A 115,343-nucleotide genomic window follows, 5' to 3' on the forward strand; every position below is an offset into this window, starting at 1 on the left:
CTCAAACGCCACAATTAACTCATATTTTTCCTGTGCTGAGTAAGCTCTTTTTGCCATAGAAAAAGCCCCCTAATAAAGTAAACAGATTTTTATTATTTCATCTGTCTACCTTATAGGGAGCATATCAGAAGAGAGAAAGGCTCGATCGGGTTTAAGTTAATGAATTTTATTGAGCAGGTGACCTAATGCTAAACCTTACATATTTTCAATCGTTATTTAATGAGGACAATACCGAAATTCGCTGCCGGAAGGTACTGGATGAAATATCACCGGTTATGAAACCAATTTTTCACCAATTTGTTGAAAGAATTGGAATTCCACTTGGGAATGAGTACATAATCAGGAGTTATGATAAAACACTTACCACTACATATCATGACGCCCGAAACCCGACATATGCAGAGAAGAAAAAGGAATCTGACATCGGACGAAAACACTATATTAAACTGAATAGGAAAGTGGATGATAAGGAGTACAATTTCATCACTCTCGAACTTGATGGGATCAGCAGAATGATTATTCTTCATACTGAACTGAATTTCTTCCCGTTTTGGGCATGGGTACGGAACGATCAAATCAACTCTATTTTGGAGGCGATTCCTTCCGATTTTTCCATTTTTACGGGCTGGAAGGAAAAGGAGATAATTCCTAAAGAGGAGTTTGTTCCTTATATAAAAAGCTGTATTAAACCACGGAAACGGCCATGGTTTCAAGTTGGAATCAGTCTGCCATTGGAAGGAAACTTGGAAGAGGGAGCCTTTATCGCTGAACTGGTTGCGGTTTGGGGAAAATTGGGCCCATTTCGTAGTTATTACAATGAAGAAATTGACGTATCGCAAAAAGCATATTATGCCTTGATGCTCATAGCGGCCACACGGAACATTAAGGAGACGCAGTTGCTAGGCCGTACATATAGTGTCGATATCGGGCCATTGGAGGAGCAAAAACATGGAAAACGCCAGCCTTTTAATATCTATGATGGCGAGCAAATGCTGACAAAGGGGTATATCGGCTACCTTGACTATAGTGAGAAAGATTCGCCATTTCAGACGATTATCGTGCAGTTAGAAGGTCATAATCATATTTTCACGAGCGCCAGAGCCATCATTGGGGAAGGGGAGGTAGAATGGTGGATTACCAAGTCATTCGCGTCCCAAACCGCGGACAACACGATGGTAATGGCAAATGCGATGCGATTGTTAGGTGAGCATCATATACAGGTTGAAGGAAGTTCCTATTGTGTCGGAACCTTCGATAATGCGATGCAGTCCTTTGCAGAAGGGGCTGAAAAAGTTAAGAAAACATTTATCGATGCTGCCCTAATTTTCGCTCACGCTAAAGGAAAACTTGAATTACCGTCAGATGCTGCAACTACGGGTCCAGGAGAAGAGGACGCCCCCGAGACGGAAGCAGGTTTGGAACCCAACTTTACATTCAGTGAAATCATCAATACGATTTGTAATAGCCAATTTACGTTTTCCAATGACATAATTCGTGACTTGCACCTGAATCTGACGGCTTTGGATGATAAGCATTTTGTTCTGTTAAGCGGGATTTCCGGAACAGGAAAAACTCAGCTTTGCCGTTTATATGCCAATGCCGTATATGGGTTGGAATATGAGAGTGAGAATCCGTATTTTTCAATTATTCCGGTGCGGCCGGACTGGACGGATGCGACAGCCCTGTTCGGTTACTATAGCTCCTTTGAAAAGCGATATGTGAAGACAGAATTCCTTCAGGTTCTGCTGCATGCCTTAAAAGAACGGGATAAACCGCATTTTATCTTGTTGGATGAGATGAACTTGGCTCGGGTGGAATATTACTTGAGTGATTACCTAAGTGCGGTAGAATCCCGCAAGGAAATTCCGCTGCATCAGGATGATGGGATTACCGATATTCCGAAGAAACTCGTCATTCCACCGAATGTATATGTGCTGGGTACAATCAATATTGATGAAACGACCCATTCCATCTCCGATAAAGTCCTGGATCGGGCCTTTGTCATGACACTTTCCGATGTGGATTTTGATTCCTATTGGGAACGTGTTGACCAGGATTTGAAAGCCGCTCTTGTAAACGAGTTTACTATTTTACGGAAATTGCATCTAATGTTATCCCGTTATGAGCTTCATTTCGGCTATCGTTCCATGGGGGAAATGCTACAAAAGTTATATGCTAATCATCACCTTCCTGAGGAATATCAATTGGATTCACTAGAGGCGTTGGATCGGGTGATTTCTGAAAAAGTGTTGACAAAGGTCCGAGGGGATGAGCGGATTTCGGATATGCTGGCTAATCTGGAGCAATGGTTGGGTGTTAACCTGGGACCAGCCTCGATCTCACTGCAGCATGTAAAACGGATGAAACAGGAGTTGGAGTACTATGGTGCAACCCAATTCTGGCGCTGATCTTCTAGAACTTTTTGATGTTCAGCAAGGCTGGATTCCATTTTTGGATGGTTATTTAAGGGAAGCGACTAAGTATAGACTGCGTTTTCACGGACCCCGCATGGATATAAGATTTCAGGGAATTCCTATCCCGTTTTTTCAAGAAGAAGGGAAGGGCTATGCTACATTTTTGACACCATTTCAATCTGGTTCCGTGCAACTCTTTGTTAACGGACAGGAATTCAGTACCTTTGTTTATCCTGATGACCGGAAACTTACGGAAGAACAGTTCAGCCTGATGCTCGAAGAAATTCTGGCGGAGGCGAACAGCTGTTTTCAACTCAGCGGGTTGACAGTCCATGTAAATGCATCAGGACGAAACCGCGATATTACCTGGACCCAATGGAGTTATCTATATGGACACTTTCACAAGTTGAAACACATTTTTTCAAAAATTGAAAAGCAGCCGCTTCGCCGTTTGGATAAGTATACGATGCGGATGAAACGGGAAAAAGTGAAGCATTCGGAGCAAGTCACCTTGAGGTGGATGGATCAGCGGGGACATGGCGATGTGATTCCGACTATTGTCCAAAATGTAAAGACACTGGAAACACGAAACCTGTACGAAAATCAAGTCGTAAAGCAGCAGTTGCAGGATTTATATCGGCTCCTCCGCAAGTATGAATTGGTTGGACAGGAGGATGTTGCGAGAAAGGCTTTGAAATATAAAGGGATTTTCCAGCGTTGGTTAAATAGTGCACTTATGAATGAAGTTACGGCAAACAATGGCCCTTATACGATTACACAAAAATTCCGTAAGCATCCGGTTTACCGCCTTTGGTACCAATGGTTTGACCAGCTTTATAAGCACAACCGAGAGGACGTCGGCTTTGATTATTCGATTTCATTAAAAGATACGTTTCAATTGTATGAAATATGGTGCTTTATGAAGGTGGTCAAATGTGTAAGGGAAGCGGGTCTTGTATCCGATACCAGTGGGTTGTATAAGCTGACGAAGGATGGAATTTTTCTCAATTTAGCTGAGAATAAAGAAAGCAAAATTAGGTTGCGTGGTGGTATAGGCCTGTACTTCCAACGGGTTTATCAGTTCAACTTTCCAATTTATCATACGTATACGCAAAAAATGATTCCGAATATCGTCCTAGAAGGAGAAACCGGCATAATAGTGTTTGACCCTAAATATCGAGTACCTGACAATCTCGGGACCGCATTGGGAGAAATGCACAAATATCGGGATGGTATTCTCAAGCGGGAAACCGGAGAACGAGCCGTTCACGAGGTCTATATCCTGACACCGACAAATGATGCAGCGGCCGAAGGGATGAGATACTTTCATACTGATTTCCATGACCAGTATGGCATGGGGGCAATTCGGGTAATGCCAGGGGAAGAGGATGAGATTTTTCGAAGGAAGATTGTTGAAAGTGTTGTTAAGATGTCTAAGGAGACGATTTACTAGATCCTTTATTAAGCAAAGTAAATCTATTCTTCAGTTAAAGTTATTATGTGGATTGATTTTTTCCTTATAGAGGGGGGGGCTATTACTGTACCAGATATGCCTGCACATGTCTGGTCTTTTTGTACCCCTAAAGCATGAAATGTAACAAAAAAGACCACAAAAAAACGGTTGTCAAAATTTGGTTAATTTGTAAGTGTTGCAAACTTTAAAAACCGCTGAAAATACCTAACTAAAGACGTAGATATCTGTACACAAAGTGGACACCAACTGGACACGTACCTTGTATTTCCTTTGAAATCGAAGAAACACATATCAGCTACAATTACCAAAAAGCCTTTAAAATCAAGCTTTCTCTTTATTCTCAGATCTTTTCCTTAATCCCGCGATTAGCCGAAATCACAGTCTTCAAATCTGCTTGAGAACTCCTTGCCAGGTCTGGTGGGTTCGATTCCCACGTAGTCCCGCCAAATTAAGATTTCTTAATGAACACCGACTGACCCCATTATTCATAGGACAATGTTGAAAGGAAATGTGGATCTTATCTCTATTTGTTTAATTAATACGGGGCAGCCCGCAGTATTGATTTATTTCATAATATTGCTACATTCTTTTCTGAACATCTATTCCCGCACTTCTAACCTTCAAAATCCTTCCATTCATTCTCATGATATACTTACCAAAATCATTAACATAGAGTGTTGGGTTTGGCTGTATCTTTTAAAGATGCAGTTCCAATTTCGGGCTTTTTTCCTGCTTCCATTAGTTGTTGGGGATCAGCCCCTCTACAATTAGGTCCTTTATCCTAAATTGGTAATTCAAGTAGGGTTTTAGAGCGTAATTGTCGAAATATTTAAACTTTAAGACCGCTACTAAAAATGAAAGAAGAGTGAGATGTATGGATCGACGGAAAATTAAATGGGGGCCCTCCCGCCTCCTCCGGGTGCTGTTGACATTTATACTTATGATGTCTTTTATTTCAACGGCCCAAGCAGAGACCACTAAGGAGGAACAACTGAGTCAGCTGTTACAGGCCTATGCGCAGCAGTTGAAAACTAATGCAAATAGTGAAGGAATGTCAGTAGGATATGAAGTGTATTCGCTAGACGACAACAAGACAACAGCCTCCTATCAACCAGATCAGACGTTTGTCCCCGCTTCGGTCTTTAAACTTCTTGTCACAGCTACAACTGTAAGCAAATGGCCAAAAGATATGACCATCCCGACAAAAGTTTTCACCACTGGAAATCTGAGCAATTCCGGTGTACTAAATGGGGACATCATCCTTAAAGGCTATGGCGACCCGACACTGACCGCCGCAAAACTTGACACCTTGGCAATGGCCATCGCCGCTCAAGGCATACAAAAGGTGAACGGCAACGTTGTGGTGGACGAAAGTTATTTTGATGATCAGCTATTGGGTGAAGAATGGATGTGGGATGATGAGCCTTACTACTACACCGCGCAAATGAGCGCCCTTTCCGTCAAAGAAAATGCCATTAATGTAAATGTTAAATCGGGGAAGGAAATCGGCGAAAGCCCGGCCGTCACCATTGACCTTGCTCCCGATTACTTTACTGTGGTCAACACCGCAAAAACGGTTGCCGGCAATAAAGCATCGTTATCTGTTGACCGTACTCTTGGAAAAAATGAAATTGTAGTTAGCGGTACTATCGGGAAGGACTATACTGCGAGCGGCACAAACACCACCCTTACCGTTCACGACCCATCGCCATTTACCGGCAGCGTATTCCGGGATTTACTGCTGAAACAAGGGATTACTTTTAAAAACAAATCCGCTGTTGTAAAAGGGACAACCGCAGAAAATGCACGGGAAGTGGCTGCCGTCGAATCCGCACAATTAGATGATATGTTAACCAACATGATGAAAAACAGCAATAATTTTTATGCAGAAATGCTGACCAAGCAGATCGGTGCCAAAGAGGCCGGCACAGGTTCGACAGCTGCCGGGGCCAATGTGATTCATCAATTCCTTGTCAACGAATTGGGAGTGGAAGATAATTTTATCCAAAAGGACGGCTCCGGGCTGACCCGTTTGGACCACATCTCCCCGCATGCTTATATTGAATTGCTGAAAGGAATGTATAACAGTCCGGAACGGGATCGATTTATTTCATTTCTGCCGATTGCCGGGAAAGATGGCACATTGAAAAATCGTATGAAGAACACGGCCGCTGAAGGAAAGGTGAAAGCCAAGACAGGCAGCATGAGCGGCGTTAACTCGCTTGCCGGTTATGCAACGGCGAAAAACGGCCAAACGTTTGCGTTTTCGATTTTACTAAATGGCATTTATAAAAGTGCATACGCGACAAACTTGCAGAATGATATTGCGATTGCGTTAGCAAAATATCCGGAACTGCCTAATCCGCCGGCTGTCACACCCGTTCAGCAAAACTATCCGTTGGCAAATGACTTTGATCCAATCCTGGATGATCCGGCCTTTAAAGGAATGATTAAAGGAGCTGTCATCTATTCCACCAAGAACAAGGAAATGCTGTACGCGCGGAACCCGCTATCGCTGTTAGCGCCAGGTGCTAGCGTCAAATTATTAACAGCCGCCAGCGCCCTAGACAACCTTGGGCAAAACTACCGCTTCAAAACCGAACTTTACACTTCCGGTACTATTACAGATGGAGTATTAAATGGGAATGTTATTGTCAAAGGCTACGGGGACCCGACACTGGCAACCGACAGCAGACGGCAAATGCCAGTCGGGGCGACACTGGAAGACATCGCTAATGATATCAAAAATGCCGGAATTCATCTCGTGAAAGGAAACATCATCGTCGACAGCCAATTCTTTACAGATGATGTGTATCCTCCGGGTTGGACATGGGATTATGAAAGCGAGCCAGTCCAGCCGCAAATTAACGCCCTGTCAATAAATCATGGGACCGTCCGGCTTCAATATGAGCCTGGAAAAGTGGGCAAAAACATCAGCGTCACCATGGAGCCAAATGTGAAGGAAATCAAAATTGTCAATAAAGCCGTCACTAGTGCGGCAGGGAGCGAAAACACACTCACTTTCAACCGGGTGCGCGGCGAAAATACAATAGAAATTTCGGGAACACTGTCTGACGGAACCAAGAAAGGCTTTAAGGATGTATCCATCGAAACCCCTCATATATATACGGGCAACGTATTAAAAAATATATTGAAAGAAACAGGAGTAAATGTAAGTCCTCACAGCCAAGTGGTAAGCGGAGTCAAACCAGCCAATGCCACTTAGTGAACACCTATGAGTCTCCTGCTCTATCAGAAATCGTCAGCTATATGAATCATCATAATGACAATTTCACTGCGGAAATGCTGATTCGTACACTTGGCGCAATGGTCAATGGCAGTGGGACCTTTGATGACGGAATTGATACGGTTCATACGATGATGAAAAAAGTAAATTCCACTCTATTTGACATGATGGATGGATCGGGTTGGACAAAATATACGCAAATTTCTGCCTGGCAAGTGGCAAGTCTTCTGGCAGCCCAAACTGAAAAGCCAGCGTTCCAAGTATTCTATGATTCTCTTGCGAATGCAGGAGAGGACGGCAGCTTAAAAACTGAACTCGCGGGCATATCAAGTTCACAGTTGACCGGAATTTTGGAAAACCGCGCGGATATGCCGGGGCTTTCCGGATATGTAAGAACAAAGGACGGCGAAATACTAGCCTACTCACTGATGCTGAATGGCTATAGCCAAACAGAAAGCATCCAGCTCGTGAAAAACTTCGCCAATAAACTGGTGGAGTTAGCGCAATAAAATGAAAAAGGTTCCCTTGTTGCTTTTTAAAAAGCAGCAGGAGAACCTTTTTTTTAGCTTGCCGGACATAGTCATTTGCTCAAAAAGAACGGAACGGTTGATTTGATAATTGACCAATCAAGGTTGCCTTTCATGGTTTTTAGGGGTGCATGTGATGAATCTCTAGTGTCATCTCACTTGATCCTTCCGTTTCACCAGTCAAGGATATGAGCCAATTTATGCTGCACATCCTCATTACCTGCTTCCAATGCCCTTGCAATAAACGCTCCTCGGAATTTTTAGGTAGCTGAGAAATCACTCCTATTTTGGATGGCACACCATTCATTAATGATTATTAAAGATCATTTATCTTAGGTTCTGATGCCTGAACATGATTAATATTAATGACTTTCGGGTCTGATGGGTTGGTATTATCAATTTTTGTAATAATACACCACCGGCCAGTGGTTGTAGAAGTTAGGGGTACTTCAATGTCATCACCGTTGTTCGTTTTTATAAAAACTTTTCCATCATATTTTGCAAAGTTATCTTCTTTTTTAAGAAAACCCAATATTCTAAAAATGTTCGTAGCAAAAATAATTTTATCAATATCCTCTAGTGATTTTATGATCAAATTTTCCTCGTTGTTCCCAGCAGTATTACCAACACCGGAATCCTTATCGAGTGCGATATAAGGTGAGTTCGTTAATTTTCCTTTATTTCCAAAAAAGATGTGTCCAAATGCCCCTTGCTTGGTAATGTAAAAGGCATGAAGATCTAAATCAACTCCTTTGGTCCAGCTTAATTTAACATGAATATTATTAATTTTTCCTGCTTTATGTAACGAGATGGAATCACCTGGTTTTTTTAATGTGACTTTTTCTAATTTAATGGCTGCTTGCAGTGGTGGTTCAGGATGCTTATGTATAATCTTTTCCTCAACTGGAGGTAAAGGTTGGTTCGTATTCACGATTTGACCATTAGATGCCGAGTCATCTTTTATTTCAAGTCCGAAGTGATGACAGAGGGAAGCAAGCCCGCCAGCGAAACCACCAGTATTTGTAGAGAATTTCCAATCTCCATTTCGTCTGTAGATCTCGGCAAGGATTAAAGTGTTTTCAATACTATATTGATCTAAAGGATACAATAAAATCTCTTGTTTAGATTCCGCATCCATTACTTTTACATAGGCATTTTTCATATGGGAAAAAGTTTGTCCATTCTTATCAACATCATAAATGGTTAAAGTTAAGACAAGTTTATCTGTTACTGGTGAAACGTTTATTAAGTCAATTTGAAACTGTTCACTATTTTTTGAGGGATGAGTAAGAGTAGAATGTTGTATAGACCCATCTGCCGAACTGGAATTACCATAAAAAATGATCGAATCATCATTTAAGCATTTCCCATTTGAGCCAATCATAAAAATAGAAGAATCAATATCCAGTGGTGCAGTTGTTTCCCAAGTAATTTCAACGATTAATTTTGATACATGGGATCGGTTTTTGGTGATATCCACCCTCGCACCTTTCTGTACTTGTGTGAGCATGGTCCTCCTCCTTTTAAAAGTTTTATTCATTATACCATAATCAATCTTTAATCATTTTCTTGTTAATTTGAGATAAAATCCTATAACATGACGTTATACCGATGGTAAATGCGGTGGCAACAGGTGGGAAACCGAATCGATAGTAGTTTAAAAGATAAGTTACATCTCCGTGTTTTATCGAATGCTGGTGAACCTTTAAATCGTAATGTGATCAAATGGTCCGAAAGTTATTTGGAGTTGCCGATCTATGATCATTACGGGCAAACAGAGCAGGGTATGGTCATTAATAATCACCATCATCCCGACTTACAAAACACCTATAAACCGGGTACAATGGGACAACCAATGCCAGGGTTTAAAATTACCATACTAGATGAGCATGGTGTAGAAGCAGGACCAAATAGGGAAGGTCAAATTAGTATTGATACAGAGCAGTCTCCACTTTTTTGGTTCAGAGGCTATTATCATAACGAGGAGAAAACTGCAGAACGTTTTCTATATGGTTCACGCTATTATTTAACGGGCGACGATTCTAGTTATGATGAAAATGGTTATTTCTATTTTTCCGGACGGAATGACGATATTATCTCAAGTGCTGGCTATCGTATCGGTCCATTTGAAGTGGAAAGTGCCATTATGGAACATGAAGCAGTTGCGGAAACGGCCGTCATTGGCGTTCCGGATGAACGTCGTGGCGAGGTAGTCAAAGCCTATATTGTCCTAAAAGCAAGTTATGTTGCTAGTAAGGAACTAGAAAAGGACATTCAGCAGTATGTAAAAAGTAATCTATCTGCTCATGAATATCCTCGTATGATCGAATTCGTTGATGCCTTACCAAAAACACCGAGTGGTAAAATCCAACGTTTTCTACTACTAAGTTAAGTAGAAATTACCGAAATTCCTTGGTGCTTTGTGGGGAGCCGTGTTAAAAAAAAGGGCCATAGGGTCAGATATCCAGTTCGCAATTCCTTAACGGGATGGGTGTCTGACCCTTCTTTAGGTTTATTTTTTTAATGTTACATGTTAACTTCTTCAATAAGGAGTTTTTTATGTTCCATAAATACTTTTTATTAACTTATTTAGTTATTATTTTTCAACCGATGCAAAGCCAGTGGGTCAGGGCAGCAATATTCCTAGTACTCAAATCTATTTCCTATTGCACATAATCTTTAAATTGAACGGTCACACTTCTGAGTTTAGATGAAGCCCAGTTAGGAAGATTGATAACTTGCTTCTTCCCATTGCTGCCTCTGGACTGCAATTCAACTGTAACGGTACTGTTCGGTGGGGTGGCTCCTGGGATATACATATCTACTCCTTTTAAGAATGGCAATCCCGCGAACGCTTTGGTGGGAACATTCAAATGATTGACTTTGTCAGCACCTTCATCATAGACAAAATAGTTGATGGTTCGTAGGTTGGCTGCGGAATTCTCGGCGTTCACAATGTTCGTGCCATTGATTTTTAAAATGTCATTGTTGGCACCCTGGTCGCCGAAAAACTCTTTGCTTCTGTTAATGCTTAAGTTTGTATGATGGTCGCTGGTATCCATAGATGCAGTGACCCCACCTTCTGGCGGAGAGGTCAGTAAGCGAACGAAATGATCGCTTCGGATAAATTCTTCAAAAAACAAATGATGGTTTGCAACACCGTCACGGATGATCACAAATTCATAGTTGTCTCCACCCTTAGCTTTAAAAGGCCCCCAGGACCCATCTGCGGCAATCGTAAAGACGGCTTCCGGCTTCTTCTTTTCCCGCTCTCCAGTCTTTCCGTTCACCTTATAAATTTCCAATGTAGCCTTTTCCGGAGCGGTGTTTTGCGGGAAAATCAAGGCCTTCCCCGAAAGTCTTACCTGACCGCGCGGTTCCGCTACAATTTGTGTTGTTTTCGGTTCTTTTCCGGTAAAGAATTTAAATATATGGGCAAAAGCTTCAGGCGAGGTAGCCGCTTGAACATGAGATTGTCCTGCTAATGTCACGTTTTCCGCACCTACAAATGTTCGACCTGGTGTCCCCAATTCGGCCCAGATCGCCAAAGTCGGAACGCCTCCCGGAAGAGCTTTTCCTGCTACGCCATCAATATTCACATAATGTGCTACCTTTTTGGCTCTTTCTGGTGAGCTGTTTAGATAGTTGGTCATTTCCGTTGTCCCGAGAGAATGGCCCATTAAATCAATCTTATCAGCACCGGTTTCTTTCAGAAGTTGATTGATCAACGCATCCAGTCTTGTAAATCTGGATTCGGCTGGCGTTACACTAGCAGTAGATGAATCATACTCAAATGCAGCCAGATAGTTGTCAGGATAACCGTTACTCGAAAAACGCATTGCTTGAGATTCAAACTGATTAGCCGATCCAAAAAAGCCGTGGACAAAAACAATTGGCCTCATGTCATATGTAGAATCTCGTTTTGAAAAACCGGTCATCATAGAAAGAAGCAAGACTACAACAATACTAATTCCCAAAGCTTTAAAAATTTTCGATTTCAAATCATCTTCCTCCTCGTTCAACAATTTTTTCCACACAATTTCAACAGCTGATAAATTCTACTAAATTCTTCCCTCCCTTCTCCTCTATTCTAGTACAGCGGAATCTAGTACTTTGTTGAATTCTGGAAGTATTTTATTACTATTTTTGTTGTTTTTTAGCGGTTTACATTAAAAAAATGATAAAGGAAAAACAATATTCGCTTTTATCATGCCACCCTTTAACACATTCGGTTATAGCCTCTGTTATCGGCCTGTTAACGATAACGGGAATGGTAGCTTTAATCGAATGACGAAAAATTAATTTTTATCGTCATTTTTGCATTAAAGGCGTTTTCTTTTGCTTCAAAAATGATTTTTGAAGGCATTTTTTGCAATTTGGTCCAATTATAATGATATTTTGTGGAATGTTTCTGACTCTCGAAAAAAGATAACAAATCAATGCACACATGTATTGTTAAGAAGGATTCCGCATCTAAAATGAAGAATGTTCCTTATATAGTCTCTATCAATATTGTATTAAAAAGAGGTGTTATGAAGTGGTATTCTATTTTTTCAATCAAGAGATAGCTTATGAAGATTGGTGTTCGGAGAATAGAAACGGGTTTGTTTTCAACCGTGCTGGAGGAAAAACAGGGAATGTTCTTCATAAAGTTGGATGTCGCCATTTAACTGTTCCTTCAAGAATTGGAACTTATACGACACGTTACCCAAAGTATTGTTCAAATGAAATATCCGAATTAACGATAAAAGCGGATGAAATTAGTCAACCGAATAATTGGAGGCGATGTAAAGCCTGCTTTAATTAATCTGAAGGTGTATGAGTTTGACTCAAATACAAAACGTTGAGATGGAAGGGGGGCTTTTAATGGTCAAACTTACAAAAAGGAAAAAGTAGAAAGTCTTATCGATATGATTCAGATTTTTCTATACGACAGCAATGAAAAAATGAAAAGTAATCATTATGACTCTGCACACAAAAGATACCTATTAGGTCAGTGCGATGCATATAAAATGATTCTTAAAATTATTGAAAAAGATTTTGGATTGCCTGCGGAAGTTGAATAAAACTTAAATCGAAGTTCAATGAGAAGCACTATAAAAAGAGGATGAGGATCTTTAATGGGAATTAGAACGGTTTTTGTATATCAAATGAAAATTTAGTTAATATAGAGGAGATTAAATTTACGTAGTTCCCAGGATTTGCTCCTTCACAAAAAGTAAAGTCAATCCAATCCTTGCACGATTGTTTCCTCGAAAAAAATCCAGGCTTAAAAATATTAGAGAATTCATATAATTTTATTTAATAGGAAAGGTGGGAATGTGGTGCTAGACAAACTTGCCAACGCATTAAGGTTAAGAGGCTTTTTGCTCCAGAAGATGGATGATCATATTTACATTGAAAAAGGGAATCCCAATCAGGATTTAGTGAATCTGGTAGAGATGTTTCGAGAAGTAGGAATATCTATGAAATTGGACGATAGGAAAATTTATTTACTAGACGACGATATAGATGAGCGTGATTTACACAATATCATCTGGTATAAAGCTAGTAACCATGAAGCTGGCGGGGGGAGCGGATGGTCTTACTGGAAGTATTTTATTAAGAGAAACCATGGGCCAAAGATTAATACCTTTGTTCTTGAAACGGGAGTCGCGTTATTGGTAAAAGCCTTGAGCGCAGCTGGGATTGTAACCATCTCCAGCTGTGACGGCCATGGTAAAAGAAGTCCCTTCATAGTTTTTTGTGGTCGGCATAACGCCGTATGGTTTCAAATTTTATTGGATGAAGTGGAGGATAAGTTGAGGCTAAATTATGATTGGTATTTTCATAATGTTGATTCTCGAGATGTCTGCTTAGTTGCCAAAAGGAAACCCGAGGGATGGGAACTGGAAAAGGTGCTAGAGGATACCATGCAAATGGCCAATCACTTTCTTCAGGAAGCGGAGAGATTATCGAAACTGAAGAAGGATGTTTATGGCGGAAATTATAAAAGCAACCGGAAACTAGTACGTGAAATGGATTTTGAGCAGCTGTCCCAATGGATGAATAATAAATATCAAACTTATCTGTTAGAGCAAAATAAAGAGGTGAAGGTTCAATGAATCTATGGAAAGAGGCCGAATGGTCGGAGATGTTATTTTCTTATTTGACAGCAGGATGGTATGATTGGACCGTCTCCGAACATTTATACAAGAATAATACTCACTGCTGGTCGGTCACTACGGGCTATTACTCGCACTACATATTATCCGCAGCTTTATTGCAGCTGTATCGGTTTGAAGACGGCACAAGACCATATCCGTTAAAAAGAATTGCCTCTTCCCATTCAAAATTATGTTCCTTTTTAAAAGGGGATTTAGAACTAAAACTTAGAGATGAGTTTATTGATTACTTGCAGTCAAAATCCCAACAGAAGGACGAAAATATATCCAAGAAATTAGAAGAATTAGGGCATGCCCTCTATTATGCAAGAAAACGCGAGAGTCGCATACCTACCAAGTCCTTGTTGTCTCCCATCAAACTTTAGGTAATGTAACCAGCAAATTTGGTAAGAACAACATCAATGTTAGCGATACAGTTGAAAAAATAAATGACTACATTTTAGAACTTTCTTCCGTCATAAACGACTTCGTGGTTGATTTTGTATTTGATGTGATCATTGATTTGGATGAGTCTATTAAACATTACCACTTAAAGCATTATCTTGAAGAGATTGGTGATTTTTACTCACTTGTCGAAAAAGAGAATATGATGCCAATTCCAAAAGCATTGGAACAATCCATTCATTCCATAAAGTCGAGAGTTTATGAGGTTTTAATAGAAGAAAAATGCCCGAGATACAAGGATTTTAAACAAAACATATCCTCGTTTAATGATAAATGGAAATCCTATGACCAGCTAAAAGATAATTTAAATCAATTGAAACAATCAATCAGTATATTAAATTTAAAATAAGTGTTTTATATTTAAAAGTATAGACCACACATTTTCGGAAGGGAATTTACCGACGGTTGCGGGGGATTGCGCAAGTACCTTAAAATAATAATTATGTTTTATTGTTGACAAGGCCCATATTAGAGAGGATTGACCATTAAGTGAACGGTAATGAACTTAAGCATAAAATTGAAAACTTGAGTATCTGGAAAAAAGGTGATCAAAGAGCGTCGCATAAACCCTTATTGTTGTTATACGCATTGGGGCGTATGCAAGATGGCACGATGATATTTCTATTCTTAAGGTCATGGGGATTACCTGCAGTCATCTAACCACAATGATAAAAATAAACTTGGTATAGTCCTTTATAGATTAAAGAAAATAGTTCTAGTCCCAACCACTCACGGTTACCATTTTGGGGCTAGACTATATTTTCTCTTTATGCAAATCATCATAATCATGGCAAGATAGCAATGCCGTATCCGTTCCGAAATCCATCTCATTTTTAAATCTTACCTGAGAAATTTGTGTATTTTAAAGAAAAAATAGACCGTAATTGGTCTAAGATTGTTGTAAAAAATCTCTAATTTCATCGATGGAAATACCTAAATCTCGCGCTTCTAACATGAGTTCCAACCAATCCTGATCCAATTCTTCTTTTACCGTCGTTTTAACAGACATTATCCAGCCTCCTGAAATTTGGCAACCTAGCCATCAATACATGAAAATATTTAGGCCATTGGCTATAGAGTCCATGACTTTCGTAAAGGGTTGCCCTTTACCAATATGTAGTGTTAAATGACTAAGAATTAATGATAATGTAATAATACTACATTTCTTTTTGTTTCAGATTGAAAAAAATTCCAAAAAACTCGACAGAGATTCGGACTAATAATGTCGTAAAACGAAAATAATGTGTTACTGGAAAGGTTTTACTGGTCCAACTCATGGGGCATATTGTTAAACAAGTTAAGGCTACTGGGCAGCCTTTTCTTATTTCTGGTTTTTCCTATTCTCTTTTTCTTTTTCTAAAAAAACCTTAAAATCTTCTTTCGTAATACCAGATTTCATTGCTTCTTTTACTAACTCAATCCATTCTTTTGGGAGATTCGACTCGGGTTTTATCATGTTTAACTCCTCCATTTAAGATAGACTTATGTAAATAAGAGATTCCTTCGAGAATAAAAATATTCTCACTATAATTTTCGCATAATAATGTTCTTTTTTTGTGGTCTCATGCAAATGAAAAATACGTAAACAGAAATTAACATGGCCGATTAAAATGCGAATATATTTACCTATCTTTATGAATATCTACCTGTCTATTACATTTAAATCACAGTTGACTAATCGGAAATATAGGATTAAGATTTGGGTGTTAATTGATTGAATAATTAGTCGATTGGACCTTAATAGAGTTGAATTGTGTTCTTACTTTTTAATAGGGGGAAGAAAAATGACAAACTATAGCTACATATCTCATTTAGAATGCCCAAAGTGCGGCGAGATCTTTGAGGAGCATAAGGTTCAGCAATTATGTAAATGCGGTTCGCCCTTATTGGTACGCTATGATTTAGAAGAAGTGAAGGGAAATGTATCCCGTGAAGACATTGCTAAGCGGACGAATAGCTTATGGCGTTATCATGAATTACTGCCTGTACATAAAGAGGAAAATGTTGTAACGCTTGGAGAAGGAATGACACCGTTAGAGAAGCTTCCGTCTCTGGGAGCGGAGTATGGAATCCAGCATTTATACATTAAGGACGAAGGAATTATTCCGACAGGCTCTTTTAAAACACGAGGGGCCAGTGTGGGAATCTCCAAGGCGAAGGAACTGGGCGTACAGCAATTGGCTATGCCGACAAACGGGAATGCCGGGGCGGCTTGGGCGCTATTTGCGGCGAAGGCGAACATTAAGGCAACCATTGTGATGCCTTTGGATGCCCCGAAAATTACTCGTAAGGAAGTGTATATTGCCGGGGGAGACCTGCATTTAATTAATGGATTAATCAGTGATGCCGGGAAAGTTGTTGCCAGTCTCGTACAAAATCATGGTGTCTATGACGCGTCGACTCTGAAGGAACCTTATCGGATCGAAGGGAAAAAAACCATGGGCTACGAGATTGTCGAGCAATTTGGTTGGAAGGTTCCCGATGTGATCCTATACCCAACTGGTGGCGGTGTCGGCATTATTGGCATTTATAAGGCATTGCTTGAAATGCAACAGTTAGGCTGGATCGAAGAAGGCAAGCTTCCTCGTTTGGTAGCCGTACAGGCTGAAGGCTGTGCGCCAATTGTGGAAGCATGGAAAAAAGGGGAGAAGGAATCGAAGTTCTTTGAGAATTCTAAGACATCTGCATTCGGCATTAATGTCCCGAAAGCGTTAGGGGATTTTCTAGTATTAGAAAGCCTTTACGCAACAGAGGGTTGTGCGATTGCGATTTCAGAAGAGGATTTATTGAAGGCGCAAATGCAGGTAGCCTCTTTAGAAGGTAACTTCATTTGTCCAGAAGGAGCAGCCACCTTCGCAGCAGCTCGAATTCTGCGTGAACAAGGTTGGATTCAAGAGAATGAACATGTGGTCTGCCTCAATACAGGAGCTGGCATCAAGTACCCTGAAACAGTGGATATCGAAGATGTAGAGATTCTTCAGCCTGGGCAAGAAATCGTGAATGGGTAGTTGGTGTTGGATTATCATTGAATAAGAAAATTTATGATTAAAGCGAAACTAACACCCATTACTTCAGTGACGGGATACAGTTTCGCTTTCTTTTGTACAAGGCTCACGCTGAGGGCATTTCCATAATGATCACCGAAGAAAGCTACACATCAAAGGCCAGTTTTCTGGATGAAGACTTAATTCCAACCTATAAATCGGGGGATGAACAATATGTATTCAGTGGAGACAGAATCTACCGTGGGTTATATCGTTCTCAAAATCATATCTCGATTAATGTAGACGTAAATGCTGAATGGTATGAAAATATCTTGAACTTTGAAATTATCTCATTGCTAGAGGAATACTTCTTCGATCGTCCAGAAATTGTTCGGTCCTTGATTGAGGGAATCTATATGGAGACGTTGTTTAAAGTGCCGATTCGCAATATGTTTTGCCTGCTTAGCTACATCAACTAAATGCCTAATTTGGTGAAGAGCTTCAATGATTACCTATGACTTTATCACGTGTCAATTTTTGCGGGAGGTTGAAACACTGAATCGTCGCGGCTTGATAAAAAATTATGTTGTCGTACGGAGGCCACCAGTCATCGCGGCTACAGGGTGATGATGAATGATTCCATGGTTGCTAGGCAGCCGGTCGTGGTGTGCGAGAAGGATCAATATTCGCACGGGTAGAGGTAGATGAAACTTTTCGTTGGGATGAGCGGATTACGATGGAAGAAATGACGGTGAATTTGGATGTTTCTTGGAAGGAGATTTATCGGAGGCTAATCCCTGTTCTTAAAAGGTGATAATAAATCGGGCACCATTAGTCTTTTTAGATGGTCCCTGAATTAAATTTACTTAGAAAAAAGATATACTCAGAAATGCGTTTGTTCAATTTTAGTTTAAGGAGAAAAAAGTACCAAAAAAGTGTTTGACAATTTAGAATATTCATATTAGACTTAAACCCATAAGACTGGTACGTATAACCTGATGGGCTGATAACAGAAATTCAGTACATAAGCATATCAGTAAATTTATCGCTATCACTTTACGAAAGGAAAAACTCGATATAATTCTAGAAAAGAGTTGATTACATGTTAGACGAAAAAAATGTCATCCCTCTTTATTACCAACTTAAAGAGATATTAAAGGAAAAAATAAAAGACGGTTCATGGCAGGAAGGATTGAAGGTTCCATCTGAGCGAGAGCTGATGGAGTTTTATAGTGTAAGTCGTGCAACTGTTAGGAAAGCTTTAAGTGAAATGATGATGGAAGGATTGATTTATAGTAAACAAGGTGTTGGTACCTTTGTTTCCAAAACAAAAATTACGCAGAATTTAATAGGAGAACTAAGTTTTAACCTGCAAGCAATACTTCAAGGATTAACTCCAAGTTCAAAGGTTGTTTATGCAGCTTTGGAATCACCTCTACCTAACCGCATCATGGATATTTTCAATTTAAATCAAAATGAGAAAATTCATAAAATCATCCGAGTTCGTTCAATAAATGACACCCCATTAATTTTAGAAACTTTATACATTCCATACAAATTTGCACCAGAAATCTTAAATCAAGACTTAAAGAATATTGCAGTATTTAATTATTTGGAAAGTGAGTGTAAGTTAACTTTCACTCACTCAACCCTTGAAATTGAACCTATAGCAATTAATGAATTTGAATCAAATTTCTTAGAAATTGAGGTTGGTAAACCATCTTTATCGCTAGAGCGAGTGATCTATTTCCATGAGCAAGTAATCGCCATTCAAAGACGAATAATGCGTGGAGATCGAGGAAAGTTTTCCCTGACTTTAGGGGAAAAACCGAAAAAACATGAAGATTATCTTGTTGGTATTGAATTTAACGAGTAAGTCAAAATTTAATGCGTTTATCATCACACAAAAATATTAGTAAAAGTAGGGGAGAGTGAATGAATTCAAATATTAGGATTCTAATAAAATTATTTTTCACTTTTTTAAAGATAAGCCCAATTACCTTTGGTGGCGGATATGCCATGACTACATTAATTGAATTAGAAGTTGTAAATAAAAACAAATGGATAAAAAAGGAGGAAATCATCGATGTATTCACAATTGCACAAACCTTGCCTGGAGCGGTTGCGATAAATTCCGCCATATTCATTGGCTATCGCGTGGCCGGATTGCTTGGTGCAGTGATTTCATTAATTGGCATTTTGTTTCCTACCTTTTCAATTGTAATTTTGGTTTCCCTAATTTATTTCCTCTTTAAGGACAATCCACTTATTAAAGCTGCATTTAATGGAATTGGAGCGTCAATCATCGCTTTAATTCTTTATGCAGGAATCACCATTGGAAAGAGTGCAATAAAAGGGAAAACTAGCTTATTTCTCACAATCCTAAGTTTGTTGCTTCTTATCATTTTTCATATAAACCCCATATTACTAATCATCGGCGGAGCTTTTATAGGAATGTTCAAACTGAAACACAAATCTGTTGGGGAAGAGGGGAGGGAAATTGTTACTACAGAGGAGCAAAAAGCTTTTTATAAAGAAAGTTAAAGAGGAAAACCTATGATGTATTTACAACTATACTGGGGATTTTTTTTAGTAGGCTGTTTTTCATTTGGCGGCGGCTATGCCATGCTTCCTCTAATTGAGCGGCTAATATCTAGTCATGATTGGATGGCATCAGGACAATTTGCAGAGATTATTGCTCTATCAGGCATGTTACCGGGTTCCATTGGTACGAATGCTGCTGTTTTTGTAGGCTTTCAAACAGCTGGGATAGCAGGTTCCTTAGTTGCGACGGCAGGGATTATTACACCTTCATTAATATTGGTGGTAATTATCAGCAAATTTTTTAAGCGCTTTCAAGATAGCGAAATTATTGAAAAGGCTTTTTATGGTTTAAGGCCAGTTGTAGTAGGATTGCTAGTCTATTCAGCTATTAAATTTGCTTTCTCTTTAGAGGTAGTGACGACGATATCGATAGAAACAATCTATTTTATTATTATGTTCATAATTTCATTACTTCTCTTAATCTATAAAAAAATCCATCCACTGTTCCTAATCTTCTTATCCGTGATAGGTGGAATAGCATTTTTGTAATCAATGTCCAGAATTTTTAGAAGGGGTTATTGTTTCTATGTCTATACAAAAATTATTTGATCTCACAGGGCAAACAGCCATTGTGACAGGCGGTGGAAGAGGCTTGGGTCGCCAAATTGCATTAGGGTTAGCTGAGGCAGGGGCAAATATAGTGCTATGTTCAAGAAATCTTAATTCTTGTGAAAAAGTAAAACAAGAAATTATTGATATGGGCAGGGAGGCTATTGCTTTTTATGTAGATGTTACCAAACCGGATACAATAAATAAGCTTGTTGATGCCACCGTTACCCAATTTGGGAAGATTACAATATTGGTTAATAATAGTGGGATTGGTGGTAGATTTCCAGCTGTAGAAATGCCGTTGGAAAAATGGCAGAGTGTTATTGATACGAATCTTACAGGTGTTTTTCTCATGTGTCAGGCAGTTGGCAAAACGATGATTGAAAATGGCTATGGAAAAATTGTTAATATTGGCTCAGCTGCAGGATTTAAGGGAACAGAGCCCTTTTGGCTGGATAATGTGGCATATAACTCAAGTAAAGGGGCGCTGTCGATTCTTACAAAGGATCTGGCGGTAAAATGGGGTCCCTTGGGCGTGTATGTAAATACTGTGGCTCCTGGTACATTTCCAACCGATATAAATCGGGAGAAGATAGCAAAAATTGGTGAAACCATGCTGGATAATATTCCATTGCGAAGATTTGGTGGAGAAAACGATTTGATGGGGGCTGTATTGTTCTTTGCTTCAGGAGCTTCCAACTTTTGTACAGGACAGACTTTACCTATTGATGGAGGATTAACAGCAAAATAATATTTGTTTATGAAAAGACCAGTTTGGAAGCCATTACATTATTAGCCAAGAAATATCAATACACCGAAAACATTTACCAAGGAGGATACCTGATGAGTATTAAACCAAATGAAACAAAACAGGACCACAGTGAGTATGTAGCAACGGCAATAAACCCCAATTTATACATGGGTGGATCAGTGGAAAAAGTGACAATGTCTAACGGAGCGATTGTTAATAAAGTATTGGCAAAGCATTATACAGATCTGCCAGGCCCTTCCATAACAAAATTAACAGACAAAATTACAGTTCTGGAAAATTTCTCACTTGAAAACACAGTAATCATTGAAGGAAAAGAAGGAATCATTGTTTGGGATACCGGCTCTAATATGGGGATAGGTAAAACGAAATATAAGGCCCTAAGAAGTGTAACCGATAGACCGATTAAGGCCATAATTTATTCTCACAACCATTACACTAAAGGGGCAAAAGCATTCCTTCCTGAAAATGTGGAAGAGTGGTCAACCCAAATTATTGGTCACCCAGATATACATAAAAACATTGTCAATTCAACAGCTGAGCTTGGAAAGGCAATCTCTAAATCAACTGCACAGCACTTCGGATTATACCTTCCAACCGAAGGACCTGATGCACCTCCCATCACATATGATGGCGGTGGTGATGCTGACAAGTCCTCAGGGTATGTCAAGCCAAACTATGGGGTAAGCGATGGAGAAGAACTGATTGTCGACGGAGTGAAGATTCAATTCTTTTATACTCCAGCGGATACTTTTGATTCAATAACTGCCTGGATCCCAGAATATGATGCGGTCATTACAAACAGCATTTGGCATGTCCTTCCAAATATGTACACCTTACGAGGACAGCCTTACCGTGATCCCGTTTATTGGATAAAGGGAATTGATCAGATTCGAAGGATTAGGCCTCAATATCTAATCACGTCACATGGCAACCCTCTGAAAACCAGAGAAGCTAGCTATGAATTAGCGACAGCTTATCGTGATGCCATGTCATTCATTTATTGCCAAACCATTCGTTTGATCAATAAAGGGTTGAAACCGGATGAAATTGCGGAGGAAATTACATTGCCTGCCCATCTTTCGCAGCATCCTAGATTAATAGAGGTTTATGGTGAATTTAAGCATCAGGTAAAGGGAGTTTACAGTGGTTTAATCGGTTGGTTTAGTCTGGATGCAGCGGATATTAATCCAGTACCGATCTCTTTTAGATCACAGAAAATTATTGAAGGCTATGGCGGTATTCCTAAAGTTCTTAAAGCTTGCCGGGAATCCATTGAAAATCATGAATATGCATGGGCAGCGGAGCTGGTTACACATGTGTTGAATATACTGCCTGACCTGAAGGAAGCGCGCGAGTTGAAAGCTGAAGCGTTAAGGGAAATGGGTCAATTGACACCGGCCTTATCATCAAGGGGCTTCTATCTTTCCCAAGCTCTCGAGCTTGAGGGAAAGGTGGATCTATTAAACATCCCTAATTCGTTCTCGAAAAATTACGATAAAGAAGCAGCGCAAAAGTATCCAATCGAAACGTCCATCAAGCTGCTGGAGTATAAAGTAAACCCAGATAAATGTGAGCATCTTAATCGGATTTTATCCATTGAATTTACTGACCTAAATCAAACATTCGGTTTGCACATCAGAAATGGGGTTGCTGAATTTATTGATTCCCCTCCTAAACAGCCCAATGTTTCAATCACTTTGCCAAGCACAGTTTGGTTAGACATCATTTTGGGCAAGTATACCATCGATGAGGCTCTCAATCATGATTCCGTCCAGATTAGTGGAGAGGGCTCAGCTATCAGTGAACTGATGCAAAGCTTTGATTTATAAGCTAAACCTATCAAAGGAGGGAATGACGGTATGGATCAAATGACAGAACAACATTTGAAATCTCCTTACCTCGGGGCACCGGTGGACCAAATGACAATGCCACATGGAGCTTTTGTCAATCAACTCATGGGAGAAGTCTATGGGAAACGAAGAGAATCAAAAATTAGGAAAATTGGAAAACGAATTACCGTATTAGAGAGATTTTTCCTGGAAAACTCAGTCATTATCGAGGGTGAGAATAGCGTCATTTTCTGGGATACAGGTTCCAATATGGGAATTGGAAAAAAGAAATACCAATTGCTGCGGCAAATAACTGATAAACCAGTACGAGCCATTATTTACTCCCACAGTCATTATACCAATGGAGCAAGAGCGTTTGTCCCAGAAGGGGAAGAGGGAAAATCGATTGAAATCATTGGTCATCCGGATATCCATAAAAATTGTATGAATTCCGGTATTGAACTGGGGCCAGCTTTCTCCCGTAATATTGCTCAGCATTTTGGCATGATGCTCCCTAGAACGGGTCCTGATGCTGCGCCAATCAATTATGAAGGAGGGGATGGCGAGGATAAATCCTCAGGCTATATAAGGCCAACCTATGAGATCAAGCATGAAGAAGAATTAACGATTGATGGGGTGAGAATGCAATTTTTTTACTCTCCTTCAGATGCGAATGATTCGATTACCCTATGGCTTCCAGACGATGATACAGTGATCACGAACAGCATTCTTAGCTCGTTGCCCAATATGTATACATTAAGGGGTCAGCCCTATCGTGATCCAGTCATGTGGATGAACGGAATTGATAATATAAGACGAATTAACCCCACTTACCTTGTTCCTGAACATGGTGAAGTGATGATAACAAAGGAAGACAGCTATGAATTGGCTACTGCTTACCGGGACTCCATTGCTTTTATTTATAGCCAAACTATTCGTGGGATTAACAAAGGGTTGAAACCAGATGAAATCGCAGAATCTGTCAAACTCCCGGAACATCTTGCCAAGCATCCTCGTCTAACGGAAACTTACTTGGAACTAAAGCATCATGTAAAGGGAGTTTATAGTGGGTTAATTGGCTGGTTCAGTATAGACGCAGCAGATATTAATCCTGTCCCCCGAAAAATTCGTGCTCAAAAATTAATACAAGGCTTCGGGGGAATGGATAGAGTCGTAAACTCTGCCGAGGAATCTTTAGTGAATAAAGAATACGCTTGGGCAGCAGAACTCATTAACTATGTTTTGGCGGTTGCTCCTAACCATGAACAGGCCAAACAAATAAAGGCTGATGCATTAAGGCAAATGGCGTATGTCACGCCAGCTTCTTCATCAAGAAACTTTTATTTAACCCAGGCCTACGCTCTGGAAGGAAAGATCGATTTTAATCAAATTCCAGCTGGTTTTTCCCCAGTTGACGAGAAGAGAATTGGTGCCCTGCCAATCGAGGAGGCTGTAAGGGTCCTTCAATATCGGATTGACCCTATTAAATCAGGCGGCACCGATGCACAGATAGAGTTACATTTTATTGATAAAAACGAAACCTTGGGTCTATGTATTCGAAAAGGAGTGGCGGAGTGTGTTCATCATGCATTGCAAAATCCGACTTATTCACTGTCCATCCAAAGTTCTGACTGGTACGGCTTGATTTTTAAGCGAAATGATTTATCCGCCTTATTATCCAGCGGACGGGTCAAACTAACAGGGGATCCGCAGGCGTTGATTGAAATATTAGACATGTTTGAATAAGTTTAAGAGTCCCTGCTATCGAATAATGTGCGGAAAATATTTTATTCAAAAAGGAGAAAAAATGGCTAACAAAAAGTCGATTAAGATTGATGACCTAAATATCTCGTATGTAGATGAAGGAGAACAGGGAGCTCCACCTGTGCTGCTCATCCATGGTGTACCCGAGTCGAGTATGTTATGGAAGCATCTCATCCCAGGAATTGTTTCACAAGGTTTTCGGACCATTGCTCCGGACCTCCCTGGATTTGGCCAGAGTGATCGATTTCAGACGTTATCATCGTGGGCTAATTATGTCCAATTTATTAACCGTTTTACAGAAGAACTAAAGTTAGAAAAAGTACATCTCATTGTTCATGATTGGGGCGGATTAATAGGTTTACGATGGGCCTGTGATCATGTGGAAAAAATCGGTAGTTTAATTATTAGCGATAGTTCATTTATTCCGGGATACAGATGGCATCCAATTGCGAGGAAGTGGCGGACTCCTGAAGTTGGTGAACAAGTGATGGAAATGATGGCTGACAAAGAACAGTGGTTCACCAATATGAAGAAAGAAGTTCCTTCAATAGAAGAAGAAGTCCTCGAAGACTTCTACTCTATTTACCAATCGGAAGATTCACGAAGGGTCATTCTGGATTTATATCGCTCGGCTAATCCTGAGTTATTGGAACCCTATCAAAAGCTGTCAGCAATAAAAAACCCCGTTACTATTCTGTGGGGGGAAAATGATCCTTACATTCACTATGAATTTGCCTATAAAATGCGTGACCGGCAATATCCGCATGCTGCCGTCCATATAATACCTGACGCAGGTCATTTTATTCATATTGAAGCACCTCAAAAGGTGGTTCCATTGGTGAATGAACACTTTCAAACTGTTAAAAATAATGGGCAAAAAATGATTCAATAGATTTTACAAGAAACTGATTCAAGGGGATTGATTAAGACATGATGGATGTTCAATTAACCACCATTTCTTTACTAGAAAGAGCAGAGAAATATTTCGCTAAGAAAACGGTTGTTTCCAGGACTTCATCTGGTATTCAACGATTCACTTATCAACAAATAGGTGAGAGAACCAGAAGATTATCAAGTGTTCTGGAAAACATGGGTGTGAGCAGAGGGGATATGGTTGGAACCATAGGCTGGAACCATCACTGGCATTTAGAAGCGTATTTTGCAATTCCCAATATGGGAGCTGTCCTCCATACAATAAATTTTCGCCTCTCGGACGAACATTTAATATATATCATCAACAATGCAAAGGATAAGGTTTTGCTTGTTGACAAAGATTTCCTACCTATTATTGAAAGAGTGAAGGACAAGATTCCAACAGTTGAGTCGATTATTGTGATGACTAATGAGGAAGAGCTTCCGAATACGGCGCTGAGTTCATTGTATTTATACGAAAAACTGATTCGAAATGGGGAGCCGAACTATCAGTATCCAACAGATATTAAGGAAAGTGAACCCGCAGGAATTTGCTATACATCTGCAACTACTGGAAATCCAAAGGGTGTCTTGTATTCCCATCGGAGCATGGTCCTGCACAGCATGGCTCAAAGCATGACGGATGGAGTCGGCATTTCAGAAGAGGACACAGCTCTTGTCATCGTTCCGATGTTCCACGTCAATGCATGGGGACTGCCTTTTACGGCGGCAATGTTAGGCACGACCCAGGTATTACCTGGACCGAATTTCACACCTAAGATTCTTTTAGAGCTAATTCAATCTGAAAAAGTGACGTTAACAGCAGCTGTGCCAACTGTTTTGCTAGGTATATTAAATGAGCTGGAATCCAATCCATATGATACTTCAAGTCTACGGATGATTGTGAATGGGGGATCAGCAGCTCCAAAAAGTATGATTCGAGATTACGAGATGAAACATAAAATTCCATTCTATCAAGGTTATGGAATGACAGAAACAAGTCCGTTTGTTTCGATCACCCGGTTGAAAAGCTATCAGCAGGATCTGCCTTACGAATCGAAGCTTGACTTAAAAGCAAAGCAAGGAATAATGATTACGGGAGTAGAAGCAAAAATTATTGATGAGAATGGCGAAGTCCAATGGGATGGAACGAGTATGGGAGAATTGCTGCTCCGCGGGCCGTGGATTACGGATTCCTATTATAGGGAGACAGAGAAAACAAAAGAAGCAATCGTGGACGGTTGGCTCCATACAGGGGATGTCGCCACTATTGATGAAGAGGGCTTTGTAAAACTGGTCGACCGAACAAAAGACTTAGTAAAAAGCGGTGGAGAATGGATTTCTTCGGTAGATCTAGAAAATGCCATTATGTCTCATGAAGCGGTAGCAGAAGCGGCAGTTGTTGGCTTGCCTCATCCAAAATGGCAGGAACGCCCGATAGCAGTAGTTGTTTTAAAAGAGAAATTTAAAAATAAAGTGACAAAAGAGGACATCATCGAATTTATTAAACCGCAGTTTGCTAAATGGTGGATTCCGGATGATGTCATTTTGATGGATGAAATCCCTAAAACCTCTGTTGGAAAGTTTCTAAAGCGAGCGTTAAGGGAGAAGTTGGAATCCTTCTTTGTGGTGAAGTAACTGAAATTTCCGCATATTTGATTAATACTAAATTACGAGGGAGTGAGTATATCGATGAAAACATCGAAAAAGTGGTTAAATATGAGTTTTGCCCTAATTTTGACTATGGTTCTCGTTCTAGCTGGCTGTTCATCATCAAGCGAAACTTCTAAAGAAACCAATTCCAATAATAACTCCACTGGAAATAACACGAACAAAGTAAAGGTTCTAAAAGTAGCGATGCCTGGAAATGCGACCAGATTAGATCCGGCTTTTGCCGCTTCCGCACCAGACCTAACAGTGAACCAAACTCTCTATAATGGTCTTGTTCGATTTAAGCCTGGAACTGTTTCTATCGATGGAATCGAGGGAGATTTGGCGGAATCTTGGGAAACCAGTGATGATGGAACAGTTTGGACGTTTAAGCTTCGAAAAGGTGTCCAATGGCATTTCGGTTACGGGGAACTGAAAGCTGCAGACGTAAAGTGGACCTATGAACGTCTGTTAAATCCTGAAACCGGCTCACCATATCTTGAGGATTTAAAAGTTATTAAAGAAATTCAAACTCCTGATGACTATACGGTAGTTTTCCATTTACATCGTCCTGACCCTTCTTTCCTTCCGCGATTACTGGGTGACGATTCAGCAGGGGCCATCGTTAAGAAAGAAGCAATTGAGGAAGCGGGTAAAGATTCAATGGTAAAACCAGTAGGGACTGGGCCATTCATGCTAAAAGAGTATAAACTCAATGAAAAAGTGGTACTAGAAAAAAATAAAGATTTCTTCCGCGGCGAACCAAAGCTAGATGGTATTGAGTTTATTACAATGACAGAACAAAATGCAGTGGATATTGCCATGGAAAAAGGCGAGATTCATATGGCAACTGGAAATGCGGATAAGCTATGGGTTGAGAAGACAGAGAAAAAAGATTTCACTATTGAATATCCGGATCCACCGCTCAACTGGTTACTTCACCTTGATTCAACCATTAAACCGCTCGATGATATTCGTGTTCGAAAAGCGGTTGCCCATGCCATTGATATGGAAAGATTCGTAAAGGAAGTTTATACCCCAAAGGTTGCAACGCTTGCTTCTGGACCGTTGGCAAGTAACATGGAGGGGCATGCGGATTTGGGGAATTATAAGTATGACCCTGAATTATCAAAGAAATTACTAAAAGAGGCTGGCTACCCAAATGGATTGGAACTGCCACCAAACTTTGTTAATACTCGCTCTTCGTATCTAAATCAGATGACCTTTATCCAAGAACAATTGCGCCAAGTAGGAATTAAAATGGAATTAAAGCAGGCTGATATTCCTACGTATCAAGCAAATATTCGTAAAGGGTTGAACAATATTAGTCTATATACTAAAAATTTCAAGCCTCATGCTGCTTTTCCAGCCAATTACTTTTTCCATACTGGATCCATTGGAAAAACGAATTTTTCAAAGTATGACAAATCAGATAGCTTAATAGAGCAGGCGGCACAAGAAATGGATCCTAAGAAGTCAAAAGAATTGTATGAGGAACTTCAAAAACAAATCATGGATAATTATTCAATCATTCCACTGATTGAAACAAAAAGTATCCTCTTCAGGAGACCGGAAGTTAAGCTTGGATACGATTTCAAGGGTACGTTTGTTTATTCCTACCCAATCTATGAAACAACGGATATAGAGTAGCCTACTGTTGGGGGAAGGGGCGTAGTTTTCTTCCCTCTTCTTCCCAACTTTATGAAAACGGGGTGGTTGTTTTGTTGAAATTTTTAGTACGACGATTATTGGTTGCTATACCTACAGTTTTTATCACATTAACCATCATTTTTTTTGCTCTTAGAGTTCTTCCGGGTGACCCGGCTCTAGTGATTTTGGGTGAAAATGCCAGTGAGGACGCATTGAAAAATTTACGACAGCAAATGGGATTGGATTTGCCTGTATGGCAACAGTATTTACATTATTTAGGCAATATCCTTAGCGGAGATTTTGGTGAATCCATTGCATCAGGAACCCCGGTTATGACACTTATTGCAGATAATTTTCTGCCCACCATCACTTTGTCCATTAGTAGTATTGTCGTTGGGTGTATCCTAGGGATTCCAATTGGGATCTTATCAGCCTTAAAGCCAAATTCTTGGATCGATTCCTTCATGCGAGTTGTTTCATTTATTTGGTTATCATCACCGCCATTTTTACTAGGAATTCTCCTAATTTTAGCTTTTTCTCTTAAGTTAAATGTTTTCCCATCTATGGGATCAGGTGAAGGGTTTTGGGGAAGTTTATTCCACTTAATTCTGCCTACCTTTACATTAGGTTTAATCCTTTCTGGTGTTATGATGAGATTCGCCCGTGCCAGTATGCTGGAGGAAATCAATCAAGATTATATCAGAACAGCAAAGGCAAAAGGAATTCCAAACAAGGTAGTAATTTTTAAACATGCCTTAAGAAATAGTCTTATTCCCGTTATTACCGTCATTGGTATTGATATAACCGCTTTAATTAGTGGAGCTGTTATCACAGAAACGATCTTTAGCCGTCCGGGCCTAGGAAGTCTAGCGGTAGGTGCGATTGTAACGAGAGACTTTGCGATTCTTCAAGGATGCTTAATTCTTTTTGCGCTATTGGTTATCTTTGTGAACTTAATTGTAGATGTGAGTTATTCCTTTGTTAACCCAAAAATAAGGCCAAGATAAATAAATTTAATAGGAAAGGAGAGATGCTAAAATGGTACAGCCATTACGACAGGAAACCGACCCTAATCTTGTTTCGGAAATTTCAAATACAGAAATACCAGTTAAAAAACGTGTCAAATCTGCAGAATGGGCCGCTTTTAAGAAAAACCCTTTAGGAATGACAGGGCTGGTGATTTTAGTTTTTATGTTATTGGTTGCCATAGCGGCTCCGTTCATCATGCCCCATGATCCGCTGGCACAAGATGTTGCGAATCGTGCGAAGGGTGTCTCAGGAGAACATTGGCTTGGAACGGACCCTTTAGGGAGAGATATTTTAAGCCGTGTCATTTTGGGATCACAAACCTCCTTATTTGTTGGCTTTATTTCAGTAGCAGTCAGCACTATTGTAGGAGGATTGCTAGGGATGGTTGCTGCTTATAAGGGGGGCTGGCTTGACGATGTATTAATGAGAATCCTTGAATCCATCATGATGATACCGCTTTTATTATTTGGATTAATGGTTCTTGTCGCATTAGGGTCAAGTATGACTACTTTAATCATTGTGATTAGCATTGGGTTAATTCCTGGTGTAGCAAGAATGGCAAGGGGATCCGCCCTGGAAGTAAAAGAACGGGAGTATATAAAAGCTGCAATCTCTTTAGGGGCAGGAAACTTTCGGGTGATCATGCAGCATATTTTCCCGAATATTTTAGGACCGCTCTTGGTCATTTCCACCCTTCACATGTCTTCTGCCATTCGGATTGAAGCTAGTCTTAGTTTTCTGGGAGTTGGTGTTCAGCCTCCGACACCTACATGGGGAAATATGATTCAGGAAGGGTTTACATATATCACTTCTACTCCTGGACTAGTCCTTTACCCTGGGTTGGCATTACTCATTATATCGATTGCGTTTAATGTTGTGGGCGATGCGATCCGGGATGCCTTCGATCCCCATATTAAACGACAGAGAAAGTAGGAGGTAGGAAAATGGTTGCTGTTTTGGAAATTAAAGATTTACAAGTCGGCAGGAAAAACAAAGAAGGGTTTAATGCCATACTAGAGAACGTTAGCTTTTCCATAAATGAAGGGGAATTTGTGGCAGTTGTTGGAGAAAGCGGCTGTGGAAAAAGCATGACTGCTTTATCTATTATGGGTCTCCTTCCAAAGTCGATGCAAGTCGGTTCAGGCTGCATTTTATATAATGGCAAAGATATAACCAAGATGTCTGTGAAAGAAATGAATAAAATTCGGGGAAAAGAAATATCTATGATTTTTCAAGAGCCGATGACATCATTGAACCCGTCTTTCACGATTGGGAACCAACTGGCAGAAGTCTTTAAATACCATACGGACTTAAATGCCAAAGAAATTAAAAAAAGGTCGATTGAAGTCCTAAATCAAGTAAAAATACCTGATGCTGAAGAAAAATTAAAGGCTTATCCTCATGAACTTTCCGGGGGAATGAGGCAGCGTGTCATGATTGCGATGGCTCTGGCCTGTAATCCGAAGGTCTTGATAGCGGATGAACCGACAACGGCCTTGGACGTTACCATACAAGCGCAAATACTCGAATTATTGTATGAACTCCAACAGAATTTGAATATGACGGTAATCATGATTACCCATGATTTAGGGGTTGTGGCAGAAACCTGTCAAAAGGCAGTGGTGATGTATGCAGGTCAAGTGATTGAAGAAGCGTCCGTTGAGGATTTGTATGATAATCCTAAACATCCCTATACAAAAGCCTTAATGCTTTCTGTTCCGAAATTAGGAAGCGGAAAGAAGGAACTGTACTCCATTGAGGGGGCTGTACCTGACTTTGACAATATGCCTAAAGGATGTCGCTTTAATCCCCGCTGTCCAGCTGCCACACATGAATGCAGAGAGAAAGAACCGCAATTAATGGATGTTGGGCATGGAAGGAGGGTACGATGTTGGCACTTCATGTAAAAGAAGAAATTCTAATCGATGTAAAAAATCTAACTAAATACTATCCCATGAAGGGAACCTTCTTTGGTAAATCCAAGGATGTCATCAAAGCGGTTGATGGTGTTTCCTTTCAGGTAAGAAAGGGTGAAACATTTAGCATTGTTGGAGAATCAGGTTGTGGTAAAAGTACCACAGGCATGTCCCTATTAAGATTAATCGAACCTACTTCGGGTGAAGTTGTTTTTAAGAATAAAAATGTTTTAGAAATGAAGAGAAACGAGATGCTGGACTACCGGCAAAATATACAGGTTATCTTCCAAGATCCCTATAGTTCTTTAAATCCAAGACACACCATTAAGAAAATTTTAAGTGAACCATTTGCCATTAATACGAAACTATCTAACGCGCAAATTGAAGATGAAGTGATCAACCTTCTTAGACTAGTCGGTATGGATGTCCATCATTTATATCGGTATCCCCATGAATTTTCCGGCGGCCAACGGCAGCGAATTGGCATTGCAAGAGCACTTGCATTGAACCCACAGCTCATTATTTGTGATGAGCCGGTATCAGCATTAGATGTCTCAATTCAATCACAAATATTAAATTTACTAAAGTCACTTCAAAAAAAACTTAGGCTAACCTATATTTTTATCTCCCATGATTTAAGTGTAGTGGAACATATCAGTGATCGGGTTGCTGTTATGTACCTTGGGAAAATAGTTGAAATCGGCACCCGGGAACAAATATTCAATCATCCTCAGCACCCTTATACAAAGGCATTGTTATCATCGGTTCCAGTAGCTGACCCAAAATTAAAGAAATTGACACAACGAGTTCATTTAGAGGGAGATGTTCCAAGTCCGAAAAACCCGCCAAAGGGCTGCCCGTTTTATTCCAGATGTCCGATAAGACTGGATTCTTGTAATCAAACCGCCCCTGTATTAAAGGAGGTTTCGCATGAGCATCAAGCTTCGTGCCACCTAATATAAAAACAATTTGAGGAGGATGGAAATGGTAAGAAATGGCCTGAATATGCTTGATTCACAAATGAACCAGGTTTTTGAGAGTAGGACAAATGATGTCCAATTAATTGAATTTAAACAAGATTTTTTCTATGCGCCTGGTTTTGGGAATGTTGGGGTAGTCCTAACAACTGAAGGTGTAGTTGTTATTGATACTTGTATTAGCCCAGAACACGCACAAAAAATATATAAGGAAATTCGTAGTCGGACAGACTTGCCAATCCGTTATATTATCTACACACATGGACATATGGACCATGTAAATTCAGCAGAAGTATTTAAGGAAAATGAGACGACTGTGATTGCCCATGAAAATGTTGTCGATAGATTTAAAAAATATCAAATCTTGAAGGCCCATAGGCAACGGATTGGCTCCGTTCAATTTGACAACAAAACAACTGACGTGAAAAAATACGATTTTACCTACCCAGATATTACCTTTCATACCGATTACGAATTTAAACTCGGGGAAAAGACGTTTCAAATTGTCCACGGAAAAGGGGAAACCGACGACCATTGCTTTGTTAGCATACCGGGGGAAAAGGTTATTTATTCTGGTGACTTTTTCATCTCGTCCTTCCCTAATATTGGGAACCCATTAAAAGAGGTGCGCTTTGAAAGGGAATGGTTTGAATCCTTAGAAAAAATCAGAGCTAGGCAGCCGGAATTCCTCGTTCCGGGCCATGGGGATCTTTTTGATAATAAGGACACGATTCAAACCGCTTTACAAGATATCATAGAATGCCTGCGTTTTGTCCATGATGAGGTCATTTATCATATGAATAAGGGTACTTCGCTAGAAGATATGCTAGATCAGATAAAACTGCCCGAGCATTTGGAAAAAAGTGAATACATTCAACCTCACTATGGCTGTTTAATGTTTGCCATTAAAGGAACTCACCGTAGATATTCCGGTTGGTTTGATGGGAACCCGACAAACCTGCAGCCTGCTAAACAAAAGGTTGTAGCGAAGGAAATTCTGTCTTTTATCCCAAATCAAAACGCCATCCTGGAAAAATGTAAACAGCTTCGTGCTAATGGCGAGTATCAAATGGCGCTACATTTGATTGATTTACTCGTATTTGGAAGTGAAGAATCGGAGGCTTTGGTATTAAAAGCTGAATTAACCAAAAAACTTTCTGAGACAAATGAAAATTTTATCATGCGAAACATTTATAAACAAATTGCCCAAAGAATGGTAACAGAAAATACCCATAAGTGAGGTGGAAGGAAATGAGTATAGCTAGTATACAAAATGATATGAAAAACTATGCATCACAAAACAGCGAAGTGGATTTCAAAAAGGTGAGGGACGGGTATTACTTTGTAAAAGCGTTTGGGAATGTTGGTGTTGTTGAAACAGATGAGGGAATAGTGGTAATAGACAGTACCTTAAGTACCGCGCAGGCAGAAGGAATCCTATCAAACATCAGAAAGGTGACTAATCAGCCGATTAAATATTTGATTTACACTCATGGACATGGTGATCATGTTGGCGGGGCCAGAGTCTTTAAAAATGAAGGGGCACAAATCATTGCCCAGCGGAATGTTATTGCCCGCTTAGAAAGATATAAGGAATTAAATAACTACCATTATATTATTAACGAGCGTCAATTCGCTACAAGTTTTCAAATGAGTAATCTATGGGATGAGGTTTTGTTTCCAGATATTGTTTATGATCAAGAATATGTATTTACACTGGGCGGAAAGACGTTTCATCTAATACATGGTAAAGGGGAAACCGATGATGCTACAGTGATCCATATTCCAGAGGATGATGTCGTGTTCACCGGTGACTTTATCATTCGCTCTTTTCCGAATGTTGGGAATCCCGCAAAGGATATCCGATTTGCTAAAGAATGGGCTCTTATGATGGAGAAAATTCGCAACCTGCAACCCAAAATTACAATTCCTGGACATGGACCTTATATCAATGATTCGAAAATTTTCGATGCTCACACCAAAGCTATCAAGGAATCAATGGAATTTGTCCAAGAATGTGTCGTTTCGGGGTTAAATGGTGGGGAATCTTTAGAAGAAATTCTCGAAAGTGCGGAACTGCCTTCTCATTTGGAAGAAGGTCCATATTTAGCTCAATTTTATGGCTGCTTGGATTTTGCCATTAGAGGCACATACCGTCGATACACCGGTTGGTATGATGGAAATCCTACCAATCTATATCCCGAAAAGAGCAGGACAGTTGCGGCTGAAATTAATAGTCTGATTGCAAATGAGGAAAAAATCCTAAATAGAGTAAGTGAACTGATTCAAATAAATAAGCATCGACTTGCTCTCTATCTGTTGGATATTATTATTGATTCAGAAGGAAAGTTATGTAAGGAAGCTCAAAACGTTAAAGCAGAGATAGTTGCACACCTATCTGAAGTAGACCAAAATTATATGAGGAAAAACATTTATCATAATGCTTCAAAGGTAATGTTGAAGAAATCTCACTAATAATAGGAAGCTCTTTACAAAGGAATGATAAATTTCTTTGTAAAGAGCATTTATAATTTTAGGAGAGACCAATATTAAATTTTAAGTCTATATTTAAGTCGGGCTCATTATTATTATTTTGTTTAATCGTAAAGAAGTATTTGCATCTTTCACCAAGCATAATGTGTTTTGATATCACGACTGCCTTGCTGTCATCATAAAGTATACGTTCAACAGATAAAGCTGGCTTTCCAACGTCCGATTGTAACTGATTTGCTTCAAATTCATTTAGAGTGATCGGTTCGATATCAATAACGGAATGGGTAATCTGAATTTTGCACTCATTCTTTAAGTAATCAAATAAAACCAACTTTTCCAAATTTTTATCAGTTATATTTGGGACTAAACAAAAAGGGATGCAGGTTGTTGCTAAAATCAAAGGTTGACGATCAGCGAAAAGTACCCCACTATATTTAAATATTTGATCAGAGTTGTTTAACTGAAATGTATTTAATATTCGTTGGGGAATATATTGATCGGTTCCAGAAAAAATTACTTTCATACTGGGTACTAATCCTTGAGCCGTGACTTGATGGGCATAGGCTAATTCACCAGTTAAGTCCTGTAAGACTTTTCTATTGGCGACAAATGTACCTACCCCTTGTTTTTTTTCAATTAGGCCTTCAAATAAGAGATCGTTTAGTGCTTTTCTTGCAGTAGCTCGGCTAATATTATATTGCTCCATTAGTTCTCTTTCAGAGGGAACCTTTTCGCCTTCCTTCCAGGAGCCATCTTTTATTTTTTCTTTAATAATTTCCTTTAATTGATAATAGAGTGGTAAAACACTTTTTTCATCTAACATAACATCAACTCTTCCCCGTAATAAGCCTTAATATGTTATCCGTACCACTATTATAGCATAATAAAATTCAGAATTCTAAAAATTCATTAAAAATAGATTGATAGCCGCTAAACTATTTTGCATCCCATGTGTAAACCAACGGATGATTACTAAAGGGATCATCATATATAGTATTTGGATACCCAAATTCTTCGTAAATGGCGTCGTAATAACGGCGCTTAAATTGTTTCATCAGAATCCCGTAGAAGTAAGCAATCGGGTTTTTAACGGAAGGGGGCATTTTTATTTTCCGAACAAGCTGTTTAAACGAATCAATCGCCACTTTCAGCATCCGTTCTCGTTCAGTTTCGCTGTTATTGCGATAGGCAGCAACCTCCGTCATGTGCCAGTATTCTTCGATTGTCTTGGCATCAGAATAGAAATACTTAACCAACTGAACAAACTCCTGTGGAACACGGTTGCTAACATATGTATGGTCCAATACGAACGGTTCTTCTTTACGTTTATTATTCTTTTGATCTTTTTCAGTTTTTAAAAGATTATTAGTTTCTTTTGGGAGGTTCATTATTTCGGCTTTGGGTGGTTCATTTGCAGGAAAACGATTAAACACATACAGGTTGCTGGACTGTGAGCCGTTTTTTCCTTCAGTTTCATGAACGGTGAGAATACCGATTTCCTTTGCTTTCAGGACCATCCGTTTGAAAGTGGAACGGGAAATGCCATTGTCATGAAATTCCTCATGAATCGCCTTCAGGATCGTGCCAATTTTCGCATTGCAAACACCAGGGATTTTAGCCGCAAAGCGAACCAGCCGTTTTAATCCCATCAATTCTCCTTTTGAAAAATCGTCCTTGTGCTCCAGCATCCACATTTCCATATTGTGATTAAAATCTGCTAAATTGGCAAACTGCGAATACTCTTCGAATCCTTCAATGTTTCCAGATTTAATGCTCATGTTTATCCTGCCACCCTATACGTTAAAGTCCATTCGTTTCCACGAATCCGGCACCCCTACAATATCGTGAATGGCAGTTTTCATCGAATAGCAAAAAATCAATTTTGAACGTCATTTTTGCGTTGAAAACGCTTTCTTTTGCTTCAAAAATGATTTTTGAACGCCTTTTTTGCAATTTAAGTCGTTTTTCTGCTTATTTTGGAATGCTGTTTCTATTGTGTCCCTTTGTCAATAAAACAGTTTCAGATTATCATAAATGTTATACTTTTATTAAATATGAAGGGTGGGATTGTGGTGCTAGACAAACTTGCCAATGCGTTAAGGTTAAGAGGTTTTCTTATTCAGAAGAAAGATGATCATATTTACATTGAAAAAGGGAATCCTGACGGGGAATTGTTTTATCTAGAAGAGATGTTTCGAGTATTAGGAATATCTATAAAACTGGAAGACAGAAACATATATTTACTCGACGACCATATCGAAGAGAGGGCTATACACAACATAATCTGGTATAAAGCAAGCAACCATGAGGCTGGCGGGGGTAGTGGATGGTCCTCCTGGAAATATTTTATCAAGAGAAACCATGGGCCAAAAATCAATACCTTTGTACTTGAGACGGGAGTCGCGTTACTGGTAAAAGCATTGAGCGCTGCTGGGATTGTTACCATCTGCAGCTGCGATGGCCATGGCAAAAGAAGTCCTTTCATTGCATTCTGTGGCAGGCATAACGCAATATGGTTTTCTATTTTATTGAATGAAGTGAAAGATAAGTTAAAGCTAAATTATGAATGGTATTTTCATAATGTTGATATACGGGATGTTAGTTTAGTAGCCAAAAGAAAACCGGAAGGATGGGACCTGGACCTGGTACTTGAAGATACCGTGCAAATGGCCGATTACTTTCTTGCTGGAGCAGCGAGTTTATCGAAACTGAAAAGGGAAGTTTTTGGCGGAAATTACAAAACCACTCGCAAAACCATACGTGAAATGGATTATGAACAGTTGTCCCAATGGATGAATAATAAATATCAAACTCATTTGTTAAATGTAATTAGTGAGGTGAAGGTTCCATGAATCTATGGAAAGAGCCCGAATGGTCGGAAATGCTATTTTCCTATTTGACTGCCGGATGGTATGATTGGACCGTTTCCGAACATTTATACAAGAATAATACTCATTGCTGGTCGGTGACCTCGGGCTATTACTCGCACTACATATTAGCCACAGCTTTATTACAGCTGTATCGGTTGGAAGACGGTACAAGACCTCGTCAAATGAAAAGAATTGCCACATCACATGCTGCCTTGTGTTCTTTTTTAAAAGGTGAAATTGAACCTAAGCTTAGAACTGATTTTATTGATTATTTGCAGGCATCATCCCAACAGAAGCACGAAAAGTTATCTGATAAATTAGAAGAAATTGGCCATGCCCTCTTTTCTGCAAAGAAAGCGCGAGAGTCGCATACCTATCAAGTTCTAGTCGTATCTCATCAAACATTAGGCGATGTCACCAACAAATTTGGTGACAATACCATCAATGTTAGTGATACCGTTGAAAAAATAAGTGGGTATATTTTAGAACTTTCGTCCGTCATAAATGATTTCGTGATAAATTTTGTATTTGATGTGATTACCAATTTGGATGAGCCAATTAAACATTACCACTTAAAGCATTTCCTTGAGGAGATTGGTGACTTTTACGCACTTGTCGAAAAAGAGAACGTCATGCCAATCCCAACTGCATTGGCACATTCTATTCATTCCATAAATTCGAGAGTTTTTGAGGTATTAAGGGAAGAAAAATGTCCAAGATACAGGGATTTTAAACAAAACATATCCTCGTTTAGTGAAAAATGGTATTCCTATAACGAATTAAAGAAAAATCTGATTCAACTGGAACGGGCAATCAGTATATTAGATACGAAATAAGCCTTTTTTAAAAGGGTAATGATTCCGCAAAATGCCACTTTTCGGATTCCCAGAAGTATGATCAAGGAGGCTTAATCAATGTTTGATTGTAGAATTGTTCAAAGCTAATAAAGAAGTACAAACGAATAGAATACTTCTTTAGGTCACTTTGACGAAAAATAATATAAGTTTCACAAAAAACATTCATGCTTATTGGACTATGTAAAGGAGGTTGGACAAGATGGATTCAAATGATATTAATGTTCGTCTTCCTAACGAATCCACTGCTGAGGATATTTAATGAAAAACAATTATTCAAATGATAATTTCCAAAAAGTACCTAAACCATTTGTCCTTTTAACGTGTATTACTTAAAATAAAGGTAATACAAACAATATCGGAAAAAGGGGGTGCGGACTTGATGGATTTAATGACTGGCAAAATGACTAGCAGGGGGCAGGTTACGATTCCAAAAGAGCTTCGGGATCGGTTTAATCTTTCTGAGGGTGATCAATTTCGTATTTTTGTAAATGAAAAAGATGAAATTAAGCTTGAACTGGTTAAAAGAAGATTATTAAGTGATGTTGTCTGGCCAATTTCCGCAAAAGAACCAATTGATTTTGAAAAAATACGTGAGAGGGCACATGAGGCAGCAGCAAAAGAAATTTATTCAGAAATGAGTGATCATGATGAATAAATTCTTGGTTGGTGCCAATGTTTTGATTCGATTGGTAGTAAAAGACGATTATTCTAAGGTGGAAGTCCTCCGTCAATTAATTGAAAAAGTAGATAACAAAGAACTAATGTTAATAGTTCCGACTATTACTATTGCAGAATGTTGTTGGTTATTAAAGTCCTTTTATTAATTAAGCAGGCAGGAAATCAGTGAATATCTGTTAAATATTTTGCTAGCTGAAAATGTTGAAGCAGAAGAATCACATGCTTTACCAGCATTTAAAGTTTTTGCTGAGAAGAATGTTGATTTTGCCGATGCCCTTCTTAGTATAAAATCAAAAGAAAATATGCCTGTATTAACATGGGATAAGAAGGATTTCAAAAAACTTGATTGTGAATTTTCAGATGATTTGGTTTGAGGCGGCTTTGGAATTTTTATTTAAAGAAACTAAAGGGACCGTTTCCCATAATGAAGTTAAGAAGAAACATCATGGCTATTAGTAAAAGCTACGATGTTTTTTTGTCAGCTTCTTATGGAACATAAAGTCTTATGTGTCTTTTTAACCAATTTTCATTTTAATATCTATAAAATGAAAATGAAAGGAGAAGATTTATGCAAGCGAAGCTAGAAGATATAATTGAAGGAATGGAGCTGCAATCAGAGCAAACTAAACCTTTCCTTAATCTTAATACGGGGGAAATCGTTTATGTCTCGCAAGAAGCATTATTGTTTGCCGAAGATGATGAGGAATATGACCACTTACCCGAATGGCAACAGGAAGAAGTGAAGACCACTATTTCAATAATTGAAAGTTTCGGTAAGTATGCACCACTCCCTTCCAGCTTTGATATTAATGAGTATGATGCAAAGATTTTGCTATAGTCTCTCAGATTTGAAATTAAGGAATACCTTACTAGATTCTATAAGTGGAAAAGACGCTTTTCGACGATTTAAAGACATTGTGTATCATTTAGGTATTTCTGGTAAATGGTATGAATTCCGTGACCAACAATTTAAAGAAATAGCAATAGAATTTTGTAAAAGGAAAAATATTGATTATAAAGAGTAAGCGAGGCAATTAGAGGTTTGACTGACCCAGGTGAATTATTCCCATCTTCGCTATGAACTGCTTTAAGACGAGGCATTCATAACAGGAAAGACCCTTTAATCTTTATAGTATCCTAAAATATATTGTTTTTCATATGGGCAGGTGTACTTAGTGAGTGGGATGTTAACGAAGGACGAAATTCAAGACAGGAAAATTCAGTTGCACAAACAAGTACAAAACGTCAAGGGTATGCAAAACAGCAAATCTCGCCTACTCAAGAACAGCCTATCTTCCTCATTTCGTTAAAGTCAGGCAGCACAGGTCTTAATTTAACCGGAGCTGATACGGTGATTTTATATGATTTGTGGTGGAATCCGGCAGTGGAAGAACAGGCGGCAGGAAGGGCGCATCGAATTGCCCAAAAGAATGTGGTCCAGGTGATTCGTTTAATTGCTCAAGGTACAATTGAAGAAAAAATCTATGAACTCCAGCAAAACAAAAAAGAATTGATTGGAGCATTGGTCGACTCCCAGGATCAAGCGTTATCGAGCTTAACCGAACAAGAAATTAGAGAGATACTGAGTATATAAAGAAGTGGTAGGCGCCTTTCAGAATGTGGGAAGGTTCCTGGTGAGGGTGGTTGACTGGTGTATGGCAAACAAGAAAAATAATAAGAATAACACACCGAGAAGGAAGCGGTATACTAGGTCCGGCCGTCTTCAAAACGCTAAGAAGTGGGCCGAACAGTACAATGGAAAAAATCTTGCAAAAGGGTATAGTAAGTGGTTTGGTGTTGACCTATTATGTGCCATCACAGAATTAGAAATGCTGGGCTATCAATTTAAACAGTCTTATAAAGAACAGGTCAAACATTCTTGTAAAGCCAAACAGAAACAAACGGACAAAAGAAAGCTCGAAAATGCACAAATGGAAGAAGATTTTAGTGATGAGATGTTTTATTTCATTGCGGGATATACGGAAGGTGGAGCTCCTTTTGGTATAACTTGGGGAGAAATGGAAGAAGAGTCTGATGAAAATTTTAATTTGAAAAGTACAAATAGTAAATTTGTTTTTCATCGAAGTGACGATGATCTCCCATTTTAAGAATTTGGAGATTTTATTATAAATGGGAAAATAGATTAGCCAAGCCTTGGTCTACTCTATTTTTCTTATAGACTCCTCAGCGGTATAATTTAGGTGAAAAGAATGAAAGAATGGGAGTGCACAGGATGAATCGTGAGTTTTTTGAAAAATATTAATTAAAGGATATATACATAGCTATGGTGCCGTGTACCGCCCGACTTTTGTCGAAGAATGACAGCGTTGTTTTTGCTTAGCCCCAATGTAGAAATTTACTGTTATTTCCTGTCCATTTATTGCCGAATATTATGCCCTGATAAGTTGTATTACAGCGCAATTAGTTATACAATACGGATGTCAACGCTAAGCTAGAATTTACAGATTTCCGTGAAAAGGGAAGACTGTACTTAACAATTTAAACTAATTATAGAAGCGATGAATTATTGTTTTTCATTTAACGAAGACTCTTCATTTAAATGTCTCCCTAGGTTACTTAAAAATGTTTTCACCGTACTGGTCAACAATTCTGGCAGATTATGGACTCACCTAATCCTCTTTTTTGTGCATTTTGAACAGGGAATAAACCTCTATAATTACCCACTAACCAAAATAATCTCTAATCATATAAAGTAGTGTTCTATATATAGTTTTCCGTTACATAAAGAACAAACGGATTTTCGCTAAAGGGATCGTAATAATTCGTATTCGGATACCCGATTCTTTGGATAGTTCCTCATAATAAAGAGCATTAAATAATTGGTGATGACTGGCACCGCCCGATTAACTACCAGTTATGCGTGGGATACCCACAAATACATATTTTCTCTATAAAGTTAAAGTATAATAGAACCAAAGGTTTTGAGGAGAGGAGAATTTCAATAAAAAAGAAAGTATTCAAAAGATTAATGGAATTAGAAAGGCAGCCATTGAAATAGCAAATCTTGGTGTTCAAATTAATAAACTATTGGAGAAAGTGTTGAAAGCAGTTTCTCCTTTAGCAGAAATTAACTGGGATGAAGTTGAGAAAAATTGGATCTATGCTGGTGAATCTTTGGCCCGTAGAGGTTGGACGCTTCCAATGAATATGACTCCAGCGGAAACTGTCGGGATATCCAAAATTGGTAGTCTGGAAGAGTTGGATAAAGCGTTTGATGTATACTATTCCACTGGCAACGAGTATGAGCATATAAAAAAGGATATTCTTGAACATGATTTTGTTAAAAATTGGAGGGAATTACTTAAACAATGCTTTGATAATTACGAAAGCGGAAAGTATTTTGTTTCCATTCCGAGTTTATTCATCGTAATTGAAAATCTTGGTCATATGCTTATTTCACCAAGATTTCAAAAATATATAGCTTCGATTAAGGGGAAGAGAAGGCCCCCTTTGAGAGACCAGTTTACAACAGTAAAGCAAGAAATTGAGCAAGACAGAATGTATATCATCATCTATGTTTCGGTAGTGACATTTTTAAATGAAGTATTTAAGGCAGGAAACTTTGATAAAAACGAAACAAGATTTCCAATAATTAACCGTGACTGGGTACTACACGGAAGAGACATTCCGAGCAACTGGAATAGAGTAGACGCTTTGAGATTATTCCATGCAATACACACAATTTTGGAGTTGGATTTTCTACTGGAGGAATCAGGGGAAAGATAGCCAATGGTAAATCTTCTAAGAATATTATAATAAAAACATTAAAAATCTTCACTAGCTGTTGATCAACCTTATCCTAATGATATGGATGGCTATCGGCAAAATTAAATGATGAAAATTGCACCTTTTAAAGAGCTTATAAACAATTACGTTATAACAAAAAATAAAAGTCAGAGGAACGATGTTTATATGACCACCCAACCCTATTTCTATCAATTTCTAGAACCAATATCCAAAGAACTAGCCTTGGTAGCTCGCGAATTAGAGAATAGTATATTCACCAGTCCGCGGATGATGCTGACTCATGCCCGAGTATTTGTCGAAAACATCCTGCAGCAAGTAATTCGGACTGAAAATCTAAATGAAGAACCTAGAGCTAATTTGAAAGACAGGATTGATTTGCTCAATTTTAACGGCTACCTGACTCCGGAAATTCGTGATGCACTACATCATGTTCGACAAATTGGTAACCAAGCGGCCCATGATTCCCGAGTATTTCGATATTCAGAAGCTTTACTATCTTGGGAGGCTGTATATAAGATTGTTAGCTGGTATCTGGAGGTATACGGGCCAGTAACCTTAAAGGTTCCTGAATATCAGGATCCGTCACCTAGAGCGGAACAATCCTTTGAGATGAGCGAAATTGAAGTGAGACTTAAGGCCCTGGAGGAGTTATTAACACTTGCAGGGAAAAATGAACAACAAGAAACCGTATTGACTGAAACGGCTGCAACCATTGACTATCCAAAAGAGTCAGTTGGATTGCCGGGGTATACCACCATTCGTACCATTTCTTATAGAGGGCGGCAGCTTGAGATTCCTTATTTTCTCCGTGATGCCTTTTTATTACCGCAGCGGTTTGCCAAATCAGAAACTTTTCTAATCCGGCTTGGGGCAGAGCAACAGGCACGGATTATGAGTGAACTTCCAAGCAATCTTGAGGGGCTTCATAAACATGTAAAACGATTCAGCGAAAAAAATGACGAAACTTTCTTTGAGGAATTACAGACCTATATTGAGGAAGAAAAAACCCGCCGGCAGCTTACACTCGAACGTCCGGGAGAATTATTTTTCTTCTATAAAGCTGACCACATCATAGTGACAGAAGAGCTTTCGAAAATTTCGCTTACAGCGGCAGAATTCAGTGGGATTCCAGGATTACTAAGACAATTAAATGAAGATGATATTGTAACTGTAGGGCAGCTGCCAAAAGAGCTCGTCATCCTCGCCAAATATGCCAATGTTGGGATTGGCACTGTCGAAAAGCTATTTGAACAGTTGAAGGAGAAACAGCATAGAGAGGTGGTTTGTTAGTTTTTTTACAGTTTTTATGGGTTGTTGTGAAATTGTAAAAATTGAATTGAATTAAATGACTATCTTTGCTCCAATAGGAGTAAATATCGATACATGGCGGCTACTGCACCATTCCATTTGATGTAAAACACCTGTGCAAAAGGCCACTGCAGTTCCAGTTCCAGTACGTTGATTTTGCAACGAAAGTTCAGTTCCTCGAATCAAACTTAATTGAGAGGGACTGTTTTTTGTGACCACTAAAAATATGTGAACCATAAAAAAATTCCCCCTGAGTTTTGGCACCCCCGGGGTAATGATCCTGCCTTCATTCCGTCCTCTAATGTGGGACCCGTCTATATTGCATTGTCATGTTACTGCATGTAATACGGACTTTTTTAGTTCCAGATGTACTTTATCCTGCACATTGTTCTGGTTTTCTCCCCTATGTTGACAATCATTTTCGTTTTTGTACACTAACATTTTTTCAAAAATAGCAACTAGATATCGAAATTAAATATCCAAGTTCAGTTTTTTTGTATTACAAATAACGGTTTCTCGTTACCGAATCGGTGAAATTTAGTTAATTTAACGTAGATTTTGGCTTTTTTAATAATAATTATTGACTTACAGTATTCATATTCGTAAAATTTGTATTACAGGTTTGAAAATTCTGAAAAGGAGACCGTTATGGCTGAAAAAGAAAAAATATCGCAAACGATTTCTCGTGAATTGTTAAATATGATTGAAGTTGGAAAGTTTCCCTCAGGTTCAAAATTGCCAACAGAAATGGAACTAGCTGCACACTTTGGGGTAAGTAGAATCCCGATCAGAGAGGCACTCAGTGTCTTAAGGGCTGCGGGTGTGATCAGCTCGCGTCAAGGTGGAGGCAGTTACGTTGAAGAAAGAGCTGCCACTTTTTTATTGCATCATATTCGAATTGAAAACGATGATAAGGAAGTCATTAAACATCTTTTTGAGATGAGAAAAATTCTAGAGCCTGAGGCGGCCTATTTAGCTGCACTTAGGCGTACCCCAGAACAATTGGAACAAATGGAACAGGCTTTGAAATGGCTGGAGATGGAATTCACTGATGAGGAGAAAACGGGGAAAGAGGCAGACATCGAATTCCATCGATCCATTATTTTAGCAACACAGAATCCGATCATGATTCATATGATTGAAAGTTTATCTGCTCTTTATGAGAGAGCATTAAAGATTACACTCGAGCCTAATTTGGTGTTAAAACAAAGACGAAAAGCGGCTCTTAAAGAACACCAGGATATTCTATTAGCTATTAAAATGGAGGAACCTGAGCTGGCAAAAATCCAGTCTGTTATTCATTTGAAAAATGCAGAGAAAAAACTAAGTTTACTTTTTTAAACATATTATTTCTTAGAAAAAAAGGAAGGGAAAATCTCCATTGAAAGCGATAACATCAGCACATGTTAAAGAAATTATATCCATCGTAAAAACAGGGAGAGTATTGACAAATGAATCCGATCGCTATAGTTATTCCTTTGATGGTTCGTTTGGTACCTATCTACCCGATGTGGTCATTCAGACAAAAAGTGTGGAGGAATTGGCCACACTTGTGAAATTGGCCAACCGAGAGAAGATTCCGGTCTACCCACGAGGCCAAGCGACCAGTTTAAGTGGAGGTCCGCTTCCCGTTAAAGGTGGAATGGTTTTCGATCTGTCCGTTATGGATGATTTACTTGAAATTCATGAAGAAGACTTGGTTGCCGTCGTGTCCCCAGGTGTATTAACATCGAATATTCATCATGCAGCCGAACGGAAAGGTTTGATGTACCCTCCTGATCCCAGCAGTTCTCATGTATCCACTATAGGTGGAAATTTGGCGGAGAATTCGGGTGGCCCGCGAGGATTGAAGTATGGAGTAACGAAAGATTATGTCATTGGGTTGGAAATCATCACGCCACAGGGGGAAATTATCCGAACAGGCGGACGGACGGTGAAAAACGTAACCGGTTACGATTTGACCAAGCTCATTGTTGGCTCGGAAGGTACTCTTGGAATCATTACAAAAGCCGTCCTGCGATTGATTCCAAAGCCGCCAGCTTCAGAAACGGTGATGGCTATATTTAATAGCCTCGTAGATGCAGGAAGAGCCATATCAAAAATTCTTTCCTCCGGAATACTGCCGTCAAAAATGGAATTGATGGACCAAGCCTCTATTGTAGCTGTAGAAAATTATCAGCCTTCTGGGCTTCCCAAGGACGCCGAAGCGATGATTCTCATCGAGCTTGATGGGCACCCCTCTGCAGTCATTGATGAAGCCGAACAGGTCTCGAAGGTTTGTAAAGAAGTGGGAGCAAGAAAAGTAAGCATTCCGAAAACTAAGGCTGAAACAGAAGAGGTATGGAAGGCGAGAAAGCTGGTATCTCCCGCCATTGTCAGGATTAAGCCGACCAAAATTTCGGAAGATGCAACCGTTCCCCGGAGTAAAATACCAGAAATGTGTCGTCGTCTTCAAGAAATCAAGAAAAAGTATAATGTGCACCTTGTGGTTTTTGGCCATGCCGGGGATGGCAACCTTCATCCTAATATTATTGCCGACAAATCGGATAAGGAAGAAATGCGGCGGGTCGAGCTGGCAGTTACGGAGATTTTTGAAGCGGCCGTGCAATTAGGAGGAACTTTGTCTGGGGAACATGGCATAGGAACCATGAAAGCTCCATTTATGGAAATGGAATTGGGGGCCGTCGGATTAGATATGATGAAGAAAATTAAGCAGGCTTGGGATCCGAATAATATTATGAATCCAGGAAAGATTTTCCCTGAGCCGGGGCAAAAGTTGGTGCTAAGCGAATGAAACATGACCTTGAACAATTGAAAGTGGAACTTAAATATGAAAAAACAAATAGCTGTGTTCAATGCGGCTACTGTTTGCCAGTATGTCCTACCTACGTCACGATGGGGAAGGAAACTCATTCTCCGAGAGGGAGAATTAATTTGGTCAAGATGGTAGGGGAAGGAAGGATTACAGACTTATCCGTTCTTGAAGAACCGATGGATTTGTGCCTTGGCTGCCGCGCGTGTGAAACGGCTTGTCCTACCGGGGTTGAATACGGGGCGCTTTTGGAAGCAGCCAGAGCGGCAATCACACGTCGTAAAAAACTTTCCGTTCCGGTTCGAACTTTGCGAAACACCTTATTCAAAAAAGTCATCCCCAGCCGTAAAGCGATGAAATTCATCGGAAATTCCATGTGGTTATATGAAAAGAGTGGTATTCAAAAACTGGCTAGAAAAAGCGGGTTGATGAAAAAATTGCCCGCTCATTTAGGTGAATTCGAAGCGATCACCCCTTCTGCGGCATCCCCATGGGAACGTTCAAGTCTCCTTCATATTACACCGGCTATAGGGGACAAAAAGTTTACGGTCGCGTTCTTTGCGGGGTGTGTAATGGATGCTATGTTCAGAAAGATTAACCAACTTTCCGTCAAGCTTCTTTCCGAGGCAGGTTGTGACGTTATTCTTATAGAGAATCAGACTTGCTGTGGAGCTCTGCATGCCCACTCAGGAGAAATAGAAGAAAGCAAAAGGTTAGCCAAATCCAATATTGCCGCTTTCGAAAAGGAAGAAATAGATTTTATTGTTAATAATGCCGGCGGTTGTGGGGCCATGATGGCCGAATATGATCACCTTTTAGCGGATGAACCACTATGGGTCGAACGCGCGAAACGATTTTCGGAAAATACGAAAGATATTTCCCAAATCCTTGTTTTATGTGGAGGCATTATAGCGAAAGACTGCCCACCTCAAAGGATCACGTATCAGAGGTCTTGTCATATGACAAATGTTCTAAAAGTTACAAAAGAGCCGCTTCAATTAATCCAAAGCATACCAAATGTAGAAGTCATAGAAATGAACGATGCGAATATGTGCTGTGGCTCGGCAGGGATTTACAACATTGTGAATTATGATGCCTCAATGGAGATTTTGGATCAAAAAATGGAGAATGTAAAAGATACAGAAGCAACGACCATCATTACGACCAACCCCGGATGCCTGATTCAAATGAAGCTGGGAATTGAACGTGAAAATTTGAACGGGCGCATGCGAGCTGTTCACTTAGTAGAATACTTGGCAGAAGCGGCCGGGATAATGTAAAACACAAAGGTATATAAGAAATACCAGCTAAAATCTACTCTTTACTTCCCAACCTTTTTGTGTAATTCTGTAAGCTAAAAATAATCTCCATCTGTTTGACCAGTTGGGGATTATTTTACGTTTGCTTTAATTCTTATCCCCGTATCTCTCATACTCTAGAATTTCCAGCTGATAAATAAGTTTCTGTCTCTAAGACCACGATAAAGGAGCATAGTTTACGCGAGATCTTTTTCTATTCTTTTAACAAAATTTGTATTGACTAAGAGAATCGATAAATTGTAAGCTTGTATTACAACAATCAAATTAACCAAAGTAAAATGAAATGAATAGATTTCTATTAAAAGTGAATTGGTGGTAAAGTTTTTCCTATAAAAAAATACCTTTTTAAGGAGGATTTTATGGTTCATACAGTAAAGCGATTGAAAATAGCTGACCAAATACTTGAACAATTAAAACAGAAAATACGAGATGGGGAATTTCCAGAAGGTTCAAAACTCCCATCGGAAAATAAGCTTGCTGAAATGTTTGGTGTTAGTAGGGCGCCTATTCGTGAAGTAATTAGTGTGCTCGTTGCGAGTGGACTTGTAGAATCGATTCAAGGTGGGGGGAACTTTGTAAAAAAAATGCCCACAGAAGACCTACTAGATACAGTGGCATTTGAAATGATTACAGATGAAGAAATTTATAACTTGCTTGAATTGCGGACAGTAATTGAGACTGAGGCAGCAGCATTCGCGGCAGAACGGCATACTGAGGAAGATATTGAGAAGATATATGAAGCCTTTCAGCAAGTATCAGATACGATTAATGATGATTCCATTGTTGGAGATCAAGCAGATTATGATTTCCACATGTCCATTGTAAAAGCTGCTAAAAATTCTTTCCTCACTCAATCGGTAGAAAATGTAAGAGAACTTTATCAAAAAGCCCTTACCTATTCGTTAAGGAAAAACGTAGGAAGAAGAGAGAAGCGTGAACAAGTGCACCAAGAACACCAAAATATTTATAAAGCAATTAAAAGAAGAAATAAAGAAGCTGCAGCATTTTATATGAAAGAACATTTAACAAATGCACGATTGAAACTTGGAGATCCACGGGTGAATAAGTAGTCTACAACTTTACCTATTTTTTGGATTGTATTTAAAACAATAGCTATTAATAATCGAATCCCCATCTGTTTTTAACAGGTGGGGATCTATTTATATTGCAAACGTTTATACCTATAGCACATTTTTGGGGGAATGAAACCCTAAAGGTTAGAAGGTAGAAAATTTGGAAAATTTTAAAATGTATATTGAAATCAGAAAATCTATCTTGTATGATTGTATTACAAGTTTAATAAAGCGATTACAAAGGATGTGAAATATTTATAGTTTTATTGGTGAAGAGGAGTTAGAGAATACAGAATTATTAAAATGTATTTGTTAGTAATATAAACAATTATTGACTAAATTTTTGGGAACTTGAAATTAATGACAATTGGGGGAGACTATCACTGGTTTAGTACGGATATTCCATAAAATCAGTGTAAGGGGTTTCAAAAAACTATATTTAGTATGAAAGGAAGAAAATAATATGAATTTTGCTCAACAAGGATCTAAAACGAGTCAAGCTGCCGATTTCGATGTGGTTGCTATTGGTGGGGGTTTTTCGGGGTTGTACATGATTCATAGTTTACGAGAGGCTGGTTACTCCGTCAGAGTATTTGAGGCAGGCGGGGATGTCGGCGGAGTATGGTATTGGCATCGCTATCCTGGATTACGTTGCGATGTGGAGAGTTTTGCTTATTGCTATTATTTCTCTGAAGAACTATATAAGGAATGGACATGGACTAGCAGGTATCCTAGTCAGCCGGAGATTCTCCGTTATATCAATTTCGTAGCAGATAAATTTGATTTACGTAAAGATATTCAATTCAACACGCGCATTAATGCTGCTCATTATGACGAGGTAAACGAACGTTGGCAGATTTACTTAAATGACGGTACTAGTGTAACGGCTAAGTTTTTCATCCCTACGGTAGGCGGGCTCACCTCTGCTCCCAACGTTCCCAATTTTAAAGGTTTACATAGCTTCGAAGGGGAATGGTATCATACCGGAAATTGGCCAAAAGAAAAGGTTAATTTCAAAGGTAAACGTGTGGGTGTCATCGGCACTGGGTCAAGTGGTATGCAGGTAATACCGGAAATTGCAAAAGAAGCTGATCATTTAACTGTTTTCCAACGGACGCCTCAATATTCCATTCCGGCAGGGAATCATGAGCTTGATCCTGAATATGTACGACAAAGAAAAGCAAACTTTAAAGAATTAAAGCAACAGATTCGAAATAGCCGTACTGGTGATTTTAAGAAACTCATTGATAAATCAGCTTTAGCTGTAACAGAAGAAGAACGGTTACAAGAATTTGAAAGCGCTTGGGAAAAAGGCGGAGGTCTTCCAAGATATAATGATCTGTTTACCAACGAAGAAGCTAATCAAACATATGGTGATTTTGTCCGTTCCAAGATCTCTGAAATTGTACGCGATCCTGAGGTTGCCAAGAAATTAATGCCAAATTATCATTTTGGAACAAAACGCATAGCTTTAAGTACCAATTATTATCAAACATATAATCGTGATAATGTCACCTTGATCGATATTAAAAAGGCGCCTATTGAGGAGATCACTCCTATGGGTGTACGCACAACAGAAAAAGAATATAAGTTGGATGCTCTTGTATTTGCTACAGGTTACGACGCTATTACCGGTCCTCTGTTTAAAATAGATATTAGGGGAAGAAATGGAGTTGCATTAAAAGAAAAATGGAATCATGGGGGTGAGATAAGTACGTATCTTGGACTTGCAATAGATGGCTTCCCAAATTTATTCATGGTTGCAGGAGCAGAGGGTCCAGGCGCGGTGGTCAACAACCTCGTAGTGATTGAGTCAAACGTTGAGTGGATTATTGACTGTCTCAATTATCTCCGTGAGCAGGGGATAAATACTATTGAGGCAACAAGGGAAGCAGCCGCTGATTGGAGTAAATCGGTTGCGGAGGCGGCTAATGCTACACTTTTTGTTAAAACGGAGTCATGGTGGACAGGTGCGAATATTCCAGATAAACCAAGAGGATTCCCTATTTATTTAGGAGGGTTTGATAAATACAATCAGATTTGCAAAGAGGTTGCAGATAAGGGGTTTGCGGGCTTTACCTTATCTGTAAATAAAAAAGATGAAGTAAATTCATTAAATTAGTTTTTAGAAAGGGAGAAATAATTTGGCAGAATTATCCCCAGAGTCAAAAGTTTATATTAAAGGTTTTAACCGAGTATTGGAAAACCTGTCGTTAGGACCTAAGGCCGTAAGAGAGTTATTTAGAAAGCCCTCCGGTGAAAAAGCAGAAGTTGGGCCGCTTTCAAAAGTCGAAGATCGGGTTATTCCTGTCGATAAGGATGCAAACGTGAAGATTAGAATTTATACGCCCAAATCAGAAGGTCCTCTCCCTATTTTTATGTATTACCACGGTGGTGGATGGGTATTAGGTGATCTTGAATCTTCCGATGGGACTTGTAGAATGATTGCTGAACTTACTGAAAGAATTGTGGTTTCAGTAGACTATAGGCTGTCCCCAGAGTATAAGTTTCCCATTCCAGTGAATGACTGCTATGCGGCACTACAATGGGTAAGTGAAAATGCGGCGTTAATCAATGGGGATGCCTCAAATATCGCAGTTGGCGGTGATAGTGCTGGAGGAAACATGGCTACTGTTGTTTCTATGATGGCTAGGGATAAAAAGGAACCTCATATTTCTGCACAAATCCTAATTTATCCAGGTACTAGTTTTAATTTAAACACTAAGTCTTTTAAGGAATTTGAAAACGGATTCGGTCTGAATAAAGATTTAGTGATATGGTTCCATAATCATTACCTCAGAGATGAAACGGATAAATTTGATAAGTACGCGGCCCCGTTAGAAGCCGATGATTTAACTCATTTACCGCCAGCACTCGTTATCGTCGCGGAAAATGATGTGCTTCGAGATAATGGATTAGCTTACGCAAAACGCTTAAAAGAAGCGAAAGTAAAAGTTGAATCGATTTGTAAAAAAGGATTAGTTCATGGGTACTTTTCATACCCTGAGATTTTTCCTACTGAAATAAAAAATACAATTATTACTATCGCTGGATTTCTTCATGAAAATAATACAAGCAGGACTTTGAAAATTTAACTTAGTGGAGTGACAAAAGACTAATTTTTTACTAGTGACCTTTTTGGTTTAAGGCTTTCATTCTTAAATAATATTAAATATTGGGGGAATTGTTTTGGATATTTTTAATTTGGACGGAAAAACGGCTATTATAACTGGGGCTAATGGGGGTATGGGAAAAAGCATTGCTAGGGGATTTGCGAATTACGAATGTAATCTCGTTCTATGTGACCTCGTATTAACGGATATAGAAGGGTTTGCGGAAGAACTTAGAGAGAAGGGCGCGAAAGTATTAGTCATTCAATGTGATGTTGGAAACCCTGATGATATTAAAAACGTGGTAAACAAGACACTTGAAAAATTTACTACTATTGACATATTGGTTAATAATGCTGGAATAACATCCAAAAGAACAGCGGCGGAGGATTTTCCATTAGAGGTTTGGCATAAGATTTTGGAAGTAAACTTAACGGGTGTTTTCATGTTTACACAAGAGGTGGGAAAAGTCATGCTAGAACAACGCAGCGGTTCTATCATTAATATTTCTTCAGGTGCTTCCCGCCAGGCTGTGAGAGGTTCCCTTGGTTATAGTGTTAGTAAAAGTGGAGTAAATATGATAACTAAAGGATTCGCGTCTGAATGGGCCGAAAGAGGTGTAAGGGTCAATGGGGTTGCCCCTTACTATACAGAAACTCCTATTCTTAAATCTATAAAAGAAACTGATAAAGATTTTATGGAAAAAGTTTTGAGTAAGTCTCCAATGAGACGTATGGGAAAACCAGAAGAAATTGCGGCAGGGGTGATGTTTCTAGCATCCGATGCTTCCTCCTATATGACAGGTGAAACAATTTTAATAGACGGTGGAGCACACGCGATGGCTTTATAAACATTTACAGGGGTGTTCTAGAATGTTATTTGAAGGGAAAGTTGTTTTAATTACTGGTGCTGCAGGAGGAATTGGACGAGAGACTGCCCGTTTATTCGCTGACCAAGGAGCAAAATTAGTTTTGGTAGATGTTGATCAAAGAGTAATAGAGAAGGTTGCCTCTAAGTTGGAATTAGATGATTACCTTGCTCTTTCTGCAGACGTATCAAGTGAAGAACAAGTAAAAAATTTCGTACAACTGACCAAAGAAAAATATGGAAGGATTGATGTCTTTTATAATAATGCAGGTGTCGGAGTTGGATATGGAAGGATTACAGATATTACTGCAGAAGAGCTGGATCAAGTTTTAAATGTAAATGTCAAGGGAGTATTCTTTGGTTTAAAGCATGTATTGGCGGTTATGCTGGAGCAAAAATCCGGCAGTATAGTAAACACATCATCTGTTAATGGAGTAACTGGTTCACCAGGATTGTCGGCTTATTCTGCTTCTAAGCATGCGGTAATTGGTTTGACAAAGACAGTTGCAGTAGAGTGTGCAGGAACAGGAATTCGAATCAATGCCATTTGTCCAGGTCCTGTAGATACTCCAATGATACGAGCACTGGCTGAGATGAAAACACCGGGCAATCCGGAGCAGACAAGAGAAATGTATGAGCAAAGAATTCCTTTGAGACGATATGCTCAACCTAAAGAAATTGCAGAATTAGTTTTATTTTTGTCATCTGATAAAGCTTCATATATTACAGGCAGCGTGTATCGAATTGATGGTGGCATGACAGCTTCATAACTTGATTAGAGCATATTATCTGGGATCATGACGAAATATCCAAGATATTTTTCACAGGGCGGTTAGTTCGAAACTAATAGGTGGAAAATTAACCACTAAGCATATAAACGAGGAGGCATTTAGATGCTTTATATTAATGGTGAATGGACACCATCTGTTACGAATAAAAGTTTTACTGTTTATAATCCGGCAACGAAAGAAAAGGTTGGAGAGATGGCATATGGAAACAGAGAAGATACAGAAATGGCCATTTCTTCTGCTGAACAGGCTTTTAAGATATGGAAAAGAAAAACGGCTGGAGAAAGAAGTTCGTTTTTAAAAACTTTTGCTGATCAATTAAGGGTTAGAGCGGGGGATATTGCAAAAACAATAACTCTGGAAATGGGGAAATCATTACGTGAGTCTATTGGAGAAGTTAATCTAGCAATATCTTATGTTGACTGGTATTCAGAGGAAGCAAAACGTATTTATGGCGATACGATTCCCGCTTCAAGTATCGATAAAAGAATATTTGTTTTTCAGGAGCCTGTTGGAGTTACTGCGGCGATTACACCTTGGAATTTTCCAGCGGCAATGATTACTAGAAAGATTGCTCCAGCACTTGCGGCAGGTTGTACTGTGATCGTTAAACCAGCATCAGCAACCCCTCTAACAGCAAAGTTAATTTTTGAGGCACTGGATGCTGCAAGACTGCCAAAAGGAGTAGCGAATCTAGTAACAGGACCATCCCAGGAGATCGCGGCTACTTTTAATGATAGTTTTGCGGTCCGTAAATTAACTTTTACGGGGTCAACTGAAGTTGGAATTGAATTGATGCGCGGTGCAGCGGATACAGTAAAAAAAGTTGCGATGGAACTAGGCGGTCATGCACCCTATATTGTTTTTGAAGATGCAGACCTGGAAACAGCTGTAGATGGTGCAATCGCAAGTAAATTTAGAAATGCGGGCCAAACCTGTGTTTGTACAAATAGGATTTATGTTCACGAATCTATAGCAGATGAGTTTGGTACATTGTTTGCGAAAAAAGTAAGTGAACTGGTCATAGGAAATGGACTGAATGACAACACAGACATAGGTCCACTTATTAATCGAGAGTCTTTATCTAAAGTTACATCACAAATTGACGATGCAATAAAACACGGTGGCAAAGTTATCGCCGGAGGAAAAGAAGTAAAATTTGAACAAATGGAAGGATGCTTTTTTGAACCTACAGTGATCAATTATGCTACGGATGAAATGATTATTTCAAAAGAGGAAACGTTTGGACCAGTTGCACCGATCTTTACATTTCAATCAGAAGAGGAAGTAGTTGAAAGAGCCAATCATTTTCAATATGGTCTAGCAGCCTATTGTTATACCAATGATTTTAGTCGTGCCATACGAATGATGGAAAATCTTGAATATGGAATTGTTGGTATAAATGATGAAATGCCTACAACGGCACAGGCTCCTTTCGGCGGGGTAAAAGCAAGTGGTGTTGGCCGCGAAGGTGGAAAGTATGGTTTACAAGAATATTTAGTTGAAAAATATGTATCAATGAAAATTAAACAAAATTGAACTAGTAGCTGATTTAACAGTACTCAACAATACAGCAGATTTTGCACATTTTGAAAAATTCACTAAAAAAAATTACATCTAGGTAAGAACAAAAAAGGTTTACCAATTAATTTTCTTACGGGAGATGATTTTATTGAAAAGAATGAATTTCATATTTATTGCCAAATTAGTGCCACTGTTAATTCTTGCTGTTATGATCGTGGGTTGTTCTTCTGATTCGAGCTCAGGGAAGAACCCATCTAATTCCGGTCAAGCATCGAAGTCCGAAGAAGGCACACCTAAAAAAGGTGGGGAGGTCACAATAGCATATCAATCGGATTCCACGAATTATGATCCAATTTTAGGAAGTAGTGGTAGTGACCATCCTTTACTATGGCCCATCTATGATACACTTATCTCATTTACGAAAGAGCTCGAGCCAAAGCCCGGATTGGCTGAATCATGGGAATTTACAGACGATAAGAAGACATTGATTCTTCATCTCAGGGAAGGTGTAACTTTTCATGATGGCACCGCATTTGATGCAGAAGCGGCGAAATTTAATATCGAACGAATTAACTCCGATAAGTCAGTGGTCTCCGATCTTAAAAATATTGAAAGTGTAGAAGTTACTGATAATAAGACTGTTAAACTGAATTTAAAACAACCAGATTCGTCTCTTTTGTTAGCGCTATCAGACCGGGGGGGGATGATGGTTTCCCCTACTGCTGTTAAAGAGTATGGTGATGACTTTCCTCAACATCCGATTGGGGCAGGGCCATTTAAACGAGTAAAGCATATTCCTAATGGAGAGATTGTTTTTGAAGCCTATGAAGATTACTGGCAAGAGGGAAAGCCTTATGTCGATAAAATGACAGTTAAAGTCATGCCGGATGAAAATACAAGAATTAATGCACTTAAATCAGGTGAAATAGATTATGCTGACAATATTGCCCCTGGCAATGTTCAAAATCTCGAAACTGATTCCAATATTGTTTTAAAAGATGTTTTGCCACTTCGATTTAAAATGATGTTTTTAAATCAATCCATGCCGCCGTTTGATAATAAAAATGTACGGTTAGCCATCCAATATGGGATTAACCGTGAGGGGATCAATAAAGGGATTAATTTTGGACAAGGTGAACCGGCTAATAACATCTTTCCAAAGGAATATTGGGCGGGTGATCCTGATATGAAAATAGACTATGACCTTGAAAAAGCAAAACAATTATTAAAAGATTCCGGACTTAAGAATATCTCTTTCACAATGATTAACTTTCCGATTGCGGACTATGCGAAGGGGGCCGAAGCCGTAAAGAGCCAGCTAAAAGAAATAGGAATTAATGTGGACCTTCAGCCAATGGAAGTCACAAAGGGGACTACAAGTTATTTTGCCGAAAAGACAGCACCAGCATTTTTTACCTCATGGACAGGGCGTCCAGATCCGCAAATGACGACCCGACTTTTATTTTCAGCAGATAGCTATCTTAATCCTGGTAAATATTCTACTCCGGAAATTGAGTCACTTATTTCAGAAGCAGCTTCAAGTTATGATCAAAAGGAACGTGCTAAATTATACAAAGAAATTAGTAAAAAAGCACTTTTGGAAGAAGCAATTGCAATCCCGGTTGTATATGATCGGATGACATCTGCTATGAATAAAAAGGTAAAAGGATTTGAACCAAATATGATGGGCAAACCAGTTTTCTCATCGATCTGGATGGAGGAGTAATTTAAAAGTACCTAATTGTGTCGATTGGGAAAACAATCACAATAATAATAAAAGTACATGTTCAACAACATTTTAATAGTGGAGCAGCAACTTATCATGCCTGCTCCACTTATTTCAATGAAGTTTGTGGGTGCTTTCAAACTAAACGGAAGGAGGGCGTAAGATTGTTTTTAAAATTTCTAGTACGTCGCTTATTATATGTAATCCCAATGATATTCATTACAACCCTCATCGTGTTCTCTTTTATTTTACTGATCCCAGGGGACCCTGTTTTGGCGTTGCTTGGTGAAAATGCGACTCCGGAAAAAGTGGACCAATTGCGGCAGCAGTTGGGTCTTGATCAACCGATTATTATGCAGTATTTCGAATGGTTGAAAAATGCTCTCCAAGGTGATTTGGGCCGTTCCATTTTCACGGGACAATTCGTTCATGAGGCGGTGATCAGCCGTTTCGCTGTTACATTTCAATTGGTTGTCACTGCGATGATCATTTCCGTTTTGGGTGGCATGTTTTTCGCCATTATGTCTATCTATTATCCGAATAGCTGGATTGACTATGTATCGCGCTTTTTTGGAACGATTGGCATGTCGATGCCTAACTTTTGGCTTGCTATGCTGCTTGTTTTATTCTTTAGCTTGAAGCTTGAATGGGTACCGGCGACTGGATTTACGAGTATTAATGAAAACCCCGTAAACTTTATCAAAGGAATTTTGTTGCCGGCTCTTTCACTTGGGGCGGTTGGAACTGCACAGATTACAAGACACTTACGCTCATCATTAATAGAGGTAATGAGTGCGGATTATTTGCGGACTGCCTACTCCAAAGGTGTTGAGCGCTGGAGAGCGATTTTCAAACACGGGCTGCAAAATGCCATGCTGCCAGTTGTTACGACAATTGGTATTTTATTCGGAAACTTATTAGGTGCAACCGTTGTTATCGAAACGATATTCGCCATACCTGGCATGGGTCAGCTTGCAGTAAATTCCATTTTGCAACGAGACTTCACGATGCTTCAGGGGGTCGTTCTCGTCATGATTATCATGGTGATAATTATCAACTTTATTACTGATCTAGTGTACGCCATCTTGGATCCTCGGATTGAATATTAGGGAAGGAGCAGGGAAAATGAGTTTTGGAACAATTTTTAAACGTTTAATGGCAGAACGTCTTGCATTTTTTAGCTTCATTTTTTTAATGGTGCTTGTCATTATTTCAATCACTGCTCCTTTCATCGTGCCTCACGATCCGTTGAAACAGGACTTGATGAAAGTCATGCTTAGCCCTAGCAGCCAACACTGGTTAGGTACAGATGAACTCGGACGTGATATTTTCAGCCGATTGTTAATGGGGACAAAGGCGGCCATCCAAGCAGGGTTGGTTGCGATATTAATTCCGCTCTGTATAGGTGTTCCGATGGGAATTTTGTCAGGCTATTTAGGCGGGATCGTTGATGATATTTTGATGCGGATTGTTGACGGTATTATCGCCATTCCTGCTATTTTGCTCGCGCTTGGGATTACAGGTGCTCTGGGTATTAGTTTATGGAACGCCATGATTGCCATCGGCATCGTTTTCACACCGCAATTCGCAAGGCTTGCAAGGGGACAAACATTGCAAATCCGTTCAGAGCCTTATGTTGAAGCAGCAAAAATCTCAGGTGCTGGCGCAGGCTTGATCATGCTAAAACATATTATCCCGAACATCACTCCTCCAATCGTTGTACAAGCATCATTTAATTTAAGCTATGCGATTCTGGTTGAAGCTTCTCTTAGTTTCCTTGGAATGGGAGCAAAGTCTCCGCAGATTAGTTGGGGAAATATGATTCAACAAGCCTACAGTATGATTAACATGAATGCGTGGATGATTATTTATCCTGGTCTGGCTATTATGCTGACGGTATTGGCTGGCAATTTCCTCGGAGATGGACTTCGTGCAGCGCTTGATCCAAAGTATAAAAAAGCTTAATAAAGGGAGGTCGAAAGCATGAGTTCGAAAGAAGCGCCATTACTTGAGGTGAAAAATCTACAAACCTTCATTCCAACACCGAAAGGCGAAATCAAACCTGTTAACGGTGTTTCATTCTCTATCAATAAAGGGGAAATTGTCGCATTAGTGGGCGAGTCGGGAAGCGGAAAAAGCGTTTCCTCCCTCTCAATCATGGGACTCAACGCTAGTGCGATTCAATATAAACCAGAAAGCAGCATTTACTTCAAAGATAAAGATTTATTGAGATTAAAAGAAAAGGAAATGAGGAAAATTCGCGGCAACGAAATAGCTATGATTTTCCAGGATCCAATGTTTTCCCTTAATCCTGTCCATACCATTGGCAAACAAATTGCCGAATCAATCGTTTTGCATAAAAAAGTGAAATATAAAGAAGCCCTTGAAACAGCACTCGATTTATTAAATAAAGTCGGTATCCCCGATGCAAAGCGGCGCCTCAATGACTACCCACATCAAATGTCCGGTGGAATGAGGCAAAGAGTAATGATTGCAATGGCACTTGCTTGTGATCCACAGCTCCTTATTGCCGATGAACCGACTACGGCACTTGATGTGACGATTCAGGCACAAATTTTAAACCTATTGCGCAAGTTACAGAGGGAAACGGGCATTTCCATTCTCCTAATTACGCATGACCTCGGTGTTGTAGCCGAAATGGCTGATCGCGTCTTAGTCATGTATTGCGGAAAGATTGTCGAAGAAGGAACGGTAGATGACATCTTTGAAAATGCTCTTCACCCGTATACAAAAGGATTAATGGCCAGCGTACCTGAGTTATACGGCCCTTCTAAAGAGAAATTAGACACCATTCCCGGTGTTGTTCCGAACCCACTTGAGTTGCCAACAGGTTGCAATTTCGTGACACGATGCAGCTACGCAACAAAAAAATGCAGTCAAACTGCACCAACATTGCTTCAACATCCTTCAGGGAACAGGGTTTCTTGTTGGAATCCGTTTGGAAAGGAAGGGGAGACTGCACAATATGAAACAGCAGCCACTAGTATCACTTAAAGACATTAAAAAGTACTATCCTGTTGGAAGCGGACTTTTTGGGAAGAAGGATCATTTTGTGAAAGCCGTTGATGGTGTAAGCCTTGACATTTATCCTGGAGAAACCGTTGGTTTGGTTGGTGAATCAGGCTGTGGGAAATCGACGACAGGCAGAATGGTCGTAGGACTGACAGATCCGACAGGTGGCGAAATCTATTTTGAAGGAAAAAAATTAAGTGAGTATAGAGCTAAAAAATCTTTAGGCAAGAACTTACAGATGATTTTTCAAGATCCGTACTCGTCGCTCAATCCGAGGATGACGGTTGCAGATATTATTGCTGAACCGTTAGTCCTGCATAAAGAAGGTACCGCAAAAGAACGAAGGAAAAGGGTAGACGAACTACTAGAGAGAGTCGGGCTTCATTCCTACCATGGCAGCCGCTATCCAATTGAATTCTCAGGGGGACAAAGACAAAGGATTGGCATCGCAAGAGCACTAGCTTTACAGCCTAAGCTCATTGTGTGTGATGAACCAGTCTCAGCTCTTGACGTATCCATTCAAGCCCAAATCTTAAATCTATTAAAAGAAATTCAAAAAGATATGGGCTTATCCTATCTCTTTATTGCTCATGGTATTCAAGCCGTTAAACATATTAGCGACAAAATTGCGGTCATGTATCTTGGGAAAATTATTGAATTTTCAAATAAGGAAGAATTGTTTGAGAATCCGCGTCATCCGTATACAAAAGCATTGTTGTCAGCCGTTCCTCATCCAAATCCGAAAATGCGGGACCGCGAAAGAATTATTTTACAAGGTGACTTGCCAAGCCCTGCAAATCCTCCAGCAGGCTGCAGCTTCCATACACGCTGTCCAGTGGCAATGGAACAATGCAGGAGTATTGATCCGAAATTACTGCCTACTTCTGAACAAAGTCTGACAGCGTGTTTATTATTCGAGGCAAAAGTAGCGAATTAGAATAGGAAATGAATGGGGGAATGTACGATGATGAATACACAATTAACTATAGATTCACTATTGGAAAGAGCGGAGAAATACTTCCCGAAAAAACATGTTGTATCAAGAACATCCTCTGGAATTACGCGCTTGACCTATGCAGAAATCGGAAAGCGGACGAGAAGTTTATCAAGTGCACTCGAGAAGCTTGGAGTCGAACGCAGGGACAGGGTTGGAACTCTGGCATGGAATGACCATCGCCATTTAGAAGCCTATTTTGCTATTCCGAGTATGGGCGCCGTTTTGCATACGATCAACATCAGGCTTTCACTAGAACACTTAACTTACATTATACAAAATGCGGAAGACAAAGTGTTGCTAATTGATGAAGGACTTGTCCCGCTGATTGAAAAGATTAAAGACGATATACCGTCAGTAAGGGCGTTCGTTATTTTAACCGACAAAATTCAACTGCCTGAAACGACACTTGAACCTGCATACCACTATGAAACGCTTGTTTCTGAAGGGAATGAAAATTACGAATATCCGACAGACATAGATGAGAATGAATCTGCAGGAATGTGTTACACATCAGCAACGACAGGGAATCCGAAAGGCGTTCTTTACACGCATCGCAGCATTGTACTTCATAGTTTGACAGTCGGTTTAGCAGACACATTGGCATTGTCTGAATCTGACGTTGCGATGCCCGTTGTTCCAATGTTTCATGTCAATGCGTGGGGTATACCATTTTCCGCCGCTTGGTTCGGAACAACACAGGTGCTTCCCGGTCCCAATTTCACACCGAAAGTACTTGCTGAATTGATTGATAGTGAACGAGTAACGATAACGGCAGGAGTGCCGACCATCTGGCTCGGTCTACTAAATGAACTCGAGTCAGGAAATTATGACACACAAAGTTTGCGTGCAATCGTATGTGGCGGTTCAGCAGCTCCGAAAGGTCTGATTCGCAAGTATGAAGAAAAATACAACATTCCGTTCATTCATGCATATGGGATGACGGAAACCAGTCCAGTAGTGACGGTATCCCGATTAAAAAGCTATCAGCAAGATTTGTCCTATGAAGAAAAGCTCGAAATTCGTTCAAAACAAGGTATACTCGTTCCAGGATTAAAAGCAAAAATCATCAATGACCGGGGAGAAGTGAAGCGAGACGGCAAAGATATGGGAGAATTGCTTCTTCGCGGTCCATGGATTACTGACAGTTATTTCAAAGAACCTGAAAAAACAGCTGAGGCGGTTAAGGAAGGCTGGCTGCATACAGGTGATATTGCAACGATTGATGAAGAAGGATTTATTAAGCTTGTCGACCGGACGAAGGACCTTGTGAAAAGCGGGGGGGAGTGGATTTCTTCCGTTGACCTTGAAAACGCGCTTATGGCTCATGAAGCTGTTTTTGAAGCAGCCGTTATTGCTGTTCCACATCCCCGGTGGCAAGAACGTCCAGTTGCTGTTGTCGTTTTAAAAGAGGATGCAAAAGATAAAGTGACAAAAGATGATTTGCTTGCCTTTTTGGCACCGCAGTTTGCAAATTGGTGGCTTCCGGATGATGTGATTTTTATGAAAGAACTCCCGAAAACATCTGTCGGCAAATTTTTAAAACGTAAATTGCGCGACCAACTCCAAGACCGATTCGTTGAATTAAAATAATATAAAGAATATTCTTTCTTAGATGAGGGGGAAGAATTGTGATCCCCTCATTCATTTGTTTTACGTAAATGTAAGATTTCGAGTCATAATTATTAATAGAAGGAAAAAAGGTCGATTTATCAAATTACTAGTGAGAGCTAAAAAAATTTGCAACTATGAGAGGAATGAATGGAAGATGCCACAATCAGTTTCAGTAGCAGCACAAACCAAAAAAAGATACGGAATTGCTTTTACTCTATTTATCTTGTATTTAGTTGCCTATGTCGACAGGTCCAATATTACCATCCTTTTAGCAGACAAGCCTTTTACCGATGCCTTGGGCATTACGGGTGATTTCGCTGCCCAAGGGTTGTTAATGACGTTTTTTCTACTTCCATATGGTTTGGCTAACTTTGTTACTGGAGCAATTTCAGATAAGCTAGGGGCCAGGGTTATCCTTATTTTCTCCTGTATTTCCTGGGCTGTCATTATGATTTTTATGGGATTTACTTCTGCGTTTATCCTTATGCTTGTTTTTCGTGCAATTTTAGGATTTGCTGAATCCCCGCTTACTCCGACGACAGACCGACTGATCATGCGCTGGTTTCCGTCTTCAGAAAGAAACTTCGCTAACGCAATCTGGCTGGTTGGGCTTACGTTAGCTCCTGTCATTACCCTTCCATTATTAGGACAAATGACAGCTTCTCTAGGCTGGCAGGCTAATTTCTTTGTTTTTGGGATTCTCGGCTTGATTATTCCGATTGTCCTCATTTATCGCTATGTGTATGATAAACCTTCTGACCATCCATCCATAAGCAAATGGGAATTACAGCATATTGGGGAAGGATTAGAGGAAAAAAGCGATGCACAGGCTGAAAATAAACCTTCTGTTTGGAAACGCCATGATTACTGGTTTTTAGTTGTTGGCAACTGTCTTGGCAATGGGTTTATCTGGGGCCTCATTGCGTGGCTTCCAACTTATCTAACAAAAGAATTAGAAATTAGTTTTGTCAAAAGTAGCTTCTTGTCAGCATTACCCTGGATCTGCAGCGTTATTCTTATGCTGACGGTAAGTCCGCTGGCAGACCGTTTAAAAAATCGAAATTGGATATTAATTGCGGTTCTTACTATAGCCTCTATTTTAATGTATGTAGTCACATTATTTCAAAATAGTACCCTCATCATTACGCTGCTCTCTTTAGCCACAGGAATCGTGTACATTGGTGCATTTGTAGGACATTCTGCACTGCAGAGGGTGGCGAATAGTTGGAATATCGCTACAGCTGGTGGAGTATTTAACGGAGTAGGATATATTTGGGCTGCCATTGTCCCGTTAGTTATCGGCTTTATTGTAGATGCAACAGGTTCCTTTACAAGCGGGTTTCTCTTCCTTGTTGGCACTGGATTACTAGGAGCCATTGCCTATATTCCTGTTTATCTACAAGAATTAAAGGATAATAAACAAGTAATTTCTAAGGAACTTAATCATGTGAGTTAGAAACTTTATGGATTAACTCTTGATCAAAATTATTTTGGATTGTAAACAATATTCTATAGATTATACATATGGTTAATTCAAAGTAGAAACCGGAATTTTGTCCTTTGGCCTCTTCTGAAGCTGGGGATATTTTTTCGCTCAAAGCCAAGGATTCTGCACTTAAATAGCTCTCCTATTTTTTTACAGCATCGAAAAAGGTTTGGCCCGCGTCCTGTGGGCTATTATCATGGAAAGATACAGAAGAGGTTTCTGAACAAATAGATCTTTTTGTTAATTAAATTGTTAAAAGATAATGATGATGTCTTAGGCTATTTACATTTTAGATAAATAGGACTTAAATGAGGGGATTCCAGTATGTATGATTTTGCGATAATCGGCGGAGGAATTGTAGGGCTTTCAACTGGTATGGCTATTTATCAACGGTTTCCAAATGCAAAAGTGGTTGTTATTGAGAAGGAAGCAGCTGTTGCCCAGCATCAAACAGGTCATAATAGCGGGGTCATACATTCAGGGATCTATTATAAACCTGGGAGTTATAAAGCACGTTTTGCCAGACACGGAAGTCAGTCCATGAGAGAATTCTGCCAGGTGCATGGCATTGAATACGATATATGCGGGAAAGTGATCGTAGCCACAAAAGAGGAAGAAATTCCGTTGCTAGAAAATTTATATAGACGCGGTTTGGACAATGGTTTAAGTGTACAAAGAATTGGAAAAGAGGAATTAAAGGAGATTGAACCACATGTAAATGGTTTTGGAGCGGTCCGTGTTCCTATGGCTGGGATTGTCAATTACCGTCAAGTAAGTGAAAAATTTGCTGAAATTATTAAAGTAAATGGCGGAGAAATTCAATTAAATACTAAGGTAGAAAAAATACATGAAAAAGCAGACCATGTGACCATTGAAACCAACCGTGGGACCATCAAGGCAAATATGATTATCAACTGTGCCGGGTTACATAGTGACCGTATCGCAGCTGTGACTGGCTACCAAACAGACATGAAAATCATCCCATTTCGTGGAGAATATTATAAATTAAAACCGGAAAAACAGTATTTAGTAAAAAACCTAATCTACCCTGTGCCAAATCCTAATTTTCCTTTTTTGGGTGTTCATTTTACCCGGATGATTGATGGAGAAGTAGATGCGGGTCCAAATGCTGTATTAAGCTTTAAGCGGGAAGGCTACAAAAAAACAGATTTCAATGTGAAAGATCTTTCGGAGGTTTTAAGTTATAGCGGCTTCTGGAAGCTTGCAGGAAAGTATTTGAAAGAGGGAATGGAGGAATATGTCCGTTCGTTTAGCAAAAAACAATTTACAAAGAGTCTCCAGGAACTAATTCCGGAGATAAAGAAAGATGATTTAATCCCTGCGCCTGCAGGCGTCCGCGCCCAAGCATTGAAGTATGATGGAAATATGGTAGACGACTTTTATATTATTGAAGGAAAACGTTCCATCCATGTTTGTAATGCACCATCGCCTGCGGCAACAGCATCAATCGAAATTGGCAAAGAAGTAGTTAGGCGAATTCCTAAACAGACAAAATTAATAGAAACAGCACGTATTATATAACCCTTTAAAAGGCAATATCATTTGCCTCCCCTTTAAAGATCGTATATTGTTAGACTGGACATTTGGCTGCGTGTTCACTCTTTAATTTTGTAAATAATTCTACACGGTCGGGAGGTCCACAGGCCCACCCGACTTTAGTCGACCCTTCCTCACATTCGGTTATGGGCATCCATCAATCAAAAACGATACGATACCGTCCTCTTAAACATATTGGTATTTAGTAGGTAGTGCCAGTTCCTAATCCTCTAAAATCCAATATGTTTTTGCCAGCCTAAAGCGACCGAAAGTTGACGGTATTGCCAGTCCACAATTGTCAAGAATACTGTCCTGATAAGTTCCATTACAGTGCGGATTTGCTATATAGATGTCAACGCTAAGCTGAAATAACAGTTTCGATAAATAAGGGTAGGCAGTATTTAACAATTAAGACTTATGGTTTATAGAAGGGAATCAATTAAATATGTCTCATCCTTGATTTTGATGGAACGCCTATTTCCTTGGGTCGCTTTCATTACCGTAAGCGTCAATATGTCTATTTACTGCTTCTAGCTTATTTTCAGTTTTTGTTCCTTGAAAAGTATGTTTTCCTTCCACTTTTTTAAGCGGCTCGTTAAGCACTTTGAATTTTCCTTCTATGTACTGAAATATCGTATAAAGACCAATTACAAAGATACTTGATTGAATAAGAGCCCCAAGCACTCTACCTAACTAATTCTTTTCTTTTTATTCCGTGACAACCAAAGCTGTAAAACTTAGTAAACTATTACCTTGATCATGTCGGTCAATAACAGGGAAATTAATATTTTTCACACCATGAATAGTCATTGTGCATAATTAGTTTTCATGTTTTTAACTATCAGGTTACATTTAGTTGAATTTTGATTGGAAACCTGGGGACAGTTCTTTTGGGTCTGCAAGTAGCCATTATCTTGCGGCCTAGAAAAAAATGACGGAGGGCATGGAGGGTGAAAAATAATGTTCGCCATACAATTATAGTGTTATATGGTTTTTTTTGTATCAATTACCCCTTGGAGGATTTAGTTCAAAAGAAGATGTGCCGGAGATAGACTGGTAAACATTATATATAATGATTTTTACGTATGAAACAGTATGGCAAAAGGGGCAGTGGGTTTGCCTATCTAAGAGTTTACGACAAAAATGAAGCAATAGGGAATGAAGGTATTAAATTAGATACAGTACGTATTTAGTTGACGGGGAAGCTAAAGGGAGTAACGGGCTTCCCCTTTCTATCGGTCAATATTTCCGTCAGATCCAGGACAAATGATACCGTCAATTTCATGCCAAAATAGAACGTCAGCAAAAGCTTCCGTCCTATTTCATTTATAAATAATAATTATATTTTCACCTCGCATTCTGCTTCAGAACCCGACAGGACATTGATAATGTTCCTGGCTGTAATAAAACCAACCTCGACTAATGCTTCTTCCGAATATCCGGCGATGTGTGGAGTGGCAATGAAATTGTCTAACTCTAACAGTCTATTTTTTCCTAAAGGTTCCGATTGAAATACGTCCAGGGCAGCTCCTTTGATTTTATGAGAATAAAGCGCATCAAACAGGGCATTTTCATCTACAATGCCGCCCCGTGCTGTATTGATTAAAAATGCCCCTTTTTTCATTTGTGCAAATTCATTTTTTCCAATCAGAGATGCGGTTTTATTACTTAAATCTGTATGGATTGTAATAATGTCAGAGGATTCTAAGATTTCTTTAAAAGAGACATACTTGGCTATATTTAATTCCTCTAAGGTGTGGTCTGGATAGAGATCAAAGGCAAGGATTTTCATGTTAAACCCTGCTGCTCTCCGAATCACTTCTTTTCCAATTTTCCCGGTTCCAATTACTCCGAGGGTTTTACCGTAAATATCGTTTCCGATTATACTTTGCCAGTTTCCGCTCTTTACTAATTTACTAGATTGATCAATCTTGCGAGAAATTGAAATCATGAGTCCGAAAACAAAATCAGCTACTGCGTGACGGTTTGCTCCTGGGGCATTTGCAACTACTATTCCTTTTTTTTGTGCAGCAATAATGTCAATATTATCAACACCTGCACCATGCTTTGCAATGACCTTCAAATTTGGAGCATGGGAAAGGACCTCATCAGTTATATGTTCAAAACCGACAATTAATCCATGCGCATTTCTTAGTTCTTCTTTGAATTCAGTTGCAAAACCGGGATTTTGGTTTGACAAAAAAATGATTTCACAATGGTTATTCCTTAGTAAATCAAGTGGTTCCTTTGAATATTTCCCAAAAGTGGGGGAGGTAGAAATGATTTTATACATTACGGTTCACTCCAATTTATAATATGGAAAATGCCCAATTAGTTGTATCAATTTCTTATTTGGTAGAAACCGTCATCCCAGCTATTAAACATCGCAATCCTGATTCACCCACTTCTGCAAAATTAAATCCACCTTTTAGTAAGCACCAATCAAGATAAATACCTTTATAATACTGTAGGATTAGAAATGTCAATTCATCGGAGCTTAAGTCCTGTCGAAAAGTATTATTTGCTAGGCCTTCCTCCACTATTTCCTTCACAATTTTATTAATGGTTCTATTTTCATTCATGACAAATGGTGTTTTTTCATTATGGGATAGTTGATTTAAGAGAACAATGGTTAGTATTTCAGGACCTAACTGTTCTAAATGCTTGATCCCTTTTGTTAAAACATAGATTAACTTTTCCTCAGGGGATGGGCTGCCCTTAATTTCCTCAAGGAAATTTTCATATAATACATCCACACTTTTATAGTACTCAATAAAAACTTCATCCTTGGATTTAAAATAAGTATAAAATGATCCTTTTGAAGTTCCTGCGCTGGTAGTGATATCTTCGATTAATACATTTTCGAACCCTTTTTCCTTAAAGAGTTTTAGAGCAGATTCAAAAATAGCTTTTTTTGTTTCAAGCGCTTTCAATTGACGAGAATTCAATTTTTTGGACATTTTTTTCCCCCATTCCCCATTTTAATTTTTATTTACCTACGAACGTAGAACGCCGACTTGAACGTATATAGATTAATAGGCGGCATCCTAATTTTAGTAATTTAAGTGACTTACCAATGATTTTACATGAAGGTGTAAATTTAATCAACCAAGGTCAATGACCCGAGTCAATTAAAATGTTAAAAATATTTATATTTTACAAAAGTAAAATATTTTCCGGAAACAGGTATTTATAGTTACATCACTTCTCTTCCGAAAAAATCTGCATTTTATATATTTATATTATTATAATAATGAAACACTCAATTCTAAAAATATAAAATTTTCTGCATTGACTGATAAATAGTACGGGGATATACTTGGGTTATTAATTGAATCGAGTCAATGACCGGATTCAATAAAACAGCGGAGATTATTCATACATAGAAGTCCATCGCATGATTTTTTATTAGAGGGAAAGGAGAAATGTATGGGAAAGACAATTGTTGAAAAGATCCTATCAAAAAACCTTGGTCGTTCCGTTAGTGCCGGAGATGAAGCGCTGTTTTCACCTGATATTATTACAGCCTATGATTATCCAGGATATATCGACAAATATGAAGAACAGTTAAGAGAATTAGGTATTAAAAGAGTGACCAACAGAGAAAAGTATATTTTTTTTATTGATCATTTTGTTCCGGCCTCTTCTGCAAAAGAGCAGGAATTGCATCAAGGAACAAGGCGGTTTGCAAGAGAAAATGGAATCAAACTAGTAGAGGGGAAGGGGATTGGTCATCAGGTCATTATGGAAATGGGATATGCACGTCCGAATCATTTCATTGTTCATTTTGATGGCCATATTAGTACCGTCGGTGCCTTGGGCAGTCTGGGTATCGGTATTAGAAACAGTATGATTGAAGCCATTGCCACTGAACAAGTATCCTTGGTTGTTCCTGGTACGGTACGAATTGAACTTGAAGGGAGTCTCTCACCAGGAGTCACTGCAAGAGACGTTTTTCACACAATTGTTCGCCAGATCGGACCGGCTGGTGCAAGAGCTTGCATAATTGAATATGGAGGAAAAGGACTAAAATCCCTGGATCTTGATGAACGGATGACTCTATGTAACCAAGCCATGTTCCTTGGAGGCGTCTCCTCTATAATGGAAACAGATGAAAGGGTTTACAGCTTCTTCAAAGAAAGAAGACTTGATGGATATGAAGAAGTTGGTCCCGATCCTGATGCACATTATGAAAAAATCATTCATCTTAACCTCACTGAAGTGGAGCCAGTTATTGTTGTTCCGCCATCGCCTGCCAATACGGTTTCAATCACCGATGTATTGGGAACTCCTATCCACTCTGGTTATATAGGTTCATGTGCAAGTGGTAGAGTGAAAGATTTTGAGCAGGCTGCTTCTATTTTAAGAGGCAGAAAAGTAATAGATGGATTTCGATTAAATGCGGTGCCTACCTCTACAGAAATTCAAGCAAAGATTTCAGAAATGGGCATTACAGCTCAATTAATTGAAGCGGGTGCCTTGGTTAGCTTTCCAAGTTGTGACTTTTGTGTCGGTCGTTTAGGTGCTTTAGCTGATGGCGAATCGGCTTTATCAACGGGAACTCTTAATATTCCCGGAAGAATGGGCAGTACAAAAGCAAATATTTATACTGCCAGCGCCTACACCATCGCAGCATCAGCCATTTATGGAAAAATCACAGATCCAAGGGAATTTTTCTGAAATCAGGAAGGAGGAACATGATGCTTCCGGTTATAAAAGGTAGGGTAGCCTGGATATTTCCCGAACCAAACTTTGATATTGATTTAATTGTGGGAGTTTCCAATATAAAAATAAAAGATGTAGAGGTCTTAAAATCTGTTTGTATGAAAGACTATGATTCTAGTTTTATCAACAAAGTACAACCGGGTGATCTGATCATTGGTGGAGAAAACTTTGGATATGGTCATCCTCATTATCCAGCCTTTATTGCTTTAAGGGCCTTGGGAATTAGCGCAGTAATCGCAGAATCTTTTGCGCCGGGCTTTTATCGTGGAGAGACTTCCAACGGGTTTCCTTTAATTGAGTGTCCTGACATCTTAAATTACGTGGCTAGATGGGATGTACTCACTTTGGATTGGGAACAAGAAAGAATTAATAATGAAAATAGCGGTGTTTCTTTAAGGTGTCTTCCCATTCCTCAGAAAACAAAGGATTTGGTTAAGCACGGCGGAATTCTCAATTACCTAAGGGCTAATAGGTTATCCGAATCAAAATCATAAACCAAACATTGGAGGTAAAAGGATGATGAAAAAATCTACAAAGTATTTATTTTTTGCCTGCTTATTATTTATTATGACAGCTTTAGCAGGCTGCGCGGATAAAAATCCAGCTGCTTCTTCATCAAAAGGGTCCAATCAGTCTGTAGATTCTAAAAAAGATCCTATTGTCATTGGTGCTTCACTTCCGCTATCAGGCACGTTGGGGTATATGGGAAAGGAAGTATCCGAGGGGATTCAAGGAATCATCAATCAAACTAATGATGATGGAGGCATTAACGGCCGGCCAATTAAGTTTGTACCGATGGACGATGCCTATGATCCTGCCAAACATTTAGCTAACACAAGATATTTAGTTGACAATGAAAAAGCGGTTGCCATTGTTGGAAGCCTAGGGACAGAAGGATTAAAATCTGCAGCAAAATTTCTGAATCCTAAGAACTTTCCGGTAATTGGAGCTTTAAGTATTTCTGATGCTATTTCAAAGCCTCCACAAAAATCTTTATTTGCCCTGCCCGCTCCACAATCTGTAGAAGGACCAACCTTGGTGGAATATGCAGTTGAAAAGCTTAAGGCGAAAAGAATTGCCTTCGTTTACCAAAACGACAGTTGGGGAGAGCCGGCATTCAAATTCTCCGAAGAAAAAATAAAATCCTATGGTATGGAATTTGTCAAAGTTGAATCATTTGAACCGAAAGCAAGTGAAATGTCTACACAGCTTCACAGAATTAAAGAGGCAAAACCTGATGCGGTTATTTTATATGCATTAGGCAGCCAGGCAGCTGCCTTCGTTAATTCAGCAGCGGAAGAGAATTTCAAGCCAGCTATTTTGGGACCATCTGGATTGAATAGTCCTGAGTGGATTAAATTAGTAGGTAAAAATGGTGAAGGAATTATTAGCTGCAGCAGTTATTATCCTATCACGGCTGATAACATGAAGTGGGTACGCGATTTGCATGATAAATATAAATTAGCCAATCCATCAAGCAATTCATTAATGGGTACTTCTGCTGCCTTAGTATTCATAGAAGCATTAAAAAATGTGGATGGGGACCTTACACCGGAGGCCGTTCTAAAAGAAGCAGAAAAAATCAAGAATTTCGACCAAAAAATTGGGGATCCGATCTCATTTGGGACATTAGATGAGGGTGATAATTCAAGACGTGGGCAAACCACTCAATCTATTGTTATCTTGAAAGACGGTCTATTCGTACCGGAAGGAATATAAAAAGGGGGGATGCTAAAATGTCTGCAACAGGGCAGAAATTAAGGAAAAAACTAAGGGAAACTTCAATTTTCACTACGATTGGGGCAGGCGATGCCCTAATGGCAAAAATTGCCGACCAAACGGAACATATTGATGGGATTTTAACGAGTGGATTTGCCATTTCAGCACATCAACTTGGATTGCCTGATGCCGAGCTTTATACCAGGTCAGATAATATTTATGTGGTTCATAACGCCTGTGCTGTCGTAAACAAACCGGTTATTGCTGACATTGATACAGGTTATGGTAATGCTGTCAGTGTGATAAGGTCGGTCCAAGAGTTTGAACGGGCGGGTGCTGCAGGCGTGATTATCGAGGATCAAGTCAGTCCAAAAAGATGCCCGATCTGTGTGGATGAATTGAATAATATCTTGCCAATTGAGGAAGCAGTCGGAAAAATCAGGGCTGCAGCAGAAGGAAGATTAAAAAAGGATACTGTCATTATTGCCAGAACGGATGCTACAAACCCGGAGGAAGCAATTAAGCGAGCAAAATTATATCGCGATGCAGGTGCAGATCTTGTCCAGCCGATCTCTAAAGCCTTTAAGACAAAGGAACAATTAAGGGAATTTGTAAAGAGTGTCGAATCGCCAGTGTCACTCGTGATTGTTGGCTGGTTAGAACAATTGACATTTGAGGAAATCGAATATATAGGCCCGAAAATTGCTCATTTTGCTTTAGCGACAGTAAATGCTGCTCATGCGGCAGCAACCAGTGCTGTAAAACATATTGCCGCAAACAAGACGATGAGAAATATGCCGGTAGAACAGACCAATCATATCCAAATGGTTCAATTTCTTGGAATGCCTTTGATCTCTGAACAGGAACAAAAGTACCTTCCAGATGAGAAGAAGGTATTTGGACGCTAGTGGAATTAGCCCCAGTTGATTTATCTTCTGGGGCTCATATAAAGGGGGGACGGCAAATAATATGCTGCAGCTAATTTTAGATGGTCTTATATATGGTTCCATTTATGCCTTAATAGGTTTTGCCATTAGTACATTGTTTATGACTACTGGCGTTGTGAATTTCGCTATCGGTGAGACCATTACTTTCTCTATGTATGTTGGAATCATAACAATGGAATGGTTTCATACATCTTATCTGGTGACTGCGATTGAAATTATTGTATTAACCATTATATTTACCGTTCTCATTACAAGAGTCTTGGTCATTCCGCTATTAAAGCATGGTCCGATTATCTCAACTATTGGTACAGCGTCAATGTATATTATTTTTCCAATATTAACCGTTGGATTAAGCACACAAGATCATCCTTTTCCAAAGGCACCGTTGCCCGAAATGAATTTAGGGATTATCAGCTCTTGGGATGCTGTCATTTTTATATTTACCGTATTAATAGCATTTTTGCTTCATTATTTTGTCATGAAATCCTCATGGGGTGTAGGGATACGTGCTATTAAAAGTAATCAGTCACATGCCATGTCAATCGGGATCTCAGTTGGAAAGATTGTGATGATTACGGCTATCCTATCTGGTCTAATTGGAGGAATTACGGGATTAATTGCTGCTCCAAAGTTACTTCTCACCCATAACTTAATGGGTACGCCTTTTATGGTTGCCTTAATTGGCGCAGTCCTTGGAGGTTTAAATAATCCTAAGGGAATCTATTTTGGTTGTATATTATTGGGTGTCGTACAAAGTGTAACAGGCGGTTTGTTCGGAAGCATCTCACGGGAAATCATCCCAATTGTCATTGTCCTAATCGTTTTAGTCATGAAACCTGAAGGGCTATTTTCATCCATTCAAGAAAAACGGGTATAAAGGAGGTTTTAACGGATATGTCGGTAAAAAGACAAATTATAAGTTGGATTTGCTTACTAGGATTGGGACTGTTAGCTTCATTTTTTCTACCTCCTTATTTCCGTTATTTGCTTGGGTTAATGGCGGTTTATTCTCTTGCCTCCATTGGAATGAATTTTTTAACAGGATATACGGAGCAAATTTCTCTTGGGAATGCGGCATTTTTCGGTATTGGAGCGTATGTTTTTGCCGTTCTGCAAAGTTTACAAATCAATAGTGTCATATCTATTATTGCTGGCGCTGTTTTGTCTGGGATTATCGCCTTCATTGTGGGATTCTTGACAATCCGTGTAAAAGATATTTATTTGGCAGTCGGTACATTAATATTACCGCTTTTATTGCTCCAGGTTACAAAAGGGATGGATATCACAGGGGGAACTGGGGGATTATCAGTTTTTCCGTTAGTGGAACAGGAAAACGGCAGCAGTTTAGAAGTTGCCATTATCATTGTCATTACATCCATCATTGGTTTCGTCTCTTCGTTAATTGCGAACTCGTTTATTGGCCGTGCTTTTCATGCTACCCGATTGTCTGAGCATGGTGCTGTGGCAAGGGGAATACATGTAGTTAAGTATAAGGTGGTTGCTTTCGTACTAAGCGCGATTTTAACTTCGATTTCCGGAAGTTTATACGGAGTAGTCGTTGGCTACATTACACCAGAACTTTTCCAGGTTATGATTAGTGTCAATTTTCTTATCATGGCCATTGTAGGTGGAAGGGGAAGTATTACCGGTTCCCTTTTAGGTTCGGCTTTTGTTGTTATGATTCCTGCGTTATTTAATGTAATAGGGCTTGCCCAGTGGCAGCAGCTTGGATTAGGAATCGGAATGGGTGTTACTTTATTGCTGTTCCCTTCAGGGCTAGTTGGCATTCTATCATTATTGGTAAAAAGGAGGAGAGTAGCAATAAATGAAAGCAAACCAGTTGCAAGTGAAACAAATTAGGTTAAATATTGGCGGCGTATCGATATTAAATGATGTCTCCTTTTCGTTATCCGAGGGCGATCGGGTGGGATTAGTCGGGCCTAATGGTGCAGGAAAAACATCTGTCATTAACTGTATCACTCAGTTTGAAAAACGCTATCAAGGGGAAGTAACCTTTTCAAATAAGTTGCTAAATAAAGAAAATCCACAGGATTTGCCAAAGTATAAAATAATCAGGACTTTTCAAAACCTTGGGTTATTTAATGAATTAACTGTTTTGGAAAACTTTTATATAGCCGCACATCAATCATTTGAGTCCAAATTAAAAAATGTGTTTAAGCTGGAAAAGGAAGTTAAACAAGAAGCCCTAACGCTACTAGAACATGAAAGTATAAACCTCCATGATATTGTCAGTGATTTGTCATATGGGCAGCAGAAAATTGTAGAATTTCTATGCGCCCTTATACAACGGCCGAGTGTATTAATTTTGGATGAACCGGCAGCAGGTTTAAATGACTTTGAGAAAAATAGAATGATTGAAATGATTTTAAAGAAACAACAGGAATTAAATTTCAGTTTGTTAGTTGTAGAGCATGATGTGAATTTCGTGTCCACCCTTTGCCAGAATGTGGTGGTATTGCAAAGTGGCGAGTTATTGTGCAGTGGAAGTCCAGAAGAAGTTTTTAAGAGAAAGGAAGTAATCCAAGCTTGGATCGGTGAGAGTAATGTATAAAACACAAACAAATGAAAAGGTAGATAATTTATTAGATGTTACTGAACTCTCTGTTTTTTACGGAAAGCTTCAGGCTGTAAAAAATGTCTCTTTTCAACTTCCAAAGGGAGAAGTTTATGCTGTTGTTGGTGCAAACGGGGCTGGAAAGACCTCTTTGATTAGAGGAATTTATGGAATCGCACAATATACTGGCTCATTAAAATTTAACAATGTTTCTTTTACACCTAAGACCAACCGGTTTAAGGCGGGTATTGCGCATGTTCCCCAAGGACGAGCGATATTTGGTGATTTAACAGTGAAGGAAAATTTAAGTATCGGGGTTTTAGGCATTAAAAACAAAACCAGCCAATTAGAGTACCTTCTTAATCTATTTCCAATACTGGAAACAAGATTGAATAAACAAGCGGGGATGCTCAGTGGCGGGGAACAACAAATGCTTGCCATTGCCAGGGCGATGATGAGCAAGCCTTCATTATTGTTATTAGACGAACCAGGAATGGGGTTATCTCCTAAATTGCGTATGGAAGTGTATGAGAGTATTAAAAAACTGCTAGATCACGCCGATCATGATATGGGGATTTTACTTTGTGACCAAGAAATAGGATATGCCTTAAGAATCGCGGATCAATTGAGTGTCATGCAGAAGGGGCAATTTATTTGGACTGGTGATACAGGTTCAGTAACCATTGAAGAGTTGAGTGCCAAGTACATGGGATTAAAAGCATAAGAAATTTTTTATGGAGGAAAAAGAACATGTCATATTGGCTTGATCATTTAACAGAGGAATTTCAGATTGAAAGAGATAAGGATCAAATACCTGTTTTCATCAATCGGCCTACGAGCGTCGCGGAAATGCTTTGGAACACAGTTAATCGCTTTCCCGAACGGATAGGGTTGATTTATGGTGACCAACAATTGACCTTTGCACAGGTTGGTGAGAGAGTCGATCGGGTTGCCTCTCATTTAATGAATCGTTTTGGGGTAAATCCAGGTGACAGAGTTGCCTTATTATTAGGCAATGGACTTGATTTCCCCATTTGCTTTTTTGCACTGGCACAAATAGGTGCAATTTCGGTACCGTTAAATACTCGATTAACAGGTTATGAAATAGCCCATGAAATAGAGAATTCAAAATCCATGATTTTAATTATGGATGAGGAATTTTGGCCGATCATGGACGACATCAAGAATCAAATACCATCCATTCAAAGTATCATTGTTTCAGGAAAGACCCCTAATGAACGGGGAGTGTTAAATTTTGATACTCTTCTCAAGCCAAATCAGGATGAACGTGTGTTTTCCCCAGTGGTCGAGACCCAGGCTTGCTCTATTTTATATACCTCTGGCACCACTGGAACCCCCAAAGGAGCCATTCTTACGCATCGAGGTTTAATCGCTACAGGAATGAATTTTGCTAGTACTTTTAAACTCCAACAGGAAGATAGCACATTATTAGCTGTTCCTATATTCCATATTACAGGTATGCTGCAGTTCTTGGGGGCCATTTATAGGGGAATACCGACTTATATCATGAGAACCTTTAAGACAGACGTAGCAATTGAAATGGTTAAGAGATTTAAACCAACCGTTCTGGTAGGGGTTCCGACAATGTACTGGTTTATCCTATCATCTCCTGAATTTAATCCAGATGACTTTATTCAGGTCCGGGCATTACTTTATGGAGGAGCTCCAGCCCCAGTTTCCTTAATCAAATTGCTTAGAAAAAAAATACCCCAAGCTAAAATTCACAATGGTTATGGGTTAACGGAAGGACATGGATTGGATACTCTACTACCAGATGAGGATGCATTACGAAAGCCTGAATCGATTGGCCTGCCTGTCCCATTGGTAGAATGTAGAATTGTGGATGGACAGGGAATGTCCCTTCAACTGAACCAAATAGGAGAGTTGGCTGTAAGAGGACCCAAAGTAATGATGGGCTATTGGGAAAATCAGAAGGCAACCAACGAGGCTATAAGTGATGATGGATGGCTTAATACTGGTGACCTAGCAAAAATGGATGAGGAAGGCTACGTGTATATTGTTGACAGAATCAAGGATATGATTAATCGAGGCGGAGAAAAGATATACAGCATTGAAGTAGAAAATGTTTTGTACTCATTCCCTAAAGTGTTGGAAGCCACTGTCTTTGCAGTCGCGGATGAAACATATGGCGAACAGATAAAGGCTGCCATCGTATTAAAACCAGGTGAATCAACAACAGAGGATGAGATTAGGGAATTTTGTAAAGCTAAACTAGCAAAATATAAAATTCCCAAGTTTATAGAGTTTCTGGAGCAGCTTCCCCGGAATGCTGGAGGAAAGGTCTTGAAAGATACTTTAAGGAGATCTCATTCGATTATCAATCAATAGGTAATTCCTTTCTTACAAAATTAAAAAGAAATGGAAGAGGCTCTAATGTAACTTCGGTGAGAAACTTCTTGTAAAACGAGGGATTATCCTTTTTACAGGATAATCCCATCTTAATACTTCTGGATAATCAAAGGAAATTATATTAGGTATTTCTCGGCTTCCTTCGTATAATGCAATACTTGATCAAGGTTGCCATTTTTAAGTTTTACTGCCCATTCTGAATCAGCTAGCACTGCACGGCCGACTGCTACATAATCGAATTCGCCTGCGTTAATTTTTCCATCTATAATTCTCAGATTATCTTCAATTGTTACATTATCATTATCCTGATTGCTCAGATAGGCGCGATTAATTCCAACAGAACCGACTGCAATCGTTGGCTTCTTAGTAATTCGTTTCGTCCAGCCGGCTAAATTCAAGGATGAATCTTCCTCTTTAAATTCAGGTTCCCATATTCGTCTTGTCGAGCAGTGGAAAATATCGACGCCAGCTTCAACTAAAGGAGTGAGCAATTGTTCAAGCTCAGTAGAGTTCTTAGCTAATTTAGCTTGATAATCGGTTCCTTTCCATTGTGAAAATCGAAAGACAATTGGAAAATCTGGCCCGACTTCTTTCCGGCAAGCACGAACAATATCTGCCGCGAATTTGGTTCGCTCTCCTAAATCCCCGCCATACTGATCATTACGCTTGTTCGTTACTTCCCAGAAAAATTGATCAATTAAATATCCATGCGCTCCATGCAATTCAATTCCGTCAAAGCCGATGCGCTTCGCATTTGCTGCAGCTTCGGCATATGTATGAATCATTTCCGTGACTTCTTCTCTCGTTAAAGCCTTTATTTTCTCATTTCTGGCGCCTCTTAACGTATATCCAGATGGACTCACGGGAGGTGCATCAATATTTGGTTCACTGCCTGCTTTTCGAGCCGCTCCGACATGCCATAATTGTGGAATGATTTTTCCGCCTGCTTGGTGGACTTCATTCACTACATTTGCCCAGCCGTTTAAGGCGTCCTCTCCATAAAAACGAGGAATATCGGGGCTCATGACTGCAGCTGGGTGGTTAATCGCTGTCCCTTCCGTAATGATGAGCCCAATTCCATTCTCTGCCCGTTTGCGGTAATATTGTGCAACATTTTCCCCTGGGACACCATTTGGCGAAAACATTCTTGTCATGGGGGCCATCACTAATCGGCTTGCTAACACTTTATTTCCAAACGGTACAGATTGTAACAAAGTATGACCTGCGAACTTTTGATTCAAGGCAAGCACTTCCTTCCATTCATTCGTTTTATCCTGCTACCTTATATTCTATTATTCCACGATACAAATATAAACTGATAAGTCCTATCATTTTTACTATTATAAAAATATAAGTGATAGGTAGATGAATAGAATTTTCATGATGCATGTAAAAAGCAGGAATTCACACTTTTTTGTAGGTATTTATTAGCATAAAGATTTAAATTAGGGAATAGAATTGCTATGGCCGTGTTGATTAGTCATTTTTCCTTGAGGAGGATATTAAAATTATGTCATTAGTCGGAAAACGTGTAGTGGTTGTAGGTGGCACATCTGGAATAGGTTTAGCAACGGCAAAGGCGTTTCTGGAGGAATCTGCTCATGTCATTATTGCCAGCCGTTCTGTTGAAAAGCTTTCTTCAGCAAAACAATCATTAGGGGACAATGTGGAAGGGTATCAACTTGATTTCAGGAATGAAGCGAATGTAAAAGCTGTTTTTGAACAAATTAGAGAATTTGACCATTTAGTAGTTACTGCTGGAGATGCCCCTATGGGTTTATTTAGTGAATTGCCGGTTCAAAGTGTAAAAGAAGCTTTCGAAGGGAAATTCTGGGGACAATACTTAACTGTTCACGCTGCTATTCCTTACTTAAAAAAGGGAGGTTCTATTACCTTAACGTCTGGCGTATTTGCAGTCCGCCCATCAGTCGGTGCAACAACTTTGGCTGCGATTAACTCAGCGGTGGAAGGGTTAGTCCGTGGACTTTCACTAGAACTTGCCCCGACAAGAGTAAATGTAGTCTCTCCTGGTTTAGTAGACACTCCGCTTTTTGCAGGAATGCCGGAGGAACAACGTCAGGGGATGTTTGCGGCAGTAGCCAGCAAGTTACCGATTGGTCGTGTGCCAACTGCTGAAGAAGTTGCCCAATCGTACCTGTACCTAGCGAAAAACACAATCGCAACTGGTACAGTTGTTTATGCTGATGGCGGCACTCGTTTGGTGTAGGTAACTACAAGGACTGGCTATATAGATTTTAAGTCTCCTCAAAAGGGGACTTTTTTGAATTCAGTGAAAAAGCAATATTTTGACTTAATAGTAGGCCGCACATGATCTATAAATGAAGGGTAAAATTTTACCAATATAAAACTAAGAAAAAATACGTGCAGTGATGTAACGTATTTTTTTTGTCTTATTATAAATTTTAATCGGAATTCGCCAATTAAACGCAAAATAAAAAATATTTAGAATATATTGACAAGTGATGTTGCTGACTGTAGAATTACAGTTAGTAAAAGAAAGCGCTTTTTTTACCTTATTTTAGTAAGAAATAACTAAAAATTGAATAAACTAAAATTCTAGTTAACCGATAACTAAAATTTTAGTCCAGCTGCTTTTAAGGGCCAATAAAAGCAGCAAACAGGAATGGAATTGCATCTTACTCACCAAGGATTCATTTTTAGTGCTATCTCCTTATTTTTATGATTTTTTTGATGGAAATTTAAAATTATCGGGAGGGATTACATTTGGCAAAAAGAGCCATTAGCCGAAATTTCCTTAAGTTCCTAGTAGTGATACTAGCGTTCCAAGATGTCGCTGCGGGGGTAGCTGGTTCCATCATGGCAGACATTATTAAAGCCTATCCTCAATATGATCCCACCATTGTCATGCTGGTTGCAACCTTTCCAGGGCTAATGCAAATTTTTCCAGCACTCTTTTATGGAAAACTCACCAAGATCTTCAAAAAGAGAACATTGCTATTTACTGGTTTAAGCCTTTTCGTCATCGGTGGGGTCCTACCTGCCTTTATCGATAGCCTCCCGCTGATTATTGCGATGAGAGGTATTTTGGGACTGGGTGCCGGGATTACCATTCCGCTTTCCGTTGACATCATTACCGATTTCTTCGATGGAAGAGAAAGGGATTTCTTGATTGGATTTGGAACATCGACGGTTGCTTGTATCGGCGCGATTTTCTTCCAATTGGGCGGAGGAATTCTGGCAGATTCATTTGGCTGGCACTACGGGTTCCTAAGCTATTTGTTCCCACTCTTTATCCTGGCTATTACGTTTCTATATCTGCCGGAACCCGAAAAGAAAGTGGTCCCAGAGGCATCTGGGTCCGGCAATAAGGTGAAATTACCAAAAGCCATCTATTGGGTATGCCTCGGCCAGGTCATTTACTCTGCGCTTATCTTTGGATACGTAACGAATATCTCTGTTGTCATTCAGGGGGATAAATTGGGAACCGCAACGGAAGCAGGTATGGCTATCTCTATTTTTACAACTGGAACCTTCTTCGCAGGTTTTCTATTTGGAAAAATTAAACATAAAATACCAAACTACTACTTGCCTGGAGCAATCATGGTGACAGGGCTGGGTATGGCGTTCTGCTACTTCTCGCCAACTTTAATCATGATCTATGTTGGAAGTATTATTGGTGGCTTTGCGATGGGGATTGGCCTGCCAGGGGTTTTTGCTAAAGTTTCGGAGCTAACCCCGGCAGGAGCTCCTCCAAATGTAGGGTTAGTTGTAGTCGGTCAAGGTTTGGGCGGGATTTTAGGTCCTTTTGCCTTCCAGTTGATCCAAACATTGTTTAACCAGGGAATTGGCAGATTCCCGTTAGCTGTAAGCGCGATCGGCTTAATCGGGTTGGCGCTCGTTTGGGCCTTGATTATTAGAGTGCCGAAAAGAGATGTCGAGGTTACAATTGGTCAATGACAAGCTAAAAGGCTAAAATGATTCCTTCATTTTAGCTTTTTATTTTTTAAAAATTTGCACAACCGCTGTGCAGGAAGCTGGTAACACCGTTGTTACTGGCCTTAATAAAACGATAAAAGTAATAATTGAATAAATATTTAGAATTTATTGACAAACAAGAGACAACACAGGTAAAATTATAGTTAGGAAAAAAAGCGCTTTTTTATCTAAAAATACCACTATTTTCAGCTTGTTAACCCATAACTGAAATTTTAGTTAAGGGAAGAGATTATTGCGAAAAATATTTTATGCAAAGTGAGGTAAATGGAATATGAGTTTAATTGAAGGAAGAAAAATTCGAACTGGAGACTATCAGACCTATATTCTCGAAGGTGGTGACAAATCAAAAGAATCAATCATCTTCCTTCATGGAAGCGGTCCGGGAGTCAGTGGGAAATCAAACTGGCAGCACATATTACCGCATTATGCAGAGAAATTCCATGTAGTGGCTCCGGATATTTTAGGTTTTGCCGATACTGACCATCCTGAGGAATATCCGAAAAATGGCGTGGAGTGGATGAACCTTAGGGTAAAGCAGGTGTTGGATTTAATGGATGCGCTGAAAATCAATAAGTCACATCTTGTGGGAAATTCGCTGGGAGGTGTTATTTCGCAGCACCTTCTCATGTACGCCCCAGAACGATTTAGCCGTATCGTCTTAATGGGCGCTGGCGGCGGGTTAAAGGAACCGACTCCGGAACTGGCAAAACTGGCTAATTTCCATAAAAATCCTGACCCCATTGCTTTCAAAAATTTATTAAGCTGGTTTTTATATGATCCGTCCATTCTTGCAGATGAGTTGGAAGCCATTGTTGCTGAGAGGCTGGAGCTGTTTTTGAAGCCGGAAGTCCGTAAATCCTATGAAGAGAACTTCTCGAAATCGCATTTGTCGGATATGCTGGTTCCGCCTACAGCCTTGGAAAGAATGGAACATCCGATGCTGTTGATTCATGGACATGAAGATCGCTTTGTTCCGCTTGAAAGCAGTCTATATGCTATGAATTATCTTCCAAATGCACAGCTGCATATCTTTAAACGCTGCGGCCACTGGGCACAGGTAGAGCAGAAAGATAGATTTGTGAAACTAACAATTGATTTTTTCAGCGGTGAGTTTTAAATAGCCATATTATTTTATCTTTTTATTTTTCTTTCACCGCTAATCCTATTTTATAATATTAACAGAGTATTGGAAATTCATAGGGGCAGAAGGTGTTCGAAAAATGAAAATAGACAAAGCTTATCGTTATATTAAGAGACAAATTATTGAGGGTAAATGGGAGCCTGAGTCAGCCATTAATGTGAATGAACTGGCCGAAACGTTGCAAATCAGCAGAACGCCTATTCATAAAGCATTATCAAAGCTTGAGCAGGAGGGGTTTTTGGTCATCATTCCCCAGGTGGGAGTCTATGTAAAAAGGCCGGATCCTCATGAAGTAATCGAGCGTTTATTGGTTTGTGCCAATCTTGATGCATTGATGACCGAGCAGGCTGCGTTACATTTAACTGAAGAAGATTTTCAGCATATGGAGACTGTCCTTAAGGCTATGGATAATCTGGAGCTAACAGCAGATGAATATTCCAGCCTTAATATTGAATTTCACCGGACCATTTATCTAGCATCCAAGTTGACCTACACGTTTGCGTTAGCCAAACAGCTATGGGATTACCTGAATTTTGTAGGGAATCCGGACGACTTATTCACCCGTGAACGGAGAAGACAATCACAAGCAGACCACTGGACGATCTTTTATAGTTTAAAAGAAAAAGATAGTAAAATGGCAAAACAGATGATGGAAAAGCATATGCGCAGGGTATCCCAGCTTGTTGCTGAAAAATTCGAAGGTGTAGATGTAAACTAGATTGTGTTTAACTCGTTTCACACTAAAATACGGGGGTATGGTAATGGAACAAAGTGTGCTTGAAACAAAAAATGTATTGGTGGATAGAGCTCGGGCTATTATACCGAAACTCCGGGAGTACAGCCAGGAAATTGATAAAAATAGCAGAATTCCTGATGAGATTGTAGAGGAATTGAAAAAAGAGGGCCTTATGAAGGTATTAAGACCACGAATGTTTGGCGGCTATCAAACCAATATGCGAACCTTTACAGAGGTTGTCACGGAAATTGCCCGCGGTAACGGCTCGGCAGGCTGGTTTGTTTGCCTGAGCAATATCCGAGACTATATGATTTCCTACACGTTTGGCGAAAAGGCGCTGAATGAAATCTATCAAACCGGCAAAGATGTTGTGCTGGCAGGGAATTTTAAACCAATACGGATTGACATTGAAAAGGTGGAAGGCGGCTATTTTATCAAGGAAGCCCAATGGCCGTTTGTTTCCGGAAGTCCTCATGCCGACTGGTGCTATTTTGGCTTCCCACTGGTTGATGATAATGGTGGTGTCGAAATGGCGATCATGGTCATTCCACGTGAGGAGTTGGAGGTCCTGGATGACTGGTTTGTAATGGGCCTGAAAGGTTCTGGAAGCAACAGTTGCAGAATCCAAAATGTCTTTGTTCCAGAGCATCGGGTATCATTGGACCGGCTTGCAAGCAAAGGTCACTATCTCATTGAACCGCTTAAGGATGTTGCACTCTACAAATCTGCCTTTGTCCCATCTCTTACTCTATCCATTGTCGGCCCGGCATTGGGGCTGGCACAGGCTGTTATGGATCTTTATATGGAGAGGCTCCCGAAAGCTGGAATCGGAAATACCTTCTATACGAAGCAAAGTGAAGCACCGATTACCCATTTACAGGTTGCCCAGGCCCAGCTAAAAATTGATTCTGCAGAGCTCCATCTATACCGAGCGGTTGATAAGATCGACTCCTATGCAGAACGAGGGCAAGTAATGGATATAGCTGAAACGGCAAAGGTAAAAGCTGATTTTGGCTATGTCAATCAGCTGTGCAAGGAAGCCATTGATCTCCTTGTGGCCGGCGTTGGCTCCGTCTTTGCCTATGATAAAAATCCAATCCAATTAGTGTACCGTGACTTCTTAGCGATGCATTTACATGGTTTCATTACTCCGTCAAGCTTAATCGAGACGTACGGAAGAATCTTGTGCGGGCAGGAACCGAATACTTATTTTATCTAATAAGCCTAACTCAAATTCTAACAATAGTTTTCTGATTATTCGCTAAAAATATAATTTTCTAAAAATAGGAGGCGTTATTGATGAGTTTACCGGAAATCGCAAAATTAGGCCACGTTGCTTTAGTCTCTACGGACCTCGAAAGGTCGCTTTGGTTTTTTAAGGAAGTAATCGGTTTGGAAGAAACAGAAGTGGTCGATGGTACCCATTATTTACGGGCTTATAGTGATTTTGAACATCATACCTTGTCAGTCAAAGCTGGCGACAAAGCTCATGTAGATCATATCGCCTGGCGGACAAAACGCCCTGAGGATGTTGAGAAATTTGCGCAGTTGTTAGCAGAAGCCGGAACCGAAGTAACTTGGGTCGAGGCAGGTGTCGAAGCCGGGCAGGGCAGGGCGATTCGTTTTCAATTACCGAGCGAGCATCGCATGGAACTCTACTATGACATGGAAAAAACATTGGCTGAACCTTCTAAACGATCGGTATTAAAAAACCAGGTTTATAAATCATGGGCAAAAGGAGTCTCTCCAAGAAGAATTGACCATGTCAATATTCTCACATCCATGAAGGCTAACGTCCTGTCTGATTTCCTAATGGAGAAGTTAGGCTTTAAAATGCGCGAATATGTAAAAGCTCCGGATGAGTCTTATCTCGGTGCCTGGTTAAGTGTTACACCATTAGTTCATGACATCGCGGTCAGCCATGATCCATTTTCACCTACTACACATCAAATCCATCACGTTGCCTACTGGCTTGACAATGCACAGGACCTCCTCAGAGCAGCAGATATTCTAAAAGAAAATGGGCTATCCTTTAAGGGGCCCGGAAAACATGGTATTTCTCAAGCAATGTATATCTATGTCGTTGATCCGGGAAGCGGATTGCGCGTTGAATTATTTACAAACGGTTATTTAATTTTTGAACCTGACTGGGAGCCGATTGAGTGGACACTTGATGAAATGGACATCGGCTTTACCTACTGGGGTGACCACACGGATACAAAGCCGGAGAACAATCCGACAATCGAAGCTTAATCATATACATTTTTACAGCAGAGAGGAGTATGAAAGATGGATGACAGTCAATTTCGAACCGCTATGGGGAAATTTGCAACTGGTGTAACGGTTATTGCAACAGATGTAGATGGTGAAGTGCACGGCATGACAGCAAATGCCTTTATGTCTGTCTCACTTAGCCCAAAGTTAGTGGTCATATCCATTGGGGAAAAGGCGCGGATTCTTGAAAAAATAAAACAAAGCAATTCCTTTTCCGTGAATATTTTGGCAGCACACCAAAAAGAGCTTTCCATGATTTTCGCCGGCCAAATCAAGGAACACCGCGAAGTCGCGTTTGAGCGTCTGGATGGAAAACCCGTATTGCCGGGGGCTCTTGCCCAAATCGCCTGTGAAGTATCGGCTGAGTATATCGAGGGTGACCATACATTGTTTATCGGACGAGTAACAGATATTCATCTGGAAGACGGTGATCCGCTTATTTTTTACAGCGGCCGCTACCGGAAATTGGTAGAAGAGCAGACGGTAACCGTTTAGCGCAGTTTAAAAAGGGGGAACCTCCGTGGATATTCAAAAAGCAGCTGCAGCCTTGCTGGAAGCAGAAAGTGAGAAAAAGACGATTGAACCATTCACATCCACGGCAGAAGAAATTTCTGTTGAGGATGCTTATCAAATTCAACTATGTCAAATTCGCCGCAAAGTAGAAAATGGTGCCGTCATCGTCGGGAAAAAGGTCGGACTTACAAGTAAAGCGATGCAAGAAATGCTGAAGGTGAATCAGCCAGATTACGGTCACATTCTTAATAACATGGTATATAACGAAGATGAAATCATTAGCGTTGAGCCATTTATTCAGCCTAAGGTCGAGTTTGAAATTGCCTTTGTGTTAAAAAAAGATCTACAGGGACCTGGCATCACCTTGAATGACGTCATCGAAGCAACTGATTATATTGTACCGGCAGTCGAAATTATTGACAGTCGCATTAGGGACTGGGAAATCAAATTTGAGGATACTGTGGCCGACAATGGCTCTTCGGCAGGAGCGATTCTTGGTAAACAATCGGCTGCTATCACGGAAGTGGATCTTGCTGATATCGGCATGAAAGTCTATCGAAATGGTGAATTGCTGGATGCTGCCACCAGTGCAGCTGTAATGGGCAACCCTGCGTTAGCGGTAGCTTGGCTGGCAAATGAAATCGGCAGCTATGGCATCTCCCTTCGTGCTGGCGAATTCATCCTAGCCGGGGCTCTTTCAAAAGCCATTGCAGTTGAAGCTGGCGATACATTTACGGCAGAATTTGATCATTTAGGATCTGTATCAGCATCCTTTGGAAAAAGCGGGTGAGAAAATGGGGAAATGCAAAGTAGGGATTATTGGTTCCGGCAATATCGGGACCGATTTAATGTATAAAATTGAGCGGTGCGAGTATTTGGAAATGAGTGTCATGGTTGGAATCGATCCAGAATCGGAAGGATTGTGCCGGGCACGAAGCCGTGGCTATCATACGATTGATAGCGGTATTGATGGGCTTTTGGAAGCTCCGGAGCTTGTGGATATTGTCTTTGATGCTACAACGGCAAAAGCCCACAAACTGCATAGTGAAAAATTAACGGCTCTGGGGAAAAAGGTGATAGATTTAACACCGGCCGCGATTGGACCGTTTACGGTGCCTCCAGTCAATCTTACTCAGCATCTTGATAAAGGAAACGTGAATATGGTGACATGCGGCGGGCAGGCCACCATTCCCATTGTCCATGCCATTAACCGGGTCGTTCAAGTGGAATATGCTGAAATTGTTGCTACCGTAGCAAGCAAAAGCGCAGGACCAGGGACGCGGGCAAACATTGATGAGTTTACCCGGACAACAGCAAAAGCCATTGAAGAGGTGGGCGGTGCAAAAATCGGTAAGGCCATTATTATCTTAAATCCGGCCGAACCTCCGATTATCATGCGTGATACGGTCCATGCCCTGGTAAAGGAAGTAGGCAGGGAGCAGGAAATCATCGAATCTGTTGAAAAAATGGCCGCAGAGGTCCAAACTTATGTTCCTGGCTATCGCCTGCGCAGCAAGCCGATTTTTGATGGAAAGAAGATATCTGTCTTTATTGAAGTTGAAGGGGCCGGGGACTTTTTCCCGCCTTATTCCGGGAACTTGGATATCATGACGGCGGCTGCAGCAAAAGTAGGAAATGAAATGGCAAAGCAGCTCATAGCAGAAGCCATCAAGTAAGGAGTGATGATGATGGAAAACAAAAGAAGCTTTGAAATTCTTGATGTGACACTCCGCGATGGCAGCCATGCGATGAAGCATGCTTTTACCGAGGAACAGGTAAGAGAAACTGCCCGCGGGCTTGACCAAGCCGGGGTCAGTTACTTTGAGGTTTCCCACGGTGACGGCCTCGGCGGTTCGTCACTGCAGTATGGATTTTCCCAAGTGGATGAATTGGAGTTAATTGAGGCGGCGGCAGATGAATGCAAGAATGCCAAAGTCTCTGTCCTGCTTATTCCGGGGATTGGGATCAAGGAGGATCTGCAGAACGCTGTAAAAGCAGGGGCAAAAATGGTCCGTGTTGCCACACATGTAACAGAAGCCGATGTCGCTGCCCAGCACATCGCCCTTGGACGAGAACTTGGGCTAAAGACGGTTGGCTTTCTGATGATGGCACATATGGCCCCTGTGGAAAAGCTGGTAGAACAGGCCAAACTATTCGAAAGCTATGGGGCGGAGATTGTGTATGTAACCGATTCAGCCGGCTATCTCCTGCCACACGAGGTAAAGGAACGGGTTTCCGCCCTGCGGTCGGAGCTGTCCTGTGAAATTGGTTTCCACGGCCATAACAATTTATCCATGGCGATGGCCAATACAGTTGCCGCTATCGAAGCAGGTGCGACATACATTGACGGAAGTTTGCGGTGTCTCGGGGCCGGCAGTGGCAATACCCAAACAGAGGTCATGGTGGCAGTTTTAGAACGAATGGGCTTCCACACAGGGATCGATCTATTTAAAATCATGGACGTAGCCAATAAGGTTGTCGCACGCTATATGCAGCGCCCGCAGGAAATCACCGGTTCAAGCTTGATTATGGGCTATTCAGGTGTTTATTCAAGCTTTTTGCTCCATACTCAGGCCGCAGCTCAAAAGTTTGGGGTTGACGAGAGGGATATTTTGGTGGAACTAGGTAGAATGAAAGCTGTCGGCGGGCAGGAAGATTTAATCTATGATGTGGCCGCAAGGTTTGCCGAACAGAAAAAAACACTTGTGTAAGTTGAAGGACTCCTTGTGAAAATGTAAGGAGTCTTTATTTTAAAAATAAAGCTCTGTTATAGTTGAGTGTTGATTTCGCTGTGTTTGAAAAAAATAGACGGAGAATTCCGGTTATTTTGGGAGTTCCTTATTTTATCTCTAAAAATAAGCGGAGTTTTCCGCTTATCTTATTAAAATCTTTGAATTTTGCTTTATTTGGGAGCCATTAACCGGAAATCTCCGATTAATTCAGCCTCTTATGCCTCAACTATATACATTAACCGGAAATTTCCGCTTATTAATTCTCATACCTACACAAAAAATCAACAATAAAGAATAACAGAGCCAAAAATAAAGTAATCAGCAGCAAAGGAAAAGTCAATGCCGTGACAGAATAACCACAATACGATTTCTATTGGCTGATAGATCCTTAAAAAGGAAGTGGTGGAGGAAAGTGAATAATCTGACAAATATGCAAGAACCGCGTTTTATTAAGGAAGAAGGGAATAAAAAAATTCTCACGACAACGGCCGCCTTTGGTCATTTGCGCAAGGGTATCATTGAAAATCTGGGGACGAAACGAGCCAAAGGTTTTCTACTTAGATACGGTTGGAGTTTAGGGGTCAGTGATGCATTAGAAGCCATGAAAACCTGTTCCTCCATTGAGGATCTTTTAAAGCAAGCTTCCATTATCCATTTAAGCACAGGCCATATTACAGACATCCAGTCTGAAAGAATTATTGAAATGAGCGATTCAGAAACTATTAAATCGATTTTGGGAAAAGGAAAATGGATTGACTCATTTGAGGCAAATGAACATATAAAACATCATGGAGTATCAGAACTTCCGGTCTGTCATACCTTGATAGGATACGCCAGCGGCTATATGTCAACCGTTTGCAAAACAAGTGTCATTGTAAAGGAAATTAGCTGTATCGGGAAAGGAGATCAGGAGTGCAGTTTTGAGGCAAGGCTACAGGAGGATTGGGGAAACAGTATTCAAGAGGAACTTGCTTTTTATCGTGAACCAAATATCATTGATGAATTAGAGTTTACTTATGAACAATTGCTGGAGCAGCGGAATTATATTGAGAAAGTCTCGAAGTTTCATAAGAAATTAACCGAAAGTGTTTCGAACGGGAGCAACTTGCAGGATATTGCCGATACCACTTTTATATTGTTAAGAATCCCGATTTCGATTGAAGATTTGAGTTTTCAAAAGATTGTTTACTCGGGGATAAAGGAAGAGGAATATCGGAACTTAAATCAAGAATTAAAAGCGAGATTACTTCGAAAAAGTCGGAAAAACAGCAGTAACCTCCCGGTCTTCAATGAAACCACCAGAATAAAAACTGAAAATCAGGAGCGCCTCATTACCCCAATCGTTGTGCAAAGAAAAATAATTGGCTATTGTACTTTTATTTTTACAAATACTAAAGGTTCCGATCATGATGTCATGTTTATAGAAAGAATTGCCAATGCTGCGTCTTTATATCTGTTAAATGAAAAAACAAGTTTTGAGGCTCTGGAGAAAATGAAAGGGTATTTTTTAGAGCAAATCATAAAAAGGCAATACACTTCGAAAGAAGAGATTATTAATCGCGGCCGATATATGGGGATCAACCTGGAAAATCCCTTCTATATTGCAGCCATAAGCTTTAAAGAGATTGGAAAGTCAACAAAGAGACCAGCCGACCACCACAAGCAGCTCCTGGAAACCATCGCAAAATATTTAGATATTCTGGGCGATAAAGCACTAATCGGCCAATATGAAGGAAACATCATCATGCTGCTGCCAGAATCTCCCGCCCTGTTATCTAGAATAAAAAAGCTTCTTAAACATCTCGAAACTACCTACCCTCCCTATCAATATAAAATTGGCATCAGCGATCAATCGGAAGGACTGGAAAGTGTGTTCGATCATTTGGAAGAATCGTTGATTGCCTTAAGGATGTCAATCGACAAGAACATTATTCCATTTAAAGATTTGGGGATTGTCGGTGTCCTGATTAATTCAAAAAATGTAACCGGTATAAAGAAAATTGCCAAACAAGAACTGGGTCCTCTTTATCAGTTAAGCGATGCAAAACAAAAAGAACTATTCAAAACACTTTATGTTTTTCTAACCAATGGAGGGAAGTTGCAACAAACGATGGATGATCTTGCCTTATCGATGAGCGGTCTTATGTACCGCATTAATAAAATTGAAAGTTTACTTAAAAAGGACCTGCGCGATTCTGCACAAAGCTATCAGCTGCTCTTAATTTTGGATTCCCTATTAGCGTTGGGGGAGCTGTCGCTAGATTGAAAGATAATAAAGGATTATTGAAAAACTGGGACATTGCTGCCCGTTTTTTGTTTTTCATTAACAAAAACCAATAATCTTTACCGAAAAAGTAGTTCAATTCAAACAATTTTTCATCTAGAATCAGATGATTGAATTTTCTAAAATTAGGGCAAATAGAAATATTCACAGAATAAATGGAAGTGCTTTCAATTATATGAAGGAGGGAGTTTTAACAAAAATGAGCAATATGACGCAAAAATTGATTAAAACGGAAAATTTCGAAACGTATTTAAACCGTTCTGGTGAAGGCAATGCTGAAACCATTCTGTTCTTGCATGGTTCTGGACCCGGCGTGTTTGCCTGGGCCAATTGGCGATATGCATTAAATGCCTGCAGCGAAACATATGACTGTCTTGCTCCGGATCTGCTGGGCTTTGGCAATAGCAGTCATCCTGATCCGCTGCCGAAGAACAGGCAGGGATGGATGGATCTATGGGTTCATCAGTTGATTGAATTGCTTGATAATCTTGGAATTCAAAAAGCTCACGTAGTAGGGAACTCATTAGGGTGTTCGATTGCCCTCGAATTATTATTGGAGCACCCAGAACGATTTGACAAGGTTGTTCTAATGGGGCCTGGCGGGACGCCAAATACCAAACTAAGTCCCGAGCTTGCCCGCGCAAAAGGGTTTTACCAAAATCCTTCAGAAAAGAAAATGCGCCAAATTATGAGCTGGTTTGTCTATGACCATGAAAAACTGGCACCAGAAATCGATGCGCTGGCCCAAACGAGGTTTGAGACGGCCATGCGCCCTGATATCCAACTTTCGAATGACTCGATTTTTGCTACCGCAGCTGTACCAGTTCCGGTAACGGCTCTTAATCGAATCAAGAACCCGGTGCTGCTTGTCCATGGTCGTGATGATATGGTCTGCTCGGTTGAATCGAGCTATTACTTGCTTTCCCATTTGCAAAATGTTCAGCTCCATGTATATGGCCAAACAGGTCACTGGACACAAATTGAACAGGTTGAAAGCTTTAATCATTTAATACAAAACTATTTTTCCGGAAAGCTATAGGAGGTAGGAGAGATGACTTTACCTGAAATTGCGAAATTGGGGCATGTCGCACTGGTTACACCCGATCTTGAAAAATCCCTGTGGTTTTTCCGTGATGTGATTGGGCTCGAAGAAACGGAAGAAAGAAATGGGACCCACTATTTAAGGGCGTGGGGGGATTTTGAGCACCACACCCTTTCCATCACAGCCGGGGACCGGGGCTATATTGACCATATCGCCTGGAGGACGAAGCGCCCTGAGGATGTAGAGGGATTTGCCCAGCTGCTTGAAAAAGCGGGAACCAAAATCCGATGGGTCGAAGCCGGCGAAGAGGCCGGACAGGGCCGCGCGATTCGCTTCAAACTGCCAAGCCAGCATTCCTTTGAAATCTATTATGATATGGAAAAGCCAAAAGCGGATGAAAAGAGCCGCTCCGTCTTGAAAAATCAAAGCCACAAGTCTTGGGCCCGCGGCTGCTCCCCACGCAGGTTTGACCATGTGAATATTGCTACCTCCATGAATGTCGGGGATATTCTAGATTATTTAGGCAGCCAATTAGGGTTTAAACTCCGTGAATATGTGAAGTACCATGAAGAGACCGTCATGGCCGGCTGGATGAGTGTTACTCCGTTAGTCCACGATATCGCAGTGATTTCACGTCCGGAAGCAAAAACGCCGAATCAACTGCACCATATTTCTTATTGGCAGGATAATGCCCAGGATATCTTAAGATCGGCCGATATATTAAAAGAAAATGGCATTCATTTTATCGGTCCAGGAAAACATGGCGTTTCACAGGCATTCTATCTGTATGTTTTAGACCCAGGCAGCGGGTGCCGCGTGGAATTATTCAGCGGCGGCTACCTCATTTTCGAACCGGACTGGGAGCCTGTTGAATGGACAGAAAAGGATCACTCAATTGCTAACACTTATTGGGGTGAAACCGTCAGCGATAAGGAATTGAATAAACCAACGATTGAGGCTTAACTATTAGGGCTGACTCAAGAACGAGATTGAGTCAGCTTTTTTAAAAAGAAAGGAAGAGGATTGTGGCGGAGGAAAGAATCTATGAAACCGACATTGTCGTAGTGGGAGCAGGCAATGCGGCTATGTGTGCTGCTATCTCGGCACGGGAAAATGGCGCCACGGTGATGGTTCTGGAGAAAGCGCCAGAAACTGCTAAAGGCGGAAACAGCACCTTCACCCACGGATCCATCCGGTTTGCCTACAATGGCATTGCCGATTTAAAGCAGATCATGACTGATCTTACAGAGGAAGATTTGGCAATGACCGACTTTGGTGCCTATCCGGAAGAGGAATTCTTTGAGGATATGTGCCGGATGACGGAATACCGTACAGATCCGGAACTGGCATCCCTATTGACCAATAAAAGCTTTGAAACGATGAAATGGCTCGTGGCCCATAAGATTAGATTTGTGCCCATATATGGACGCCAAGCCTTTAAGGTAGACGGGAAATTCAAATTTTGGGGCGGGATGATTGCCGAAGCAGCCGGCGGCGGGCCCGGGCTGGTGGAAGCCTTGCACAAGGAAGCATCTAGATTAGGTGTCCAAGTATTGTTTGATGCAATGGCAACGGAGCTGATTCACGATGATGATGGAGTTCATGGAGTTATTTTTAAACATAAAGGAAAAACAACAAAGGTCCATGCCAAGGCGGTGATTCTGGCGTCCGGGGGCTTTCATGCCAACACGGAAATGAGGACTAAGTATTTGGGACCGAAATGGGATTTGGCCCATACAAGGGGCAGCCGGTACAACACGGGAGAAGGAATTCAAATGGCGCTTAAGGCTAGCGCCCTGGCTGCCGGAAATTGGTCCGGCTGCCACGCGGTTGGCGGCGACCGCTTTTTGCCGGATTTTTCTGAAGGATTTCAAAAGCTGAGCTTTCCGTTCGGCATCATGATCAATGCAGATGGGCAACGGTTTGTTGATGAGGGAGCGGACTTCCGAAATTACACCTACGCAAAAATTGGCAAGGTGATCCTTGAACAGCCAGGTCAATTCGCCTGGCAGGTCTTTGACCAAAAGGTTACGCACCTGTTGCGGGATGAGTATCGCGGCAGAAAGGTGACGAAGGTTAAGGCTGACACGCTAGAAGAATTGGCGGAAAAACTAGAAGGTGTTGATAAGGAAGGATTTATCAAGACAGTGCAGGAATTCAACGAGTCTGTCCGACGGGATATTCCGTTTAATCCCAATATTAGGGACGGCCGCGCAACCGTTGGGCTGGCAGTGCCAAAATCCAATTGGGCCAATCCGTTGGAGCAGGGTCCCTTTGAAGCATATGCGGTAACGTGCGGCATTACCTTTACCTTTGGCGGTTTGAAAATAAATACGAATGGCGAGGTACAGGATGTGTTGTACCACTCCATTCCGGGGTTATATGCTGCGGGAGAACTGGTTGGGGGCTTATTTTATTTTAATTATCCGGGCGGTGCCGGATTGATGGCGGGCTCAGTTTTCGGAAAAATCGCTGGGGAAAATGCGTCACGATTTATCCAGCAGTTAAAAGAAACAGAAAAGCTTGTTTGACGATATATGGCAGTGAATTTCTATTCACTCAAAGGAATATGAAAAAGGGGTGGGTAATGTGGTAAACAAGGTATTGGATGAAAACAAATCTGACATGAGCTTGTTATTAAAAGGAGCAGAAAAGGTTGGAAAAATTGCAGAAGCAGAAGCGCTAGAAGCAGATCAAAACAAGACCGTTTCAAAAAATGTCATTGATGCGATGATAGAGGCTCGATTATCCAAGCTGCTATTGCCGAAAAAATACGGCGAGCCTCAAGTGAGTTTAAGAGAGTATTCCCAGATTATCCGCACAGTTGGAAAATATAATACCTCTGCTGCGTGGTTAACTTTTCTTTTTTCCATCCATAATAGTTTAGTAGCATTTATGACGAAAGAGGGAGCAGAAGAGGTCATTAATCAGGGTGGGTTAATAGCAGATATTTTTGCTCCAATCGGCAAAGTAGAAAAGGATGAGGACGGTTATCGGATTACTGGTAAGTATAGTTTTGTAAGCGGAATCTTATATAGCGACTGGGTTGCCCTTGCTGTAAAGATGGAAATGGATGACAGCGGAGAGACGGAACTCTGCATGCTGAATATACCGGTGTCTGATGTGGAAATCGTGGAAAATTGGGATACGTTAGGACTCAGAGGTACAGGAAGCAATCAGGTCATTGTCGACCATGTATTTGTTCCAAAACACCGTCTAATCCGGCTTACGGTTGCCGACCGTACAGGCAGGCCGCCACAAGGTTATGATCAAGACTATCCCCTTTACGATGTTCCATTTTTCTCATCATTTTGTGTCGGATTCCCAATGGTAGCATTGGGCGGTGCTGAGCGTTTATTGGAGGAATTTAAGAACCGAACGGAAAAGCGGGTCCGAATGGGAGGGAATTTCGCTAAAGATTCCCGTCACCAGGGGGTATTAGCAGAATTAACACTTAAATATTATGAATCAGAAGGTTTATTAGATAGATATATTTCTTTATTAGAAAACTATGAAATGGGAAAAGAAGATAAACGAGGTGAATTTGCTGCGATAAGGGCAAAAATCACGAAAAACGTTGCGGACATTGCCGTGAAAGTTTTATTGACACTTGGCGGATTTTCTATGTTTAAAGGAGATCCAATTGAAATGTTTATACGCGATCTTTTGGCAGTATGTACCCATCGATCGAATCTATACGAAGACTCTGTTGAGGCGTTTGGAAAGACACAATTTGGCTTTGATGTATCGATAAATGGGTAAGAAGCCATGAAATGTTACTGACCATTGAAGCTTAAAAAAGGAGGCAGCTCATGGAAACGATTTTTTTGAATCCCGAGAATCTAAGCTTTTGGCAGCAACAGGCAAGGCCAAGCGTCATGGCGTTGGGATTTTTCGATGGCATTCATAAAGGCCACCGAGAAGTTATTGGAACAGCTAAACAGATTGCAAAGGAAAATCATCTATTACTTTCCGTCATGACCTTCTTCCCTCATCCGAAAACCGTATTATCCAATGGGAAAACAAAGGTGGATTATTTGATACCGCTTTCTGAAAAAGAAAAACTACTTAGCGGCCTTTGGGTTGATATTTTTTATATTGTGGAATTTGATCGAGACTTTTCGTCGCTGTCGCCTGAAGTGTTTGCCGCGAAATATTTAATCAATCTCGGTGTGGTCCACGCTGTTGCCGGATTCGACTATACCTACGGCTTTCGGGGGCAGGGGAACATGGACCGATTAAAGAAGGATTCCGGTGGTACCCTCGAGGTCACGAAGGTGGAGAAAGTGGAACTCAATGGCGAAAAGATTAGCTCCACCCTCATCCGTGAACGACTGTTAAAAGGTCTGGTCGAGGAACTGCCGGCGTTGTTAGGCTGCCCCTATGAGGTGGCCTGTGAATGGGACGGCGAGTCTCTTAAGGCAAAACCCTATTATACCTTGCCAGCACCAGGCCGATATAAGGTTAAGTTAAATAATGAAAATCAAACACAAGAGATTCTGGTGAATGGGGACAATGAACTGATTCCGCTCCGAGGTCCGATAGTGAATGATGTATCCATTGTTTGGTGCAAAAGGATCGGTGATGCTCCATTCGAATTTAGACAGGATCAGGGAATGTTGGCAAGACTGATTATTTAATGTAGGGGGAGTAGCAGTGAAAAAAACAATGGAGTTCCAGAAACTATTGAATCAGCCTGGCTCGTTTATTTTACCAGGGGCGTATGATGCCATGTCTGCAAGATTAATAGAAGAAACTGGCTTTAAGGCCATTTACGCAACAGGGGCTGGCATTTCCAATGCCCAATTGGGCTGGGCGGATGTCGGATTGACTTCCTTAAAAGAAGTGGTTGATATTGTTGCCCGAATGGCGGATGTCACAACGATCCCAATTGTCGTTGATGCCGATACTGGGTTTGGCAATGCCGTTAATGTGATGCGCACCGTCCGCGAATTTGAAAGGGCAGGTGTCGCTGCCATCCAATTGGAGGATCAGGTATCGCCGAAGAAATGCGGCCATTTTAACGGAAAAGATGTCATATCAAAAGAGGAAATGGTCGGGAAAATAAAGGCTGCGCTCGACTCGAGGTGCGATGACAATCTGGCCATCATGGCGCGAACAGATGCATTAGCTGTTAATGGTGTAGAGGATGCGTTAGAGCGCGCCCACGCCTATGCTGAAGCAGGAGCTGATATCATCTTTGTCGAAGCACCGACGTCGATTGAACAGCTGAAGCAAATAACAAGTTCTCTAAAAGGGATTCCACAAGTTATTAATCTTGTGGAAGGAGGCAAAACCCCTCTCCTAACCTTGCAGGAAGTAGAAGAGCTTGGTTTTAAAATCATGCTTTGCGCCAATACCGTTCTTCGTTCTGCAATCAAAGGGATCAGTGAAGCTTTAAAAATATTAAAAGCAGAAGGTTCGCAGGCAAATGTCCACGATTTGATTTGTACTTGGGAGGAGAGGCAGTCGCTGTTTAAACTCCATCAGATTAAAGAGTGGGAAATGAAGTATTCCGATTCGCAGATTTTAACAAAGAAATAACAGGCTTTTACCTGAAATGTTAAGGAGGATCTGTCATGGAAAGAGAAATAGACTATGATATTGTCGTCATTGGCTGCGGAGTTGCAGGAACGGCAGCGGCCTTATCAGCCGCAGAAACCGCGAAAAATGAAGGGAAAGATTTAAAAGTCGCCATTTTGGAACGCGCAGATTATGACCACAGGGGAGGAAACTCACGCTGGACGGCCTCCTACATGCGAATGAAGAATCTCGATGAAGTGGCTGATAACTTTGTTGAAGATATGCTGGCCTTCTCCGACCATTATTCAGATAGAAAGTATATAGAAACGCTTGCGGAAAACGCAGGGAGCACGCTTCGCTGGGTAGAGGAAAAAGGGGTTCAGTTTGATTATTTGCCAACGATGTTTTTAACATCGTCCAAACCGCGCTTGCTGCCTGTCGGCGGCGGCCGTGCCATCGTTGACACTTTATCGCGTCGGGCAGCAGGTCTAGGAGTCGAAATTATATATGAAGCCACCGCCTGGAAGCTGCTTCTGGATGAAGCAGCTGCGGTGAATGGACTGATGGTTCGTGTCAAAGGCGGGGCATCGCTAAAGTTAAAAGTAGGTGCTGTTATTATGGGGGCGGGCGGATTCCAAGGAAATCAGGAAATGATGGCCCAATATGTTGGTCGAGATGCCCATAAAATTCGCACTGTTGCGGAAGGCGGCTTGTTTAACAAAGGGGAAGCGATTCGGATGGCGATGTCAATCGGCGCCAAAACAGCTGGCCAGTTTGATGCTTTCCATGCAGAACCAGTGGATCCTAGAAGCAAGCGGGAAGAAGCGGCCGTCATGACCTACCCGTATTTCATTTTGGTTGATCAAAATGGCAAGCGTTTTGTTGATGAAGGGAAAACGACCATTGATGAGCAATATGAAGAGGTCGCCCGGAAAATTTTCTATGATCTTCCTGGTCATATTGCCTATATGATCGGCGATCAAAAAATGTATGAGATTCCTCATTACGAACGGGCAGTGGAGACAGATAAACCGGCCATTTCAGCTGATACATTGGAAGAATTAGCTGGAAAAATTGGTGTTCATGTCGAGCAGCTGATGGCAACCGTTAAGGAATATAATGCTGCGATACAGCCGGGTGAGTTTTATTGGGATAAGAAGGATGGCAAGAAGGCAGTAGGGATCACCCCGCCAAAATCTAATTGGGCCATTCCCATTGATAAAGCGCCCTATATTGCCTATCCGATCGTCTGCTCCAATGTGTTCACCAATGGCGGTTTAGCGACTGATACCAATGGCCGGGTTTTGTCCCAAGATGATGATGCCATTCCTGGCTTGTATGCTGTTGGGGAAACAGCTGGTTTATATTACGGAAAATATCCTGGTGGGACATCGGTTTTAAGAGGTCTCGTTTTTGGCCGCCGTGCAGGTCAGCATGCCGTTTCCTATATAAGTAAGGCTAATAAGCTCGAAGTTTAAGTTTGGGTATTGGGGTGATATTTTTTGGAATTAAAAGATCAGGTCGCTTTTGTTACAGGCGGCGGCAGGGGAATTGGTCGAGAAACTTCTATTCTATTAGCAAAACATGGGGCAAAGGTTGCTGTTTTTTCAAACAATGCCGCTGAAAGTATGGAAACTTCGAACTATATCAAATACAAATTGGGCGGTGAGGCTATTTCTCTAGTCGGAGATGTCCGCCGTGAAGAAGATATTAATCAAGCAGTAAAGGTTACGGCTGAAATCCTAGGGACGATTGATATCTTGATTAATAATGCTGGAGTTATGCTGCTTAAGCCGTTTGTTGATACAACAGTATCCGAGTGGGACTTTGTTCAGGATGTCAACATTCGTGGAGTATTTCTAGGCGTACGGGCGGTCGTCCCGCAAATGATTCAGAAAAGAAATGGTGTCATCATCAATATATCATCCATCTGGGGCACTAAAGGCGGTCCGGACCGCAGTGCGTATATAACCTCTAAATATGCTGTTATTGGATTTTCAAAAGCGATGGGCGAAGAATTAAAACCTTACAGAATAAGAGTCAATGCGGTCTGCCCAGGACCAGTTGACACGAAAATGATGGAGGAATTGGCTCCAGATGTCAACAAAGATAATTGGCTGCGGCCCATTGACTTAGCCAATGTGATAGTTGATTTATGTCTGCCAAAATCAAAAGCCATTTCCGCCTCGGTTATTGAAGCCTTTGGTAATGGGCGGCCAGTAAATACTTAAAAAGGGGAATGAATCATGGAAACTATTAAAACAGTTGTAGAATCAAAAAATATCAGTCTTGCATTAGCCAATAAATTGCTTGAAAAAGCGCTGGAAAAGGGAGCCGAAATGGGAATTCCGTTTAGTATTTCCATTGTGGACCGGGTGGGTAATCTAAAAGCGTTTGCCGCGATGGACGGTGCTCCTGTGTTAAGCTTAGAAATTGCCCAGAATAAGGCATTTTCCGCAGCCACCTATAATAGAGCAACACATGAATGGTATGACAGAATCAAGGATGATCCGCCATTATTGCACGGGATTGTTCATACACCAAGACTCATCATTTTTGGCGGCGGCTATCCTATTAAAATCAATAATGAATTAATTGGCGGGATCGGGGTAAGCGGAGGCCATTATTCCCACGATATGCAGGTGTGCCAGGCAGCGTTGGAATTCCTTAAAACTTTCGAATAAGAGGGTGCGAGACCGATGGAAACCTATGATTTGATTATATTGGGTGGAGGCCTGGCCGGGATGTGCGCAGCTGTTGAGGCGGGGGAGCAGGGTGCAAATGTCCTATTACTAGAAAAACAGGATGAGTTGGGGGGCAGCACTGTTCTCAGCTCGGGTTATATGGCCTTCGCCGGGACGGATATCCAGGAGAATGCTGGTATCAGCGATTCTATTGAATCACTAATGAGGGACATGATGGAGATCGGCGGCGGAGTGAACGAACAGGTACTTGTGGCCGCCTATGGCAGGCGGCAGCTGGATACCTATAGATGGCTGGTGGAGCATGGGGTCGAATTCCGCTCACTTGAGGCAGTCAGCGGCCACAGTGTTCCCCGCGGGCATAGTATCGACCCGCACCAGGCTATTCAGTCTCTGTATCGGAAAGTAAAGCAAATACCAAATGTAACGATTCATTTCAATGCTCCGGCTCTGAGACTATTAAAAAATGATGAAGGCCAGATTGATCAGGTTTTATTTGAGTTTGGCGCGCAGGAGCAAACCGCTCAGGCTTCTAAAGGCGTGCTCATTGCCTCCGGAGGTTTTGCTAAGAGTGAAAAGCTCCTAGAGCAGTTCGCCCCGCACTTAAAGGGAGCACTAAGGATTGGCGGAGCCGGCAATCACGGAGATGGATTGCGGATGGCCTGGGAACACGGTGCATGGGTTCAAGACCTGCCCTATTTAAATGGCACTTTCGGCTTCCATCCAACTGCCTCCGGGGCGGTAAAATCACAAGGGCTTGCCTTTTACAAGGGCGCGATCATCGTCAACCAATTTGGAAAAAGATTCGTGAATGAGTCGATTTCCTATAAGCTGTTGGGGAAAGCAGCAATGGAGCAGCCTGATGGCATCACTTATCAAGTGTGGGACCAAACCGTCATGGACAAGAGTGTTTCCGATGATCCACTCTATGATTTTGAATTACTGCGACGCCGCCGTCTCTTATACGTTGCCGATACATTGGAGGAATTGGCTGACTGTATCGATGTGCCGCTCGATGTATTGATTGAGACGATTTCAAGATATAATCAGGGAATTCATAATGGTGGAGAGCCGGACTTTGGCAGAAAATCCTTAACTCATCATTATGGGAAGCCAACCCCAATTGAGAAGGCACCATTCTATGCATTTGAATCTACTACAGCGATGCTCGCTACGTATGCAGGGGTGGCCGTCAATGCCGAGGCGCAAGTGGTCAATTCATTTGCTGAACCTATACCTGGATTGTTCGCTGCAGGTGAGGTCACCGGAGGATTTCACGGCGCCGGCTATATGACGGGAAGCTCACTTGGGAAGGCGGCCGTTTTTGGAAGAGTTGCCGTTCAGACTGCTTTGAAAGATGTGCCGGTAAAATGATTGGATCTGCTTATGACGAATGAGAAATCATTGTCGTGTGGTTTTTTTAAATAAATTTCTTACGAAAGCGAGGGATTGAATATGAAAATCTGGCATCAAAGTTTAACGAGCATCGAACGCGTGCCACAATATCGAGATGCGATTATGAACCATGTAAGCCGGATTTCTCGTCCTGATGTAGAGGTCGTCTTACATGGAATGACAGAAGAAACCTATCCCACCCATTATCCCGGGATCTACATTACACATGCCTACCTGCAAAATCTGCACCGGGAGCAATTCATCCGCGCGGCATTAATCGCCGAAAAAGCCGGGTATGATGCGATGTTCATTGGCACGATTCCGGATGTCGGACTCCTGGAAGCCCGGACGCTTGTCGATATTCCTGTTGTGGGTTACGGTCAGGGATCCTTCCATATTGCCTCGATGCTGGGTGATTGCATCGGTGTAGTCAATTTCCTTGCACCATTAGCAGAGGAATTACGGCAGAATGCTGTCCGGTACGGCCTTGGCGGCAAGCTCGGTCCGATTGTTCAAACGGAAGCTGGATTTGACCAGATACTGGCAGGATTCAATGATCCTGAGCCCGTTATCGTTTCTTTTAAAAAGGCTGCAGAGAAGGCCATTTCTCAAGGGGCGGATGTCATTGTTCCAGGTGAAGGTCCGATGAATGTATTTTTAGCAACACATGGAATCTCAAGGATTGGCGACGTTCCGATTGTTGATTCTTTTGGGGCTGGTATAAAAATGTGCGAGTCTTTAGTGGACCTGCGGAAAAATTCCGGAGTCTATATGACCCGCCGCGGCTATTTTAACGCCAAGCCGCCAGCAGAAGCGGTAGAAAGACTGCGGGAACTATACGGCCTGGAACCATCGCCGGACATAAACAGTGATCGCGGACTGTTGGTGAGAGGAAGCGACAGTAGTTCGGTAACATAAATCAACTTCATGAGGTGAAAAGATATGCATATCATCGTTTGCCTGAAGCAGGTGTTAGACCCGGAAATTACACCACGGTATTTCAAATTAGATCCCGTGACGAATCGACCGGATACAAGCGAATCTGATTTGGTTCTGGATTCCTTCGCGGAAAATGCCCTTGAATTGGCCATCCAGCTGCGCGATAAAACACTTGGAGCAACCGTTTCCGCCATTTGCCTTGGAGACGAGTCATCCGATGATATACTTCGTAGGGCATTGGCATTCACGGCCAATCAAGCAGTCAGGGTTTGGGATGATGATTGGGAAGATTTAGATGGGCAGGCGGTAGGTTATATCCTTGGTCAAGCAATCAAGAATATCGGCGGTGCGGAGTTAGTTCTTACCGGATATCAAGCAAGTGACATTGAAGAAGGGTTAGTAGGCCCTGTTTTGGCTGAAGAGTTAGGCATTCCGTGTATTACATTAGTTTCCGATATAGAGATTGATGATGATCGTGTCAAAGCTACCTGTGAGGCAGAAGATGGATGTACTGTTGTTGGTGTCCAATATCCAGCTGTTTTTACGATTATTAGTGCCGAGTCGAATGTTCCGCGCCTGCCCAAGGTGAGGGATATTAGACTGGCCCGTACAAAACCTATACAGCTTATGGAAGCAGATGATCTTGAGCTTGATCCGGTCCGTAGCCAACCCGGTGTCAAACTTGAACGAGCGTATGTTCTTGATCGGGAAGTCGCATGTGAAATCTTGCCTGGCAATGACGGGGCAGAGCTTGCGAACGAACTCGCAGACAGACTTGTGGCACTCAAGCTGGTATAGGAGGGGAGCAGCATATGTCCAAAATTCTAGTATTTGCTAATCAACAGGGAAAATCTTTAAGTTCAGGTACCCTTGAAGCATTGGCATTTGGGAGACGGTTGGCGGTTTCCTCAGGCGGGGATGTAGAGGCCGTCTTAATGGGTCCCGCTGCCGAATCTAATGCAAAAGAAGTCATTGCCTACGGGGCTGTCAAAGCCTATGTCGTTTCAAACCCGCTGCTTGCCGAATATCAGGTTGATTTATATGTAGACAGTATTTGTACAATTTTTCAACAGGCTGATGCAGATGTACTGGTTCTTTCATTTGACAGAATCGGGAAGGACCTTGTCGGCAGATTAGCCACCCGTCTTGGTGCCGCGGCCATTACCGAAGTGGTTGATTTCAAAACTGAAGGATCCACGCAGAACTGGGTCCGGCCCATTTACGGCGATAAGGCTTATGGGGAGTACTCTGTCACTCGTAAAAAGGTGGTCGTAGGTCTTAGGCAAAAAAGCCAGGAATTGGCCATTTCTGATGTTACGCGCACAGGCGAGATCATAAAGGTGGATTATAAGGTGCCTGATGAAATTATTTTAACGAAGCTTATTGTGAAAATTCAATCGGCATTATCAGACCTTCGTCTTGAGGATGCCAAAATAATCGTTTCTGGAGGCAGAGGTCTGGGCGGCCAGGAAGGATTTCAACTTTTGCAATCCCTTGCCGATTTATTGGGAGGAACGGTGGGAGCATCCCGAGCTGCTTGTGACGCCGGATGGGTACCGGCAAATCTGCAGGTGGGCCAAACTGGTGCCGTTGTTGCCCCTGATCTTTATATCGCCGTTGGCATTTCGGGTGCCAGCCAGCACTTGGCTGGTATCACGAATGCTAAAAATGTCATAGCGATTAACGCCGACCCGGATGCACCTATTTTCAAGCGGGCAAATATTGGTGTCGTTGCTGATTACCGAACAGTCCTGCCAGCGTTGACAGAGAAGTTAAAACAAGTGCTTGTATAAGCATGTATTAGCGGTTGCAGTGTTTAATATTTGGAATAGTCGTCATGTAAGGGGGGAATGGTTGGCACTCAAGTGATATGAGGTTTTTATAATACAGTTGTTCAATTAGGGATCATTTCAAATGCTGGCGAAGAACTAAGCATGACTCAATCGGGAGTGAGCCATGCCATTCAATAACCATTTGGTTAATACAATCACGACTTTAGTTTAATTAAAAGAAGATAAAGAAGACCCATCAAAGCCGATGAATTAAGTTCATCGGCTTTTTATTTTTGTGTTTAAAATGGAATATACACCTGATTGGTAAATATTTATATTTTTCTTATTTGGGAGTTTTGTTTCTGCTCATCCGGGTAGAACTGATTCCACAGGTGGACAAAATTGTAGTGAGAAATCAAAAGCTAAAGGTTTATGTACCGGATATCACTACCATAACGGAGGAGGAGGTACCAGCTCAGGAGCAGCAGATTGATTGTTTGGCAGAATCCAAGGAAATAACTGGACCAATGTATGCCCAACTTTCAAACAGACTGAAACAAGTTAAGGTCTGAATATTCAGTCAATATAACCCGGATGAATGAAAAATAATCCAGAGGGATTCTACTGCCGCTGATATGAAATCACTTGTATCAAAAGGCCCGTCAAGCCTTTATAATGCAAAGTCAAATGTGGGCTGGACCGGATTTTTACCTTTTCGGGGAATCATTTAGCAGATGGCAGGGGATATTCGTATAATAAGATTTTTGATGTAGAGTTTGAGGTAACACCAACTACAGAGCTATCCTATTTTATTGCCCCTGAGTTTACTGATAAAGCACAAATTGAATATACATGTACCTATGCCTCTGTTGACCTAGCCTTTTCTGATGGAACCTATCTTCATGAACTTGGTGCGGTCGATCAGCATGGAATTAAAATTCATCCGCATAATCAAGGGAATTCGAAAACATTGTACAATAACCAATGGAATTTTAAAAAATCAAATATCGGAGCCGTTGCGGCTGGGAAAACGATAAAACGGATTCTTATCGCTTACGATAATCCAAATGCAAAAGAGGGGCAAGCCTTTAAAGGGACGATTGATGATCTGAAAATTGAAGCAAATCCTGTCCAGAAAAAGTATTCAAGTCTTTCCGATTATGTGAACACGACAAGGGGGACTCTATCAAATGGTTCTTTCTCGAGAGGAAATAACTTCCCGGCTACAGCCGTGCCGCATGGGTTTAACTTTTGGACTCCGTTAACGAATGCAAGTTCAAGCTGGCTTTATGTCTACCATGCTAGTAATGATGCCGATAATCTTACTAGACTTCAAGCATTTGGATTAAGTCATGAGCCGAGTCCATGGATGGGGGAACGTCAATCATTCCAAGTTATGCCAAATGATGCAGCTGGAACTCCGCCAATCAGCCGGACGACCCGAGTACTGCCATTTAAGCATTCAAATGAAATCGCCCAAGCCCATTATTACGGAGTGGAATTTGAAAATGGGATAAAAACAGAAATTGCTCCTACAGATCATGCTGCCATGTTTAGATTTACGTTTAAAGGAAACTCTTCTAACCTTATTTTTGACAATCAGAATGATACGAACGGAAGTGCTGCGGTTACTCTCAATGAAGATGGAACAATCCAAGGCTGGTCAGATTTGAAGAGTGGTCTTTCCACAGGTGCATCTCGAATGTTCATTTACGCAACATTTGATAAGCCGGTAATAAGCAAAGGCATGTTAACAGGCAGCGGCGGCGGCGGAGCTGCCAAACAAGCTTATGTTAAATTTGACACGACGAATGATAAAGTGGTCAACATGAAAATTGCCACATCGTTAATCAGCGTTGAACAAGCAAAGAAAAATATAGAAATGGAAATTACCGCGAATGATACCTTTGACACGATTAAAGAAAAAGCGCAAATACAGTGGGATCAGAAACTCGGCACGATTAACATTGAGGGTGCCACAGAGGATCAGCTGGTAACGTTCTACTCTAATATGTATCGTCTATTCCTGTATCCAAACTCGGCCTTTGAAAATGTAGGGACCGTGGAGAGCCCTGAATACAAATATGCGACCCAGTTCCCGTTAAGCACATGCACGACTGCTACAGCAACAAAGGCATGCGCTGAAATTAAAGAAGGAAAGGTCTATGTAAACAATGGATTCTGGGATACGTATCGGACAACATGGCCTGCTTATGCATTACTTGCCCCGTCTATGGCCGGTGAATTAATGGATGGATCCGTCCAGCACTATCGGGATGGCGGTTGGATTGCAAGATGGTCATCACCTGGTTATGCCAATTTGATGGTCGGTACAAGTTCAGATGTCGCATTTGCTGATTCATTTTTAAAAGGAGTCACCAATTTCGATATAAGAGGAGCGTATCAGGCTGCATTGAAAAATGCATCAGTTACCCCGCCGAACGCCAACGTAGGACGAAAAGGAATTGCAAATTCCATTTTTCATCGTTATACAAATACCGGGACGGGAGAAGGAATGTCATGGGCAATGGACGGTTACAAACGATTACGGCATTGCAAACATGGCGAAAGCGCTCGCGGAAAAGAACGACCCGACGGATCCATACAATGATTACTACAAAGATGATTATCACTATTTCATGAACCGCGCTCAAAACTATATCAATATGTTTAATCCGGAAATTGAGTTTTTTAACGGAAGAACGTCGACGGGTGCATGGCGTTCCACTGCAGCAAACTTCAATCCAGAGGAATGGGGCCGGGATTACACAGAAACAAACGCGTGGAATATGGCTTTCCACACACCTCAAGATGGACAGGGGCTGGCAAATCTTTATGGCGGAAAAGAGGCTCTTTCTAAGAAACTTGATCAATTTTTCAGTACGCCAGAAATTGCAAAATACGTAGGTTCTTCCGGCGGAATAATCCATGAGATGAGGGCTGGTAAGCGAAAGGCAAAGAAAGCTCTCGCGGCAGAAGCGAACGCTTTAATCGTATCATTGTCCAGATAATCGGACGGGAGGGATTACCATTATGGTAATCCTTTTTTTGGTATCATTGCCAATTTTGACTATTCGAGTTATTCTAAATGTGGACCGGACTCTTGTGTTTCATAGGCATCATCATTCCGATTCTATGAAAAAAAGATCATTTTTAACCTATGAAAGGGGGACAGCTGTGTTGTTTTCCATCCGCACAAAAATTATTGTGTACTCTATGGTTCTCGTCTTGCTGATCAACTTAGTAGCGCTTACTCTTTTTCAAAACAGCCAGAAATCTGTTGATGAATATAATACGATATTGCAAAGATTCTTTCTATTAAACGAAATTTCTGTTAGTACAAAAGCTGTTTACGATTCTTTGGATGCTTATTTGCTTGATAATTCTATGAAAAAAATGGATCGCTATACATATGAGCGGCAGGAATTAAAGAACTTGCAATCTCAATTAAAAAGCCAGATGGTTTATGATACTGCGGTAAAAAACTATTATTACTTAATTGAAAGTTTTCTTAATGAATGTACGGTTATATTGGAAGCGTTTAACCGCGAGGATATAAGGGTTTATTCTTCTCATTTAACCGATCTTTCGAGAATATCCATGTACATACAGGAGGCTACCCTGTCATTAATTAATCATGAACTGACAAACTATCAAACTTTCTATAGAGACATGCATAAAAATAATCAACTTTTCAAATCCATCGGCATTTTTATCTTTGGTTTTACCATTCTTGTCAGCATCCTATTTGCGTTGTGGTTTTCAAATGGGATGACGAAGCCAATTACGCGTTTATCCGAGGCGGCGAAGGAAATATCGAGTGGTAAATTTGACGGAGCCGATGTAAAGGCTTCCACTAAGGACGAGCTTCGTTTTTTAACCGAGACGTTTAATAATATGAGGAGCAATATCCGTCGCTTGATCCTGGAGATCAAACAGAAATCCGAGCTGGATAAGCTCTTAAAAGAAATGGAACTAAAAAGTTTACAAAATCAAATCAATCCTCATTTTCTCTTCAATACATTAAATACCGTTTCGAATATGGCTTATATTGAAGGTGCGGAAAAAACGAGCGAATTAATCGATTCCGTTGCCGCGTTATTACGTTATAACCTGGGCAATCTTGAAAAACCATCCACGTTGAAAGAAGAGGTTTCTGTCGTCCACGAATATTTTTTTATTCAAAAGACAAGGTTTGGCGACCGGGTAAAGTTTAAGACAGAGATTGACGAGTTCTGCCTTACGCTTCCGATTCCGGTATTAACGCTGCAGCCAATCATTGAAAATGCGTTTATCCACGGAATTGAATCATTCGAGCTTGGCGCAATTCTAAGTCTTTTCGTTTATAAGCGTGGAGATGAGGTCGTGGTCGAGGTAGTTGATAATGGGGTCGGAATGGATGAGTTAACCAGAAAAAGGTTATTTGAACAAGAGGAGCCCCGTTCCCACCAAAAGCCATCAGGCCATTCCACGGGAATCGGCCTTAGAAATGTCATCAAACGGCTGCAATTATTTTATGGAAGGGATCAAGTTGTGGAGATTGAATCAAAACAAGGAGAGGGCACAGTTGTCCGGCTGTTGCTGCCTGCTGTTGCTGAAAGTGAGGTTCTCATGAAAACCCATGTATAAGCTATTAATTGTCGACGATGAAATGCTGGAAAGACGAGTGCTGAAGATGATTATTTCAACCAAAATCAACACGGTTGAGATTGTCGGCGAGGCTGAAAATGGAAGAAAGGCCATTCAACTCTCGGAACAATTTGCGCCGGATATTATCATTATGGACATAAAAATGCCAGGGGTTGACGGAATTGAAGCCGTAAAAATCATTAAGCAGCAAAATAAGGATGTCAAAATCATCATGCTGTCCGCATTTAATACATTTGAATATGCCAGACAGGTCATGCAGCAAGGGGTTAAAGAATATTTAGTAAAGCCCGCGCGAAAGGATGAACTGGTAACCGCCATAGAGCGGGTGGTCTCCGAATTAGAAAAAGAGAATCAGGAAAAGGAAGAGCAGCGGAGCATTCTGGAAAAACTGCAGCGGGAAAGGGTACCTGGCGAAACAGATTGGCAGCTTCATTCCGACCACAGAAAGATGCAAAAAGTAAAATCTTTTATCGAGGACCATTTTACAAAGACCATTTCTTTGGAGGATGCCGCCGAGTATGTTGACATCAGTCCGTATTATTTAAGCAAATTGTTTAAAGAACAATTCTCCATCAATTTCATTGATTATGTCACTCAATTACGGGTGGAAAGAGCAAAGGAGCTCATGAAAAACCCTGACCGCAGTTTAAAGGAAATATGCTATGACGTTGGTTATAAGGATCCGAACTATTTTAGCAGGGTATTTAAAAAGATAACCGGTTTCTCTCCCAGCGAATATCGAAGCAGGGTTCACAGCAGTTTCCAAAAACATAGACATTAATAGACAAATTGATGTTATGGTTAATGTATTGGAAAAATTATATAAGGGGAATATAGCTACAATATTTAATAGATACAAAGTACTTATTAATGGACTAATAGGTACTTTTTTTATATAATTAAATAGGAACATAGGTTCGTCACTTATTAATTGGCTAGGAAGGAGGTTCGAGATTATGATCCAAACATATCAAGCTAAACTAAGCAACATCCCATTGAATCATAAATTGACATCGGATATGTACCTATCGGAATATGGCCGCTTTTTTGGTGAATTGGAGCGGAGATTATTCGTTCAGTCCCATATTAAAGGGATATCAACCACTTCCCTGAAAAAGACCTTTTCCAAACAGTTCGGCATCACCGCCAGACAATTCAACTCCCTTAGAATACAGCTGGATGGGAAAGTCTCTTCTATTTTAGAAAAAAGAAAAATTGATATTCAAGAGTTGGAAACCAAAATTGCCTATCTACAGAAAGTCATCGTCAAGAAGACCACTCAAAAAAATAAGCTTCTACAAAAACTTCTAAGAATTCCTCAAACTAGTCCGGCCTTCTCGAAACAAAGGAAAAAATACCGAAACCTAAAAACTTACCTTCATCAAAAAAAACGGAGACTCCGAAACGTACAGCACAAATTGGAAACATTAAAATCAGATGAACTGAATCATAAGATTCGCATTTGTTTTGGGTCCAGAAAGTTGTTCCACAAGCAATTTCATTTGGAAGAAAATAAATACAAAAATCATGGAGAGTGGAAGGAAAAGTGGGTTGAGTCCAGAACTTCCCAGTTTCTTGTGGTGGGTTCCAAAGATGAAACGTTTGGAAATCAATCGGCCACTTACGATTTACAAAATGTCTTAAGATTGCGGGTGGCCAATCATTTTGTTTCGAAATATGGCAAATATATTATCTTTCCAGAAGTACACTTTCCCTATGGGCAAGAAACCATTGATCAGGCAAAGATTCCCTACATGGGCTATACCCGCGGTGGCAAACCGCAAAAATATTATTCCTCTATTACCTATCGTTTTTTGAAACAGAAAAAAGGGTGGTATGTGAACACAACCGTAGAAAAAGAGACCCCAAAAATAGGAACATCTAACCTAAATGGATTAATTGGAATAGACCTTAATGCAGGATTTTTGTCTATTTGTGAAATTGACCGATTTGGCAACCCTATTAAAAGCTGGGCAGTAGATGTTCCAATGAACAGCCGGAGCAAAGAACAGATTAAAGCGTCTTTAAGCGATGCATTAAAAGAAATTTTGGCCTATGCCGTGTTAGTCCAAAAAGATGTTGTAATCGAGCAATTGGATTTCTCCAAAAAGAAAGCCATTTTAAGAGAAATGGGCCCTAACTATGCGCGGATGCTTTCGGGTCTTGCCTATTCCTTCTTTCAGCAATTAATCGATGCCAAAGGGAAAAAAGCGGGAATAAGAATCAGAAAAGTAAACCCCGCCTATACGAGCCAAATCGGGCAGATGAAATTTATGGCCAGGTACGGACTAAGTTCCCATGGTTCGGCGGCCTGCATGATTGCAAGAAGAGGCTATTATTTTAAAACAGAAAAACCAAAATACGATTCCGTTCTGTCTTTCCCAAAAAAATTTGATAAACAAAAGTCGAATTTTAGTAATTGGCGCTCGCTGACTAAACACTGGAGGAAAACTTATCATTTTCAGGATAAGATTGAACTATTAAAAGCAGATATATAAAAGAAAACCAGAGGAATTGGAGCAACGCTTCCTAATTACCTGCAAGGAATATTTGGACCACGTACTCCAATTTAATATGTGTTATGCGCAATAAATAGCGTGGCTAACAGCCAATCTAGAGCATCGAAAAGGTATCCTGTAGCGTGGACTTCATTCAACTGGATGAAGAAAATGTCACTGAGACGGAAACGATGAAGTTTGGAAGGGTCAAAAGGCTCTTTCAGACGGATGTATCCATTCTAGAATTAGGGTGTGATTCCCTAACGCGATTCGCAAAAAGCTCTGTTCGTTTTGCGTGCTAAATGGAAAAGCTACCATCCATTTAGAACGTATATACAGTAATATCCATAAATGTCTATATTTTCAGGAACGGTGCTGACAAGGTTGTCCAACATGGAATAAACGTCTTTTCTATGGAAAAATGTTAAATGACAAAAAAGTGAAGATGATTGCAAAAGAGTATAGGAAATTACCGGATTTTTTCAGAATATTAGTGCTATATTTGGAATTGTAAGAGCTTTCAAAATAGAAGAGGGGGAATTCGATGAAAAAGTCCTGGTCGGTCATACTGTCGATTTTACTTGTGTTTTCATTCGTTTTAGCCGGATGCAGTTCCGACTCCAGTTCAAGTTCAGGTGGGGATTCAGGAAAAAAGTCGGGCAAAGATGATGGCAAAGGTGCCACTCTAGATATTTTTAGCTGGTGGACAGGTGCCGGAGAAGAAGACGGCTTAAAAGCATTAATTAAACTATTTAAAGATAAGTACCCTGATGTGAAAGTTGAAAACGCAGCTGTAGCTGGTGGTGCAGGTACAAACGCAAAAGCAGTACTTGCAAGCCGAATGCAGGGGAATGATCCCCCCGCAACATTCCAAGTTCATGGCGGTGCCGAATTGAATGAAGGATGGGTTGCTGCAGGCAAAATGGAGACACTCGATGATCTTTATGATAAGGAAGGCTGGAAAGATAAGTTTCCTAAGGATTTAATTGACCTTGTCAGCAAAGATGGACATATTTATTCTGTTCCGGTAAACATTCATCGTGGAAATGTCCTCTGGTATAACAAAAAGATTTTTGCAGACAACAATTTAGAGGCGCCAAAAACATTTGATGACTTTTTTAAAGTCGCAGATGCTCTGAAATCAAAAGGGATTACACCGCTCGCCCTAGGGGATAAGGAGCCGTGGACAGCTACTCATCTTTTTGAATCTGTTCTTTTAGGGACACTAGGAGCGGACAACTATAAAAAATTATGGACGGGCGAGTTCAAATTTGATGATCCAAAGGTAAAAGAAGCTGCTGAAACATTCAAAAAAATGTTGTCTTATGTAAATGATGATCATAGTTCACGTAACTGGCAGGATGCTTCTCAGTTGGTGGGAACGGGTGAAGCTGCGATGAACGTGATGGGAGACTGGGCAAAGGGATATTTCTCCAATGATTTAAAACTGAAGGCAAATGAAGACTTTGGCTGGGTGACCACACCAGGTACAGATGGTTTATTTATGGTCATTACTGACACGTTCGGATTGCCAAAAGGCGTCAAAAATCCTGATGATGTAAAGAAATGGCTGTCTGTGTTGGGCTCTGTTGAAGGACAAGATGCATTTAACCCATTAAAGGGCTCGATTCCTGCTCGCATTGATGCCGACACATCAAAATATGATGTATATGGAAAGCAGACCATTGAGGAATTTAAAAAAGCTAGTCTAGCTCCGAGTATTGCACACGGTTCCGCAGCACCTGAAGGGTTTTCGACAAAGATGAACCAAGCGATTAATATTTTTGTTACTCAACAGAAAGTGGATCAATTTGTAGATTCATTAAAAGAAGCATCCAGCGAACTTAAAAAGTAGAAGCCTTGACAAGGGAGGGGAGAATGTCTCCTTCCCTTTTTTATCGCAAGGGGGGAATACGATGGAGCCTGTTAAAACATCATCATCATTGGAACGTGAATCCAACCCATTAACGATTAAGGAAACAAAGAGGAAACGCCCGCTACTAACTGACGGGGTTAAGGCCATT

103 protein-coding genes, 1 tRNA gene and 1 pseudogene (1 of these 105 running past the window's edge) are annotated in these 115,343 nt (G+C 40.6%); 95 read left to right on the forward strand and 10 right to left on the reverse strand.

Annotated elements, in window-relative coordinates:
• Positions 1-185 precede the first annotated feature (185 nt).
• From M3234_RS22640 to M3234_RS22660, 5 genes are all read left to right on the forward strand, one after another.
• The gene (locus M3234_RS22640; RefSeq protein WP_262306889.1) at positions 186-2,408 is read left to right on the forward strand and encodes an McrB family protein; all 2,223 of its coding nucleotides are present in this window, start codon (positions 186-188) and stop codon (positions 2,406-2,408) included.
• The gene (locus tag M3234_RS22645; protein WP_262306890.1) at positions 2,383-3,867 is read left to right on the forward strand and encodes a restriction endonuclease-like protein; all 1,485 of its coding nucleotides are present in this window, start codon (positions 2,383-2,385) and stop codon (positions 3,865-3,867) included. The genes M3234_RS22640 and M3234_RS22645 overlap by 26 nt, the downstream gene beginning before the upstream one ends.
• 382 nt (positions 3,868-4,249) lie before the next feature.
• Positions 4,250-4,334: transfer RNA gene (locus M3234_RS22650), tRNA-OTHER, on the forward strand.
• Between the two features lie 428 nt (positions 4,335-4,762).
• The gene (gene dacB / locus M3234_RS22655; RefSeq protein ID WP_262306891.1) at positions 4,763-7,114 is read left to right on the forward strand and encodes a D-alanyl-D-alanine carboxypeptidase/D-alanyl-D-alanine endopeptidase; all 2,352 of its coding nucleotides are present in this window, start codon (positions 4,763-4,765) and stop codon (positions 7,112-7,114) included.
• Positions 7,114-7,644 carry a D-alanyl-D-alanine carboxypeptidase gene (locus tag M3234_RS22660; RefSeq protein WP_262306892.1) on the forward strand — a complete coding sequence of 177 codons (531 nt, stop codon included), beginning with the start codon at positions 7,114-7,116 and terminating at the stop codon, positions 7,642-7,644. Before dacB ends, M3234_RS22660 begins: the two co-directional genes overlap by 1 nt.
• 334 nt (positions 7,645-7,978) lie before the next feature.
• Here M3234_RS22660 and M3234_RS22665 read toward each other — a convergent pair whose 3' ends face one another.
• Positions 7,979-9,172, reverse strand: coding sequence for a TerD family protein (locus tag M3234_RS22665; protein ID WP_262306893.1), 1,194 nt, complete (start codon positions 9,170-9,172; stop codon positions 7,979-7,981).
• 108 nt (positions 9,173-9,280) lie between these two features.
• Here M3234_RS22665 and M3234_RS22670 point away from each other — a divergent pair, with 108 nt between their 5' ends.
• Entirely contained in the window at positions 9,281-10,054 is a 774-nt protein-coding gene (locus M3234_RS22670) for an AMP-binding enzyme (RefSeq protein WP_262306894.1), read from the forward strand.
• A 271-nt stretch (positions 10,055-10,325) separates the two neighbouring features.
• On the opposite strand, the gene M3234_RS22675 is transcribed toward M3234_RS22670, so the two are convergent.
• Positions 10,326-11,663 carry an alpha/beta fold hydrolase gene (locus M3234_RS22675; RefSeq protein WP_262306895.1) on the reverse strand — a complete coding sequence of 446 codons (1,338 nt, stop codon included), beginning with the start codon at positions 11,661-11,663 and terminating at the stop codon, positions 10,326-10,328.
• A 1,323-nt stretch (positions 11,664-12,986) separates the two neighbouring features.
• Here M3234_RS22675 and M3234_RS22680 point away from each other — a divergent pair.
• The 4 genes and pseudogenes from M3234_RS22680 to M3234_RS29760 form a co-directional block, all read left to right on the forward strand.
• Entirely contained in the window at positions 12,987-13,766 is a 780-nt protein-coding gene (locus M3234_RS22680; protein WP_262306896.1) for a hypothetical protein, read from the forward strand.
• Positions 13,763-14,191, forward strand: a complete 429-nt coding sequence (locus M3234_RS22685; RefSeq protein ID WP_262306897.1) for a hypothetical protein — start codon at positions 13,763-13,765, stop codon at positions 14,189-14,191. The genes M3234_RS22680 and M3234_RS22685 overlap by 4 nt, the downstream gene beginning before the upstream one ends.
• A 104-nt stretch (positions 14,192-14,295) precedes the next feature.
• Positions 14,296-14,619 carry a hypothetical protein gene (locus M3234_RS22690; RefSeq protein WP_262306898.1) on the forward strand — a complete coding sequence of 108 codons (324 nt, stop codon included), beginning with the start codon at positions 14,296-14,298 and terminating at the stop codon, positions 14,617-14,619.
• 140 nt (positions 14,620-14,759) lie between these two features.
• Positions 14,760-14,873 (forward strand): annotated as a pseudogene (locus tag M3234_RS29760) (phosphorothioated DNA-binding restriction endonuclease); the annotation flags it as partial.
• Between the two features lie 286 nt (positions 14,874-15,159).
• On the opposite strand, the gene M3234_RS22700 reads toward M3234_RS29760, so the two are convergent.
• Positions 15,160-15,279 (reverse strand): anti-repressor SinI family protein, encoded by a 120-nt coding sequence (locus M3234_RS22700; RefSeq protein ID WP_262306899.1) that lies wholly within the window; start codon positions 15,277-15,279, stop codon positions 15,160-15,162.
• A gap of 312 nt (positions 15,280-15,591) precedes the next feature.
• Positions 15,592-15,726, reverse strand: a complete 135-nt coding sequence (locus M3234_RS22705; protein ID WP_262306900.1) for an anti-repressor SinI family protein — start codon at positions 15,724-15,726, stop codon at positions 15,592-15,594.
• A 328-nt stretch (positions 15,727-16,054) separates the two neighbouring features.
• Between M3234_RS22705 and M3234_RS22710 the strand changes: the two genes are divergently transcribed.
• The 17 genes from M3234_RS22710 to M3234_RS22790 all read left to right on the forward strand — a co-directional run bounded on the left by M3234_RS22710 (position 16,055) and on the right by M3234_RS22790 (position 35,381).
• Positions 16,055-17,278, forward strand: coding sequence for a threonine synthase (locus M3234_RS22710; RefSeq protein ID WP_262306901.1), 1,224 nt, complete (start codon positions 16,055-16,057; stop codon positions 17,276-17,278).
• A gap of 125 nt (positions 17,279-17,403) precedes the next feature.
• Positions 17,404-17,733: a hypothetical protein gene (locus M3234_RS22715; protein ID WP_262306902.1), complete on the forward strand. Its 330-nt coding sequence runs from the start codon at positions 17,404-17,406 to the stop codon at positions 17,731-17,733.
• Between the two features lie 623 nt (positions 17,734-18,356).
• Positions 18,357-19,130, forward strand: a complete 774-nt coding sequence (locus M3234_RS22720) for a GntR family transcriptional regulator (RefSeq protein WP_262306903.1) — start codon at positions 18,357-18,359, stop codon at positions 19,128-19,130.
• A 59-nt stretch (positions 19,131-19,189) separates the two neighbouring features.
• Positions 19,190-19,798, forward strand: coding sequence for a chromate transporter (locus M3234_RS22725; protein WP_262306904.1), 609 nt, complete (start codon positions 19,190-19,192; stop codon positions 19,796-19,798).
• A gap of 12 nt (positions 19,799-19,810) precedes the next feature.
• Positions 19,811-20,347 (forward strand): chromate transporter, encoded by a 537-nt coding sequence (locus tag M3234_RS22730; protein WP_262306905.1) that lies wholly within the window; start codon positions 19,811-19,813, stop codon positions 20,345-20,347.
• Between the two features lie 37 nt (positions 20,348-20,384).
• Positions 20,385-21,158 (forward strand): glucose 1-dehydrogenase, encoded by a 774-nt coding sequence (locus tag M3234_RS22735; RefSeq protein WP_262306906.1) that lies wholly within the window; start codon positions 20,385-20,387, stop codon positions 21,156-21,158.
• 92 nt (positions 21,159-21,250) lie between these two features.
• A complete protein-coding gene (locus M3234_RS22740) occupies positions 21,251-23,008 on the forward strand; it encodes an alkyl sulfatase dimerization domain-containing protein (RefSeq protein ID WP_262306907.1) in 1,758 nt (585 codons plus the stop codon).
• 30 nt (positions 23,009-23,038) lie between these two features.
• Complete coding sequence (locus tag M3234_RS22745) at positions 23,039-24,754, forward strand: alkyl sulfatase dimerization domain-containing protein (protein WP_262306908.1); 1,716 nt, start codon at positions 23,039-23,041, stop codon at positions 24,752-24,754.
• 61 nt (positions 24,755-24,815) lie between these two features.
• Positions 24,816-25,664, forward strand: a complete 849-nt coding sequence (locus tag M3234_RS22750) for an alpha/beta fold hydrolase (protein ID WP_262306909.1) — start codon at positions 24,816-24,818, stop codon at positions 25,662-25,664.
• A 38-nt stretch (positions 25,665-25,702) separates the two neighbouring features.
• Positions 25,703-27,322 (forward strand): long-chain fatty acid--CoA ligase, encoded by a 1,620-nt coding sequence (locus M3234_RS22755; RefSeq protein ID WP_262306910.1) that lies wholly within the window; start codon positions 25,703-25,705, stop codon positions 27,320-27,322.
• Between the two features lie 54 nt (positions 27,323-27,376).
• Entirely contained in the window at positions 27,377-28,984 is a 1,608-nt protein-coding gene (locus M3234_RS22760) for an ABC transporter substrate-binding protein (protein ID WP_262306911.1), read from the forward strand.
• Between the two features lie 74 nt (positions 28,985-29,058).
• Positions 29,059-29,991, forward strand: coding sequence for an ABC transporter permease (locus tag M3234_RS22765; RefSeq protein WP_262306912.1), 933 nt, complete (start codon positions 29,059-29,061; stop codon positions 29,989-29,991).
• A 31-nt stretch (positions 29,992-30,022) separates the two neighbouring features.
• A complete protein-coding gene (locus tag M3234_RS22770; protein ID WP_262306913.1) occupies positions 30,023-30,946 on the forward strand; it encodes an ABC transporter permease in 924 nt (307 codons plus the stop codon).
• A gap of 11 nt (positions 30,947-30,957) precedes the next feature.
• Complete coding sequence (locus M3234_RS22775) at positions 30,958-31,920, forward strand: ABC transporter ATP-binding protein (RefSeq protein WP_262306914.1); 963 nt, start codon at positions 30,958-30,960, stop codon at positions 31,918-31,920.
• Positions 31,902-32,891, forward strand: a complete 990-nt coding sequence (locus M3234_RS22780) for an ABC transporter ATP-binding protein (RefSeq protein WP_262306915.1) — start codon at positions 31,902-31,904, stop codon at positions 32,889-32,891. Before M3234_RS22775 ends, M3234_RS22780 begins: the two co-directional genes overlap by 19 nt.
• 22 nt (positions 32,892-32,913) lie before the next feature.
• The gene (locus M3234_RS22785; RefSeq protein WP_262306916.1) at positions 32,914-34,146 is read left to right on the forward strand and encodes an alkyl sulfatase dimerization domain-containing protein; all 1,233 of its coding nucleotides are present in this window, start codon (positions 32,914-32,916) and stop codon (positions 34,144-34,146) included.
• A gap of 11 nt (positions 34,147-34,157) precedes the next feature.
• Complete coding sequence (locus M3234_RS22790) at positions 34,158-35,381, forward strand: alkyl sulfatase dimerization domain-containing protein (protein WP_262306917.1); 1,224 nt, start codon at positions 34,158-34,160, stop codon at positions 35,379-35,381.
• Between the two features lie 58 nt (positions 35,382-35,439).
• Here M3234_RS22790 and M3234_RS22795 read toward each other — a convergent pair whose 3' ends face one another.
• Both M3234_RS22795 and M3234_RS22800 read right to left on the reverse strand, forming a co-directional pair.
• On the reverse strand, positions 35,440-36,222 hold the full coding sequence (locus tag M3234_RS22795; protein ID WP_262306918.1) for a GntR family transcriptional regulator: 783 nt from the start codon (positions 36,220-36,222) through the stop codon (positions 35,440-35,442).
• Positions 36,223-36,334: 112 nt separating this feature from the next.
• A complete protein-coding gene (locus M3234_RS22800; protein ID WP_262306919.1) occupies positions 36,335-37,177 on the reverse strand; it encodes a hypothetical protein in 843 nt (280 codons plus the stop codon).
• A gap of 294 nt (positions 37,178-37,471) precedes the next feature.
• Between M3234_RS22800 and M3234_RS22805 the strand changes: the two genes are divergently transcribed.
• The 10 genes from M3234_RS22805 (at position 37,472) to M3234_RS22850 (ending at position 44,862) form a co-directional block, all read left to right on the forward strand.
• Positions 37,472-38,251 (forward strand): hypothetical protein, encoded by a 780-nt coding sequence (locus M3234_RS22805; protein ID WP_262306920.1) that lies wholly within the window; start codon positions 37,472-37,474, stop codon positions 38,249-38,251.
• Positions 38,248-39,105, forward strand: a complete 858-nt coding sequence (locus M3234_RS22810; protein ID WP_262306921.1) for a hypothetical protein — start codon at positions 38,248-38,250, stop codon at positions 39,103-39,105. The genes M3234_RS22805 and M3234_RS22810 overlap by 4 nt, the downstream gene beginning before the upstream one ends.
• A 400-nt stretch (positions 39,106-39,505) precedes the next feature.
• Entirely contained in the window at positions 39,506-39,781 is a 276-nt protein-coding gene (locus M3234_RS22815; protein WP_262306988.1) for an AbrB/MazE/SpoVT family DNA-binding domain-containing protein, read from the forward strand.
• Between the two features lie 208 nt (positions 39,782-39,989).
• Positions 39,990-40,178 (forward strand): hypothetical protein, encoded by a 189-nt coding sequence (locus M3234_RS22820; RefSeq protein WP_262306922.1) that lies wholly within the window; start codon positions 39,990-39,992, stop codon positions 40,176-40,178.
• Between the two features lie 194 nt (positions 40,179-40,372).
• Positions 40,373-40,642 carry a hypothetical protein gene (locus tag M3234_RS22825; RefSeq protein WP_262306923.1) on the forward strand — a complete coding sequence of 90 codons (270 nt, stop codon included), beginning with the start codon at positions 40,373-40,375 and terminating at the stop codon, positions 40,640-40,642.
• On the forward strand, positions 40,623-40,829 hold the full coding sequence (locus tag M3234_RS22830; RefSeq protein ID WP_262306989.1) for a UPF0158 family protein: 207 nt from the start codon (positions 40,623-40,625) through the stop codon (positions 40,827-40,829). Before M3234_RS22825 ends, M3234_RS22830 begins: the two co-directional genes overlap by 20 nt.
• A gap of 122 nt (positions 40,830-40,951) precedes the next feature.
• On the forward strand, positions 40,952-41,398 hold the full coding sequence (locus tag M3234_RS22835) for a helicase-related protein (protein WP_396953984.1): 447 nt from the start codon (positions 40,952-40,954) through the stop codon (positions 41,396-41,398).
• Between the two features lie 61 nt (positions 41,399-41,459).
• On the forward strand, positions 41,460-41,912 hold the full coding sequence (locus M3234_RS22840) for a hypothetical protein (RefSeq protein WP_262306924.1): 453 nt from the start codon (positions 41,460-41,462) through the stop codon (positions 41,910-41,912).
• A gap of 949 nt (positions 41,913-42,861) precedes the next feature.
• A complete protein-coding gene (locus M3234_RS22845; protein WP_262306925.1) occupies positions 42,862-43,551 on the forward strand; it encodes a hypothetical protein in 690 nt (229 codons plus the stop codon).
• 186 nt (positions 43,552-43,737) lie between these two features.
• Complete coding sequence (locus M3234_RS22850; RefSeq protein ID WP_262306926.1) at positions 43,738-44,862, forward strand: DUF4145 domain-containing protein; 1,125 nt, start codon at positions 43,738-43,740, stop codon at positions 44,860-44,862.
• A 51-nt stretch (positions 44,863-44,913) separates the two neighbouring features.
• Here the strand turns inward: M3234_RS22850 and M3234_RS22855 are convergent, their stop codons facing one another.
• On the reverse strand, positions 44,914-45,117 hold the full coding sequence (locus tag M3234_RS22855; RefSeq protein WP_262306927.1) for a hypothetical protein: 204 nt from the start codon (positions 45,115-45,117) through the stop codon (positions 44,914-44,916).
• 411 nt (positions 45,118-45,528) lie between these two features.
• Here M3234_RS22855 and M3234_RS22860 point away from each other — a divergent pair, with 411 nt between their 5' ends.
• From M3234_RS22860 to lhgO, 17 genes are all read left to right on the forward strand, one after another.
• Positions 45,529-46,221 carry a FadR/GntR family transcriptional regulator gene (locus tag M3234_RS22860; RefSeq protein WP_262306928.1) on the forward strand — a complete coding sequence of 231 codons (693 nt, stop codon included), beginning with the start codon at positions 45,529-45,531 and terminating at the stop codon, positions 46,219-46,221.
• A 49-nt stretch (positions 46,222-46,270) separates the two neighbouring features.
• Entirely contained in the window at positions 46,271-47,674 is a 1,404-nt protein-coding gene (locus M3234_RS22865; protein WP_262306990.1) for an FAD-binding oxidoreductase, read from the forward strand.
• The gene (locus tag M3234_RS22870; protein ID WP_262306929.1) at positions 47,671-48,972 is read left to right on the forward strand and encodes a (Fe-S)-binding protein; all 1,302 of its coding nucleotides are present in this window, start codon (positions 47,671-47,673) and stop codon (positions 48,970-48,972) included. The genes M3234_RS22865 and M3234_RS22870 overlap by 4 nt, the downstream gene beginning before the upstream one ends.
• A gap of 398 nt (positions 48,973-49,370) precedes the next feature.
• Positions 49,371-50,081, forward strand: a complete 711-nt coding sequence (locus M3234_RS22875) for a FadR/GntR family transcriptional regulator (protein ID WP_262306930.1) — start codon at positions 49,371-49,373, stop codon at positions 50,079-50,081.
• A gap of 466 nt (positions 50,082-50,547) precedes the next feature.
• Positions 50,548-52,206: a flavin-containing monooxygenase gene (locus M3234_RS22880; RefSeq protein ID WP_262306931.1), complete on the forward strand. Its 1,659-nt coding sequence runs from the start codon at positions 50,548-50,550 to the stop codon at positions 52,204-52,206.
• A gap of 22 nt (positions 52,207-52,228) precedes the next feature.
• The gene (locus M3234_RS22885) at positions 52,229-53,179 is read left to right on the forward strand and encodes an alpha/beta hydrolase (protein ID WP_262306932.1); all 951 of its coding nucleotides are present in this window, start codon (positions 52,229-52,231) and stop codon (positions 53,177-53,179) included.
• 94 nt (positions 53,180-53,273) lie between these two features.
• The gene (locus tag M3234_RS22890; protein ID WP_262306933.1) at positions 53,274-54,044 is read left to right on the forward strand and encodes an SDR family NAD(P)-dependent oxidoreductase; all 771 of its coding nucleotides are present in this window, start codon (positions 53,274-53,276) and stop codon (positions 54,042-54,044) included.
• Between the two features lie 22 nt (positions 54,045-54,066).
• Entirely contained in the window at positions 54,067-54,831 is a 765-nt protein-coding gene (locus M3234_RS22895; protein WP_262306934.1) for an SDR family NAD(P)-dependent oxidoreductase, read from the forward strand.
• A 123-nt stretch (positions 54,832-54,954) separates the two neighbouring features.
• On the forward strand, positions 54,955-56,388 hold the full coding sequence (locus M3234_RS22900; protein ID WP_262306935.1) for an NAD-dependent succinate-semialdehyde dehydrogenase: 1,434 nt from the start codon (positions 54,955-54,957) through the stop codon (positions 56,386-56,388).
• 142 nt (positions 56,389-56,530) lie between these two features.
• Positions 56,531-58,099, forward strand: coding sequence for an ABC transporter substrate-binding protein (locus tag M3234_RS22905; RefSeq protein WP_262306991.1), 1,569 nt, complete (start codon positions 56,531-56,533; stop codon positions 58,097-58,099).
• 164 nt (positions 58,100-58,263) lie between these two features.
• Positions 58,264-59,208: an ABC transporter permease gene (locus M3234_RS22910; RefSeq protein ID WP_262306936.1), complete on the forward strand. Its 945-nt coding sequence runs from the start codon at positions 58,264-58,266 to the stop codon at positions 59,206-59,208.
• A 16-nt stretch (positions 59,209-59,224) separates the two neighbouring features.
• Positions 59,225-60,064 (forward strand): ABC transporter permease, encoded by an 840-nt coding sequence (locus tag M3234_RS22915; RefSeq protein ID WP_262306937.1) that lies wholly within the window; start codon positions 59,225-59,227, stop codon positions 60,062-60,064.
• Positions 60,065-60,082: 18 nt separating this feature from the next.
• Positions 60,083-61,114 carry an ABC transporter ATP-binding protein gene (locus M3234_RS22920; RefSeq protein ID WP_262306938.1) on the forward strand — a complete coding sequence of 344 codons (1,032 nt, stop codon included), beginning with the start codon at positions 60,083-60,085 and terminating at the stop codon, positions 61,112-61,114.
• The gene (locus tag M3234_RS22925; protein ID WP_262306939.1) at positions 61,086-62,069 is read left to right on the forward strand and encodes an ABC transporter ATP-binding protein; all 984 of its coding nucleotides are present in this window, start codon (positions 61,086-61,088) and stop codon (positions 62,067-62,069) included. Before M3234_RS22920 ends, M3234_RS22925 begins: the two co-directional genes overlap by 29 nt.
• 27 nt (positions 62,070-62,096) lie before the next feature.
• On the forward strand, positions 62,097-63,719 hold the full coding sequence (locus M3234_RS22930; RefSeq protein ID WP_262306940.1) for a long-chain fatty acid--CoA ligase: 1,623 nt from the start codon (positions 62,097-62,099) through the stop codon (positions 63,717-63,719).
• A gap of 175 nt (positions 63,720-63,894) precedes the next feature.
• Positions 63,895-65,196, forward strand: coding sequence for an MFS transporter (locus M3234_RS22935; protein ID WP_262306941.1), 1,302 nt, complete (start codon positions 63,895-63,897; stop codon positions 65,194-65,196).
• Positions 65,197-65,550: 354 nt separating this feature from the next.
• Positions 65,551-66,768 (forward strand): L-2-hydroxyglutarate oxidase, encoded by a 1,218-nt coding sequence (lhgO, locus tag M3234_RS22940; protein ID WP_262306942.1) that lies wholly within the window; start codon positions 65,551-65,553, stop codon positions 66,766-66,768.
• 1,354 nt (positions 66,769-68,122) lie between these two features.
• Here the strand turns inward: lhgO and M3234_RS22945 are convergent.
• Both M3234_RS22945 and M3234_RS22950 read right to left on the reverse strand, forming a co-directional pair.
• Entirely contained in the window at positions 68,123-69,076 is a 954-nt protein-coding gene (locus tag M3234_RS22945; protein WP_262306943.1) for a phosphoglycerate dehydrogenase, read from the reverse strand.
• Between the two features lie 55 nt (positions 69,077-69,131).
• Positions 69,132-69,743, reverse strand: coding sequence for a TetR/AcrR family transcriptional regulator (locus M3234_RS22950; RefSeq protein WP_262306944.1), 612 nt, complete (start codon positions 69,741-69,743; stop codon positions 69,132-69,134).
• 469 nt (positions 69,744-70,212) lie between these two features.
• Between M3234_RS22950 and M3234_RS22955 the strand changes: the two genes are divergently transcribed.
• The 9 genes from M3234_RS22955 to M3234_RS22995 all read left to right on the forward strand — a co-directional run bounded on the left by M3234_RS22955 (position 70,213) and on the right by M3234_RS22995 (position 79,119).
• Positions 70,213-71,463: a 3-isopropylmalate dehydratase large subunit gene (locus tag M3234_RS22955; protein ID WP_262306945.1), complete on the forward strand. Its 1,251-nt coding sequence runs from the start codon at positions 70,213-70,215 to the stop codon at positions 71,461-71,463.
• Between the two features lie 17 nt (positions 71,464-71,480).
• Positions 71,481-72,002: a 3-isopropylmalate dehydratase small subunit gene (locus M3234_RS22960; protein ID WP_262306946.1), complete on the forward strand. Its 522-nt coding sequence runs from the start codon at positions 71,481-71,483 to the stop codon at positions 72,000-72,002.
• Between the two features lie 22 nt (positions 72,003-72,024).
• On the forward strand, positions 72,025-73,227 hold the full coding sequence (locus M3234_RS22965; RefSeq protein ID WP_262306947.1) for an ABC transporter substrate-binding protein: 1,203 nt from the start codon (positions 72,025-72,027) through the stop codon (positions 73,225-73,227).
• 17 nt (positions 73,228-73,244) lie between these two features.
• Positions 73,245-74,135: an isocitrate lyase/PEP mutase family protein gene (locus tag M3234_RS22970; protein ID WP_262306948.1), complete on the forward strand. Its 891-nt coding sequence runs from the start codon at positions 73,245-73,247 to the stop codon at positions 74,133-74,135.
• A gap of 61 nt (positions 74,136-74,196) precedes the next feature.
• Positions 74,197-75,051 (forward strand): branched-chain amino acid ABC transporter permease, encoded by an 855-nt coding sequence (locus tag M3234_RS22975; RefSeq protein ID WP_262306949.1) that lies wholly within the window; start codon positions 74,197-74,199, stop codon positions 75,049-75,051.
• A 17-nt stretch (positions 75,052-75,068) separates the two neighbouring features.
• Positions 75,069-76,034 (forward strand): branched-chain amino acid ABC transporter permease, encoded by a 966-nt coding sequence (locus M3234_RS22980; RefSeq protein ID WP_262306950.1) that lies wholly within the window; start codon positions 75,069-75,071, stop codon positions 76,032-76,034.
• Positions 76,000-76,746, forward strand: a complete 747-nt coding sequence (locus M3234_RS22985; protein WP_262306951.1) for an ABC transporter ATP-binding protein — start codon at positions 76,000-76,002, stop codon at positions 76,744-76,746. Before M3234_RS22980 ends, M3234_RS22985 begins: the two co-directional genes overlap by 35 nt.
• A complete protein-coding gene (locus M3234_RS22990) occupies positions 76,739-77,473 on the forward strand; it encodes an ABC transporter ATP-binding protein (RefSeq protein WP_262306952.1) in 735 nt (244 codons plus the stop codon). Before M3234_RS22985 ends, M3234_RS22990 begins: the two co-directional genes overlap by 8 nt.
• Before the next feature lie 26 nt (positions 77,474-77,499).
• Positions 77,500-79,119, forward strand: coding sequence for a class I adenylate-forming enzyme family protein (locus tag M3234_RS22995; protein ID WP_262306953.1), 1,620 nt, complete (start codon positions 77,500-77,502; stop codon positions 79,117-79,119).
• A 137-nt stretch (positions 79,120-79,256) separates the two neighbouring features.
• On the opposite strand, the gene M3234_RS23000 is transcribed toward M3234_RS22995, so the two are convergent.
• Positions 79,257-80,303, reverse strand: coding sequence for an NADH:flavin oxidoreductase (locus M3234_RS23000; RefSeq protein ID WP_262306992.1), 1,047 nt, complete (start codon positions 80,301-80,303; stop codon positions 79,257-79,259).
• A gap of 347 nt (positions 80,304-80,650) precedes the next feature.
• Here M3234_RS23000 and M3234_RS23005 point away from each other — a divergent pair, with 347 nt between their 5' ends.
• From M3234_RS23005 to M3234_RS23160, 32 genes are all read left to right on the forward strand, one after another.
• Complete coding sequence (locus M3234_RS23005) at positions 80,651-81,367, forward strand: SDR family oxidoreductase (protein WP_262306954.1); 717 nt, start codon at positions 80,651-80,653, stop codon at positions 81,365-81,367.
• 518 nt (positions 81,368-81,885) lie between these two features.
• Positions 81,886-83,079, forward strand: coding sequence for an MFS transporter (locus tag M3234_RS23010; protein ID WP_262306955.1), 1,194 nt, complete (start codon positions 81,886-81,888; stop codon positions 83,077-83,079).
• Positions 83,080-83,389: 310 nt separating this feature from the next.
• Complete coding sequence (locus M3234_RS23015) at positions 83,390-84,235, forward strand: alpha/beta fold hydrolase (protein ID WP_262306956.1); 846 nt, start codon at positions 83,390-83,392, stop codon at positions 84,233-84,235.
• Positions 84,236-84,338: 103 nt separating this feature from the next.
• Complete coding sequence (locus M3234_RS23020) at positions 84,339-84,977, forward strand: GntR family transcriptional regulator (RefSeq protein WP_262306957.1); 639 nt, start codon at positions 84,339-84,341, stop codon at positions 84,975-84,977.
• A gap of 43 nt (positions 84,978-85,020) precedes the next feature.
• Positions 85,021-86,214 (forward strand): acyl-CoA dehydrogenase family protein, encoded by a 1,194-nt coding sequence (locus tag M3234_RS23025; RefSeq protein ID WP_262306958.1) that lies wholly within the window; start codon positions 85,021-85,023, stop codon positions 86,212-86,214.
• An 80-nt stretch (positions 86,215-86,294) separates the two neighbouring features.
• The gene (locus tag M3234_RS23030; protein WP_262306959.1) at positions 86,295-87,248 is read left to right on the forward strand and encodes a VOC family protein; all 954 of its coding nucleotides are present in this window, start codon (positions 86,295-86,297) and stop codon (positions 87,246-87,248) included.
• 36 nt (positions 87,249-87,284) lie between these two features.
• Complete coding sequence (locus M3234_RS23035) at positions 87,285-87,764, forward strand: flavin reductase family protein (protein ID WP_262306960.1); 480 nt, start codon at positions 87,285-87,287, stop codon at positions 87,762-87,764.
• Positions 87,765-87,789: 25 nt separating this feature from the next.
• Positions 87,790-88,572, forward strand: a complete 783-nt coding sequence (locus tag M3234_RS23040; protein ID WP_262306961.1) for a 2-keto-4-pentenoate hydratase — start codon at positions 87,790-87,792, stop codon at positions 88,570-88,572.
• A gap of 4 nt (positions 88,573-88,576) precedes the next feature.
• Positions 88,577-89,458: an acetaldehyde dehydrogenase (acetylating) gene (locus M3234_RS23045; protein WP_262306962.1), complete on the forward strand. Its 882-nt coding sequence runs from the start codon at positions 88,577-88,579 to the stop codon at positions 89,456-89,458.
• Positions 89,459-89,470: 12 nt separating this feature from the next.
• On the forward strand, positions 89,471-90,493 hold the full coding sequence (gene dmpG, locus M3234_RS23050; RefSeq protein WP_396953985.1) for a 4-hydroxy-2-oxovalerate aldolase: 1,023 nt from the start codon (positions 89,471-89,473) through the stop codon (positions 90,491-90,493).
• 433 nt (positions 90,494-90,926) lie between these two features.
• Positions 90,927-92,780: a XylR N-terminal domain-containing protein gene (locus tag M3234_RS23055; protein WP_262306964.1), complete on the forward strand. Its 1,854-nt coding sequence runs from the start codon at positions 90,927-90,929 to the stop codon at positions 92,778-92,780.
• A gap of 217 nt (positions 92,781-92,997) precedes the next feature.
• Positions 92,998-93,837: an alpha/beta fold hydrolase gene (locus tag M3234_RS23060; protein WP_262306965.1), complete on the forward strand. Its 840-nt coding sequence runs from the start codon at positions 92,998-93,000 to the stop codon at positions 93,835-93,837.
• 12 nt (positions 93,838-93,849) lie between these two features.
• Complete coding sequence (locus M3234_RS23065; RefSeq protein WP_262306966.1) at positions 93,850-94,803, forward strand: VOC family protein; 954 nt, start codon at positions 93,850-93,852, stop codon at positions 94,801-94,803.
• A 62-nt stretch (positions 94,804-94,865) separates the two neighbouring features.
• Positions 94,866-96,371, forward strand: coding sequence for an FAD-dependent tricarballylate dehydrogenase TcuA (gene tcuA / locus M3234_RS23070; protein ID WP_262306967.1), 1,506 nt, complete (start codon positions 94,866-94,868; stop codon positions 96,369-96,371).
• A 58-nt stretch (positions 96,372-96,429) separates the two neighbouring features.
• Positions 96,430-97,602 (forward strand): acyl-CoA dehydrogenase family protein, encoded by a 1,173-nt coding sequence (locus tag M3234_RS23075; protein ID WP_262306968.1) that lies wholly within the window; start codon positions 96,430-96,432, stop codon positions 97,600-97,602.
• A 50-nt stretch (positions 97,603-97,652) separates the two neighbouring features.
• The gene (locus M3234_RS23080) at positions 97,653-98,480 is read left to right on the forward strand and encodes an FAD synthetase family protein (protein ID WP_262306969.1); all 828 of its coding nucleotides are present in this window, start codon (positions 97,653-97,655) and stop codon (positions 98,478-98,480) included.
• Between the two features lie 16 nt (positions 98,481-98,496).
• Positions 98,497-99,384, forward strand: a complete 888-nt coding sequence (locus tag M3234_RS23085) for an isocitrate lyase/PEP mutase family protein (RefSeq protein ID WP_262306970.1) — start codon at positions 98,497-98,499, stop codon at positions 99,382-99,384.
• Positions 99,385-99,419: 35 nt separating this feature from the next.
• Positions 99,420-100,841, forward strand: a complete 1,422-nt coding sequence (locus M3234_RS23090) for an FAD-binding protein (protein ID WP_262306971.1) — start codon at positions 99,420-99,422, stop codon at positions 100,839-100,841.
• Positions 100,842-100,865: 24 nt separating this feature from the next.
• A complete protein-coding gene (locus tag M3234_RS23095) occupies positions 100,866-101,594 on the forward strand; it encodes an SDR family NAD(P)-dependent oxidoreductase (protein ID WP_262306972.1) in 729 nt (242 codons plus the stop codon).
• A 15-nt stretch (positions 101,595-101,609) separates the two neighbouring features.
• On the forward strand, positions 101,610-102,047 hold the full coding sequence (locus tag M3234_RS23100; protein WP_262306973.1) for a GlcG/HbpS family heme-binding protein: 438 nt from the start codon (positions 101,610-101,612) through the stop codon (positions 102,045-102,047).
• Between the two features lie 15 nt (positions 102,048-102,062).
• Positions 102,063-103,439 (forward strand): FAD-dependent oxidoreductase, encoded by a 1,377-nt coding sequence (locus tag M3234_RS23105; RefSeq protein ID WP_262306974.1) that lies wholly within the window; start codon positions 102,063-102,065, stop codon positions 103,437-103,439.
• 81 nt (positions 103,440-103,520) lie between these two features.
• On the forward strand, positions 103,521-104,378 hold the full coding sequence (locus M3234_RS23110; protein WP_262306975.1) for an aspartate/glutamate racemase family protein: 858 nt from the start codon (positions 103,521-103,523) through the stop codon (positions 104,376-104,378).
• 24 nt (positions 104,379-104,402) lie between these two features.
• A complete protein-coding gene (locus M3234_RS23115) occupies positions 104,403-105,197 on the forward strand; it encodes an electron transfer flavoprotein subunit beta/FixA family protein (protein WP_262306976.1) in 795 nt (264 codons plus the stop codon).
• A gap of 14 nt (positions 105,198-105,211) precedes the next feature.
• Positions 105,212-106,192: an electron transfer flavoprotein subunit alpha/FixB family protein gene (locus M3234_RS23120; RefSeq protein ID WP_262306977.1), complete on the forward strand. Its 981-nt coding sequence runs from the start codon at positions 105,212-105,214 to the stop codon at positions 106,190-106,192.
• Between the two features lie 313 nt (positions 106,193-106,505).
• Positions 106,506-106,664, forward strand: a complete 159-nt coding sequence (locus M3234_RS29585) for a YHYH domain-containing protein (RefSeq protein ID WP_262306993.1) — start codon at positions 106,506-106,508, stop codon at positions 106,662-106,664.
• Positions 106,665-107,141: 477 nt separating this feature from the next.
• On the forward strand, positions 107,142-108,782 hold the full coding sequence (locus M3234_RS23130; protein WP_262306978.1) for a glycoside hydrolase domain-containing protein: 1,641 nt from the start codon (positions 107,142-107,144) through the stop codon (positions 108,780-108,782).
• Positions 108,733-109,182, forward strand: a complete 450-nt coding sequence (locus tag M3234_RS23135) for a glycoside hydrolase family 92 protein (RefSeq protein WP_262306979.1) — start codon at positions 108,733-108,735, stop codon at positions 109,180-109,182. The genes M3234_RS23130 and M3234_RS23135 overlap by 50 nt, the downstream gene beginning before the upstream one ends.
• Positions 109,183-109,204: 22 nt before the next feature.
• Entirely contained in the window at positions 109,205-110,800 is a 1,596-nt protein-coding gene (locus M3234_RS23140; RefSeq protein WP_311315688.1) for a sensor histidine kinase, read from the forward strand.
• Positions 110,793-111,602 carry a response regulator transcription factor gene (locus M3234_RS23145; protein WP_262306980.1) on the forward strand — a complete coding sequence of 270 codons (810 nt, stop codon included), beginning with the start codon at positions 110,793-110,795 and terminating at the stop codon, positions 111,600-111,602. The genes M3234_RS23140 and M3234_RS23145 overlap by 8 nt, the downstream gene beginning before the upstream one ends.
• Positions 111,603-111,777: 175 nt before the next feature.
• Entirely contained in the window at positions 111,778-113,319 is a 1,542-nt protein-coding gene (locus M3234_RS23150; RefSeq protein ID WP_262306981.1) for an IS200/IS605 family accessory protein TnpB-related protein, read from the forward strand.
• Between the two features lie 544 nt (positions 113,320-113,863).
• Entirely contained in the window at positions 113,864-115,174 is a 1,311-nt protein-coding gene (locus M3234_RS23155; protein WP_262306982.1) for an ABC transporter substrate-binding protein, read from the forward strand.
• Between the two features lie 61 nt (positions 115,175-115,235).
• On the forward strand, positions 115,236-115,343 hold the beginning of the coding sequence (locus M3234_RS23160; protein ID WP_262306983.1) for a carbohydrate ABC transporter permease. Its footprint extends 876 nt past the window's final position; only the first 108 of its 984 coding nucleotides appear in the window; it begins with the start codon at positions 115,236-115,238; its stop codon lies beyond the right edge, outside the window.

The organism is Neobacillus niacini (genome assembly GCF_023715785.1).
Classification (GTDB): Bacteria; Bacillota; Bacilli; order Bacillales; family Cytobacillaceae; genus Neobacillus; species Neobacillus niacini_E.

What these genes read in the sequence shown, in the direction of transcription:
- M3234_RS22945 (WP_262306943.1), bottom strand. Translation starts at nt 69,076, where the DNA reads ATGTATAAAATCATTTCTACCTCCCCCACTTTTGGGAAATATTCAAAG.
- M3234_RS22745 (WP_262306908.1), top strand. Translation starts at nt 23,039, where the DNA reads ATGGATCAAATGACAGAACAACATTTGAAATCTCCTTACCTCGGGGCA.
- M3234_RS23080 (WP_262306969.1), top strand. Translation starts at nt 97,653, where the DNA reads ATGGAAACGATTTTTTTGAATCCCGAGAATCTAAGCTTTTGGCAGCAA.
- M3234_RS23135 (WP_262306979.1), top strand. Translation starts at nt 108,733, where the DNA reads ATGGCGAAAGCGCTCGCGGAAAAGAACGACCCGACGGATCCATACAAT.
- M3234_RS22850 (WP_262306926.1), top strand. Translation starts at nt 43,738, where the DNA reads ATGACCACCCAACCCTATTTCTATCAATTTCTAGAACCAATATCCAAA.
- M3234_RS22790 (WP_262306917.1), top strand. Translation starts at nt 34,158, where the DNA reads ATGAGTATAGCTAGTATACAAAATGATATGAAAAACTATGCATCACAA.
- M3234_RS22915 (WP_262306937.1), top strand. Translation starts at nt 59,225, where the DNA reads ATGAGTTTTGGAACAATTTTTAAACGTTTAATGGCAGAACGTCTTGCA.
- M3234_RS23045 (WP_262306962.1), top strand. Translation starts at nt 88,577, where the DNA reads ATGGGGAAATGCAAAGTAGGGATTATTGGTTCCGGCAATATCGGGACC.
- M3234_RS22870 (WP_262306929.1), top strand. Translation starts at nt 47,671, where the DNA reads ATGAAACATGACCTTGAACAATTGAAAGTGGAACTTAAATATGAAAAA.
- M3234_RS22735 (WP_262306906.1), top strand. Translation starts at nt 20,385, where the DNA reads ATGTCTATACAAAAATTATTTGATCTCACAGGGCAAACAGCCATTGTG.
- M3234_RS22935 (WP_262306941.1), top strand. Translation starts at nt 63,895, where the DNA reads ATGCCACAATCAGTTTCAGTAGCAGCACAAACCAAAAAAAGATACGGA.
- M3234_RS22760 (WP_262306911.1), top strand. Translation starts at nt 27,377, where the DNA reads ATGAAAACATCGAAAAAGTGGTTAAATATGAGTTTTGCCCTAATTTTG.
- M3234_RS22975 (WP_262306949.1), top strand. Translation starts at nt 74,197, where the DNA reads ATGCTGCAGCTAATTTTAGATGGTCTTATATATGGTTCCATTTATGCC.
- M3234_RS23100 (WP_262306973.1), top strand. Translation starts at nt 101,610, where the DNA reads ATGGAAACTATTAAAACAGTTGTAGAATCAAAAAATATCAGTCTTGCA.
- M3234_RS22740 (WP_262306907.1), top strand. Translation starts at nt 21,251, where the DNA reads ATGAGTATTAAACCAAATGAAACAAAACAGGACCACAGTGAGTATGTA.
- M3234_RS22980 (WP_262306950.1), top strand. Translation starts at nt 75,069, where the DNA reads ATGTCGGTAAAAAGACAAATTATAAGTTGGATTTGCTTACTAGGATTG.
- M3234_RS23020 (WP_262306957.1), top strand. Translation starts at nt 84,339, where the DNA reads ATGAAAATAGACAAAGCTTATCGTTATATTAAGAGACAAATTATTGAG.
- M3234_RS22825 (WP_262306923.1), top strand. Translation starts at nt 40,373, where the DNA reads ATGCAAGCGAAGCTAGAAGATATAATTGAAGGAATGGAGCTGCAATCA.
- M3234_RS23115 (WP_262306976.1), top strand. Translation starts at nt 104,403, where the DNA reads ATGCATATCATCGTTTGCCTGAAGCAGGTGTTAGACCCGGAAATTACA.
- M3234_RS22855 (WP_262306927.1), bottom strand. Translation starts at nt 45,117, where the DNA reads ATGGTTCACATATTTTTAGTGGTCACAAAAAACAGTCCCTCTCAATTA.
- M3234_RS22795 (WP_262306918.1), bottom strand. Translation starts at nt 36,222, where the DNA reads ATGTTAGATGAAAAAAGTGTTTTACCACTCTATTATCAATTAAAGGAA.
- M3234_RS22750 (WP_262306909.1), top strand. Translation starts at nt 24,816, where the DNA reads ATGGCTAACAAAAAGTCGATTAAGATTGATGACCTAAATATCTCGTAT.
- M3234_RS23150 (WP_262306981.1), top strand. Translation starts at nt 111,778, where the DNA reads ATGATCCAAACATATCAAGCTAAACTAAGCAACATCCCATTGAATCAT.
- lhgO (WP_262306942.1), top strand. Translation starts at nt 65,551, where the DNA reads ATGTATGATTTTGCGATAATCGGCGGAGGAATTGTAGGGCTTTCAACT.
- M3234_RS23005 (WP_262306954.1), top strand. Translation starts at nt 80,651, where the DNA reads ATGTCATTAGTCGGAAAACGTGTAGTGGTTGTAGGTGGCACATCTGGA.
- M3234_RS22710 (WP_262306901.1), top strand. Translation starts at nt 16,055, where the DNA reads ATGACAAACTATAGCTACATATCTCATTTAGAATGCCCAAAGTGCGGC.
- M3234_RS23120 (WP_262306977.1), top strand. Translation starts at nt 105,212, where the DNA reads ATGTCCAAAATTCTAGTATTTGCTAATCAACAGGGAAAATCTTTAAGT.
- M3234_RS22950 (WP_262306944.1), bottom strand. Translation starts at nt 69,743, where the DNA reads ATGTCCAAAAAATTGAATTCTCGTCAATTGAAAGCGCTTGAAACAAAA.
- M3234_RS22785 (WP_262306916.1), top strand. Translation starts at nt 32,914, where the DNA reads ATGGTAAGAAATGGCCTGAATATGCTTGATTCACAAATGAACCAGGTT.
- M3234_RS22670 (WP_262306894.1), top strand. Translation starts at nt 9,281, where the DNA reads ATGCGGTGGCAACAGGTGGGAAACCGAATCGATAGTAGTTTAAAAGAT.
- M3234_RS23065 (WP_262306966.1), top strand. Translation starts at nt 93,850, where the DNA reads ATGACTTTACCTGAAATTGCGAAATTGGGGCATGTCGCACTGGTTACA.
- M3234_RS22810 (WP_262306921.1), top strand. Translation starts at nt 38,248, where the DNA reads ATGAATCTATGGAAAGAGCCCGAATGGTCGGAAATGCTATTTTCCTAT.
- M3234_RS22900 (WP_262306935.1), top strand. Translation starts at nt 54,955, where the DNA reads ATGCTTTATATTAATGGTGAATGGACACCATCTGTTACGAATAAAAGT.
- M3234_RS22830 (WP_262306989.1), top strand. Translation starts at nt 40,623, where the DNA reads ATGCAAAGATTTTGCTATAGTCTCTCAGATTTGAAATTAAGGAATACC.
- M3234_RS22700 (WP_262306899.1), bottom strand. Translation starts at nt 15,279, where the DNA reads ATGTCTGTTAAAACGACGGTAAAAGAAGAATTGGATCAGGATTGGTTG.
- M3234_RS22815 (WP_262306988.1), top strand. Translation starts at nt 39,506, where the DNA reads ATGGATTTAATGACTGGCAAAATGACTAGCAGGGGGCAGGTTACGATT.
- M3234_RS22705 (WP_262306900.1), bottom strand. Translation starts at nt 15,726, where the DNA reads ATGATAAAACCCGAGTCGAATCTCCCAAAAGAATGGATTGAGTTAGTA.
- M3234_RS22970 (WP_262306948.1), top strand. Translation starts at nt 73,245, where the DNA reads ATGTCTGCAACAGGGCAGAAATTAAGGAAAAAACTAAGGGAAACTTCA.
- M3234_RS23110 (WP_262306975.1), top strand. Translation starts at nt 103,521, where the DNA reads ATGAAAATCTGGCATCAAAGTTTAACGAGCATCGAACGCGTGCCACAA.
- M3234_RS22860 (WP_262306928.1), top strand. Translation starts at nt 45,529, where the DNA reads ATGGCTGAAAAAGAAAAAATATCGCAAACGATTTCTCGTGAATTGTTA.
- M3234_RS22780 (WP_262306915.1), top strand. Translation starts at nt 31,902, where the DNA reads ATGTTGGCACTTCATGTAAAAGAAGAAATTCTAATCGATGTAAAAAAT.
- M3234_RS22955 (WP_262306945.1), top strand. Translation starts at nt 70,213, where the DNA reads ATGGGAAAGACAATTGTTGAAAAGATCCTATCAAAAAACCTTGGTCGT.
- M3234_RS23145 (WP_262306980.1), top strand. Translation starts at nt 110,793, where the DNA reads ATGTATAAGCTATTAATTGTCGACGATGAAATGCTGGAAAGACGAGTG.
- M3234_RS22685 (WP_262306897.1), top strand. Translation starts at nt 13,763, where the DNA reads ATGAATCTATGGAAAGAGGCCGAATGGTCGGAGATGTTATTTTCTTAT.
- M3234_RS23030 (WP_262306959.1), top strand. Translation starts at nt 86,295, where the DNA reads ATGAGTTTACCGGAAATCGCAAAATTAGGCCACGTTGCTTTAGTCTCT.
- M3234_RS22995 (WP_262306953.1), top strand. Translation starts at nt 77,500, where the DNA reads ATGTCATATTGGCTTGATCATTTAACAGAGGAATTTCAGATTGAAAGA.
- M3234_RS22905 (WP_262306991.1), top strand. Translation starts at nt 56,531, where the DNA reads ATGAATTTCATATTTATTGCCAAATTAGTGCCACTGTTAATTCTTGCT.
- M3234_RS23060 (WP_262306965.1), top strand. Translation starts at nt 92,998, where the DNA reads ATGAGCAATATGACGCAAAAATTGATTAAAACGGAAAATTTCGAAACG.
- M3234_RS22720 (WP_262306903.1), top strand. Translation starts at nt 18,357, where the DNA reads ATGTTAGACGAAAAAAATGTCATCCCTCTTTATTACCAACTTAAAGAG.
- M3234_RS23015 (WP_262306956.1), top strand. Translation starts at nt 83,390, where the DNA reads ATGAGTTTAATTGAAGGAAGAAAAATTCGAACTGGAGACTATCAGACC.
- M3234_RS22990 (WP_262306952.1), top strand. Translation starts at nt 76,739, where the DNA reads ATGTATAAAACACAAACAAATGAAAAGGTAGATAATTTATTAGATGTT.
- M3234_RS22965 (WP_262306947.1), top strand. Translation starts at nt 72,025, where the DNA reads ATGATGAAAAAATCTACAAAGTATTTATTTTTTGCCTGCTTATTATTT.
- M3234_RS23155 (WP_262306982.1), top strand. Translation starts at nt 113,864, where the DNA reads ATGAAAAAGTCCTGGTCGGTCATACTGTCGATTTTACTTGTGTTTTCA.
- M3234_RS22880 (WP_262306931.1), top strand. Translation starts at nt 50,548, where the DNA reads ATGAATTTTGCTCAACAAGGATCTAAAACGAGTCAAGCTGCCGATTTC.
- M3234_RS22775 (WP_262306914.1), top strand. Translation starts at nt 30,958, where the DNA reads ATGGTTGCTGTTTTGGAAATTAAAGATTTACAAGTCGGCAGGAAAAAC.
- M3234_RS22920 (WP_262306938.1), top strand. Translation starts at nt 60,083, where the DNA reads ATGAGTTCGAAAGAAGCGCCATTACTTGAGGTGAAAAATCTACAAACC.
- M3234_RS23000 (WP_262306992.1), bottom strand. Translation starts at nt 80,303, where the DNA reads ATGGCCCCCATGACAAGAATGTTTTCGCCAAATGGTGTCCCAGGGGAA.
- M3234_RS23025 (WP_262306958.1), top strand. Translation starts at nt 85,021, where the DNA reads ATGGAACAAAGTGTGCTTGAAACAAAAAATGTATTGGTGGATAGAGCT.
- M3234_RS22895 (WP_262306934.1), top strand. Translation starts at nt 54,067, where the DNA reads ATGTTATTTGAAGGGAAAGTTGTTTTAATTACTGGTGCTGCAGGAGGA.
- M3234_RS22730 (WP_262306905.1), top strand. Translation starts at nt 19,811, where the DNA reads ATGATGTATTTACAACTATACTGGGGATTTTTTTTAGTAGGCTGTTTT.
- M3234_RS22755 (WP_262306910.1), top strand. Translation starts at nt 25,703, where the DNA reads ATGATGGATGTTCAATTAACCACCATTTCTTTACTAGAAAGAGCAGAG.
- M3234_RS23140 (WP_311315688.1), top strand. Translation starts at nt 109,205, where the DNA reads ATGGTAATCCTTTTTTTGGTATCATTGCCAATTTTGACTATTCGAGTT.
- M3234_RS22985 (WP_262306951.1), top strand. Translation starts at nt 76,000, where the DNA reads ATGAAAGCAAACCAGTTGCAAGTGAAACAAATTAGGTTAAATATTGGC.
- M3234_RS22960 (WP_262306946.1), top strand. Translation starts at nt 71,481, where the DNA reads ATGATGCTTCCGGTTATAAAAGGTAGGGTAGCCTGGATATTTCCCGAA.
- M3234_RS22930 (WP_262306940.1), top strand. Translation starts at nt 62,097, where the DNA reads ATGATGAATACACAATTAACTATAGATTCACTATTGGAAAGAGCGGAG.
- M3234_RS22725 (WP_262306904.1), top strand. Translation starts at nt 19,190, where the DNA reads ATGAATTCAAATATTAGGATTCTAATAAAATTATTTTTCACTTTTTTA.
- M3234_RS23035 (WP_262306960.1), top strand. Translation starts at nt 87,285, where the DNA reads ATGGATGACAGTCAATTTCGAACCGCTATGGGGAAATTTGCAACTGGT.
- M3234_RS22840 (WP_262306924.1), top strand. Translation starts at nt 41,460, where the DNA reads ATGGCAAACAAGAAAAATAATAAGAATAACACACCGAGAAGGAAGCGG.
- M3234_RS22925 (WP_262306939.1), top strand. Translation starts at nt 61,086, where the DNA reads ATGAAACAGCAGCCACTAGTATCACTTAAAGACATTAAAAAGTACTAT.
- M3234_RS22665 (WP_262306893.1), bottom strand. Translation starts at nt 9,172, where the DNA reads ATGCTCACACAAGTACAGAAAGGTGCGAGGGTGGATATCACCAAAAAC.
- M3234_RS22640 (WP_262306889.1), top strand. Translation starts at nt 186, where the DNA reads ATGCTAAACCTTACATATTTTCAATCGTTATTTAATGAGGACAATACC.
- M3234_RS23090 (WP_262306971.1), top strand. Translation starts at nt 99,420, where the DNA reads ATGGAAAGAGAAATAGACTATGATATTGTCGTCATTGGCTGCGGAGTT.
- M3234_RS22715 (WP_262306902.1), top strand. Translation starts at nt 17,404, where the DNA reads ATGATCACCGAAGAAAGCTACACATCAAAGGCCAGTTTTCTGGATGAA.
- dmpG (WP_396953985.1), top strand. Translation starts at nt 89,471, where the DNA reads ATGGAAAACAAAAGAAGCTTTGAAATTCTTGATGTGACACTCCGCGAT.
- M3234_RS22800 (WP_262306919.1), bottom strand. Translation starts at nt 37,177, where the DNA reads ATGAGCATTAAATCTGGAAACATTGAAGGATTCGAAGAGTATTCGCAG.
- M3234_RS22770 (WP_262306913.1), top strand. Translation starts at nt 30,023, where the DNA reads ATGGTACAGCCATTACGACAGGAAACCGACCCTAATCTTGTTTCGGAA.
- dacB (WP_262306891.1), top strand. Translation starts at nt 4,763, where the DNA reads ATGGATCGACGGAAAATTAAATGGGGGCCCTCCCGCCTCCTCCGGGTG.
- M3234_RS23105 (WP_262306974.1), top strand. Translation starts at nt 102,063, where the DNA reads ATGGAAACCTATGATTTGATTATATTGGGTGGAGGCCTGGCCGGGATG.
- M3234_RS22875 (WP_262306930.1), top strand. Translation starts at nt 49,371, where the DNA reads ATGGTTCATACAGTAAAGCGATTGAAAATAGCTGACCAAATACTTGAA.
- M3234_RS22645 (WP_262306890.1), top strand. Translation starts at nt 2,383, where the DNA reads ATGGTGCAACCCAATTCTGGCGCTGATCTTCTAGAACTTTTTGATGTT.